This window comes from Streptomyces sp. SID13726, from assembly GCF_010548375.1.
Lineage (GTDB): Bacteria > Actinomycetota > Actinomycetes > Streptomycetales > Streptomycetaceae > Streptomyces.
Genome location: NZ_JAAGLY010000003.1, coordinates 288,358 through 401,396 on the forward strand (window position 1 = coordinate 288,358; position 113,039 = coordinate 401,396).

A 113,039-nucleotide genomic window follows, 5' to 3' on the forward strand; every position below is an offset into this window, starting at 1 on the left:
TCCCAGAAGGTGCCGGTCCAGGAGTAATGGCCAACAGGAGTACAGGCCAGTAGGAGCAAAGGCCAACAGAAGCACAAGGCGACAGAAGTAAAGGGCGGGCGGTCCGGGGCCTTTGGAGAAAAGGGCCCCGGACCGCTCGCGTTCACTGCGCCTTCACCGCGCGAGCAGCGTGACGCCGAGGCCGATCAGGGCGATGACCTTCGCGATCTCGAGGGCGATGTAGACGAGGTGGCCGCGCGAGCGGGGCAGGTCCTCACCGGCCAGGACGCGGTCGGAGCGACGGTTCAACCGGGGGCGGACCACGGCGAGTTGACCGACGAGCAGCACCACCAGGGCCACGGTCCACACGACGACCCGTGCCGGTGCGCCGTCCACGGCGACCAGGACGGCCACCGCGGCGGCCAGGACGCTCTCCACCAGGTTCAGGGCCCGGAAGACCAGCCGCCCGATGCCCAGGCCGACTTGGATGGTCACACCCGGCGCACGGAACTTCAGGGGTGCTTCCAGGAAGGAGATCGCCAGCACCATGCCGAGCCACACGAAGGTGACCGCGCCCGCCGCTTCGTTCATCCGACCGACCGTACTCCTCCACCGGTTCGGCGGACGCCATAAGGTGCACCACGTGACTGCGTTTACCGATGAGAACGTTCCCGGCCGCTTCGGCGCCACCGCCACCACCGAGGCCGACCCGCGCGAGGTCGGCAAGGTGCGCACCGAGTACTCCCCCGCGCACGACGGCGACCCCGACCCCGGCGAGATCGTCTGGACCTGGGTTCCCTTCGAGGAGAACGACGGACGCGGCAAGGACCGTCCCGTGCTGGTGGTCGCCCGTGAGGCGGCCGGCACCTTCCTCGCCGTACAGCTGTCGAGCAAGCGGCACGACGGGGACCGCGAGTGGGTGCCGATCGGCAGCGGCCCCTGGGACCGCACCGGCCGGGACTCCTGGGTCGACGTCGACCGCATCCTGCGCCTCCACGAGGACGGCATGCGCCGCGAGGCCTGCGCTCTGGACCGGGGCCGCTTCAACCTGGTCAGGCAGCGACTGCACGAGCGCTACGGGTGGACCTGACGGTCACACCAGAACCACCGGCCCCCGCCCCGCACCAGACCTCACAGCCCGAACAGACACCGCCAGCCCCGCCTCGACCCTCACAGCCCCAACAGACACCGCCGCCCCGACCCACCATCACGCCAACGACCGACACCCCTCAAACACCCGTACGAACGCCTCTCGCACCACCGCGCCCCGAGTCCGGTCCAGCACCCCGAACGCCACGTGCTCGAAGGCCCCGGCGAACCGCCCGCCGTCGTCGAGCAGCGCCCGGAACGTCTCCGCCACCTGCGCGGGGTCGTTCTGGAACACCCCGCACCCCCAGGCGCCCAGCACCAGCCGCCGGTACCCCTCGGCCACGGCCACCGACAGCACCTGCTCGGCCCGTGTCGCGAGGGCGGCCGGCACGTCGGCGACCCGGTCGGGGGCCGTCCGGCGCACCACGCCGGTGTTCGGGGCGGCGGCCGTCAGGAAGCCCACGAGGTGGACGGCGTCCAGCAGGGTGCCGTCGTCGTCACGGAAGACGGGCACGGCGGGTGAGTGGATGACCCGGTCGGTGTAGAACGGGTCGCGATGGGCCCGGTGATGGTCGTAGAACTCGCGGGCCTCCAGCTGGCAGGTGTACAGCGCCGAGGCCCGGCAGAGGGCCTCCTCCTGGGCCTGCGCGCCGTTCAGATAGCCGCCGCCCGGATTGCGGGCCGAGGCGAAGTTCAGTACGGCCACCCGCCCGCCGAGCCGACGGGCCGCCTCCAGGCTGCTCTCGCCGGTGACCTCGATGAACGTGTCCACGGGGTCGAAGGGACCGGCCTGCACCGGCCCGGGTCCGTACATCCGCGTCCCCGCCCGTGCCGCCTCGATCGCGTCGGCCACCGACACCTCGTGCCCGTCGGGCGCGCGATACCGGCCCGCCTCGACGATCCGCTCGGTCTCCTTCGCGATCCCGCGCAGCCGCGCGCTCATGGCGCCACCCCCGTGAGCGCCATGAGCGCGTGCCGCGCGGTGTCTCTCGTTGTGCTCATGCAGGAATCGTGGGCGATGCTGGTGATGCGGTGCAACAGAGTTTCGGGCGCCCCGCCCGGACGGAAAACACCTCGAAAATCACAGGGAAACGGAGATCCACGGCCCCTAATGCGGCGATGTGCCCCCTTGTGCGGAACGGCACGAGGGTCTTGGGTGGGACGAGCGTTGCCGGTCCGACCCACCTGATCTCCGGACCGGTGGCATGGTGGAATCTCAGGAGGATCCCGACATGTCCGACTCTCTAGGCGACTGTACGAGGCCTCGTACATCGCTCCCCGAAGCCGAGCTCGAGGCCCTGGTCCGAGGCATCTGCTTCAAGACCGGCCCGCCCCGCCGTATCGGGGTGGAAGTGGAATGGCTCGTCCACGAGCTGCGCAGCGCGCGGCTCCCCGTGACACCCGAACGACTCGCGGCGGCCTACGCCGCACTGCGGACCGTGCCCCTGAAGTCGGCGCTCACCGTCGAACCGGGCGGCCAGCTGGAGCTGAGCTCCCAGCCCGCCGACTCCCTGATGGAGTGCGTCGGTACCGTCTCCGCCGACCTCGCCGCCGTCGGGGCGGCCCTCGCCGAGCACGGTCTCGGCCTCGTCGGCCTCGGCCACGACCCCTGGCACCCGCCCCGCAGATATCTCCAGGAACCTCGCTACGACGCCATGGAGGCCTGCCTCGACCGCACCGGCCCGGCCGGCCGGGCCATGATGTGCACCTCGGCCTCCGTGCAGGTGTGCGTGGACGCCGGGTACGAGGAACCCGGCCCCCTCGGCCTCGGACGCCGCTGGTGGCTGGCCCACCAGCTGGGCCCGGTCCTGGTGGCCGCCTTCGCCAACTCCCCCCTCGCCTGCTCCGAGCCCACCGGCTGGCTCTCCACCCGCCAGCTGCGCTGGACGGAGATCGGCAAGGGCCGGGCCGGCGGTCCCGACCTGCACACCGACCCCCGCACCGCCTGGGCCCGGCACGTCCTGGACGCGCCGGTGATGTGCATACGGCGGGACAGCGGGCCCTGGGACGTCCCGGAGGGGCTCACCTTCCGGGAGTGGGCCAGGACGGGGGTGCCCAGACAGCCGACCCGGGAGGACCTCGACTACCACGTGTCGACCCTGTTCCCGCCGGTCAGACCGCGTGGCCATCTCGAACTGCGCATGATCGACGCGCAGCCCGGCGAGGACGGCTGGATCGTGCCGCTCGCGGTGACGGCTGCGCTCTTCGACGACCCCGAGGCCGCCGAGACCGCCTACCGGGTCGTGAAGCCGCTGGCCGAGCGCGCCCTGTCGCTGCCCGCGCCGCACAACCCGCTGTGGATCGACGCGGCCCGGCACGGCCTGACCGACCCCGAGCTGCACGAGGCGGCGATCGCGTGCTTCGCGGCGGCCCTGGAGGCGCTGCCCCGGCTCGGTGCCGACGCGGAGGTCACGGAGGCTGTCGAAACGTATCTGCACCGCTATGTGATCCGGGGCCGCTGCCCCGCCGACGATCTGCTGGACCGGACGCACGGTTCGCTCGGGAAGGAAATCCGCACATGACCGACACCGTCGTCGACCCCCCGGCCGACCCCGAGGCGTTCCGTGAGCGGGCGGTGACCACGCTGGTCACCGCCCGGGACCGGACGACGCTCCTCACCAGCTGTGTCGAGGACCCCGACCTGACCGCCCAGCACTCCCCGCTGATGTCGCCGCTCGTGTGGGACCTCGCCCACATCGGCAACCAGGAGGAGCAGTGGCTGCTGCGGACCGTCGCCGGGCAGGAGGCGATCCGACCGGAGATCGACGGAATCTACGACGCCTTCGAGCACCCGCGCTCCGAGCGCCCCACGTTGCCCCTGCTGTCGCCCGCCGAGTCCCGGCGCTACGCGGCGGAGGTGCGCGGACGGGTCCTCGACGTCCTGGAGGGCGCCGCGCTGCACGGGACCCGGCTCACCGAGGCCGGGTTCGCCTTCGGGATGATCGCGCAGCACGAACAGCAGCACGACGAGACCATGCTGATCACCCATCAGCTCCGCAAGGGCCCCCAGGCCCTGACCGCCCCGGACCCGGAACCGGCCCCGCTGTACACGGGCCCGGCCGAAGTCCTGGTCCCCGGCGGCCCGTTCACCATGGGCACCTCCGACGAGCCCTGGGCGCTGGACAACGAACGCCCGGCGCACCGGCGCGAGGTGGCGCCCTTCTACATCGACACCGCTCCGGTCACCAACGAGGCGTACCAGGAGTTCATCGAGGACGGCGGCTACCGGGTCGAGGACTGGTGGGCGCCGGCCGGCTGGGCCCATATCCGCCAACATTCCATCGACGCCCCGCTGTTCTGGCGCCGGGACGGCGACCAGTGGCTGCGCCGGCGCTTCGGTGTCACCGAGGTCGTGCCGTCCGACGAGCCGGTGGTGCACGTCAGCTGGTACGAGGCCGACGCGTACGCCCGCTGGGCACGGCGGCGGCTGCCCACGGAGGCCGAGTGGGAGAAGGCCGCCCGCCACGACCCCACCGCGGACCGCTCGATGCGCTACCCGTGGGGCGACACCGACCCGGAGCCCCGGCACGCCAACCTGGGTCAGCGCCATCTCCGCCCCGCCCCCGCCGGAAGCTATCCGGAGGGCGAGTCACCGCTCGGCGTACGGCAGTTGATCGGCGACGTGTGGGAGTGGACGGCGAGCGACTTCGCGCCCTATCCCGGGTTCCGGGCGTTCCCGTACAAGGAGTACTCGGAGGTGTTCTTCGGCCCCGACCACAAGGTGCTGCGCGGCGGTTCGTTCGCGGTGGACGCGGTGGCCTGCCGGGGTACGTTCCGCAACTGGGACTACCCGATCCGGCGGCAGATCTTCTCCGGCTTCCGCACGGCCCGTTCGGTGACCGTCTGATGTGCCGTCACCTGGCGTACCTGGGACCCGAGGAGCCGCTCGGCCGGCTCCTCGTGGAGCCCCCGCACAGTCTGTACCGGCAGTCCTGGGCACCGCGTCGGCAGCGGCACGGCACGGTCAACGCCGATGGTTTCGGGGTCGGTTGGTACGCCGAGGGCGACCCGGCCCCGGCCCGCTACCGGCGCGCCGGGCCGATCTGGGCCGACCTGTCGTTCGCCGACCTCGCCCGGGTCGTGAGGAGTTCGGCGGTCCTGGCCGCCGTACGCGACGCGACCCTGGCGGGCGCCGACGCCGAGGCGGCGGCGGCGCCGTACGCCTCGGGGCCCTGGCTGTTCAGCCACAACGGCGCGGTCAGGGACTGGCCGCGCTCCCTGGCCCCGCTGACCTCCTCCGTGCCCCCGGCGGAGCTGCTGTCGATGGAGGCCCGCAACGACTCGGCGTTCGTCTGGGCGCTGGTCCTGGGCCGGCTGCGCGGCGGCGACGAGGTGGGGCAGGCGCTGGCCGACACGGTCCTGGAGGTCGCCGAGGCGGCCCCCGGCTCCCGGCTCAACCTCCTGCTGACCGACGGCGAGTCCATCGCCGCGACCGCCTGGGGCGACACCCTCTGGTACCTCCGATGCCCCGGCCGGAGCACGGTCGTCGCCTCCGAGCCGTACGACGACGATCCGCACTGGCAGGAGGTGCCCGACCGCACGCTGCTCGCGGCGAGCCGCACCGACGTGCTGCTGACGCCGCTCAAATCCCCGGAACCACTCGAGGAGCCCCGCACGTGAGTCCGTTCCTGCTGACCCGCACCCTGCCCGAGGACGCCACCGAGGCGGCCCTGCGCGCCGACGTCCTCAAGGGCCTGACGCACACCCCGAAGACACTCCCGCCGAAGTGGTTCTACGACGCCCACGGCAGCGAACTCTTCGAGAAGATCACCGAGTTGCCCGAGTACTACCCCACCCGCGCCGAGCGGGAGATCCTCGTCGCGCACTCCGGCGAGATCGCGGCGGCGACCGGTGCCCGCACCCTGGTCGAGCTGGGCTCCGGCTCCTCGGAGAAGACCCGGTATCTGCTCGACGCGCTGACCGGGCTGCACACCTACGTCCCGGTCGACGTCAGCGAGAGCGCCCTCACCCAGGCGGGGCACGCGCTCCTCGACGAGCGGCCGGAGCTGAGCGTGCACGCGCTGATCGCCGACTTCACGGCCGGGCTGGCGCTGCCGGGGACGCCGGGCCCCCGGCTGCTGGCCTTCCTGGGCGGCACGATCGGCAATCTGCTGCCCGCCGAGCGCGCCGCGTTCCTCTCCTCCGTCCGCGCGCTGCTCTCCCCCGGTGACGCGCTGCTGCTCGGCACCGACCTCGTCAAGGACGAGAACGTCCTGGTCAGGGCGTACGACGACGCGGCCGGAGTGACGGCCGAGTTCAACAAGAACGTGCTGAGCGTCGTCAACCGCGACCTGGGTGCCGACTTCGATCCCGGCGCCTTCGAGCACGTGGCCCTGTGGGACGCCGAGAACGAGTGGATCGAGATGCGTCTGCGGTCGCTGGCGGAACAGACCGTGAAGATCCCGGCGCTGGACCTGGCCGTGGACTTCGCGGCGGGCGAGGAGCTGCACACCGAGGTGTCGGCGAAGTTCCGCAAGGAGGGTGTCCGCGCCGAACTGTCCGCCGCCGGGCTGGAGTTGGCCCACTGGTGGACCGACGAGGAGGGCCGTTTCGCGCTGTCGCTGAGCCTGGCCCGGTAGCGACCGCCCCGCGCTCGTTCCGTCAGTTCCGAAACTCCTTCGACAATATTCGGGCATTCTCCTTTTCCCCGTGATTCCCTCCCCTTGACCGGCATAAGGTGCGGGCTGCGACAGCCGCACTTCCGGGGGGAATCATGGGGGAAACCGTCATTGCCGTTTCGGCTCTGGGCGAGGACAGCGAGTCGGACGAACTCCAGTCGCTGCGCCAATGGCTGGACGACGAAGTGGAACTCTCCGGTGCCGTCGACGCCGGAGAGGGAAGGGCGGTGCCGGGAACTCTGGGGACGGTTTCCGACGTACTGCTGATCACGCTCGGGCCGGGCGGCGTGGCGGGGGTGTTCGCCTCCGTGCTGATCACCTGGATCCGCGCCAAGACCGGCTCGGTGTCGGTGGTCCTGCGCCGGCCGGACGGCACCGAGCTGAAGCTGGACGCGCGCGGACTCGGCGCCCTGACCTCGGACCAGGTGCCGAAGGCCGTCCAGGACCTGGCCCGCTGGACGGAGACCGGACCCGGCGCCGGGACCGGTGTCGCGACCGCGACCGCCCCCGTCACGGAGGGCTCCGATGACGGTCGACAGCGCTGACCTCGACCTCCGGCCGTCCCTCGCCGGAAACGCGCACGTCCTGATAGCCGGCACCAGCCGGCACATCGAGAGCTCCCGCCTGGCGGACGTACCCGCGGTGGCGTACACCGTCAGCGCCCTGCGGGAGACCCTCACGCGCCGCTGCTCGGTGCCGGACGCCTCCATCCGCACGGTCCTGGACGCGCCCAGCCCGCTGGAGCTCGGCGACGCACTCGCCGAGGTCTGCCGCCGGGCCGGGAAGGGCGACGTACTGCTCGTCTGCTTCGCCGGGCACGGCCTCACCAACGCCTCGGGCGAACTGTTCCTCGCCACCAGCGCCAGCATCGGCGAGGGCTCCGCTGCGCCGGTGGACCACCGCGCGCTGCCGTACTCGATGCTGCGCTCCTATGTCGGCGGCAGCCGGGCGAGCAGCAAGGTCGTCATTCTCGACTGCTGCTATTCGGGCAGGGCCACCGGACGGGTCGCGGCGGCGAGGGAATTCGCCGATCTCACGGAAATCGCGAACAGTTACGTCCTGACGGCCGCCGGACGCACCACTCTCGCCGTCGCCTCCGACGATTCACCGCATACGGCATTTCTCGGCGAGCTGATCGAATGGCTGCACAAAGGCGAGCCCGGAGGCGAGCGGAAACTCTCCCTCGACGGAGCCTTTCGGCATCTCTCCGGGAAACTCCCCGCCATGGGCTGCCCCCGCCCGATGCGCAGTGTGACCGACCTTGCGGGCGACCTGGTCCTGGCGCCGAACCCGCTGTGGAGACCGGTGCCGCAGCCGCGTCCTGACGAGCCGCCCATGCCGCCGCCGGCGCCCAGCGATATGTGCCCCTATCCCGGTCTCGCGTCTTTCACCGAGCGGGAGTTCGGGACGTTCCACGGTCGCTCGACCGTGGTCGAAGGGCTGCTCCGGTCCCTCGAAAGACGCTGGACCGAGCCCGCCCCGCTCGTCGTGTACGGCGCCTCGGGCTGCGGCAAGTCCTCCCTGCTGCGCGCGGGTCTGCTCCCGGCCGTGGCCCGCGGCAGGCTGAAGCTGCCCGCTGCCGCGGACTGGCCCCGGCTGGTGCTCACCCCGACCGCGGACCCGGTCGCGTCCGTCGCCTCGGCGCTGGCCCCGCTGCTCGACGAGGACGAGACCTCAGTGGCACAGCGGCTCGCGGAGGACCCGGACCATCTCGCCGAGTTGCTGGGGCGGTTGAGCCCCGACGGGAGCGGTGTGCTCCTCGTGGTCGACCAGTTCGAGGAGGTGTTCACCCAGTGCCCGGACGAGCCGAGCCGCCAATGGCTGATCAGCGCGGTCGACCGGGCGGCAGCCGGTGCCGCGGGCTCGCCCACCGCCCTGGTCGTGCTGGGTGTGCGGGCGGACTTCAACGGGCGGCTCGTCGACTACCCGGCCCTGGCACCGGCCATGTCCTCGCCGTTCCTGCTCGGCCCGATGACGGCGGAGCAGATCAGCGAAGCCGTCGAGCGCCCGGCCCGCGACCACGGACTGCGGCTCCAGCCCGGCCTGGTGGAACTGATCCTCGACGACCTGGAGGTCGGGAAGGCCCAGGACGAGGCCGGACGGCTCCCGCTGCTCGCGCACGCCCTGCGGGAGACCTGGCGACGGCGTGACGACGGCGTCCTGACCATCGACAGCTACAAGCGCACCGGACGGATCGCGGGCGCGCTGGCGGAGACGGCGAACCGCGCGCTCGACGAGCTGGGCCCCGACGCGGTCGACGACGCCCGGCTCGTGCTGCTGCGGCTCGTGCGGATCGGTGACGGCACCAGGGACACCCGGACGGGGATGTCCGAGGAGCGGCTGCTGGCGGGCCTCCCGGACCCGGCGCACGGCAGGGCGGTCCTCGACACGTTCAGCAGGGACGACACCCGGCTGGTCACCCGGGACGTGGAGCGGGTGCAGATCACCCACGAGGCGCTGCTCGACGCCTGGCCTCGACTGCGCGAGTGGCTGGCCGAGGACCGGGCCGGCCTGCTGGTCGGACAGCGGCTCGACGACGCCGCCCGGCAGTGGCACGCGGAGGGCCGGCGCGCCTCCGACCTGCATCGCGGAGGCCGGCTCCAGCTGGAACTGGAGTGGGCGAAGAACCCGGATCACGCACTGGACGACGTACGCCGGGACTTCCTCGCCGCGGGCGTCAAGCAGGAGGCGGCGGAACGCCGTTCGGCCCGCAGGCGCGTACGTGTCCTGGGCGCGGGATCGCTCGTGCTCGCCGGGCTGCTGGTCTTCTCCCTCGTCCAGTGGCGCTCGGCCGAACACCAGCGGGACATCATCAGTCAGCAACGGCGGACCGCGGTGGCCCGCAGCCTGGCGGCACAGGCCGACGCCGTACGCGACGACACCCCGACGACGGCCCTCAGGCTGAACCTCGCCGCCGAGCGCGTCTGGTCGGCACCGGAGACCCGCGCCGCCCTGTCGGAGGCGGTGGCCGGATTCGGCGCCGAGCGCACCCTGCTCGGGCACCGGGACGCCGTCCGCAGGGTGGCGGTGAGCCCCGACAGCACCCTCCTGGCCGGCGGCGGGAACGACGGCCGCGTCCTCCTCTGGAACATCGCCGATCCTGCCCACCCGGTGCGCGAGGCCGTGCTCGACCTCGGGGACGTACGGGTCGCGGGCCTCTCCTTCAGCCCCGACGGAAGAACCCTGGCCTCCGACGGCCCCGACGGGACGATCCTGCTCTGGTCCCTCAAGGACCCGGCGCATCCCGTCCGGGCAGGGGTGCTGCGCGGCCCCTTCGGGGCAGGCGGAACCCTTGAGTTCGCGCCCCACGAGAACATCCTGGCCGTCGACGGAAAGGCGAACGAAAAGACGGACGGGCAGGCAGACGGGTCGGCGGACTTCAAGGCGAGCACCGTCGAACTCTGGGACGTATCAAGCCCGTCGGCGCCCCGCCGCCTGAAGACACTGCCCGCGAGTCCCCAAGACATCGTCTACACCGTCGCGTTCAGCAGCGACGGCCGCACGATGGCCAGCGGCAGCAGAGACGGCCTGATCCGCCTCTGGGACGTGACCGACATCGCGCGCCCGCGGAAGATCACCGAACTGAACCAGCACACGGCCGTCACCTCCCTCGCCCTGAGCGCCGACGGCCGCCTGCTGGCCCTCGCGAGCGGAAACGACGCCAAGCCCCAACTCTGGTCCCTGGCCGAGCCCGAGCGCCCCGAACGCCTGGCCTCCCTCCCGGGCCCGGCGATCACCGCCACCACCGTGACCTTCAGCCCGGACGGCCGGACCCTCGCGGCGAGCGGAGCGGACCGCACCACCGTCCTGTGGGACATCACCCGCCCTTCGTCGCCTCGCGAGCTGGCGACCCCCGTCGGCCACGACAACCCCGTCTCCGACCTCGCCTTCACCGGCGACGGGCAGTGGCTGTTCACCGGCTCCTACGACACGACGGTCCGCGTCTGGCCCCTGACCGACTGGCGGACCCCGCACCGCGAGGCCCCGCTGACCCTGGGCAAGCCGGGCTCCCTCACCGCAGAAGCGGCCGCCCAGGCACCGGACGGCCATACGCTCGCCGTCGGCGGCTACGGCGGCGGACTGAGCCTGTGGACCCGGGACAGCGCGAGCACCGCCCCACGCCTCGCCTGGAAGGGGTCGTCGGACCAACAGGGCGTCATCGCCGCCGAGTTCAGCCCGGACGGACGTACGCTCGCCACGGCGGGCTACGACGGCACCACCCGTCTGTGGCTCACCACCGACCCTCAACACCCGCGAGCGGTGGGCCGGTTGGCGGAACACACCGACTACGTCCAGAGCGTCGCCTTCAGCCCCGACGGCCGGACCCTCGCCACCGCCGGCCACGACCGCCGGCTCGTCCTCTGGGACATCACGCGCCCCGACCGGCCACGGCGGCTCACGGTCCTGTCGAGGACGGCGGCGGTCGGCTACGCCCGTTTCGCCCCCGACGGCCGCACCTTGCTGATCGGCACCGCCGACAACAAGTACCCGCTCAGCGCCTGGGACTTGACCACCAGGGAACGGCCTCGGCTCCTCTCCCGCTTCCCCGGTTTCTCCGGCAGCGTCTTCGCCGTGGCCCTCTCCCGGAACAGCGGCAGGATGGCGGTGGCCTCGGGCGACGGGAACGTCCAGGTCTGGGACCTGTCCGACCCGCGCGGTCCGCGCCGCCTCGCCACGGTCCAGGCACACAAGGGCATCGCCACCTCGGTCGCGCTGAGCGCGGACGGACGCCTGCTCTACAGCGGGGGTTACGAGGACAAGTCGGTGAAGGTCTGGAACCTCACCACCCCCAAGTCCCCCGCCCCGCTCACCACCCTGCCCGCGCCCGGCCCCGTGAACACGATGGCGCTCGCCGACACCCGGCACAGCCTCGTCGTCGGCACGGAGGGAGGCAGCGCCGTCGTCTGGGACACCACGGACTTCGCCGCCTATCTCAGCCGGCCGCAACGGCTCGCCTGCGACCGCGTGGGCCGTGGCCCCACCGCGAAGGAGTGGAGAGCGCTCACCGGCGGGCTCGCCTACGACGATCCGTGCCCGCCGGAGTGAACTCGTGCGACCGGCTCGCGTTCCGCCGGGGCCTGGGGCACCGTGGAACCATGACGAATCACACCTATCGGGTGACCGAGATCGTCGGCACCTCGCCGGACGGCGTCGACCAGGCGATACGCAACGGCGTCAGCCGTGCCTCGCAGACCCTCAGGAACCTCGACTGGTTCGAGGTGACCCAGGTGCGGGGCCAGATCTCGGACGGCCAGATCGAGCACTGGCAGGTGGGCCTCAAGGTCGGCTTCCGCCTGGACGAGTCCGACTGACGGTCCGCGGGCGTCCGCAGAGGGCGCCTCGCAGACCCCTCAGGTCCGCCCCTCCCGCTCCTGCGCCACCTTCAACTCCGCGGAAGGGGCGGTCCAGTGCGCCCGTACGACGGTGAAGCCGGCCCGTCGCGCGTCCGCGCACACCAACTCGTCGTCGTCCACCAGGACTCGGACCTCCCGGGTACGGGCGAGCCGCTTGAGGATCTCCAGCTTGGTGCGCCGGGCGGGCCTGCGGTCGTCGTTGCGCCGCATGTGCACGTGCCCCTCGGGCAGCCCCTGCGCGGCGAGCCAGGCGAGCGTGTCGCGGCGGCAGCGCTCGGGCCGCCCGGTGAGGTAGACGATCTCGCACTCCTCGGCGCTCTCCAGTACCAGCGCGATGCCCTCCGGGATCGGCGGATCGTGGGGCGCGGCGGCGAAGAACCCGTCCCAGTCACGCGGCGCGCGCTCCAGGAACCGCTGCCGGTGGGCCGTGTCGGCGAGGGTGTTGTCCAGGTCGAACACGGCGATCGGGCGCTTGTCACTGTCGGTCACACCGCCCACCCTAGACGGCCGCCGCCCTCGTCAGTTGTTAATGGGATCCATTTTCATATAGCGTCCTCGGTACTCACCCCACCGAGGCCACCGAAGAGGTTCCCGCCATGGCTGTCCCCAAGCGGAAGATGTCCCGCAGCAACACCCGCCACCGCCGTTCGCAGTGGAAGGCCACCACCGCACAGCTGGTGCCGGTCACCATCGACGGCGTCGCGCACCTCGTCCCGCAGAACCTGGTCAAGGCGTACGAGCGCGGCCTGCTGCGCCCGGAGGGCTGAGGACCGCATGCCGTACGACCGTCTCCTGCCCGTCACCGTCCTCTCCGGCTTCCTCGGGGCGGGCAAGACGACGCTCCTCAACCACGTCCTCGCCAATCGCGAGGGACTCAGGGTCGCCGTCATCGTCAACGACATGAGCGAGGTCAACATCGACGCGGCGCTGGTGCGCGGCGGCGAGGCCGCGCTGTCGCGGACCGAGGAACGCCTGGTCGAGATGACCAACGGCTGCATCTGCTGCACCCTCCGCGACGACCTCCTCGAAGAGGTGGACCGGCTGGCCCGCGAGAACCGCTTCGACCACCTGCTCATCGAGAGCTCGGGGATCTCCGAACCCCTACCGGTGGCGGCCACGTTCTCCTTCGCCCGCGACGACGGCGCCTCCCTCGGGGACGTGGCCCGCCTCGACACCATGGTCACCGTCGTGGACGCGGCCAACTTCCTTCCCGAGCTGGCGAACGGCGACGAACTCGCCGAGCGCGGCCTCGCCCCCTTCGAGGACGACGAACGCACGGTCAGCGATCTCCTCGTCGACCAGGTCGAGTTCGCGGACGTCATCGTCCTCAACAAGCTCGACCTGGTGACCCCGGAGGCGGCGACCCGGCTGCGGGCGACTCTGGTACGGCTGAATCCGGCCGCCAGGATCGTCGAGGCCGAGCACTCCCGGGTGGACCTCCAACAGGTCCTGGGCACCGGCCTGTTCGACCTGGACCGCGCCCAGCAGGCACCCGGCTGGGTCCAGGAGCTGAACGGCGAGCACGTGCCCGAGACCGAGGAGTACGGCGTCTCGTCCACCGTCTTCCGCTCCGGACTCCCCTTCCATCCGGGCCGGTTGTGGGACTTCGTCACCGAGGGTCTGGACAGCGGGGCGTACGGGCGGATCCTGCGTTCGAAGGGCTTCTTCACCCTGGCCAGCCGTCCGCACGTGACGGGGCTGTGGTCACAGGCCGGTTCGGTGGCCCGCTTCGAGCCGTCGGCCGCCCGGGACACCGAGGCGCCGTACGCGCAGGAACTGGTCTTCATCGGGACGCGGTTGGAGCCGGACCGGCTCCGTGAGGCGCTCGCCGCCTGTCTCCTCGCCGCGGGTGAGGACGGTTCGGTGGCCGACCCCTTCCCCGCCTGGGAGACCTTCAGGGTCGACGACACCTGCGATCACGAGCCGGTTCACGCCGCCGTGTCGTAGAACTCTGCGCGGACCCGACGCAGCCATGCCTCGGCCGCCCCTTCGTCGGGCAGGTCCGGCAGTGCGCTGCGGGCCTCGGCGAAGGCGGACTCGTAGTGCGCGAGGAGCGGCCGGGCCGAGGCGGGGTCGGCGGCGACGGAGTCCCCGAAGCGGTGGTACTCCTCGGGGTCCTCGACCCGGATCGTGAGCCGTCCGGTGGTGTACAGCTCCAGGCCCTGCCGGCAGAGCCGCTTGAGGTGCCGGGCGTGCTTGGCGGTGCGGTGGTCGCCGTCGCGGCTCTCCAGTTTCCTGAACTGCTGGGTGGCGTAACCGAGATAGGCGTCCCGCACCCGCCGCGCGCTGAGGAACGACCCGCGGATGCCGATGAGTTCGTCGCCCAGCGGGGTGCGCACCTCGTACAGCTCGTCGGGCAGCCACACCAGCTCCATGACGGTGGGGTTGCCGCCGAGGGCGAGCCGGCACCACTTCGCCGCCTCGTGCAGGGTGCGGTCGGGCGCGGTCGTGACGTGGGACTCCTTCGGCGTGTGCAGGCCGAGGAGGGTCTCGGTGGGCGCGGCGAACATGCCGAGCCGGTCCACGTCGGAGCCCGCGCGGGCGAGTCCGTACGCGGTCGAGCCGACGACGCCGGAGAGCAGGATGTTCTGAACGGTCACCCGGCCCATTGTGCTGACCTGCGTGGATGTGGGTCACCTTGTTTTCCTGCGGCGCCCCCAAGGGAATGTCTCGCCCTCTCACGCGTTGAACCCGGTGTGAGCTCCCTGATCGCCACCACCCGCTTCTCCGTCCTGGACCGCTCCCGCACCCGCGAGGGCGGTACGAACGCGGAGGCGCTGCGGGACACCGTCCGGCTGGCCCAGGAGCTGGAGGGACTCGGCTATCACCGGATCTGGGTGTCGGAGCACCACGGCGTGCCCGGCGTCGCCGGTTCCGCGCCGACCGTGCTGGCGGCGGCCGTGGCCTCGGCGACGGAGTCGATCCGGGTCGGCACCGGCGGTGTGATGCTGCCCAACCACCAACCCCTGGTCGTGGCCGAGCAGTTCGGGGTGCTGGAATCCCTCTTCCCGGGCCGGATCGACATGGGCCTGGGGCGCTCGGTCGGCTTCACCGACGGCGTGCGCAGGGCGTTGGGGCGCGACAAGGACGACGCCGGCGACTTCGCCGTACAACTGGAGGAGTTGCTGGGCTGGTTCCGCGGGACGTCCCCGACGGGGGTGCACGCGCGTCCGGCCGAGGGCCTGGCCGTGCCGCCCTTCGTGCTGGCCATGGGCGAGGGCGCCGCGATCGCGGCCCGCGCGGGCCTGCCGATGGTCATCGGCGATCTGAGGAACCGGGAGAAGATGCGGCGCGGGATCGACCACTACCGCGACCGCTTCCGCCCCTCCCCCTGGGCCGCGGAGCCGTACGTCGTGATCTCGGGCACGATCGCCGTCGCCGCCACCCCCGAGGAGGCCCGTCGGCTGCTGATCCCGGAGGCCTGGTCGATGGCCCACTCGCGGACCCGCGGCACCTTCCCGCCGCTCCCGCCCGCCGAGCGCGTCGAGGGGCTCGCGATGACGGACAAGGAGCGCGGCTTCTACGAGTCCGGGCTCGCCGGTCACATCGCGGGCACCGAGGAGCAGGTCGCCGACGAGCTGGAGACGGTGCTGAAGGAGACGGGGGCGCAGGAGGTCCTGGTCACCACGAGCACGTACGACCGCGAGGCGCTGTCGGACTCGTACCGGCGGCTCGCCGGGATCGTCAGCTCCTGAGTCCGTCCACGATCAATTCCAGGATCCGCGCCGCCCGCTCCTCACCGCCGCGGGCCGGGTCGATCCGCCACAACACGCTGAGCTGGAGCAGGACGTCCTCCGGGTCGATGCCGGGCTTCAGGGAGCCGTCGGCGGCCCCGGCCTCCAGGAGGAGCCCGATCGCGTCGACGAAGGGCGCGTAGAACTCGTCGTCGGCTGCCCCGCCGGTCGCCGCGTGGATGACCTCGGCGACGCCGAACTTGAGGCGGCCGTAGTGGGCGACCTCGTCGAACCAGAGCCGGAGCGCGTCGAGCGGGGGGTGCGCGGTGAGCAGGGCGGGGGCGCGGTCGATCAGGTGCTGGATGTCGTGGCGGTACAGCTCCATCACGAGCGCCTCCCGGGTCGGGAAGTGCCGGTAGAGCGTGCCGATGCCGACGCCTGCCTGCTTGGCGATGGCCGTGAGCGACGCGGAGGTGGAGGCGGCGAGGGCTTCGCGGGCGACGGTCAGTATGCGTTCCCGGTTGTCGAGCGCGTCTTTGCGGGTCGGCTTCGAGGGCGGCGGGGTCACGGGTTCGGTCGTCCAATCAGTGCTGCGGTTGCCATACGGAGGGGCCTCCGGTACGTTCGGAAGCGTAACGGAGGGGCCTCCGTTTCATTCTGGCACACCAGTGGAGGACCGTCATGCCCGAACTCGTTCTGGTCACCGGGGGCACCGGGTACATCGGCGGCTGGTGCGTCGCCGAGCTGCTGCGACGCGGCTACGACGTGCGCACGACCGTACGGTCCCCGGAGCGCGAGCGGTCCGTCGTCGAGGCCGTGTCGGGCGAGGTGGACCCCGCGGGGCGGCTGGGCTTCGCGGTCGCCGACCTCACGTCCGACGCCGGTTGGGAGGCCGCGCTCAAGGGCGTCGACCTCGTCCTGCACGTGGCCTCCCCGCTCGGCGTCACCGCCCCGGGCGACCTGGTCACCCCCGCCCGCGACGGCACCCTGCGCGTCCTGCGCGCGGCGACCGCGGCAGGCGTACGGCGGGTCGTGATGACGTCGGCCGCCAATGCCGCGAGCCCCTCCTCGTACGCCACCGAGGGCGTCACCGACGAGACGCTGTGGACCGACCCGGACGATCCGACCCTCATCCCCTACCGCCGCTCCAAGACCCTCGCCGAGCGCGCGGCCTGGGACTTCATGGCCGGTCACGACGGTCCGACCGAGCTGACCACCGTGTTGCCGGGCGCGGTGTTCGGGCCGGTCCTGACCGCGGACACGCTCGGTTCCGTCCGCATCGTCGCCCGCATGCTCTCGGGCGAGATGCGCGGTGTCCCGCGGATCGGCCTGGAGGTCGTGGACGTACGGGACCTGGTCGACGTGCACCTGCGGGCGATGACGTCACCGGCCGCCGCGGGCCAGCGCTTCCTCGCCACCGGCGAGTTCCTGTGGATGCGGGAGATGGCCGAGGCCCTGCGCGACGGGCTCGGCGCGCACGGCCGCCGGGTGTCCACCCGCCAGATCCCCGACCTGGCCGTCCGGCTCGTGGCCCGCTTCCGGGACCCCTCCCTGCGCGAGATCACGCCCGCGCTCGGCCGCCGCAACCGGCACAGCACCGACAAGGCCCGTGAGCTCCTCGGCTGGGAGCCGCGCCCCGCCCGGGAGGCCGTGCTCGACTGCGCAGAGAGCCTGATCGCCCACGGTGCGGTGTAGAGCGCGCCCGTGCTCCTGTTCGCATAGGCTCGTGAGGTTTGTGCCGCCCCTGTACGGAGTTCCCCATGTCCGACCCCCACGACCCGTACGTCCGCGTCCGCGGCGCCCGTGAGCACAACCTGAAGGGGGTGGACGTCGACATCCCGAGGGACGTGCTCGCCGTCTTCACGGGGGTGTCCGGGTCGGGGAAGTCGTCGCTGGCGTTCGGGACGATCTACGCGGAGGCGCAGCGCCGCTACTTCGAGTCGGTGGCTCCGTACGCGCGCCGCCTGATCCACCAGGTCGGCGCCCCGAAGGTCGGGGAGATCACCGGCCTGCCGCCCGCGGTCTCGCTCCAGCAGCGCCGCTCGGCCCCGACGTCCCGCTCGTCCGTCGGCACGGTCACCAACCTCTCCAACTCCCTGCGCATGCTGTTCTCCCGGGCCGGGACCTACCCGCCGGGCGCCGCGCGGCTCGACTCCGACGCCTTCTCCCCCAACACGGCCGTCGGAGCCTGCCCGGAGTGCCACGGCCTGGGCCGTGTCCACCGTACGACCGAACAGTCGCTGGTGCCCGACCCGTCGCTGTCGATCCGGGAGGGCGCCATCGCCGCGTGGCCCGGTGCCTGGCAGGGCAAGAACCTGCGGGACATCCTCGACACGCTCGGCCACGACGTGGACCGGCCCTGGCGTGAACTGCCCGCCCAGGAGCGGGAGTGGATCCTGTTCACCGACGAGCAGCCGGTGGTGACCGTGCACCCGGTGCGGGACGCGGACCGTATCCAACGCCCTTACCAGGGCACGTACATGAGCGCCCGGCGCTATGTCATGAAGACGTTCGCGGACTCCAAGAGCCAGACCCTCAGGGCGAAGGCCGAGCGGTTCCTGGTCTCCGCGCCCTGTCCGGCCTGCGGCGGCCACCGGCTGCGCCCGGAGTCGCTGGCGGTCACCTTCGGCGGCCGTACGATCGCCGAACTGGCCGCCGTACCGCTGGTGGAGCTGGCCTCGATGCTCGACGCCCGGTCCGAGACCGCGCGCGTCCTCACCGCCGATCTCAGGTCCCGGATCGAGCCGGTCGTCGAACTCGGCCTCGGCTACCTCAGCCTGGACCGCGCCACTCCCACCCTGTCGTCCGGGGAACTCCAACGGCTGCGGCTGGCCACCCAGTTGCGGTCCGGCCTCTTCGGTGTGGTGTACGTCCTCGACGAGCCCTCCGCGGGGTTGCACCCGGCGGACACCGAGGCGCTGCTGACCGTGCTGGAGCGGCTGAAGGCGGCCGGCAACTCGGTGTTCGTGGTGGAGCACCAGCTGGACGTCATGCGGGGCGCCGACTGGCTGGTGGACGTGGGTCCGCTGGCGGGTGAGCACGGCGGGCGGGTGCTGCACAGCGGCCCGGTGGCGGACCTCGCGGGGGTCGAGGAGTCGGCCACGGCCCGCTTCCTCTTCGACCGCTCCCCCGCTCCGGTGCGCCAAGTCCGTTCACCCCGGGGCCAGTTGAAGGTCGGTCCGGTCACCCGGCACAACCTGCGCGGGGTGACGGCCGAGTTCCCGCTCGGGGTGTTCACCGCGGTGACCGGGGTGTCGGGTTCCGGCAAGTCCACGCTGGTCGGCGAGATCACGGAGGAGTCGGCCGGGGTCGGCCGTCTGATCTCGGTGGACCAGAAGCCGATCGGCCGGACCCCGCGCTCCAACCTGGCCACCTACACGGGCCTGTTCGACGTCGTCCGCAAGGTCTTCGCCGCCACCGAGGGGGCCCGCGAACGCGGTTACGGAGTGGGCCGGTTCTCCTTCAACGTGGCGGGAGGCCGCTGCGAGACCTGCCAGGGCGAGGGCTTCGTCAGCGTCGAGCTGCTCTTCCTGCCGAGCACCTACGCGCCCTGCCCGGACTGCGGCGGGGCCCGCTACAACCCGGCGACGCTCGAAGTGACGTACCGGGGACGGAACATCGCCCAGGTGCTCGACCTCACGGTGGAGGCGGCGGCGGACTTCTTCGCGGACACCCCGTCCGTGTCCCGCAGCCTCACCACCCTCCTCGACGTCGGCCTGGGCTACCTCCGCCTCGGGCAGCCCGCCACGGAACTGTCCGGCGGCGAGGCCCAACGCATCAAGCTCGCCAGTGAGTTGCAACGCGTCCACCGCGCCCACACCCTCTACCTCCTCGACGAACCCACCACCGGCCTCCACCCCGCCGACGTCGAGGTCCTCATGCGCCGGCTCCACGACCTGGTCGACGCAGGCCACACGGTGATCGTCGTCGAGCACGACATGGCGGTGGTGGCGGGGGCGGACTGGGTGATCGACCTGGGGCCGGGCGGCGGGGACGCGGGCGGACGGATCGTGGCGGCGGGCCCGCCGGGCGCGGTGGCCGGGGCGGAGAGGAGCGTGACGGCGCCCTATCTGGCCACGGTCACCGGTCGGTAGGTGATACGCCGGTTCCGTACGGTCAGACAGTGGCCGGGGGTGGGCGGGACGATCTCCACCTGGTTCGGCCCGGCCCGGTCGCCCTGGCGGGAGGTCACCGGCCTCCGCGCCCGCCGCCCGGCCTCACCGCCCGATCGCGGCGGACCGGATGCGCCCGCGGCGGCCGACGGCGATCTTCACGGGGGCGAGCGCGCGTACGGAATGCGGTCCGTACGCCCCGCTCACCTCGGCGGCGCAGGCGAGTTCCTTGCGGTCGGTGTGGCGGCCCGGCTCTATCACCGGCAGGACCTCCACCTCGGCCACCAGCCCGCGCCCCGACACCACCCGCCACACCGACGCCAGCAGCGAGTCGTCGCCGATGAAGGCGGGGGCGGTGGTGGCCGCGCCGTCGCTCTCCCGGTAGCGCAGCCGCACCGGCTGCACCGGGACGCCCGCGTCGAGGGCCGCCTGGAACACCGCCCGGCGGAAGTGGCCCTGGGCGCGTCCGCACCATGTGCTGCCCTCGGGGAAGACGGCGACCGCCGCGGCCTCGCGCAGGGCGTCGGCGATGCGGGCGACCGTGTCGGGGAGGGCGCGCAGGCGGTCGCGTTCGATGAAGAGGGCGCCGCTGCGGGCCGTGAGCCAGCCCGCGAGGGGCCACTGGCGGATCTCGGACTTGGCGAGCATCCGGGCGGGGCGTACGGCGGCGAGGAGGGGGATGTCGAGCCAGGAGATGTGGTTGGCGACCAGGAGCACACCGCCGGTGGGCGCGGTGGTGCCGGACAGGCGGACCCGGACCCCGGAGGCCCGTACCACCGTCCGGCACCACCACCTGACCACGCCGGCCGGGATCCACCGGCCGACCGGCAGCAGCACGATCCCGGCGAGCAGTACCGCCGTGACCACGAGGAGCCGCAGCACGGCACGGGGTACGGCCGTGACGGACCCCTCGGGCTCCACGCACGCCCCGGGGGTGCAGGGCGCGCTGGGCAGCCAGACGCTCATCAGGCCGGGACGAGCGAGAGGAAGTGCCGCAGATAGCGGGCGTTGACCCGGCGCATCGACAGCAGCACGTACATGTCGGCGACCCCGAAGTCCGGGTCGTGGGCGGGCTGGCCGCAGACCCAGGCGCCGAGGCGGAGGTAGCCGCGCAGCAGCGGGGGCAGCTCGGTGTGGACGGCGGGCGTGCCCTCGGCGGGCTCCCAGGGCAGCAGGGGCCGTACCCGGAACTCCTCGGGAGCCAGGTACTTGGCGCGCACCCGGTCCCAGGTACCGGCCGCGAGCGCCCCGCCGTCGGCGAGCGGGATCGAGCAGCAGCCCGCCAGCCAGTCGTGGCCGCGGTCGACCATGTAGCGGGCGATCCCGGCCCAGATGAGGCCGATCACGGCGCCGTCGCGGTGGTCGGGGTGCACGCAGGAGCGGCCGACCTCGACGAGTCCGGGGCGGATCGCGTCGAGCGGGGCGAGGTCGAACTCGCCCTCCGAGTACAGGCGTCCGGCGACCGCGGCCCGCTCCGGGGGCAGCAGCCGGTAGGTGCCGACGACCTCGCCGGTCAGGGTGTCGCGGACGAGCAGGTGGTCGCAGTAGGCGTCGAAGCCGTCGACGTCGAGACCGGGCTCCGAGGTGGTGAGGAGGGCGCCCATCTCGCCGGCGAACACGTCGTGCCGCAGCCGCTGCGCGGCCCGTACGTCGTCCTCGTCACGGGCCAGGCTGACGGTGTAGCGGGTGGGGGCGACGCTCTGCGGGGGACGGTCCAGGGTGGAAACGCCGGTCATGGCACTCTCCAGGTCACAGGCGGAGGCGGCGAGCGGTGCCGCTGTCCCTGTTCTTCCGACGCCGGTTGGCGTGTACGTGACGGGTTCAGAGCGCGCGGATGTGCGGCGGTTGAACGCCTCGCACAAGGTGTCCGGGGCCTCCGCGTCCGTCGACCGGACGGTGTCACGCCGGTGTCCGGAGGACGGCCAGGCGTGGTGGGGCCGGACCTGAGCACCACGTCCGGCCCCACCCGTCCGCGCTGATCGGCGAACGTCTGTGGGCGCGCCCCGAAGCGGCGCCGTGCTACCGCTTGCCCGCTTTTCGCGTGGCTCGCAGCCACTCCTTGTTCATGCTGGTGATGGACACCAGCGGGATCCCCTTGGGGCACGCGGTCGCGCACTCGCCAGCCAGTGTGCAGCCGCCGAAGCCTTCCGCGTCCATCTGCTCCACCATGTCAAGCACCCGCGTCTCCCGTTCGGGTGCGCCCTGGGGCAGGACGTTGAGGTGGTTCACCTTCGCGGAGGTGAACAGCATCGCCGCCCCGTTGGGACAGGCCGCCACGCAGGCCCCGCAGCCGATGCACTCGGCGTGCTCGAAGGCGAAGTCGGCGTCCGGTTTCGGGACCGGTGTGGCGTGGGCCTCGGGTGCGGCTCCGGTGGGGGCCGTGATGTAGCCGCCGGCCTGGATGATGCGGTCGAAGGCCGACCGGTCCACGACCAGGTCCTTGATCACCGGGAAGGCCGATGCCCGCCACGGTTCGATGTCGATCGTGTCGCCGTCCGAGAAGGACCGCATGTGCAGCTGGCAGGTGGTGGTGCGCTCGGGGCCGTGGGCGTCGCCGTTGATGACCAGGGAGCACGCGCCGCAGATCCCCTCGCGGCAGTCGTGGTCGAAGGCCACCGGGTCCTCACCACGCAGGATGAGCTCCTCGTTGAGGGTGTCCAGCATCTCCAGGAAGGACATGTCGGACGAGATGCCGTCCACCTCGTACGTGGACATCGCTCCGTCGGCGTCGGCGTTCTTCTGCCGCCAGACGCGCAGGGTGAGCTTCATGCGTAGCTCCGCTGGGTGGGGTGGACGTACTCGAAGACCAGGTCTTCCTTGTGCAGGACGGGAGCCGCGCCCGTCTCGGTGAACTCCCAGGCCGCCGCGTAGGCGAACTCGTCGTCCCTGCGGGCGGCTTCGCCGTCCGGTGTCTGGGACTCCTCGCGGAAGTGACCGCCGCAGGACTCCGCGCGGTGCAGCGCGTCGAGGCACATCAGCTCGGCGAGCTCCAGGTAGTCGACGACGCGATTCGCCTTCTCCAGCGACTGGTTGAACTCCTCGCCGGTGCCCGGCACCTTGATGCGCCGCCAGAACTCCTCACGGATCTGCGGGATGCGCTCAAGTGCCTTGCGCAGACCGGAGTCGGTGCGGGCCATCCCGCAGAACTCCCACATGAGTTCGCCGACTTCGCGGTGGAAGGAGTCGGGCGTACGGTCGCCGTCGACGGCGAGGAGCAGGTTGATCCGGTCCTCGGTCTCCGCCAACACCTCCTGGACGACGGGGTGTTCGTCGGTGACCTTGCTCTGGTGCGGGTTGCGGGCGAGGTAGTCGTTGATGGTGGCGGGCAGCACGAAGTAGCCGTCGGCCAGACCCTGCATCAGTGCGGAGGCGCCGAGCCGGTTGGCCCCGTGGTCGGAGAAGTTGGCCTCGCCGATCGCGAACAGGCCGGGGATCGTGGTCTGGAGGTCGTAGTCGACCCACAGTCCGCCCATCGTGTAGTGCACGGCGGGGTAGATCCGCATGGGCACCCGGTACGGATCCTCGTCGGTGATCCGCTGGTACATGTCGAAGAGGTTGCCGTACTTGGCCTCGACGGCCTTGCGTCCCATTCGCGCGATGGCGTCGGCGAAGTCGAGGTAGACGCCCTGTCCGCCGGGGCCGACTCCCCTGCCCTCGTCGCAGACGTTCTTCGCGGCCCGGGAGGCGATGTCGCGCGGGACCAGGTTGCCGAAGGACGGGTAGATGCGCTCCAGGTAGTAGTCGCGCTCGTCCTCGGGGATCTGGTCCGCCGGCCGGGTGTCGCCCGCCGCCCTGGGCACCCAGATCCGGCCGTCGTTGCGCAGCGACTCGCTCATCAGCGTCAGCTTGGACTGGTGATCGCCGGTGCGCGGGATGCAGGTCGGATGGATCTGAGTGAAGCACGGGTTGGCGAAGTGGGCACCACGCCGGTGGGCTCGCCAGATCGCGGTGGCGTTGGAGTTCATGGCGTTCGTCGAGAGGTAGAAGACGTTGCCGTAACCGCCGCTCGCCAGGACGACGGCGTCCGCGAAGTAGGTGTCGATGCGCCCGGTGATCAGGTCCCGGGCCACGATCCCGCGCGCCTTGCCGTCCACCACGATCAGGTCGAGCATCTCGGTGCGCGGGTGCATCTCGATGTTCCCGGCCGCGATCTGCCTCGACAGCGCCTGATACGCCCCCAGCAGCAGTTGCTGGCCCGTCTGCCCGCGGGCGTAGAAGGTCCGCGAGACCTGCACCCCGCCGAAGGAGCGGGTGTCGAGCAGACCGCCGTACTCCCGCGCGAAGGGCACGCCCTGCGCCACGCACTGGTCGATGATCTCGACGGAGATCTGCGCCAGGCGGTGCACGTTGGACTCGCGGGCCCTGAAGTCGCCGCCCTTGACGGTGTCGTAGAAGAGCCGGTGGATGGAGTCACCGTCGTTGCGGTAGTTCTTGGCCGCGTTGATGCCGCCCTGCGCGGCGATGGAGTGGGCGCGGCGCGGGGAGTCCTGGTAGCAGAACTGGACGACGTGGTAGCCCTGTTCGGCGAGCGTGGCACCCGCGGAGCCGCCCGCTAGTCCGGTGCCGACGACGATCACCGTGTGTTTGCGGCGGTTGGCTGGGTTGACGAGTTTCGCCTCGAACCGGCGGGTGTCCCACCGCTCGTTGACGGGCCCGGACGGCGCCTTGTCGTCGGTCAGCGGAGTACCGGTCGTGTAGTCCGCGTAGTGGGGGTACGTCATGTTCAGCTCACCACTCCGGTCATGACACCCACGGGTACGGCGATGAAGCCGGCCGTGAGCAGCAGTGCGAGGACGTTCGCCGTGGCCTTGAGGGCGCGGTCGCGGGTGCGGCTGCCGACGCCGAGGGTCTGGGCGGCGCTCCAGAAGCCGTGCCGGACGTGCAGGCCGAGGGCGAGCATCGCAACGATGTAGATGACGTTGCCGTACCAGGTGGAGAAGGTGTCCACGACGTTCTGGTACGGGTGGCCCTCCTGGAAGCCGCCGGAGTGCACGGTGCCGGTGGTCAGGTCGAGGATGTGCCAGACGATGAACAGGCCGAGGATGATCCCGCCCCAGCGCATGGTGCGGGTGGCGTAGCTCGCCCGGGCCTTCCTGTGCACGTACTTGCCGGGCCGCGCCCTGATGTCGCGGCGGCTGAGCTGGTACGCGGAGGTGGCGTGCGCGACCACCGCGACGACCAGCGCGATCCGGATCAGCCAGAGCGTCCACTCGTAGTGCATGAAGGGTTCGCCGACGGTGCGCAGCCAGTGGGCGTAGTGGTTGAACTCGCCCGCCCCGAAGAAGATCTTCAGATTGCCGATCATGTGCACGACCAGGTACAGCAGCATGATCAGACCGCTGACCGCCATCACGGTCTTCTTGCCGACGGAGGAGTCCCACACGGTGCGTGCGAGGGACGGCCGTCGGTCCGTCCGCGTTGCCAGAGCCATGGGTCAAGACGCTAGAGCCGAAGGTGCCCATCGGTCCAAGACATGGTCCCGGTCGTTTCAATAGGCGGAGCCTATGATGGTGGGGTGCAGTTCCAGCAGCTTCAGTACTTCGTGGCGGTCGCCGAGACCCGGCACTTCACCCGCGCCGCCGACCTCGTCCATGTGGCGCAGCCGTCCCTGTCCCAGCAGATCAAGGCACTGGAGCGGGAGTTGGGGGCCGATCTGTTCCTGAGGGCGCGCGGCAACATCACGCTCACCGACGCCGGCGAGGCACTGCTCCCGCTGGCCCGCCGCATCCTGGCCGACGCGGACACCGCCCGGCACGAGGTGCAGGAGCTGGTGCAGCTGCGCGGCGGCCGAATCAGGCTGGGCGCGACCCCGAGTCTGTGCACGGGCCTGCTGCCGGACGTGCTGCGCGCCTTCCACGACCGCTACCCCGGCATCCGGCTGCTGATCGAGGAGGGCGGCTCCCACGATCTCGTACGGGAACTCGCGCGCGGCGCCCTCGACCTGGCCCTGGTGGTCCTGCCCCTGCCCACCCCGTCACCGGCGCTGACCACGGTCGAGCTGCTGCGCGAGGACCTGGTCGTCGTCTCGTCGCCGGAGGCCGATCCGCCGGGCGGCCCGGGCCGTCGTACCGTGCGCATCGCCGATCTGGAGAGCGAGCGCCTGGTGATGTTCCGGCACGGCTACGACCTGCGCGAACTCACCGTCGCCGCGTGTCGCTCCGCCGGGTTCGAGCCGGACTTCGCGGTGGAGGGGGGTGAGATGGACGCGGTGCTGGGGTTCGCCCGGGCGGGGTTGGGGGTGGCCGTGGTGCCGCGGATGGTCGCCACCCGGTCGGGGCGGGGGCTGCGGGTGACTCCGTTGGCTCGGCCGGGGTTGCATCGGACGATCGCGCTGGCTCATCGCAGTGACGTGGCTCCGCCTCGGGCCGCGCGGGAGCTTCAGCGGATGTTGTTGGAGCGGTGAGCTGTGTCTGTGCCCGGATGCGTCGTGGGGGCTCGGACCGGTTCGGGGCGCGGGGGTCGCATGTGGGCTGGTCGCGCAGACGCGGCGGGGCCGCATGTCGATACGGCCCCGCGCCCCTGGGTGGGTACGGCTAGCCCGTCGCGTCCACCAGGGCCAGCTCGTGCAGGCGCTCCGGTGGGCCCGGGCGGGCGTAGTACCACCCCTGGGCCGTGTCGCAGCCCAGTATCCGCAGCTGTTCGGCCTGGGCGCCGGTCTCGACACCCTCGACCGTCACCGCGAGGTTCAGGCTGTGGGCGAGCGAGACGATGCCCTCGACGATCTTGAGGTCGACCGGGTCCGCGGGGAACTGCTGCATGCTCTGGGTGAAGGAGCGGTCCAGCTTGAGGACGCTGACCGGGAGGCGGCGGAGGTTCGCCAGGTTCGAGTAGCCGGTGCCGAAGTCGTCCAGGGCGATGTCGACGCCCATCTCGGCGAGCCGGCGCAGCGGCTTGAGCAGGTCGTCGTCGGCGCCGATGAGGGCCGACTCGGTGACTTCCAGGCAGAGCGCGTCGGGGGCCACGCCCGTGCGCTCCAGGATGTCCACGGTGTCCTGGACCAGGCCGGGGTGGGTGAGCTGGCAGGGCGAGAGGTTGACGTTGATGCGGAGCGGGCCGCTCTCCCCGTACCGTTCTCGCCACTCGCGGGCCTGGCGCACCGACTGTTCCAGGACCCAGCGGCCGAGCGGCACGATCAGCCCGGTGTGCTCGGCGAGCGGGATGAACCGGTCCGGGCCGAGGACGCCGTGCTGCGGATGCAGCCAGCGCACCAGCGCCTCCGCGCCACGCACGCTGCCGTCGCCGAGGTGGACCAGCGGCTGGTACTCGATGAAGAACTCGCCCCGCTCCAGGGCCGCGGGCAGCTGTGTGGTCAGTCCGTGCCGGGTGATGGCGCGGGCGTCGGCCTCCGGGTCGGCCAGCTCGAAGCGGTTGCCGCCCGCCGACTTGGCCCGGTACATCGTGATGTCGGCGCTGCGCAGCACCTCCGCGGGGCCGCGCTCCCCCGCCGGGCCCTCGACGATGCCGATGCTGCCGCGCACGGTCAGCTCCCGGCCGTCGATGCGGACCGGGGCGATCAGTACGTTCATGATGCGCGCCGCGAGTTCGTCGACCTCGCTCTCGGTGTCCGGGCCGGTGGTCAGCGCCACGAACTCGTCGCCGCCGAGCCGGGCCACCATCTCGCCGGGCGCGGTCGCGCAGGACTGGAGCCGGTCGGCGACCTCGACGAGCAGCCGGTCGCCGGCCGCGTGGCCGAGGCTGTCGTTGATGGTCTTGAAGCCGTCGAGGTCGAGGTAGCACAGGCCGAACCGCTGGCCCTCGCCCGCGCTGACCGCCTTCTCCAGGCGCTCGAAGAACAGGGTGCGGTTGGGCAGCCCGGTGAGCGCGTCGTGGGTGGCTTCGTAGCGCAGCCGGAGGTTGAGCAGCCGGCGCTCGGTGGTGTCCTCCATCAGGGCCAGCTGGTACTGCGGGACGCCGTCGGCGTCGCGCAGCAGGGAGACCGTCAGGTTGGTCCACAGGACCGTGCCGTCGGGGCGGTAGAAGGCTTTTTCGAGGTGGTAGTGCTCGCGCTCGCCGCGGACAAGTTCGTCGTAGAGCGTCCAGGTCTGGGGCGCGTCCTCGGGGTGGGTCCACTCCTGGACCCGGCGGCCGCGCATGCTCTGGTCGGTGAGGCCGAACATGCGCAGCAGCGCGCCGTTGACCTGGAGGACGTTGCCGTCCAGGTCGGCGATGCCGATTCCTATGGCCGCGCCCTCGAACACCGCCCGGAACCGGGCCTCGGTCGCGTGCAGCGCCTGTGCCACCACGCCCTGCGCCTCCAGGGCGGCCTGGGCGATGGACTCCTGCTCGGCCAGCGTGCGTTCGCGCAGCGCCTGCGCGAACCCGGCGGCCATGGCGTGCTGGAGCCGCGCGGAGCGGCTGCGCAGGTCCTCCTGGTCGCCCTCGCCGCCGCAGTAGAGCACCAGATAGGCGTCGACGCAGTCCAGGGAGCGGGTCAGCGCGTCCGGGTCCGTGCAGTGCGCGGCGACGAGCGCGGCGCCCACCGCCCGGCCCTCGTCCATGTCGACGACCCTGGCGGCGAGTGCCTCGCTCAACCGGCGGGCCAGCGGGAGCAGTTGCTCCTCGAACTCCGACCGGGTCGAGGACGTCGACGTCACCGGGTACACGGCCCGGCTCCAGATCGTCGCGAACCGGCGCAGTCTGTCCTCCGGGCCGTCCGGCTCCGCGCTCACGCCGTCCGCCCCACGCCGCCGAACTGGGAGAAGGCCCACGGATCCTCGTCGTCGGGGTCCCAGTTCTCCGACTCCGGCCGCCACCGCGGCATCGGCACCAGCCCGGGTTCCACCATGTCGTACCCCTCGAAGAACCGTGCGATCTCGTCGTGCGAGCGCATGATCAGCGGGTTGCGGATGTCCTCGTACACGTCCATCGCGCCCTGCACCTGCTCCTGCGACAGCGGGATTCCCTCGTACGCGGCGTGCGTCAGCACCAGCAGGCTGCCGGGCGCGAGCGCGTCGCGCAGCCGTGCCACCGCTCGGTAGGGGTCGTCCGCGTCTTCCACGAAGTGCAGTATGGCAACGAGGAGCAGCGCGACCGGACGGTTCAGGTCGATCAGCCCCTGGACTTCGGGGCTCTGCAGGATCTCCTCGGGCTTGCGGAGGTCGGCCGCCACCACGCCCGCGTCCGGGTTGTCCGCGATGACCGCCCTGCTGTGCGCGACGGCCACCGGGTCGTGGTCGACGTAGACGACGCGGGCGCCGGGGCTGGCGCCTTGGGCGACCTCGTGGACGTTGCCGAAGGTGGGGATGCCGGAGCCGATGTCCAGGAACTGGGTGATGCCCTCGTCGGTCGCGAAGCGCACGGCCCGCCGCATGAACGCCCGGTTCGCCTGCATGATCTTCGGCAGCCCCGGAGCGAACTCCATCGCCTTGCGGGCCGCCGCCCGGTCGGCCTCGAAGTTGTGCGAACCGCCCAGGTAGAAGTCGTAGATCCGCGCGACGCTCGGCACCGAGATGTCGATGCTCCGGGGAGCCCAGGCGGGTCGCTCCATCTGTCTCTCCTCGGCGTAGACGATCCGGTGTTCGAGCTGAGGCTACTGATCGCCCGCCAATGGAGCGAGTGGAAACGGAAATTGACCGTCCGTTCCAGGTCACTGCCTGCGGCACGTGCCGCTCGCGAGCCCTGTGCGTTCCCTACGAAACGTAGGCGCCGCACTCCGGAGAGTTCCGAAGTGGGCGCCGACTCGCGGGGAGTTGGGGGGAATGACGGCAAACCGGCCCGACCCCTCCGTGCGGCGCGGAGAGGTCGGACCGGTGGACCGGTGGAGCGATGACGCCTTCGTCACTTCTCGGGGGCGCCGACCAGCTTTCCGTCGGGGGCGACCGCGTACCACGTGCCGCCGACACCCTGGCCGTTGGTGTCTCCGGGCTCCTTGTCGTCCGCGAAGGTGTAGATGGGCGAGCAGTTGACCGTCTGCTGCTTGACGCCGTCGGAGCGGGTGAAGCTCATCAGGCCCTTCTTCTGGACGCCCTTGGTGTCGTTGGACGACACCGGCGCGACGACCGGCCACTTCTCCAGGCAGGCGCCGTTGCAGTTGGAGACCGGCTCGGGCCAGGCCTTGTCCTTGAGGAAGCGGTAGACCGTCATGCCGTTCTTGTCGACGACGATCTCGCCCAGGTTCGGGTCGTTGCGCGTGGACAGTCCGGGCAGGCTGGCGACCGAGGCCTTCTTGCCGGTGGGTGCCAGGGCGTACCACTTGCCGCCCACGCCCTGGCCGGTGAGGTCGCCCGCCTTGGTGTCCTTCGCATAGCGGTAGGCCGGCCAGCCGCCGATGGTCAGCTGCTTGCTGCCGTCGGTGCGGGTCACCTCGCCGAGCAGTGCCTTGTCGATACCGGCACCGGCAGAGGCGTCGTCCGCGGGAACCGGCGGCCAGGCCTTGGCGCAGTCGCCGTCACAGTTCGACTTCGGCGGCTCGGCGGTGTCCTCGTCGAAGCGGTAGAGGGACATGCCGTTGCTGTCGGTCAGCACGTCACCGAGCTCGGCGTTCGCGGAAACCTGCAGCTTTCCGGCCGAGGCCGACTGGGCACCCAGGTTGCTGCCCTGGCCGGCCGCGGTCGAACTCGCGCTCGGGCTGACACCGGTCCCGATGCCGGAGCCCACACCGCCGTAACCGCCCGCCGCCGCCGTGGCGCCGACGTTCTGGCTGCCCACCGACGAGGTGCCGCCTTCCTGACCGCACGCCGTCGTCAGCGCCAGCACTGCCGCCGCGCTCGCCACGAGCGAGGCGCTCCGCCAGGAGGTCTTCATCGTCAACTCCCCATAATTTCTTAGGGTGTTGCAGCGCCCTGCTGCGCCGCCGCACGACCATGGGTACGCGCCGGGACAGGGGTTGTGTTCAACCGCACCGAAAATTTCTTTTCGGAAGCTGTGACACCACCCGCCCCAGCTCGCACACACGCCCGCCTCATCGGACGCGCGAGCGCCCGCGATTCAAACCTCCGGCTACCTTTTATCCCTCCTTCGGAGCAATCTCTTCGCGCCCGCGCGTGAGAGGCGGCGGGCTGCCTCATGATCTCCGTCGTGCATCGACCCGAATCGTCTCAATCCGCCTCCGCCATACGGGTGTTGGCGCTCTTGACATTGACGTGGGCACTGATCGGCCCGACGGCCGGGGTGGCCGAGGCGGACGCCTGCGCCTACGCCTCGATCGGCCCGGAGGGCGCCGAGGTCGTGGCGGTGGCCGGAAGCCTCAGCTGGCCCACCCTTCCGCCGTGCCCGAAACCCAAGCCGCCTCCCCCGCCCGAACCGACCCCGACCGAGCCCCCGTGCACTCCGACACCGACGCCGACGCCCGACCCCACGCCGAAGCCGCCTCCGACCCGGAAGCCGCCGAAGCCCACCCCGACCCCCACGCCCGAGCCACCGCCACCGTCTCCCCCGCCGCCCGAGCCGGCACCGCAGCCGGCCGCGCCGCGCCCGCGGCCGATCCCCACACCCACTCCTACACCCACCCCGACGCCCACGCCCGCTCCGACCCCGACCCGGACGCCGTCGCCCAAGCCGACCCCGCGCCCTTCCGTGACCCCGGTGACCTACCCGGCCTACCACCACGCGAAGGCGCCCGACCGGCCCACGCACAGCACGACGTCCCCCGTCGTCTACGTCCTGCTCATCACCGCGCCCGCGGTGGTCGCCGTGGCCGCACTGCGGCCCCGCTAGTGCCGATCCTGGAGGCATCCCTTGCCGGAATGGCTTGTTCTCGTCCTCGCCGCGCTGGCCACCTGTGCCGTGGTGGTCGGCATCACCCTGCTCCGCCACAAGGCGGCGGCCGTGGACGAGGATCCCAACGAGACCCCGGACGTCATCGAGTACATGACGATGTGGATCGGGGTGGTGTACGCCATCGTCCTCGGGCTGGCCATCGCGGGCGTCTGGGAGGCCCGCAGCGCCGCCCAGGACCACGTCCAGGCCGAGGCCCAGGCGCTGCACGAGATCTCGGAGCGGGTGCAGGCCTACCCGGCCGACGCCCGTGACCGTATTCGGGCCGATGTCAACGCCTATGTCGGACACGTCGTCACCGTGGAGTGGAAGGAGATGGCCGACCACGACCGGACGACCACGCGGGGCACCGAACTCCTCGACCGGATCCGGAAGGACGTCACCTCCTACCAGCCGACGACCGACTTCCAGGCCCAGGCCTACCAGCCGCTCGTCGACCAGGTGGCCGCGGTCGACCAGGCCCGCAACGCCCGTGCCGACTCGGTCGCGCCCACCATGCCCGGCGTGGTCTGGATCGGACTGCTCGGCGGAGGCGTCGTCACCATCGGCATGATCTTCGCCCTCCAGATCCGGCGAACTCCGCGCGAGCTGATCCTCGCCGGCCTGTTCTCCACGCTGATCGTCTTCCTGCTCTTCCTGATCTGGGACTTCGACGCCCCCTACAGCAGGGGCATCACGGCGTCGGCCGAGCCGTTCCTCGCGCTCTTCCCGGGCGTCAAGGGCTGACGGCGTCTCACCACGGGTGGCCCCGGGGGACGTCCGGCGTCGACACGCCGTCGACGTCCCCTGAGCGGCCCACATCTGTGCCCCATTCGCGCGACTGTGATAGCGCGGACGTACACCTGTTCCTAGCGTTTCGGTCATCGAGGTGCATTTCAGGCGCAAGCGGAAAAGGTCCGCAGCTGCTCCTCGGGGACCGGAGGATCCACCATGCGCGCGATACGCGTCGCTTCGGCCGCACTGCTGGGCGTGACCGCCCTGACCTTCTCCGCACCGGCCGCCGTCGCGAAGGGCGACAACAACATCACGCCCTTCGGCTTCAGCGTCCTGCCCTCGACCATCGCCGCGGGCGGACAGGTGACGCTCCAAGTCGACCGGAACAGCGGTGGCTGCAAGGGCAAGGTCACGGTCACGTCGGCGGTCTTCGACACCACCAGAATCCCGTCCGGGAGCAGTCAGGCGACGGCGGTCGTCGACTGGGACGTCAAGCCGGGGGCGGTCTACCAGGTGACGTTCACCTGCGACGGCGTGAGCGGGTCCACGGGCCTGACGATCGCCGGTGGCCGTCCGGTCGGCCCCACTCCGGTACCGGTCTACCCGGGCCGGGGTGTGCACGCAGGTGAGGGCGGCAGCCTCGCCGGGTTCGACCTCAAGGAACTCGGCATGGGCGCCGCGCTGATCATGGGCTCGATCGGGGCGGCGTACCACTTCTCCCGCCGCCGCACCGGGGACGACGGCGCCTGACGGCTCCGCCCGACCCGCACAGACCTCCGCCCCGGCTCCTCTCGGAGTCCGGGGCGGAGGTCTGTGTCACGTGCGGTCAGAAGTCTCCGAAGGGGGCGGAGATCAGATGCGCCGCTCGGACCTGCGGCGCATCCAGAAGACCCCGCCGCCGATGACGGCCAGCCCCACCAGACCGCCGCCGATGGCCATGTCGGTCGGCGTGGCCCCGGTGGAGCTGCTGCCGCCGAGACCGCCGCGGACGCCGCCGATGACGGTGAAGGCGGCCGGGTTCGTCAGGGTCTTGCTGCTGCAGTTGACCGTGACGGAGTGCGCCCCGGTGGCGGCGCGCGTGCTCACCACCGCGGTACCCCTGGCCGTGTTGGTACCGGTGACCTGGGTCAGCGGCGTCGACGAGAACGCGTCGGAGGTGGCGGTGCCTCCCGACGGGCAGCCGTCCACGGTGATGGTCAGCTGACCGCCGCGGGCGATCACGCTGGGCAGGACGACGATGTTGCTCGGGCTGATGTTCATGCCGTCCTTGGCGACGGCGACCGGAGCGGCAAGGCCGGCGAGGGCGACCGCGGCGCCGGCGGCCGCCAGGGCACGAGTAGTACGCATGTGATCCTCCGCGGAAGACGCCCCGGGAACGGTCCCCGGTGGATCGGCGAGAAAGCGCCTCCCAGAAAGACCCTCAGATGCCTTGCCCGGACCCGCATTTCGACAATGGTCCGTCCTGGTGAGAGGACACGCCGAAGGAAAAGCGCACAATCGGATATCTCCGCAGGTCACGGACCGTCAGAAAATTCCTGTTCACGGCAACTCGGATGGCGCACCACCCGCATTCGGGGGCCACCCGTTCGCCTCCGCCCCGTCGCAGGTTGCACGTGTGCGACTTAGCGTTCTCGTATGCGCGAATGACGTGGCGACGGCCGCGTCGAGAGGGGAAGTCAATGTCTGCGTCCGAGCTGGCCGGTCTGGCCGAAGAGGAGGAGCAGCGGAAGAAGCGCGCTCCTTGGGGCGTGATAGCGCTTGTTCTGCTGACCGGCCTCGCGCTCATCCGGAACGGTTCGGGGGAGTTCGACGTCGGGCCGCCGCAGCCCGCGTCGGCGGCCGCGGCGGACAGCCGGGTACACGGCACCACTTTCGGCAACTCCGTCGCTCCGCTGCCCTACGGCGTGCCCGACCGGGTCTCCATCCCGGCGATCCAGGTCGACGCGCCGGTGATGCCGGTGGGCCTGGACGCGGACGGCTGGGTCGGCGCGCCGCCGCCGGAGGACCCGAACCTGGCGGGCTGGTTCACCGGCGGGGTCTCCCCCGGCGAGAAGGGCACCGCCGTCGTCGTGGGCCATGTCGACAACAAGCAGGGCCCCGCCGTGTTCTACGGACTCGGGGCCCTGAAGAAGGGAAATCGCGTCGAGGTGAGACGCAAGGACGGAAAGACGGCGATCTTCGAGATCTACGGCATCGAGGTCTTCGAGAAGAGCAATTTCCCCGGCGACCGTGTCTACGGTTCCAAGGGCACCCCCGAATTGCGGGTCATCACCTGCGGGGGCGGTTTCTCGAAGCAGACCGGATATGCCGGGAACGTCGTCGCCTTCGCCCGCCTGGTCGAGGTCCGCTGAGCGTTCCCCGACCGGGCGGGCGAATTGCGGCTAGGCGTACTGCCGTCGCGGAACGGTGATGTGGTAGCCGGAGTCGAGGAGTTGCGGGAGATAGTCGCGCAGCGCCCGGACACTCTGGGAGCGGTCGCCCCCGGCGTCGTGCGAGAGCACCACGACGCCGGGGGCGGCGCCGTTCTCGACCCGGCCGACGATGCTGCGGGTGCCGGGGGTGGTCCAGTCGAGGGTGTCGACGGTCCAGGCCAGGGGTTCCATGCCGAGTTCGGCGCCGAGTTGAAAAGCGGTCCGGTTCCAGGCTCCGTAGGGCGCGCGGAACCACTCGGGGCGTTCCCCGTAGGCGTCCTCGATGACATCGCAGGTGCGTTCCATCTCGGAGCGGATGCGGGAACGGCTGAGCCGGGTGAGCAGCGGGTGGGACCAGGTGTGGTTGCCGACGACGTGTCCCTCGTCGGCCATCCGGGCCAGCAGGTCCTGGTTGTCGACGGCCATCTCGCCGCACACGAAGAACATCGCGCGTACGTCGTACTCGGCGAGGGTGTCCAGGATGTGCGGGGTGTAGCGGCGGTCGGGTCCGTCGTCGAAGGTCAGCACCATGGTCCTGCCGCGTCCTGAGACCTTCAGCATCGGCTCGTGGCGGACGAGCGTCTTGCGGTGGGCCGCTTGGGGCGGGCCGTATCCGGTCAGGGGCTGGAGGCGGTAGGCCGAGGGCTTGAGCGGTCGGGCCGCGGCCGGGGGTCCCGCGGCGGGGAGGGCCGGACGGACGGGCTCCTCGCCGGTGACCGCGGCGAGCACTCCTGCGGTGCCGGCCGCGCCGACCGCGGCGGCGCCGGCCAGCAGGGCCCGACGCCGGGTGAGCACCGCCGCCGCCTTCGACGACAGCCGGGTGAGCAACTGATCCTTCGTCATGACTCATCAGTCGCCCGGCGGACCGCCGACGCACCTCAGCAACACCGGTGCGGCGGCACGAATACACCCACCCGGCCCAGCGATACCGCCCCGCGCATGACGGGACGTCAGGACAAAGCCGGCGGCAGGCCCGCCCTTGTGGTCCCCCCGTCCCGAAAAACTTGCGCGGTCCTGCCGACAGGTCCCGTATGCCGTCCGGACCTGCGGCTTCCGATAGCCTCACAGCCGTGACGGAACAGCATGCGCACCGGTTCGAGCGGGGTACGGACGGTCCCAAGGTCATCGTGGTCGGGGTGGACGGCTCGGACTCCTCGCTCCGTGCCGCCGCGTACGCGGGAGGTCTGGCCCGGCGGCAGCACGCGCTGCTCGCCGTCGTGTACGTCCAGCCGGTGCTCGCCGCCGGCGCCGCGCTCGGCGCCCCGGTCGCCGAGACCACCGACGCGATCGCCGAGGACCTGGTCGCGCAGATCCGGGAGGCGACCGAGCGCACGAAGGGGATATTCGATGTGCGCTGGGAGTTCCACACCTTCCGCGGCGACCCCTACAGCGGTCTGGTGAAGGCGGCGGACGAGCTCACGGCCGACGCGGTGGTGGTCGGCGCCTCGGAGCAGGCGGGCCATCGGATCGTGGGTTCCGTGGCGGTGCGGCTGGTCAAGGCGGGGCGCTGGCCGGTGACCGTGGTGCCGTAGCCGCGGTTGTCGCTGACGGGGGTGGCGCTGCGTCTTCCGTACCGGCGGTACCGGGTCCGTCATGATCGGCCGTCAGCCGTTCGCCGAACGCGAAGAGGTGAGGCGCATGGCCGGGCTCCGGATGGGCGAGGGGATTCTCCGCCGCAGACCGGTACACGGCGATCGTGGCGGTGGTCGCGATCGGCATCTCCGGCTACTTCGGCTTCCTGGTCGTTCTTCCCGTACGGCGTCGGCGGGGCGTTCACCGGTGCGGCGACGGCGTTCAAGTCGGTGGGCCTCGGCGGGCTCGCGGACGTGATCGCGGTGGGTGTGATCGACGCGGCACGTGCCCACGCGCGTGACGTGCATCGTCGGCTTCGCGTCGGCCGCCATCGCCGGGTTCCCGCCGGCGTTCGTGGTGGTGTGCGCGGCGGTGATCGTGCTGCGCTACTGGCATCTGTTTCGGGTACTCGTACAAGCGTTCGGCACTGGCGAGGCGTCAGAGGGACCCCAGGAAGTCCAGCACGAGCGCGTCGAACTCCTCGGGCCGCTCCAGGTTGGGGAAGTGCGAGGTGCCCTCCACCAGGACCGAGCGGCCGTGGCGGGCCGTACGGGCGAAGCGTTCCGCGTCGTCGAGCAGGTCGGGTGAGTCGAGCGTGCCGTTGACGGTGAGCACCGGGACGCCGATCCTCGGGACCCGGGCCCAGGTGTCGGTCAGCGGCACGTGCCAGTCCTTCTCGCCCGGCGTGTGCTTGGCGATGGTGTGCAGGGCCATCTCGCGCAGCCGCTCCGGGACGGCCGGGTCGATCTCGTCGAGGCGGCGGAAAGGGCCGGCGACGGACCCGAGGAACACCTTGAGCCAGCCTTCGACGTCGCCCGTGTGCAGGGCCTCGGTCGATTCGGCGACGACCCGTCGCGTCCACTCGTGGGTGTACCGGAAGTCGCTGACCGAGGCCCCGCTCAGCACGATCCCCCGGACCAGTTCCGGGTACTCCATCGCGGTGTCGCCCGCGACGGCCCCGCCCATCGAGACGCCGACGAGCGCGGCGGGGCCCGCGTCGAGGTGACGCAGCAGGCCGGCGAGGTCGTCGGCCCAGCGGAAGGGCTCGGTGGCGTTGTCGGTCCAGCCGTGGCCGCGGATGTCGACGGCGACGACACGGTGACGGGCGGCCAGGGCGGGGATCTGGGCCTCGAAGAGGCGGTGGTCGACGTAGCCGGAGTGCAGGAGGACCACCAGGTCCCCCGCTCCGGTGTCGAGGTAGGCGATGTCCCCGTCGGCAGATGCGAAGAAGCTCAGTTCCGAAGCAGCTGTCATGACAACCAAGGTGTCATGTTCGAGGAATTTTGACAACCAGGTTGTCATGATGAACCGGGGCATGATGAGCGGGTGAACGACATCGACGAGCCACTGCCACCCGACGATCTCGGCGACCGGGTCAGCGAGGTGTTCGACCTGGTCGGCGCGCTCTACCGGCGTGGCCTGCGCAAGCTGGAGCAGGACGAGGCGGTCGGGGGCGTGTCCGTCGGCGTACGGTCCGTCCTCGTCCTGCTGCACCGGTACGGGCCCATGACGGTTCCCCAGATGGCCCGGATCATGGCGCTGACCCGGCAGTTCGTGCAGCGCATGACCAATGACGCGATGGACCGGGGCTGGGTGGAGGCCACACCGAACCCCGCCCACCAGCGGTCCTCGCTGATCCGGATCACGGACCAGGGCGTGGCCGTCATCACCGCGATCCTCGCGCGCGAGCACGCCCTGAACCGGCAGGTCGGCGGCGGCGAGCTGACCGACGCCGAACTCCGGGCGTGCGTCCGCGTGTTGAAGGAGATGCTGCGCACCTTCGACCACGTGGACGTGGACTGACAGCGCAGGGGCGAGAGCAGGCCTACTGCCCCATCGTGAGCCCCGCGTCGCCCGCGCCCCGGCTCAGCACGACCTCCCGGATGCGGTCGCGCACGCCCTCCAGATCGGCGCCCTGCGCGATCGCCCGGTTCAGGTTCACCACCCGCCCCGCGTCCACGTCGAACATCTGCGGCACGAACTCCGCCTTGGCGACCCGCCAGCGCTCACCGGCCCGTGCGGGCGGCGCGAAGGTGAAGCGGCCGAGCGTGGACTGGTTGCCGCGCGGGTCCTGGGCGCCCTCGTGGTTGAACATCTCACCGGCGATCTGGTCCCCCATGCCGTAGATCACCCAGGTGCCGTTGACCTTCTCGTACGCCTGCGGGACATGGGCGTGGGTGCCGAGGATCAGGTCGATGTCGGGGCGGTTCCCGGTGCGGGCCGCCGTGAGGTCGCGGGCCAGGGCCAACTGCCGCTCGTCGGGCGCGTCCTGCCATTCCGTGCCCCAGTGCAGCGATACGACGACCACGTCGGCGCCCGCCTTACGGGCGGCCCGCGCGTCCGCCATGATCCGGTTCTCGTCCATCAGGTTGACCGCCCAGGGCTGCCCCTGGGGCAGCGGGAAGCCGTTGGTGTCGTAGGTGTAGGCGAGGTGCGCGACCTTGGCCGGGCCCGCGCGCAGGACGGTGACCGTCCGCGCCTCGGCGTCGGTCCGGGCCGATCCGGCGTGCCGTACGCCCGCGCGGTCCAGGGCGTCGAGGGTGCGGCGGATGCCGTCGGCGCCGTCGTCGAGGCTGTGGTTGGAGGCGGTGGAGCAGCCGTCGTAACCGGTGGCCGCGAGGGCCTGGGCCACCTCGGGCGGGGACTTGAAGGTCGGGTATCCGGTGTAGTCGCCGTTCGCGCCGTAGACGGTCTCCATGTGACACAGCGCCAGATCCGCGCGGGAGACGACGGACCGGACCCCGGCGAGCATCGGGCGGAAGTCGTAGCCGTGGCCGCCGGCGTCGAAGCGGGCCCGGTCGATGATCGAGCTGTGCGGCAGGACGTCACCGGAGGCGACGAGTGTGAAGCCGCGTGGTGCGGCGGCGGACGGGGCCGGGTGCCCTGGCGTGTCGTGGTCGTGCGCCTGGCAGGCCGCTCCTCCGGCGAGAAGTGCCGTGAGGGCCAGGGCAATCTGCCGTCTGCGTGCAATCATCAGCTCACCCCACTCTGGTCATATTTACTGACGAATAGGTATGAGCTTGCCCGTGTCCGCAAACGGCCTGGCCGCCTTCTTGACCCGTCCGGGGCGGAAGGGACCGTTCATCGGACCGTTCGTCGACGCGATCGACCGTCCGCCGCAGATCCCTGTGCGCCCTCTGTCCCCCGCTGCCGCCCTGAGGTGCCATACGGCCATGACGGCCGGAACCACCCTCACGAACGGGACGACCGCCGAGCACGAGCTCGCCGCACTGCAGCGGGAGCACGGCCGGCCCCTCTTCGCGCTCCTGCTCCGGCTCAGCGACGGCGACCGGCAACGCGCCGAGGACCTCGTGCAGGAGACCCTCGTGCGCGCCTGGCAGCATCCCGAGGCATTGCGCGCCGACGACTTCGACTCCGTACGGCCATGGCTGCTGACCGTGGGACGGCGGCTCGCGATCGACGCACGCCGGGCCCGGCAGGCGCGTCCGGCCGAGGTCGGGGACGCGGTCCTCGAGAACGCGCGGGTGTGCGCCGATCACGCCGAACGGGCGGCCGCCACCCTCGACGTACGCGAGGCTGTGAAGACACTCACTCCGGAGCACCGCGAAGTCCTGGTGCTGGTGTATTTCCAGGGGGCGAGTGTGGCGGAGGCCGCCGAGGTGCTCGGGATTCCGCCCGGTACCGTGAAGTCCCGCGCGTACTACGCGCTGCGCGCCCTGCGCCGGGTACTTCCTGGATACGCGGCCGACCTGCGGTGAAACCAATGGAAAAGTCAAACCTCCGTAAAGTGCCTTGCTGAGGACCCCGGTTGAGTAATCGGCTGTCCTCATCCGTGTTCCGGATGAGGTCCCTTCACCGGGACCCGGCGACGGGCGACGCGCACGCACCGGAGGAAGGCAGGAAGGGATGCTGCACAGAGGTCAAGAGAGCACGGACGGCACCGGCGGCGGCGAACTGGTCGTTCCCATGGCCTGGTTGTACGCCGAGTACATCGCCGACGAGCTGCTGCGGTCCGGCGATCTGATGCCGCCGACGTCCTTCGAGTTCCGCGCCGGGCGCGACGCCCTGGCGCTGACCGTCTTCCTGTCCGACACCGAGGGCGAGCTCTCCGGTATCCAGGTCGTCTCGCAGCTGGAGAACTGGCTGTCGCTGACGGCGTACGACCAGCCGTGGCAGGACTGGGTCTGCGAGCGGCTGGCCGGTCTCACCGCCGAGGCGGTCGCCGCCGGCGAGCCCACCCCCGACCTCGAACTGGCGTCCGCGGCCTGGCGCTGGCTGGAGGAGACGGAGCTGCTCGCACCCGATCTGAACGCGGTGCCGGGCGGCGGTTCGGGCATCGGTGAGGACGAGGGACCGAAGGTGTGGACGCCCGCCTGGCAGCTCGGACTGCCGCTGGGGCACCTCGCCATCCATCTTTTTTAAGTTCTTTTCTCCACGGACCAATCCTCGGCCCCGTCCGCTCCGAATCCCTTGGTTACGATTCTGTGCGTGCCTTGAGTGATTCGGCGGGCTGGTGCGTACCGGTGGGAGCAAGGAGTAACCCCACCCACACCCAACGGCACGAGGTTTCCGCATGAGGTCCTTGGAGAGGCATCGCGACGTCGGCGCGTACGCGCTCGGCGTGCTGGACGAGGCGGAGGCCTTCCGCTTCGAGGACCACCTCATGGAGTGCCCCAAGTGCGCGGCACACGTGACCGAGTTCGGGCCCACCACCCGTCAGATGATGCTGTACCGGCGGGCGACACCCCGGGTCGTGCACCCGATGGCCCAGCCGGGCCCGCAGCTCCTCAACCGGCTGCTCGGCGAGGTGGCGGCCCGTCACCGGGCGCGCCGCAGGCGGCTGTTGTACGCCGTGGCCGCCTCGGTGGTCCTGGCCGTGGGCGGGCCCACGCTGGCGATGCTGGCGGGCGGCGACTCGGGCGGCACGGCCAGCGTCGAGGCCACCGACGCCCGCTCCGGGGTCTGGGCGCAGGTCACCACCGAGGACGAGGAGTGGGGCACCCAGGTGGAGCTGAAGGTCAAGGACGAGGCCGGCCCCCGCGCCTGTCACCTCGTGGCGATCAGCACCGACGGCACCGAGGAGACGGTGACCGGCTGGAACGCCCCCCGTCACCACACCGGCGAGAACACCATGATGGGCAGCTCCACCTTCCACGCCGACCAGATCGACCACTACGAGGTGCGTACGGCGGGCGGCGAGCATCTGGTGACGCTGGACCCGGGCTGAGGCGCCGGATCACTTGAGCAGGCGCGACATCCTCCGGTCCGCGAGCGGCTTGCCGCCCGTCTGGCAGGTCGGGCAGTACTGGAGCGAGGAGTCGCTGAAGGAGACCTCGCGAATGGTGTCGCCGCACACCGGGCAGGGGTCGCCGGTGTGGCCGTGGACGCGGAGGCCCGTCTTCTTCTCCGCCTTCAGGCGGCCGGCCGCGAGACCGCGGGAACGCTCTACGGCCTGAGTGAGGGTCCCGCGCAGCGCCTCGTAGAGCCTGGTGGTCTCCTCCGGCGTGAGGGTCGAGGTCGGCTTGAACGGGGACATCCTCGCGGCGTGCAGGATCTCGTCGCTGTACGCGTTGCCGACACCGGCGATCAGGCCCTGGTCGCGCAGGGCACCCTTGAGCTGCCGCCGTTCTCCCTTGAGCAGGGCGGTCAGGCGGGCCTCGTCGAAGTCGTCGGCCAGGGGGTCGGGGCCCAGCCGCGCCACCCCGGGGACCTCCCCCGGTTCCCGCACCACGTACACCGCGAGACGCTTCTGCGTGCCCGCCTCGGTGAGGTCGAAGCCCGCGCCGGTCTCCAGGGCCACGCGCAGGGCGAGGGGGCCCTTGCCGGGCCGGGGCGGTCCGTCGGGGAGGCGGTCCTTCCAGTGCAGCCAGCCCGCACGGGCCAGATGGGTGACGAGACGGGGGCCACCGGCCGTCTCCAGGTCCAGGAACTTGCCGTGCCGGTGCACGGCGACCACCTCGTGGCCCTCGATAGCGGTGAGGGGAGGGTCGTACGTCTTCAGGACGCTGATGGCCACCGGCAGCACGCGCACGATCTCGTGGCCGACCAGGTTCTCGGTGAGGAAGTCCTTGAGCGCTTCCACCTCGGGGAGTTCCGGCATACGTCCAGAGTGCCACCGGGGACGGCTGTGGTCAGCTCCGCTCCGGCACCGCGAACTCGCACCACACGCACTTCCCGCCGCCCCGCGCCTCCACGCCCCACACGTCGGACAGCAGGTCGACCAGGAGCAGGCCGCGGCCGGAGACGCCCGACTCCCCGGCCTCCCGGCGGCGCGGCAGGGCGCTGGAGGAGTCCTCGACCTCGACGCGCATCCGCCGCCCTGAGCCGGTCAGGACCCGCAGGGTGACGATCGCGGAGCCCTCGGTGTGCATCAGGGCGTTGGTGATCAGCTCGTCGGCGACCAGTTCGATCTCGTCGGAGCGCTCCCGCGCGCCCCAGGCGCCGACCGCGGCCCGGATCATGTGCCGGGCCTGGGTGAGGGCCTCGGGGTCGCCCGGGGCCACGTGCTGCTGGAGCCGCCCGCCGGTCTGCGGGGCGTCCAGGCCGCGCCGGCGCAGCAGGAGCAGCGCCACGTCGTCGTCGCCGCCGCGCTCCTCGGCCACCTCGATGAGCCGGTCGGCGAGCTCCCAGACGTCGGCGGGGCCCGCGGCGACGACGGTGGTGAGGGTCTGCATGCCGTCGTCGAGGTCGGCGCCGGGCTGTTCGACCAGTCCGTCGGTGCACAGCAGCAGGGTGTCGCCGGGGTCCAGCTCGACGGTGCCCACGGGATAGTCGAGCTGCCCGAACTCGGCGGACAGCCCCAGCGGCAGCCCCCCGTCCACGGTCACCCGGCGACAGCTGCCCTCGGCCTGCCGGACCAGCGGGTCGATATGGCCCGCGCGGACCACCTGGACGACCCCGGTGGCCAGGTCGGCCTCGGCGTACAGGCAGGTCGCGAAGCGGTCGGTGTCGAGTTCGTGGAGGAAGACGGAGGCACGGGCCATCACGGTGGCCGGGGTGTGCCCCTCGGCGGCGTAGGCCCGCAGGACGATCCGCAGCTGGCCCATGACGGCGGCGGCGTGTGTGTCGTGGCCCTGGACGTCCCCGATGACGGCGCCGACCCGGCCGCCGGGCAGCGGGATCAGGTCGTACCAGTCGCCGCCGATGTCCCGCCCGAGGGAGCCCTCGCCGGTGGCGGCCCGGTAGCGGACGGCGACGTCGGAGCCGGGCACGCTGGGGATGGTGCGGGGCAGCATGGCCTGCTGAAGGCCGGTGGCGAGGTCCTTCTCCTGCTCGTAGAGCATGGCCCGCTGGAGGCTCTGGGCGATGCTGCTGCCGAGGGCGATGAGGACGTTGCGGTCCTCCGGGGTGAAGCCGTACCGGTCGCTGTAGAGCAGGCCCATGGCGCCGATCGGGCGGGCCTCCGCGATGAGCGGGAGGTAGGCCGCGGAGGTGATGTTCAGGCCGGTGATGTGCGGCCACAGGACCGGGTAGCGCTCGGCGAACTCCTCCGGCGACTCGATGAAGCGCGGGGTGAGGGTGCGGACGGCCTCGCTCATCGGGTACGGCTCGTCGATCCGGGTGATGTCGGTGCCGGGCACGAAGCTGCCCGCCGGGCCCTCGGCGATCAGCCGGATCCGGCCCGCCTCGACCAGGCCCATGACCAGGCTGGTGGCGCCGAGGTGGGTGAGGCCGTGGGTGTCCTTGAGGACGTCGATGACGTCCTGGACGGTCCGGGCGTGGGCCAGGGCGGCGGTGGTGAGCTGCACGACGTTGGTCTGCCGGCGCCGTGCCTCGTCCTGGGCGGCCTGCTCCCTGCGGGCCTCCAGCTCGCCCATCTCCTGGGTGGCGTCGCGGACGATGCCGATGATCCGGCGCGGGCGGCCCGTCTCGTCGCGGCGGATGTAGCCCTGGGTGTGGGTCCAGCGCAGACTGCCGTCGCGGCAGCGGAGCCGGAAGTAGGTGCCGTAGTTCTCGCTGCCGTCCTTGATCGCCTGGGCGACCAGGGCGTCCAGGCGGTGGGCCTCGGCCGTCGGCACCCGGACGGCGAGGCTCACGGGGTTGTCGTCGTATTCGTCGGGGCGCAGGTCGAAGACCTCGTGGGCCTGGGCGTCCATGTGGAACAGGCCGCTGTCCAGGTCCCAGTCGAAGCTGCCCATGCGGTTGAGCGCCAGGATCGGATCCGGGTGGGCGGGCCAGTCGTCCGGGAGTGACAGGGCGCTCGCTCCCCGATCAACCATGGGGCCACCTTGCCAGGATTTGTCCGATTCTTCGACCGGGGGCCTCCTTTTCGTCACTATCGTCCGCTTCACCCACTTGGGTTACGGAAGCGGAAGGGAGGTACACGGAGAGTCACGCGGGGACACGGCGCGACACTGGAGGCAGGAGCGCACGGCTGTGGACTGGTTCACCGCACCCGACTACTGGCTGAGCCGGCTGATCCTCCAGCGGGCTCTGGCCGGTCTGTACTTCGTGGCGTTCCTGGCGGCGGCCCTGCAGTTCCGGGCGCTGCTCGGGGAGCGCGGGATGCTGCCGGTGCCGAGGTTCGTCGCACGGGTGCCGTTCCGGCGGGCGCCCAGCCTGTTCCAGCTCCACTGCTCGGACCGGTTCTTCGCGTGCTGCGCGTGGACGGGGTGCGCGGTCGCCGTGGCGCTGGCGGCGGGACTGGACTCCCGGCTCCCGCTGTGGGGTGGGATGCTGCTCTGGCTGGTGCCGTGGCTGCTGTATCTGTCGATCGTGAACGTCGGCCAGACCTGGTACGGCTTCGGCTGGGAGTCCCTGCTGCTGGAGGTCGGCTTCCTCGCGGTGTTCCTCGGCAACGACGAAGTGGCGCCGCCGGTCGTGGTGTTGTTCCTGCTGCGCTGGATCCTGTTCCGGGTGGAGTTCGGCGCGGGGCTGATCAAGATGCGGGGCGACGCCTGCTGGCGCAAGCTCACCTGTCTCGACCACCACCATGAGACCCAGCCGATGCCGGGCCCGCTGAGCTGGTGGTTCCACCATCTCCCCCGCCCGCTGCACCGGGTGGAGGTGGCCGCGAACCACGTCACCCAACTCGTCGTGCCCTTCCTCCTGTTCACCCCGCAGCCGATCGCCACGACGGCCGCCGCGCTGATGATCGTGACCCAGCTGTGGCTGGTGCTGTCCGGCAACTTCGCCTGGCTGAACTGGATCACGATGGTGCTGGCGCTGTCGGCGGTACGGCTGCGCGGCGATCCACCGGCCCTGCCCGACGCCCCGCTCTGGTACGAGGTGCTGGTCCTCACCGTCGCCGCGCTCCTGCTCGGCCTGAGCCACCGCCCGGTCCGCAACCTGCTCTCCCGGCGCCAGATCATGAACCGCTCCTTCGACCCGCTCCATCTGGTCAACACCTACGGCGCGTTCGGCAGCGTCAGCCGGATCCGCTACGAGGTGGTCGTCGAGGGCACGGCGGACGACGTGCCGCGCGGGGACTCCGAGTGGCGGGAGTACGAGTTCAGGGGCAAGCCGGGCGATCCCCGGCACTGGCCGCGCCAGTTCGCGCCCTACCATCTGCGCCTGGACTGGATGATGTGGTTCGCCGCGCTGTCCCCCGCGTACGCCGAGTCGTGGTTCGGCACGCTGGTCGAGCGGCTCCTGGAGAACGACGAGGCGACGCTCGGGCTGCTGCGCCGCTCACCGTTCCCGGCCGACGCCCCGCCCCGCTACGTCCGGGCCCGCCTGTTCCGGTACCGGTACACGACGTGGCGGGAGCTGCGGGCGACGGGGGCGTGCTGGGAGCGGACCTTCGTGCGCGAGTACCTGCCGCCGACGCGGCTGATCGGGGTGGCCCGACCTCGCTGACTCCCGGCGGGGCGCGGGGTGTTCAGTCGCCGAAGTAGGCCTTGGCGACCGCGTAGGTGTCCTCGTAGAGGTGGTAGCGGGTGATCCGCCCGTCCCTGACCGTGGTGTGCAGGGCGAACGCGGTGTCGATGTCCCGGCCCGTCTTCTTGACCTCGGAGACCATGCGCCCGAGGAGGACCACGTCGTCGCCGTCGGTGATGATCTGGCGCAGGTCGAGCTCCTTCGCCCGCACATGGGCCGCGAGCAGTTCGAAGAACATCCGCACGCCGTCCGCCGAGTCGACCTCCGGCACCCAGGGGATGCCGGGCGGGTGCGGGATCGAGAAGGACACCGAGTCGGCGAACAGCGCCGCCGCCTCCGCGCTTCTTCCCTCGGCGAGCAGCGGGAACAGGCGTTGCACGGTCTGCGCCGGTGACTCTGCTGTCATGTGTTCCGACCCTACCGCCCGGCCCCGCGGCTACGGCGTCGGCGCGGCGAGTCCGTAGACCCGCTCGGCCGTGCCGCCGAAGACCTGGGGGTGGGCGGACGCGGGCGTCAACCGGCGTGCGATGTCGAGCACTTCGCCGTAGCTCGCTCCCAGCGTGCACACCGGCCAGTCCGAGCCGAACATCGAGCGCTCCGGGCCGAAGGCGTCCAGGACCGTGTCGGCGTAGGGGCGCAGGTCGTCGATCGTCCAGGAGGTGAGGTCCGCCTCGGTGACCATGCCGGAGACCTTGCAGACGGTGTTGGGGAGGGCGGCGAGGGTACGGACGGCGGTCGCCCAGGGTTCCAGGGCGCCGGAGGCGATGGGCGGTTTGCCCAGGTGGTCGAGGACGAAGGTGAGTTCGGGCAGGGACTCGGCCGCCTTGACGCACGCGGGCAGTTGGTGCGGGAGGACGACCAGGTCGTAGACCAGGCCCGCCCCGGCCACCGCCGCCAGGCCCCGGCGTACGTCCGGGCGCAGTAGCCACTCGGGGTCCGGCTCGCCCTGCACCTGGTGGCGGATGCCCTTCAGACAGGCGCCGCCGGGGAGTTCACGCAGCCGGGCCAGTTCGTCGGCGACGTCGGGGCGGGTGAGGTCGGTCCAGCCGACGACGCCCGCGATCAGGTCGTGCTCGGCGGCCAGCAGCAGGAACTCCGGGGTCTCCTCGGGCACGGTGACCGTCTGGACGAGGACCGTCCGGTCGACCCCGGCCGCGCGGGCCCGCGGCACGAGGTCGGCCACGGTGAAGTTCCGGCGCAGCGGGCTGCCCGAGGCGATCCAGTCCTGGTCCCGTACCGACAGGTCCCACACGTGGTGGTGCGCGTCGACGACGGTCACGGCAGCTCCCATACGACGGGCAGGCCCGCGCCGGCCCCCTCGTCGGAGTAGTCGTGCGCCACGTCGAGGAGTTCAGCCATCCGGGCCTGCCAGGCGACGTTGACCGGCAGCTTCTCCAGTTCGGCGAGGAGACGGCCGTAGTCCTCGCACTCCAGGACGTGGAAGAGGTCGATGCCGCTGCGCCAGATGGTCCAGGAGGAGGCGCCGGCGGCGCGGATCGCGTCGGTGAGTTCGGCGGGGACCTCGCGGTGGGCGGCCTCGTACGCGTCGACGCGGTCCGCGCGGACCTTGGTGTGCAGGGCGACCCTCATGACGGCTCCTCGGTGGCCAGGAGGCCGGTGGACCTCAGTTCCTGCCAGAAGGCGTTGGGCACCTGGGTCGCGAACTGGTCGGCGCAGTCCCGGACCTCGTCCGCCGAACGGGCGCCGACCAGGACGCTCGCGACGGCTGGATGTGCCGCGCAGAAGGCCAGGGCGGCGGCCCTCAGGGTGATGCCGTGCCGCTCGGCGATCTCCTTCATGCGCAGCGCCTTGTCCAGCAACTCCCCCGGTGCCTGTGCGTAGTTGTACGTCGCGTCGGGCTTCGGGTCGGCCAGGAGACCGGAGTTGAAGGCGCCGCCGATCACCACGGACACGCCTCGTTCTGCCGCGGCGGGCAGCAGTTCGGTGAGCGCGCTCTGGTCGAGCAGGGTGTAGCGGCCGGCGCACAGCACCACGTCGACGTCGGTGTCGCGGACGAAGCGGGTGAGCATCCCGGCCTGGTTCATGCCGGCGCCGATCGCCCCGACCATTCCCTCCGAGCGGAGCTTCTCCAGGGCCGGATAGCCCTCGTGGAAGGCCTGTTCGGCGTGGTCGTCGGGGTCGTGGAGGTAGACGACGTCCACGCGGTCGAGGCCGAGCCGTTCGAGGCTGGCCTCCAGGGTGCGTCGTACGCCGTCGGCCGAGAAGTCCCAGACCCGGCGCCGGGTGGCGGGGACGGCGAAGCCGTTGGCCAGGTCGTCGCCGGACGCCTCCGCGGGTTCCAGTCGGCGGCCGACCTTCGTGGAGACCGTGAACTTCGAGCGCGGGAAGGCCCGCAGGGCTTCGCCCAACCGCCGTTCCGACAGGCCGAGTCCGTAGTGCGGGGCGGTGTCGAAGTAGCGGATGCCGCGCTGCCAGGCGGCGGTCACGGCCTCGTGGGCCTGTTCGTCGCTCACCTCCGTGTAGAGGTTGCCGATCACCGCGCCGCCGAAGGCCAGTCCGCTGACCCGGACACCGCTGCCGCCGAGCGGGTTCACTGGCCCACCGGCCTCAGGCGCAGGCCCTGCATACCGCCGTCGACCGCGAGGGAGGTGCCGGTGGTGGCGCCGGAGAGCGGGCTCGCCAAGTAGGCGATGGCGCCCGCGACTTCGTCGGCCGAGACGAGCCGGCCGGTGGGCTGGCGGGCCTCCAGCGCGGCGCGTTCGGCGGCCGGGTCGGGGGCCCTGTCCAGCAGGCGGCCGATCCACGGGGTGTCCGCCGTACCGGGGTTGACGCAGTTGACGCGGATGCCCTCGCGGACGTGGTCGGCGGCCATGGCGAGGGTCAGGGAGTACACCGCGCCCTTGGTGGCGCTGTACAGCGCCCGCTGCGGGAGGCCCGCGGTGGCCGCGATGGAGGAGGTGTTCACGATCGCCGCGTGGGCGGACTTACGCAGGTGGGGCAGGGCGGCGCGGGCCACCCGGACCATGCCGACGACGTTGACGTCGAGGACGCGGTGCCATTCCTCGTCGTCGTTGTCGGCGACGGTGCCCTGAGCGCCGATGCCCGCGTTGTTGACCACGACGTCGAGTCCGCCGAGGTCGGCGGCAGCGGCGGCGACGGCCGCGCGCACGGAGGCGTCGTCGGTGACGTCGGCGCGGTAGGCGAACAGCGGCTTCTCGACCGAGGAGGGGTCCAGGTCGAGCACGGCGACCTGGGCGCCGCGTGCGGCGAGGAGTTCCGCGGTGGCCCGGCCGATGCCGGAGGCTCCACCGGTGACCAGGGCCCTCAGTCCCTCGAAGTCGCTCATGCGGCCTCTCCCTTCTTCTGCGATGCGCCCTGCGGCACGCCCTGTGATGCGCCCTGCGATGCGGCGGCGAGGTCTTCTTCCCAGAACGCGCCGCCCGGGAACGTGTACCGCGCTATGGACTCCGGGCGCATGGCGGCCGAGAAGCCCGGCGCGGTGGGTGCCGTGTAGTGGCCCTCGCGGATCACCACCGGGTCGAGGAAGTGGTCGTGCAGATGGTCGACGTACTCGATGACCCGGTCCTCGGTGGTGCCGGTGACGGCGACGTAGTCGAACATCGAGAGGTGCTGCACGAGTTCGCACAGGCCGACCCCGCCCGCGTGCGGGCAGACCGGTACGCCGAACTTGGCGGCGAGGAGCAGGATGGCGAGGTTCTCGTTGACTCCGCCGACGCGGGCCGCGTCGATCTGGACGACGTCCACCGCGTTCGCCTGGAGCAACTGCTTGAAGACGACCCGGTTCTGGACGTGCTCGCCGGTGGCGACCTTCACCGGGGCGACGGCCTCGCGGACGGCGGCGTGGCCGAGGATGTCGTCGGGGCTGGTGGGCTCCTCGATCCAGTACGGGTCGAACTCGGCGAGGGCCTTGGTCCAGCGGATCGCCTCGTCGACGTCCCAGCGCTGGTTGGCGTCGATCGCCATGCGGATGCCGGGGCCGACGACCTGGCGGGCGACCCGGCAGCGCCGTACGTCGTCCTCCAGGTCCGCGCCGACCTTCAGCTTGATCTGCGTGAAGCCGTCGGCGACGGCCTCGGCGGCGAGCCGGGTGAGCTTCTCGTCGTCGTAGCCGAGCCAGCCGGCGGAGGTGGTGTAGGCCGGGTAGCCCTGGGCGAGCAGCTTCGCGGAGCGTTCCCGTGCGCCCTCCCGGCCCCGGCGCAGGATGTCCAGGGCTTCCTCGGGGGTGAGCGCGTCCGTGAGGTAGCGGAAGTCGATCTGGCCGACCAGCCATTCGGGGTCGCCCTCGGCGAGCAGTCGCCACAGGGGCTTGTCGGCGCGCTTGGCGGCCAGGTCCCAGACGGCGTTGACGACCGCGCCGATCGCCATGTGCATCACGCCCTTCTCGGGGCCGAGCCAACGGAGTTGGCTGTCGCCGATCAGGTCGCGGTTCAACGTCCCCGGGTCCGCGCAGAGTTCGTCGACGGAGCGTCCGACCACATGTCCGCGCAGCGCCTCGATCGCGGCGACCTGGACCTCGTTGCCCCGCCCGATGGTGAAGGTGAAGCCGTGCCCCTCGTGCCCGTCGGCCGCGTCGGTGCGCAGGACGACGTAGGCCGCCGAGTAGTCGGGGTCCGGGTTCATCGCGTCGGAGCCGTCGAGCTCGCGCGAGGTGGGGAAGCGGATGTCGTAGGTGTCTACCGCGGTGATGCGGGCGGTGGTCGAGGACACGGAAGGCCTTTCGATAGGGGACGGGACGCGCGGGCTCAGTCCTGGGCGCGCCCCGTCGTCACACGGGCGATCATGAGGGCGACCAGGATGATTCCGCCGTAGATGGCCTGGATCCAGAAGGACGGCACCTGGGCCAGCGTGAGCAGGTTCTGGACGACCCCCAGCAGGAGTACGCCGGTCAGGGCGCCGAACATGGTGCCCTTGCCGCCGTCGAGGCTGATGCCGCCGATCACCGCGGCGGCGAACACGGTGAAGATCATGTTCTGGCCCTGGTTGGCACTGATCGCGCCGACGTAACCGGTCTGCATGATGCCGCCGACGGCCGCCAGGACCCCGGCCACCACGAACACTCCGAGCATCACGCGCTCGACGCGGATGCCGGCGGGGCCGGCCGCGTCGGCGTTGCCGCCGATGGCGTACAGGGAGCGGCCGATGCGGTGGTACTTGAGGACGAAGCCCGTGACCGCGAAGGCGACCGCGGCGAGCCACACGGACATCGGGATGTTCAGGAAGGTGGTGGTGGCGAGGGTGTAGAAGCTGTCGGGCATGCCGAAGAGGGTCTTGCCCTTGGTCGCGCCGACGAGCAGTCCGCGCAGCACGATCAGCATCGCGAGCGTCACGATGAACGCGTTGAGCTTGAACTTGACGACCAGGACGCCGTTGAAGGCGCCGACGACCGCGCCGGCCACGAGGATCGCCAACAGGGCGAGGGCGACCGGGAATTCGGTGCCCCAGCCGGACTGGGCGACCGGCAGGACGAGCAGCGCTCCTACGGCGGGCGCGATGCCGACGACCGACTCCAGGGAGAGGTCGAACTTGCCGGTGATCAGCACGAGGGACTCGGCCAGCACCACCATCGCGAGGGCGGCCGAGGCGCCGAGGATGGAGATCAGGTTGCGCTCGGTGAGGAACGAGTCGTTGACGAACGCGCCGAGCACCATGAGGAGCAACAGCGCTGGTACGAGGGCGAGTTCGCGGGCGCGCCGGAGCAGGACCGTACGGGCCACCCGTGCCTCGGGCACCCGCACCTGCTTGACCGGCGGAGCCTGGGTGTCAGCCATGGTGGTCCACTCCTTCGATGGAGGCGATCAGCTCGTGGTCGCGCCAGCCCGCCGGGTGCTCGGCGACCACGCGGCCGTGGAAGAGGACGAGGACGCGGTCGCAGCGGCGCAGGTCGTCGAGTTCGTCGGAGACGACCAGGACCGCGGTGCCGTCGTCGCGGGCGGTGTCCACGCGGGAGAGCAGGGACTCCTTGGACTTCACGTCCACGCCCGCGGTGGGGTTGATGAGGACGAGCAGCCGGGGTTCGGAGGCGAGCGCGCGGGCCATGACGACCTTCTGCGCGTTGCCGCCGGAGAGGTCGGAGACGGGCTGGTCGGGGCCCTCGGTGTGGATGTCGAGGCGGTCGATCAGCTCGGTGGCGAAGCCGCGCTTGCGGTCGGTGCCGACGAACCCGTAACGGCCGAGCCGGTCCAGGACGCTGAGGGTGGCGTTGTCGCCGATGGTCATGCCGAAGACCAGCCCCTGGGCGTGCCGGTCGCGCGGCACGAAGCCGACGCCGGCCTTCAAGGAGGCCTGCACATCGCCGAACGGCAGGGGTTTTCCGTCGAGTTGAGCGGTGCCGCCGGTCGGGGTGTGCAGTCCCGTGAACGACTCGGCCAGCTCGATCTTGCCGCTGCCGCTGATGCCGGCGAGTCCGACGACCTCACCGCGGCGGACGGTGAGGTCGACGTCCTGGTAGGCGTCGGAGGTGAGGCCCCGGGCGTCGAGGAGGACGGGGGTGTCGACCTCTCTTGTGCGCGCGGCCTGTTCCCGTTCGGGGACGGTCTCCCCGGCCATGGCCTCGATCAGCGCCGCCCGGGGCATGTCGGCGACAGGAGCGGTGGTGATCCAGCGGGCGTCCCTGAGGACGGTGACCGTCTGGCACACCTCGTACACCTCCTGGAGGTGGTGCGAGATGAACAGGAAGGTGACCCCGGAGTCCTGGAGCGCCCGCATCCGGCTGAACAGCCGCTCGATCTCCCGGTTGTCGAGCTGCGCGGTCGGCTCGTCGAGGACGATGAACCGGGCGCCGAAGCTCAACGCCCGGGCGATCTCCACCATTTGGCGGTCCTCGACCTTGAGGTCGGCGGTGCGCGCCTCCGGGTCGACGCGCACGTCCCAGGTGTCGAGGAGTTCGGTCGCCTCGGACCTCAGCGCGCGCCAGCTGATGAAGCCCCTCTTCAGCGGCTGCCGGTTGATGAAGAGGTTCTCGGCGACCGTCAACTCGGGTACGACGGTGGGCTTCTGGTAGACGCAGGCGACCTTGCTCCGCCAGGCGTCCCGGTCGGCGAGCGGAGGTGCGGGCTCGCCGTCGAAGCGGACCGTGCCCTCGTCGGGGGCCTGGAGGCCGGTGAGCAGGGTGACGAGGGTGGACTTGCCCGCGCCGTTGCGCCCGACGAGGGCGTGGGACTCGCCGGGCAGCACGGTGAGCCGGCCGTCGGCCAGGGCGGTCGTGGGGCCGTACCGCTTGACGACCCCGTGGGCTTCAACCAGTGGGGTGCTCATTTGACCGTGTTGCCCCACAGCTCGGGGTCGTCGACGTTCTCCTTGGTGACCAGGGGCGCGGGCAGCTGGTCCTCCAGGATGCCGCTGGACAGCTTGACGATCGTGGAGTCGTGGTCGGTCGGCCCGGGCTTGAAGGTCTTCCCCTCCATCGCCGCCTTGATGTAGTACATGCCGTATTTGGCGTACAGGTCGGCGGGCTGGGAGACGGTGGCGTCGATCTCGCCCTTGCGGATGGCGTCGAATTCCTGCGGGATGCCGTCGTTGGAGACGATCGTGATGTGGCCCGCGGTGCCCGCCTTCTTCAGCATCCCCTTGGACTTCAGGGTCTGGAGGGTCGGCGCGAGGTAGACGCCGCCGGCCTGCATGTAGATGCCCTTGAGGTCGGGGTTGGCGTTCAGCAGGGTGCTGAGCTGCGAGGCGGCGGTGTCGGACTCCCACTTGGCGGGGATCTCAAGGACCTTCAGCTTCGGGAAGTTCTTCTTCACACAGGCGCGGAAGGCCTCGGAGCGGTCGCGGCCGTTGACCGAGGCGAGGTCGCCCATGATCTGCACGACCTTGCCGGACGTGATCTGCTTCCCGAGGTACTGGCAGGCCTTCTCGCCGTACGAGACGTTGTTGGCCCGTACGACCATGGCGACCTTGCCCTTGTCGGGGGCCACGTCGACGGCGACGACCGGGACGCCCTTGCGTTCGGCCTGGTCGAGGCCGGCCTCGATGGCGGCGCTGTCCAGCGGGGCGACGACCAGGCCCTTGACGCCCTGGTTGAGCTCGTTGTTGATGTCGGTGATCTGCTGGGAGGGATCGCTGTTGGAGTTGATGGTCTTCAGCGTGTCCACCCCCTCGGACTTGGCCATCTTGGGCACGTAGTCGTTGTACGACTGCCAGAACGGCGAGGTCAGCAGCGGCAGGATCACTCCCACCTTGCCGGTCCCGTCGCCCCCGGCACTGCCGGTGCTGCCGGTGTCCTTGGTGCTGCCGCACGCGGCGAGCACGAGCGAGGCGCTCGCTGCCACGGCGACCGCGCCGACGATCCGCATTCTGTTCCGCTTCCCCACTGTCCTGCCGGGCATCTGGCGGCTCCTCGTTGAGCGTGTTCTCGCGTGATCGAGCACGAGCGTGTTCGAGCAGATGACGGCATACTTATCAGACCACTCACCCTTGGCAATACCCTCTGGCGGCAGATTTTCCCGTCTTCCGGCCATAGTGGTCCGACCACCTCGCCGGTTAGACTGCGGCGCACCCGGTGAGTGCCCGGTGCTTTCCCGGCGCGTGCCCGGTGGTGGCATCCGGTGAGTGGAGGAGTGGCGTGGACGAGACAGCCCCGCAGAAGGGCACCGTGACGCAGCGCGCCATCGAGCAGATCAAGGCGATGATCGGCGAGGGCCGCCTGGAGCCGGGCCAGCGGCTGCCGACCGAGCGTGATCTGGCCGCTCAGCTGGGCATCTCGCGCAGTTCGATGCGGGAGGCGATCCGCGCGCTGACGGTCCTCGGGGTGCTGGAGGCGCGGCACGGCTCCGGGATCTACGTCACCCAGCTGGAGGCCGGCGATCTGCTGGAGACCTTCGGGGTGGTCGCCGACCTGTCCCGGGGCCCGCGTCTGGTGGAGCTGCTGGAGGTGCGCCGCATCCTGGAGTCGACGGCGACCGCGCTGGCCGCCGCCCGGATCACCCCCGACCAGCTGGCCGAGGTCGAGAAGCACCTCACGGCGATGAACGCCACCGACGACCCCGAGGAGATCCTCGCCCACGACCTGGCCTTCCATCGCGAGATCGCGGCGGCCGCGGGCAACGACACCATGGCGGCGATCCTGGAGGGCCTGTCCTCACGCACCTTCCGCGCGCGCGTGTGGCGCGGGTACCAGGAGGAAGGCGCCTTCGAACGGACCCGGCGTGAGCACGCGGCGATCCACCGCGCGCTGGTGGCCCACGATCCGGAGGCGGCCCGCGCTGCGGCCGCCGCGCATGTGGGCGAAGTGGAGGAGTGGCTGCGGGCACAGCTCGGGGCATGAACGCGGGGGAGGTCGTAGTGGAGCTGGCCTTCCTCGGCCCCGACCGCAGCGGGCTCGGCGGAGACGGTGACCAGACCGCCGTCCTCCCGGGGACCTTGCGAGGAGGAGTTCACGGTCCGGTGGGGTCAGCTCATCCCGTGAGGACCCGGGTCTCCGCGTCGGGCAGCTTCGCCCACCAGTGCCCGTAGCGGCCGTAGACCCGGGGCTCCCGGTCCGCGAGCAGGGCCGTCAGCGACCTGGCCTCCTCGGCGAGGCCGTCCCAGGTCTGCGGGGTGAGGTCGTGGAAGGCCGTCGCCTCGACACCGCCGCCCTCGGCCGGGCGCCAGACTCCGGCCACCCGGCCGTCCACCAGCAGGGTCGGCAGCACGTCACCGTTGACCCGGATCACCAGCGGCCGGTAGTCCGGCGGGATCATGCGGCCGCGGTCGGCGTACGCCAGCAGCGTGCTGTCCCACATGGCCATCAGCCGGGGTGGCGCGGGGGTGTCCGCGGGCGGGCGCGGGGCGCCGGGAAGGTCGTACAGGATCGTGCCGTCGGGGCCGTCGAGTTGCTCGACGGTGTCCGTGAGCGCGTGCAGCGCCTTGCGGACGCGGGCCCGCTGCGCGGTGGCGAACTGGGCGACGTCCGCGACGGAGGCGGGCCCGAACGCCTCCAGACAGCGCAGCACGAGAGCCTCAAGTGCCTTGTCCTCCCGCTCCCTTGAGAACGTCCCCTCGGGTGCCGCGACATACGACGGGGACGTGCCGAACGACCAGGGCCCGCCGCTCGGCACATGCACCAGCGGGGCGTACGCGCGCATCCCCCACCAGGCACCGTCCCGCCGCTCCTCGCCGACCCGCTCGGCGAGCCATGCCGACAGGTCGCCGTTGGACCGTGGCTCCACGGCGAACTCCAGGAAGCCCGGCTCCAGTTCGAGGGCGTCCGCGGGAGTCAGCCCCGCGGCGGCGAAGCGGTGACCGAGCCGGGAAGCGTGCAGCGTGGGCCGCATCGCCTCCCGGACCATCGGGTAGTCCTCGGCGTGCACCGCGTGCAGGGTGATCCGCAGCAGGGTCGCCTTGACGAGGGTTCGGCCGGCGAAGGCCGCGTCGAGGTCGGCCGGGGCGAAGCCTTCGAGCCGGTTCCACAGCGCGAGATACGGCGACGCGGGCTGCTGCGCCTGGAGCGCGAGAACCCGCCGGACCGCCTCGCCCACCGGCAGCCGCTCCCGGTTCAGGAGCAGCTGGCGGGCGAGCGTGGCCCGGTTGAGTTCCCGCGCGGTGATCTTCACACCAGGGATTGTGCCCTCTTGAACCGCAGGGTCACCAGCTCGAACGGCCGCAGCCGCAGGGACACCGCGTTCCGCTCGCGCCGGGGCCCGGGGCCTTCGGACAGCGGGCGCTCCAGCAGATCCGTCGCCGTGACCCCGGCGACCTCGAACCCCGCGGTGAGCGTGGCCCGGGCCCGCCCGCCGTGCGCCTCGTGGAACCGCACGACCACGTCCCCGCTGCCGTCGTCGGCCAGCTTGACGGCGGTGACGACGACCGCGTCCCGGTCGACCGACACCAGGGGTGCGACCTCCCCGGCACCCGTGACCCGCCGTTCCGGCAGATTGATCCGCCAGCCCTCCCGCACCGCGTCCCCGATCCCCGCACCCGGCACCAGCGCGTGCCGGAAGCGGTGGACGCCCTGGTCGGTCTCGGGGTCGGGGAAGCGCGGGGCGCGCAGCAGCGACACCCGGACCGTGGTCGTCGTGCCCTGGTCGCCGTCCGTGCGGACGGTCCGGGTCACGTCGTGGCCGTACGTCGAGTCGTTGACGACCGCCACGCCCCAGCCGGGTTCCTCCAGGTGGACGAAGCGGTGGTTGCAGGCCTCGAACTTGGCCGCCTCCCAGGAGGTGTTGGTGTGCGTGGGCCGATGGAAGTGCCCGAACTGCGTCTCCGACGCGTACCGTTCGGCGTGCACGTCGAGCGGGAAGGCGAGCTTGAGGAACTTCTCGGTCTCGCGCCAGTCCACTTCGGTGTCGATGAGCAGCCGGGTCTCCCCCGGTGCCAGGGACAGGACTTGGGTGACGCGGGAGGCGCCGAAGGAGCGGGTGACGCGCAGGCTCCCCTCCCCCGCCACCACCTCCTCCACGTCGGTGAGGTCCGTGACGGTGTTCCGGTAGAACTCGTCGACGTCCCAGGCGTCCCACATGTTCGGGAAGTCCGGGTGGAGTTGGAGGAGGTTGGCCGCCCGGCCGGGTGCGATGCTCTCGCGGTCGGCCCCGATGTCGTACACGGAGACGACCAGGCCGCGGTCGTCCGTCTCCACGCGCAGCAGGCCGTTGTCCAGGACGTGTCCGCCGGCCGGACGCTCGGACAGGGTGGTCCGTCCCTCGACCACCTCGGTTCCGGCGCCGCCCGCGGCGACTCCGTTACGGCCGTGGGGTGCGGGGTTGAAGAGCAGTTCCCCGGTCCCCTCCCCCGCCAGGGCGCGCTGGGCCGCGTCGATGATCCCGTTCAGCTCCTCGGCGAGCCGCTCGTAGGTCCGCCGTGCCTCGCGGTGCACCCACGCGATGGACGACCCGGGCAGGATGTCGTGGAACTGATGCAGCAGCACCGTCTTCCAGATGCGGTCCAACTCCTCGTACGGGTACGGGAATCCGGCCCGCACGGCCGCCGCCGCCGCCCACAGCTCGGCCTCGCGCAGGAGGTGTTCGCTGCGGCGGTTGCCCTGCTTGGTCCTGGCCTGGCTGGTGAGGGTGGCCCGGTGGAGTTCGAGGTACAACTCGCCGACCCAGACCGGTGGTTCGGGATACTCCGCCTCGGCCTTGGTGAAGAACTCCGCCGGGGTCTCCCAGACGACGGCCGCCGAGCCCTCCAGGTCATGGAGGCGGGCCGCCTTGGCGACCATCTCCCGGGTCGTGCCGCCGCCTCCGTCGCCCCAGCCGGTCGGTGCGAGGGAGTGCCGGGCGACCCCCTTGTCCTTGAAGTTCCGTGCCGCGTGGGCGATCTCGCTGCCCTTCATGGAGCAGTTGTAGGTGTCTACGGGCGGGAAGTGGGTGAAGATCCGGGTGCCGTCGATGCCCTCCCAGCGGAAGGTGTGGTGCGGGAACTTGTTGGTCTGGGACCACGAGATCTTCTGCGTCAGCAGCCACTTGGAGCCCGCCGCCTTGATGATCTGCGGGAGTCCGGCCGCGAACCCGAACGTGTCGGGCAGCCACGCCTCCTCGTTCTCGACGCCGAACTCGTCGAGGAAGAACCGCTTGCCGTGCACGAACTGACGGGCCATCGCCTCCGAGCCCGGCATGTTGGTGTCCGACTCCACCCACATGCCGCCGGCCGGCACGAACCGCCCGTCCGCGACCGCCTTCTTGACCCGCGCCCACACCTCGGGCCGGTGGTCGCGCACCCAGGCCCACTGCTGGGCCTGGGACATGGCGAACACGAACTCCGGCTCGTCGTCGAGCAGGGCGGTCATGTTGGAGGTCGTGCGGGCGACCTTGCGCACGGTCTCGCGCAGCGGCCACAGCCACGCCGAGTCGATGTGCGCGTGTCCGACGGCGCTGATGCGGTGGGCGGAGGGCACGGCGGGCTCCGACAGGACCGTCTCCAGCCGTACCCGCGCCTGCGCGGCCGTGCCGTTGACGTCCTGGAGGTCCAGCGCGTCCAGGGCCTTCTCCACCGCCCGCAGGATGTCCCAGCGGCGCGCCGACTCCACCGGCAGCTCGGCCATCAGCTCGCCGAGCACCTCCAGGTCGAGGACCAGCTGCCAGACGGTCTCGTCGAAGACGGCGAGGTCCATGCGTGCCAGCCGGTACTGGGGTTCGCTGCCGGCGGTCTCCTTGTCGCCCAACTGCGTGGGCAGGAAGGGGTGGTAGTCGAGGATCACCGGGTTGGAGGCGGCCTCGACATGCAGGCGCACCGCCTCGCCGCCCTCGACGGGAGCGCCGATCCGCACCCACTGGTTGCGCGGGTTGAGGCCCTTCACCGGGGTGCCGTCGGGCCGGTAGACCAGGCCCTCGCACTGGAAGCCGGGCATGTTCTCGTCGAAGCCGAGGTCGAGCAGGGCCTCCACGGTCCGCCCGGCCCACGCCTCGGGGACGGTCCCGGTGACCCGGAACCAGCTGGTGCCCCAGGGAGCACCCCAGCGGGCGCCCACGGCGACCGGCTCGGGCTCGGCCGCGAGTCCCTCGGCGACGGGCACCGGCTCGTCGGGGGCGTGCCACACCGCCACGTCCAGCGGCACGGACTCGGGGTACACGGCGGGGCGGAGGCGCTCGTCGAGGACCCGCTTGAGGCGGGCTTCGACCAGGCTGCGGTCGTCATGCATGCGGGGTGCTCTCCAGTGGTCCGGGGTTACCAGGGGTGGGTCGTGGTCACCAGGGGTGGGTCACGGTCACGGGGTCCGACGAGGTGTACAGCTCCCCCACGGCACGCAGCTCCAACCGCGCCTGCCGCTCGCCCTGTTCGGGCTGGAGACCCGCCAGGAAGTACGCCCGCTGGCAGGTGCCGCCGAGGAAGCGCCGGGTGCCGTCGGGCAGGAGGCGGTGGAGGGTGTAGTGGCGCACGTCGCCGGGAGCGGGGTCCCAGGCGAGCCGCAGGTCGCCGCCCGACGCGGCGGTGACACGCAGACCGGAGGGGGCGTCGGGGGTGCGGGAGGTGTCGTGCACGGCGAGACCGCCGAGCCGCCACCGCACCGAGCCACTGCCGCCCGCGCCGGGCGTGAGCCGCACGCCGAGCGCGTGGACGGTCCCCGAGAGCCCGGTGAGCCGTACGGCCGAGGTCCGCCAGCCGCTGCCGGAGGGCACGGGCAGATACGTGTACGGCGGTGTCGTCCCCGGCGCGCCCGGCTCGGCGGTGGCCACCGCAAGCTCGACGCCCACCGCGCCCGCGTCGGTCCGGTGGGTCAGCTCGACCACCGTGTCGCCGCCGACCGGCAGGCGTGCCGCGTACAGATCCACGGTGACTGGCTCATCCACTGAGCCACTCACCAGCACACTGCTCCCGCCCCGCCAGGCGTCCGCGAAGTCGAAGCCCACGGTCGGCCGTGCGCCCTGCGTCCGCACCACCCACTGGCGCGACGGCAACCGGTCCTGGAGTCCCAGGTGGTTCCACGGCACGTCCGAGGTGACCGCGCCCTCCTCGTACCACCGCAGCCCGTGTCCGGTGTTGAAGACGCTCGCGAACGGCACCGCCGTGACCGTCGACCGGTCGGCGACCGAGACCGCCGGAGCACGCCAGGTGTCCGTGGCGTCCGGCCGGGACGGGTCGAGCGACACGCCCGTCCAGAAGCGGTCGTCGGCCGCGTGGAAGTCCTTCGGTGTGCGCTGGTCCGAGGGAAGGTGGTTACGGGTCCACTCGGGCCGGTACAGGCCGATCGACGTGACGTGCGCCGTGGTCGTCGGCACGATCGCGTCCCAGTTCTCGGTGGTGTTCCAGCCGTTGGCCTCGACGTCCACTCCGGCCCACAACTCGTATCGGCTGCGCCCCAGTTGCTGGGCCAGCGTCCCCGAGGAGGCCAGACCGCCCGCCGTCCAGCGGAAGTCGACGAACATGTCGTCGGCGGCCTGGAAGAAGGCCTGGTTGCGGCTGTTCAGCGCGCCCTGCCAGCTGACCGACCCGCTCACGGTCATCGAGTCGTACCAGGTCACCCGCTGCCCCCGGGCGGCGGCGAGCGCCTTCAGCTCCTTGACGAAGCCCAGCATGTCCGCCCCGAGGGCCGCGTCCCCGCCCCCGGTCTCGGCGTTGACGAACCACCCGTCGAAGCCGTACGCCTCGGCGACCGCCACGAGTCGGGCCGCCAGCGGGTAGTGCCCGGCGGTGTCCTTCTGCACGAGGTCCCGGGTCCACCGCAACTGTCCGCCGTAGGCGACCGGCGGCAGGAAGATGTTGCCGAGCACGGGCACGCCGTGCCGGTGGGCCGCGTCCACGATCGGGGCGTTCGGTGCGAGGATCAGCCCCTCGCCCGAGGAGCCGCCCCAGAAGACGAGTTCGTCGACGTAGGCCCAGTTCCCGAAGGCGTAGTAGTCCGAAGTCGCCGAGCCCTGGGAGGGGTTGCCCGCCGTGGGCCCGAAGGAGACCAGGGACTGGATGCGGGCCTGGCCGTCCCGTGCGGTCCGGTTCACCGGTGTCGGCGTGAAGCGGGCGGCGCGCGGTACGGAGGCCGCGTTGAAGGCGAGGTCGGTGTCGTCGGCCGCCCGCCAGGCCTTGAGGCTGCGCCAGGTGATGCCGGTGCCCGGGGTGCCGGAGGGCAGGGAGTCCGGGTACCAGTAGGTGGCGTACGGCTGGAGTGCGGTCGCCGTCGCCGCCCTCGCCGGGAGCCCGGGGAACAGTGCGGCGGCGGTCGCGGCGAGCAGGACCGTACGTCTGGTGGGTTTCACGAGCGGGTGCCTCCTTGTGGGGTGGGGAGTACCTGGTCGGACGTGACGACCTCGGCGATCCCGCGCGCCGACAGATGGGCCGGGTCGGCGGCGCGGGTGTCGAGGACGGTGGTGGGGCGGACGCCGTCGGCGACCAGCTGGAAGTAGGCGTCGAAGACCGGGCCGCCGGGTGCGCAGAGCGAGCGGGCGGCGGGGTCGGCGGGGACGACCAGTGCCGTCGTACGGCGTGCGGGTGCGTCCGCGCCCGCACGTGCCGCCCGTTCCAGCACCCGGGCGGTGTCCTTGGGCTCGCGGGCGTTGGTCAACAGGCCGAGGCCGTACTCCAGTTCAGGGAAGTCGGCCAGGTCCCGGGACACGTCGTGGGAGCACCACCAGGTGATGCCCCACAGGTCGGGGCAGTCCAGCGCGTTCCTGACGGTGGCCTCGGTGAAGGCGGCGGCGTGCTCGGGCGGCACCAGGGGCGCGGGCGCGCCGACCTCCTGGAGCCAGACCGGGCGGTGCGGGTCGTCGGCCCAGGCCTTGCTCAGCTCGACGAGGTAGGCGGCGTGGTGCTCGGCGGGGACCGACTGCCGGCCGTGGCGCTGGGCCGTGCCGTTGAAGACCCAGGAGTGCACGGCGGTGACGCTCCCGTGGCGGGCGGCCTGGGCGGGGGTGAAGGGCTGGTCGTCCTGGTACCAGGTGGCGTCGTACTCGGCGTGCAGGTGCAACCGGCCGGGGGCTCCCTCCTCGCAGGCGGCGAGCATCCGGGTGAGCCAGGCGTCGATCTGCTCGGAGGTGGCCCGGTCGGGGTCCGGGTGGGGGCCCGCGGAGAACTGGTTGACCTCGTTGCCGAGGGTCATGCCGAGGAAGTTGGTGCGGTCCGCCAGCGCGCCGGCCAGGGTGCGCAGGTAGGCGGCCTGGCCCTCGACGACCTGCGGGTCGGTGAAGAGGTTGCGCCGGTGCCAGGTGCGGGTCCAGGCGGGCAGGAAGTCGAAGCTGCTCAAGTGCCCTTGCAGACCGTCCACGTTGACGTCCAGACCGCGTTCGGCGGCGGCGTCGGCCAGCCGTACGAGATCAGCGACCGCCCGCTCGCGGATCAGGGTACGGTTCGGCTGGAAGTACGGCCACAGCGGGAAGACCCGGATGTGGTCCAGGCCCAGCGCGGCGATCGAGTCGAGGTCGGCGCGGACGGAGTCGAGGTCGAAGTCGAGCCAGTGGTGGAACCACCCCTGGCTCGGGGTGTAGTTGACGCCGAAGCGCACGGCAGAAGTCATACGGGATCCTTGACTCTGGGGGTTCGTTCAGCCCTTGACCGCGCCCTCGCCGACCCCGCGGAAGAAGTACCGCTGGAGACAGGCGAAGAGGGCGATCAACGGTGCCACGGCGATGACCGTGCCCGCGGCGACGAGCCGTTCGTCGCCCGCGAAGGTGCCGTGCAGATAGTTGAGGCCGATGGTCAACGTGAACTTGGACGGGTCGCTCAGCACGATCAGCGGCCACAGGAAGTCGTCCCAGGCGCCCATGAACGCGAAGATCGCGACGACGGCGACCGTGCCCTTCACGGACGGCAGCGCGATCCGCAGGAACCGCTGCCAGACGTTGGCGCCGTCGACGTAGGCCGCCTCCTCGATCTCGTACGGGAGGTTGAGGAAGGCGTTGCGCATGAGCAGGACGTTCATCGCGCCGATGCAGCCGGGCAGGACCACGCCGACCAGGGTGTTGTTGAGGCCGAGCTCCCGCATGGTCGTGAACTGGGCGATGATGATGCCCTCCACCGGCACGAGCATCGCCAGGATGAAGGCGAGGGTGGCGGCGCGGCGGCCCCGGTAGCGCAGTCGGGCCAGGGCGTATCCGGCGAGGGCCGAACCGACGCAGTTCGTCAGGACGTTGGCGGTGGCGACCTTCAGGGAGTTGAGGGCGTAGTCCCACACCGGGATGGTGTCGGAGACCCGCTCGTAGTTGTGCAGGGTGGGGTGCGCGGGCAGGAAGCTCGGCGGGGAGCTGTAGATGTCCTCGGTGGGGCCCTTGAGCGAGGTCGACAGCTGCCAGAGGAAGGGGCCGACGGTCAGGGCGAGGACGGCGAGCAACAGAACGTAGCGCAGGACCAGTTCGCCCTTGCGTACCCGGGTCACGACTCCGCCCTCCGGTCGGCCCGCAGCACTAGCAGCATCAGCGCGACGGTGACGACGAAGACCACGACGGAGATCGCGGAGGCGTAGCCGACCCGGCCGGTCAGTCCCGTGCCGGTGCGCTGGACGAGCATCACGAGCGTGGTGTCCTCGCCGGCCGGTCCCCCGCTGGGGCCGGCCATGAGGTAGACCTCGGAGAACACCTTGAAGGCGGCGACCGAGGACAGCGCGCCGACGAGTGCCATGGTCGAGCGGACGGCGGGGACCGTCACCGTGACGAACCGCCGTACCGCTCCGGCTCCGTCCACGGCGGCGGCCTCGTGCAGCTCGCGCGGTACGTTCGCCAGCGCGGCCAGGTAAATGATCATGTAGTAGCCGAGGCCCTTCCACACCGTCACGGCCATGGCGCTCAGCAGGAGCAGCCACTGGTCGCTGAGGAAGCCGATCCGGCCGACGCCGATGGTCTCCAACAGCGAGTTGATCAGGCCGCGTTCGTCCAGGAGCCACACCCAGATCAGTCCGACGACGACGATCGACGCGACGACCGGGGTGTAGAAGGCGGACCGGAAGAAGGTGATGCCGGGGATGTTCTTCTGGACCAGGAGCGCGAGCAGCAGGGGAAGGATCACCAGCGCGGGGACGACCACGAGGACGTACAGGGTGCTGTTGCGCAGGCCGATCCAGAACATGTCGTCGTGCAGCAGTTCACGGAAGTTCGCGAGCCCGACGAACTCCCCCGGGATCAGGGTGCGCTTGTCGGTGAAGGCGTTCACCAGCGTGGAGACGAACGGGTACAGGATGAACACGCCGATGACGATCAGACCGGGCGCGGCGAACAGCCAGGGGCTGGTCGGCAGTTGGCGCCGCACCCGGGACACGGTGGACAACGACATGGCTATCCCTGCTGCTGGAGCAGCGTGTCACACGCCTTGACAGCGTTGTCGAGCGCTTCCTTGGGGCTCTCCTTGCCCTGGAGCGCCTTGGCGACCTCGTTGCGCAGCGCCGTCTTCATCTGCTCGCTGAACAGCACGGGCGTGTAATTGACCGCGTTCTTCAGGGACTTGGCGGCGGCGACCCGCACCCGGGTCTCGTCCGTCCCGTCCTCCTTGGTGAAGTACGGGTCGTCGAGCGAGCCCGCGGTGCTCGGGAAGATGGCGACCTTCTTGGCGAACGACATCTGGTGCTCGGCGTCGGTGACGTAGTGCGCGAAGGCGACGGAGGCGGCCTTCTTCTTGCTCTGCGCGTTCACCATCACGCCCATCACATACATGTTGACGTGCCCGGTGCTGGTGATCTGGTCGGTGATGCCGATGTTCTTGTACAGGTTCGGCGCCTGCTTCTTGAAGTTGCCGAGGTCCAGGGCGCTGCCCGGGTTCATGGCGACGGCCCCGGTGAGGAACTTCTTGCCGGACGACTCGGGGGTGGCGGTGAGGGCCTGCGGGTCGAGCGCCTTGGCGTCGTACAACTCCTTGTACTTGGTGAGGAGTTCGACGCCCTTGCTGTCGTTGAAGGCGAAGGCGGTGCCCTCGGAGTTCATGAGGGGGACGCCGTAGCGGCCGAAGTCCTCGACGGTGGGCACGTTGGCGAGGGTGGCGACCTTGCCGTCGGTCTTCTTCGCCAGCTCCAGGGCGTCGGTGAAGAGTTCGTCGTACGTCTTCGGCGGCTGGTCGGCGTCGAGCCCGGCCTCCTCGAAGAGGGACTTGTTGTAGAAGAGCGGGCCGGTGTTGAGGTACCAGGGGAAGGCGAAGGTGCCCGTCATGCCGGGGATCTGGTGGCTGGCCCAGGCGCCGTCCAGGTACTCCTTCTTGTACTGCCCGGCCGCCTTGTCGAGGTCGAGCGCGAGGCCGGCCTTGGCGAGGGGCGCGACCAGGTCCGGGGAGACGTTGACGACGTCGGGCAGGGTGCCGCCGGCCGCGTCCGCGCTGATCTTGTCGGCGTAGCCCTCGGCGGGCTGGTCGATCCACTTGACCTTGGTGCCGGGGTATTCCTTCTCGAAGTCGGCGATCAGGCCGTCGAAGTAGTCCTTGAAGTTCGCCCTGAGGTTCCAGGTCTGGAAGGTGATGTCGCCCTCGACCTTTCCTGAGGCGTCGGACGAGCCGCCGTCGTCGTTCCCTGAGCCGCAGGCACTCAGCGGCAGGAGGGCACAGACGGCGGCAGCGGCGAAGGTTCTGCGGGAAATGGGCACGGCGAACCGGTCTCCTTCGGGGCGGAGTTGGCCAACGACGGAGACCCTGCACGCCGTTCCGAGGGCCCGTCAATGCATTGCGCACAGCTAATTTGTTTAGTGACTAATGCGTATTAGGTTGACGCAGCTGAACCGCATTAGTGCATACTGTCCCGACCAGCTGCCGGGGAAATGGGGAAAGAGCGTGTCAGGCAAGCGGTCACCGGTCCGCAGGCCCACGATGAAGGACATCGCGCGGCAGGCCGGGGTCTCCCAGAGCGCCGTCTCCTTCGCGTTGAACGGCCGGCCCGGGGTCTCCGAGGACACCCGCGACCGGGTGCGGAAGGTCGCCGAGGAGCTCGGCTGGCGCCCCAGCACCGCGGCCCGCGCGCTGTCCGGCGAGGGCGCGGCCACGGTCGGCTTCGTGCTGGCCCGCCCGGCCGAGACGCTCGGCGTGGACTCCTTCTTCCTCCAACTCGTCTCGGGGATACAGGAGGTGCTGGCGGAGCGCCATCTGGGGCTGCTGTTCCAGGTCGCCGAGGACGTCCAGGAGGAGTGCGAGGTGTACCGGCGCTGGTGGGCCGAGCACCGGGTGGACGGCGTCCTGGTGGTGGACCCGCGAACGGACGACCCCCGCACCGGAGTTCTTGACGAACTGGGCCTGCCAGGGGTGGTGATCGGCGGCGCCCCCGACGAACGCCACCCGGGCCTCTCGACCGTCTGGGCCGACGACGCGGGCGCGATGGCCGCCGTGGTGGACGAGTTGTACGCGCTCGGCCACCGGCGGATCGTGCACATCGCCGGCCTGCCGGGCCTCGCGCACACCGAGCGCCGTGTCCGCAGCCTGCGTGAGGAGGCCGAGCGGCGCGGGCTGACCGGCGTGAAGTCGGTGACCACCGACTACTCCGACGCGGAGGGCGCGGCCGTGACCCGCCGGGTCCTGGAGGCGTCCGCCGCGCCGACCGCGCTGATCTACGACAACGACGTGATGGCCCTCGCCGGAGTCGCCGCCGCGACCGAGCTGGGCCACTCGGTGCCCGGGGACGTGTCGGTGGTCGCCTGGGAGGACTCGGCCCTGTGCCGCATGGTCAAGCCGTGGCTCTCCGCCCTGTCCCGGGACAGCGTGGAGTTCGGCCGTACGGCGGCCAGGGAGCTGACCGCGCTGCTGGACGGCGGCCCGGCCCGGACGGTCCGGGTGCCGGTGCCGCGGCTGATCGTGCGGGGAAGCACAGGGGTGGTGGGCAGCTGAGGGCTACGCACGCCCGCGGCCGGGTGAAGGGTGGTCACCGGATTCCCGAGAACCCGGTGACCACCCTTCACCTCACACCTCGGACCGGTACAGCCCGAACTCCGCGATGTGTACGGCGTTCCGGGACCGGGTCACCCGCAGTCGCCACCGGCGGGCCCGCACCGGCGCCGGCAGGAGGAGGATGCGGCTGGCGCCGATCGTTCCGGCGGACGCGACCTGAGTCCAGGCGCCCTCGCGGAACGCCTCGACGACGAGGTTCTCCACCTGCTGGCCGTGCCGGATGTCCTCCGCGAGGCGAATCCGGTCCACCTCGTGGTCGTGACCCAGATCGAGGTCGACGCCTCGCGGTGTCGTGGTCCTGCGGGCGCCCTGTGCCAGATCGCGGGGCAGCTCGCGTTCGATGCGCTCGCGGAACTCCCGCAGGCGGACCACGTCCGTGGCGTGCAGCAGGCCCTCTGTGTCCGGTGGGACGTTGAGCAGCAGGACCGCGTTGCGGCCCACCGAGCCGAAGTAGATCTCCGTCAAGTAGTCGACGGACTTGGGCTGTTGGTCGGCGTGGTAGAACCAGCCGTCGCGGATGGAGACATCGCACTCGGCGGGCCACCACTGGAGGTAGTCCGTGGCCGGCCGCGCCTTCACCAGTGCGGCCCGGCTGCCCTCGTCGGGGGTGTCGTAGGACAGGGCCCAGTCGGTGCGGCCGTACTGGTTCTCCTTGACCGGGACGACGCTCCACTCGTCCTCGCGCGCGATACCGCTCTCGTTGCCGACCCAGCGCAGGTCGGGGCCGGTGACGGCGATCGCCGCGTCCGGGGCGAGGGCGCGGACCAGGGCGTACCAGCTGTCCCAGTCGTAGCTCTCCACCTTGTCGGGCGGGATGTGGCCCTGGGCGCCGTCGAACCAGACCTCGTCGACGGGACCGTACTCGGTGAGCACCTCGTACAGGGTGTTGAGCATGTGGGCGCCGTAGTCGGTGGCGGAGAGGGTGAAGAAGCGGTCCGGGGAGCGGTCGTCGTCCTCGACCAGGGTGGGGACGGTGCGCTCCGACCGGGCGCTGCCGTTGGCGTACACGCCGTGCAGGTACTGGTTCTCGTCGGCGGGCGAGAGGTAGACGCCGACCTTGAGGCCGTGGCGGCGCATCGAGTCGGCGAAGGAACGCAGCACGTCTCCGTGGCCGTCGCGCCAACTGCTCGACGCCACCGTGTGGTCGGTGTACCGGGAGGGGTAGAGGACGAAGCCGTCGTGGTGCTTGACCGTGAGGATGGCGAGTCGGAAGCCGCCGTCCTTCAGGGCCGCCGCCCACTGGTCGGTGTCGAGGCCGGTCGGCTGGAAGACGTTCGGGTCCTCGTCGCCGGTGCCCCACTCCAGGCCGGTGAAGGTGTTCACGCCGAAGTGCAGGAAGGCGGTCTGTTCCAGGCTCTGCCAGGCGATCTGCCGTGCGGTGGGCCGGACTTGGGAGGCCTTGCGGACGAGGTCGGCTTCGGTGTCGGCCTGGGACACGGGGATGCGGTAGAAGCGGTCGTCGGGGGCGGCCACGGCGAGCCGGGGGACGCCGGTCACGGCGAGGGCGGTGGCGGCGGTGACGAAGAGGCGTCTGGAGACGGTCATGGGATGGGGGCTCCTCAGCTCAAGTGCCAGACGGTGGGGGTGCGTTGGTCGGCCGGGTACTGCCTGATCCGGCCGTCGTCCGTGGCGGTGAGCGCCATCTGTGTGATCGCGTTGACCAGCCGGTAGCCGCCCGCCGCGGGCTCCAGCTGCCAGCGCTGCAAGGTGTTCGTGGCGTCACAGGTGTCCCAGGTCGCCTCGACACCGGGCTGGAGCGGCACGTTGAGCGTGAGCCTGCCGCCGCTGATCGCTAGGCAGCCGGAGTCGGACCGCAGGGTCACATAGCCGTCCGCCGTGCGCCGCACCGCGGCCGTGAAGGACGTGCCGAAGCCGTACGTCCCGTCCGCCACCGGCACCTCGGTCAGGTCCCGCCGGCCGGGCGCGTGGCCGACCGCCGTGCCGCGTGCGGTGAACTCGGCGTAGGTCGCGTCGGGGTGAGGGTCGCCCCAGGTGGCCTGGGCGACATGGCGCAGGGCGGGCCAGAGCTCTGTGGCGACCTCGTTCTCGGTCTCGCCGCGTCCGTTGTCCGGCCACAGGCTGATCTTCGCGCCGGTGACGCCCTTCGAGGACGTCAGCTTCTCGCCCTCGAAGCTGCGGGGGTCCCAGCTCTGGTCGTACAGCGACCCGGTGTCGCTGTGGAAGCCACCGCGGATCAGGTAGAGCGAGTAGGCGGCGTTCATCACCGAGTAGCCCTGCGCGATGAGTTGACCGGGCTTCACCGCGACGTTCAGCCAGTGCTCGACCGTGGTGTCCTTGTCGACGGGCACGGTGTTGGCGCCGGTGAGCCCGTCGTTCCAGATGCGCAGCTCGACGCCCTTGCCCGCCGCGTAGTCGTGGACGCGGTTGACGAAGTCGACGAAGGCGTCCTGCGGGGTCGCGCCCGAACCGTACTTCTCCTGGGCGTACTTGAGGATCTGCGGGTACTTCGCGAAGTCGGAGCCGAGCATGTACTCGTCGGCGCCCATGTGCCAGGACTTCGAGGTGAAGACCTGGGCGTACTCGTCCATCAGGCTCTTGTAGTAGTCGAAGGCCGCCTGCTGGGTGATGTCGAGCCGCGAGGGCTGCTTGTTGCCGTCGGAGTCGGTGAGCTGGAGGTCGGGGCGGTTCTCGATCCAGGGGTCGATGTGTCCCGGGGAGTTGATCTCGGGGATGATCTCGACGTGGTACTTGTCGCCGAGCGCGACGAGCCGCCGTATCTCGGACTTGGTGTAGTAGCCCCAGGTGTTGGCCTCGGGGTGGGCGTCGCTCTTGACCTTCAGCTCGACCAGCAGCTGGTTGAGCTTGTTGTAGGACATCTCGCGGACGAGGTTCTCCAGCCAGGGCAGCGTGATGTGGATGTAGCAGGCGCACACGCCGACCCCGCGCTCCTTGTAGCGGGGGATGTCGACGGTGCGTCCGCCGGGGACGCGGTCGCCCTGGGCGAGGAGCTGGAGGAGGGTCCGGGTGCCGTAGAAGGCGCCGGTCTCGGTCGCGCCGGTGATCGACAGGCTGCGGCCGGAGCGGAGTTCGTAGCCCTCGGCGCCGAGGGAGCCGCGGGACGGCTTGACGTCGATGACGATGTCACCGGTCCGGGCCGCGCCCCGTACGACGGGGACCGAGCCGTGCCCTGCCGCCCGCAGATCACCGGCGAGCGTGTCGGCGACCCGGCGCTCGGCCGTGCCGTCGGCCACCAGCCGGGCACCGGGCCCGAACCGGAAGGCACCGGACTCCGGTGTCCAGTCGGTCAGGGCGGGCACGGTGACCGGCGCGCTCCGCGCCTCGCGCGCGACCGCCGGAACGGGTGCCAGGAGCAGCGTCAGCAGCGCCACCACAGCGGCGAATCTCAGCCGTTTCCTCATGAGCGACTCCCTATTCATCGGATGGCTGATAATTGAGGCCACCAAGTGGGCTGTCAACGGGGCTGAATCAGCCGAGAGTTACTCCAGAGATCGGATGACCTGCTGGTCAGCGGCCCTCCCTCGGCAGCACCCGGCGCCAAAAGTCCAAGAGGACCGTTCCGAATGTCCAAGCGCGAGCACTCTCGACTCGGAGCCCGCCCCCGGGCAGAGTTGGCCCTACGTACTCGCCAGTAGCCCCGAGGAGCGCACGTGACCAGCTGGGTCGGCCGGACCGCCGCCGAGATCGCCGCCGCCGTCCGCGAGAAGCGGGCCACCCCTCGGGAGGTGGTGGCCGAGCACCTCGCCCGGATCGAGCGGCTGGACGAGCGGGTCGGCGCGTTCCGGGTGGTGCGGGCCGAGGCGGCGCTGGCCGAGGCCGAGGAGGTCGGCGCCCGCGGTGATCTGGGTGAACTGCCTCTAGCCGGGGTGCCGGTGGCGGTCAAGGACAACCTCGCCGTGCGCGGCGAGGCCAACCGCGTCGGCACCGAGGCGACCCCGGACACCCCGGCCGAGGCCGACCATGTGGTCGTGGCCCGGCTGCGGGCCGCGGGCGCGGTGGTCGTGGGTCTGACGAACGTGCCCGAGCTGTGCGTCTTCGGCACCACGGAGGGCGTCCACGGCACCTCCCGCAACCCGTGGGACACCTCGCGCACCGCGGGCGGCTCCTCCGGCGGCAGCGCGGCCGCGGTCGCGGCGGGCCTGGTGCCGCTCGCCCTCGGCAACGACGGCATGGGTTCGCTGCGCATCCCGGCGGCCAACTGCGGCCTGGTGACCCTGAAACCGGGGTCGGGGGTGGTCCCGGCCGGCATCAGCGACAGCGACTGGTTCGGCATGTCCGAAAACGGACCGCTCGCGACGACCGTCGAGGACACCCGCCTGCTGCTTTCGGTCATCGCGGACACCGAGTTCGCCCGCGACACGCCCGCCACCCTCGACGTCGCCGTGTCCCTGCGCAGCCCGCTGGCCGGGGTCACGGTCAGCGCGCCGTACGCGAACGCGGTCCGGGAGGCGGCCGGGCTGCTCATCAAGGCGGGGCACCAGGTGCGGCGCGCCGACCCGCCCTACCCGCTGTCGCTGGGCTTCACCTCGCTCAGCACCTGGACGGCGGGGACCTCGGTGGACGCGGCCGGGCTGGACCCGCGGCTGCTCGCGCGGCGCACCCGGGTGCACGCGGCGGTCGGGCGGCGCTTCGTGAAGACGGTACGGACGGGCAGGGCCCGGCAGGAGCTGCGTGAGCGTCTGGAGCCGTTCTTCGCCGAGCACGACGTCCTGGTGATGCCGGCGCTGGCCCGCCGTTCCCCGAAGTCCGAGCCCTGGCACGAGCGCGGCTGGCTGCGGAACGTCCTGATCAACACCAACTACTCGCCGCTCACCCCGCCGTGGAACCTCACCGGCTGGCCGGCCATGTCGGTTCCGCTCGGCACCCTGCCCTCGGGCGCCCCCACCGCCGTACAACTGGTGGCGCGGCCGGGGTCGGAGACGGTGCTGCTGGAGGTGGCGGAGGAGCTGGAGCGGCGGCAGCCGTGGCAGCGGACGGCGCCGCTCGACTGAGGCCGGGCTAGAGGGTTCTGTGCATGACGTGCAGTCCGACCCGTCCGTGCCGGGGGTGCTCGAAGGCGTCCGGCACGGTGCCGAGGATGGTGAAGCCGAGTGAGAGCCACAGCTTCACGGCCGGGTTGGTCTCCACGACGGCGTTGAACACCATGCCCCGGTAGCCGTCGGCGACGGCGGCGGCCAGGATGTGCTCGGCGAGGGCGCGGCCGTAGCCGCGGCCGCCCCGGTCCGGGTCGACCATGAAGCCGGCGTTGGCGATCCGGGCGGCGGGGCCGCCGTAGTTGGGGGTGACATAGGCCGAGGCGACGAGCGTTCCGCTGTCGTCCTCGACGACGTACACGCGCTTGGCCGGGTTCATCCAGAGCGTGCGCGCCGCTTCTTCGGAGGTGTCCGGGTCCCAGGTGTAGGTCTCCCCGGCGGCCACGATCCGGTGCCAGAAAGGCCAGATCCGCGGCCAGTCGTCGGCCGCGGCTTCTCTGATCAGCATGGGCGTGAGTCTCGCACGCCCATGCCGTCGGCGATCGCGAAGCTCCTGCGGTCAGTCCACGCTGGGCAGGATGTGGGGCTCGGCGAGGTCGTCCTCGTACCCCGCGAGCCGGATCGGGGCGGAGCGCGCCCAGACGTCGAGGCTGCCGAGTTGTCCCGGCCGTCGGCCGGCGCGCTCCGTGCGTTCCTTGGGGCGCTGTTCGCGATTCGTCTTCTCCGGTGTCACCGCGCACTCCTTATGTGTCGGGCTCACCCTCGGGACATCACCGGTCCGATGATCGGCCTGGCGTCTGGACGTCCGCTCGGGTCTGGGTCGAGATCGGGTTCGGACGCGGTGGCGCCGGCAACTCGGTTGAGAGCAGGCCGTGGTGACCGGCTTGTCCCGGGACGGACTGTGGGTGTGGGTAGGACCCCGTACTGCCGTCCGTCCGCTACAGATTAACCAAATGAGCGGGGGTGCGCTCGATAGGGGCCGGAAACATGGCACAAGCATTGCAAGCGGCCCGCGCATTTCAGCCACGCTCTGCCCGCGTTTGCTCCCTCGTGCGCGGTTTGCGGTTCACCCGACCGGCCTACCGGACCGCTCAGGCCTTCGACGGGCGAGGGGCACGCAGTTCAGGTCCCGTTGGCTCAATCGCAAGCCGCCCATGATCTGCTCAGGTACGGCAACGGCTTGTCCCGCGGAACACTCGGGAGGACTGACGCATGGAGCTGCGCAGTGTCGAGGAGCTGATGGATCTGCTCTACGCCTGCCGACATCAGCACGCGCTGCGGACCGCCGCCCTGCTGCGCCGCAGCCGCCCCGCCGACAAGGAGCTCCAGATCGCGGGTCTGGTGCGCGGTATCGGCGAACTGCTGGGCCCCGGCGACGAGGCGGGCCGGGCCGAGCGCGCGGCCGAGGCCGTACGCCCGCTGCTGGGCCGGCGAGTCCACGCGCTCGTACGGCAGCACGGCCCCACCACCGACGACGACCTGCTGCGTCTGCGCGAGGCCGCCGAGGAGGGCCGGTCCGCCGGGTTCGACGCCGGGGTGCTGGAGGACTGGCGCGCGGTCCTTGAGCTGGTGGCCGCACGCAACTCCCGTCTGGAGACTGTCGACTGACGGTCCGTCATGAGACGGTACGGCGATGACGTCGTCGTACGGACTGCATGGCAGGGCCGCCCTGGTGACCGGGGCCACGCGCGGCATCGGACGCGCCGTGGCCGGTCTGCTGGCCGAGGCCGGGGCGCTGGTGTGCGTGACGGCCCGGGACCCAAAGGACGTCCGGCGCACCGCCGCCGAGCTGGGCGGCATCGGCCTCGCGGGCAGCGTCGGCGACCCCGGCCAGCCGCGCGCGCTCGTGGACCTCGTCCTCCGCGAGTTCGGGCGCCTGGACGTGGTGGTCAACAACGCGGCGACGAACCAGCCGTACGGCCCCCTGATGGACGTGGACCCAAGGGCGTGGAGGGAGGCGTTCGCCGTCAATGTGGAGGCGCCGCTGCGGCTGGTCCAGGAGGCGTGGCGGGGATGGATGCGGGAGCACGGCGGGTCGGTGGTCAACGTCTGCACCGAGGGCGCCGGGCATGTCGGGCCGAACGTCGGCGCGTACGGCACCAGCAAGACGGCCCTGCTGCGGCTGACCCAGCAGCTGGCGGGCGAACTGGCGCCCCGGGTGCGGGTCAACTCCGTGTCGCCCGGGCTCGTACGGACGGAGATGGCGCGGTTCGTGTGGGAGAGGGGTCCCGTCGATCTGCCGCTCGGCCGGGTCGGGGAGCCCGAGGACGTCGCGCGGGCCGTGGTGTGGCTGGCGTCCGACGCGGCCGAGTGGATCACCGGGGCGGATCTGCTGGTGGACGGGGGCACCCGGGTGCGGGCGGCGGGGCCGGGGCCGGGCGGGTACGCCGTCCACGACCGGCTGCGGTCGGCCGTGCCGCCTCAGGCGTGAGGGGTCACGGGAACAGGGCGATGCCCATGAGGACGATCAGGCCCGCGAAGACGACGAGCGCGACCATGCCCCAGCTCCAGGGATGCCGGACCGGGTCGGCGGCGCCGCCGCGGGGCCGGTCCTCGGGGAGTTCGTGGCGGACCGGACGGTCGCTCGCGTAGAACTCCTCGTCGGTCGAGTAGTGGTTGCGCGCGTCGTCGAAGGCGCGCGGATCGATGCTGTGCGGGTGTGCCATGACGACTCCTGGGAGAACGGACCGGGCTCCGGGTTCCCCGCCGGCGGCGGCCCACACGCCGGGGCCGCCGTGGTGCCGTCCGTTCACCACTTCCCGGGCGCGTAGTCCTTCAGGAAGACCCCGTAGACGTCCTCGCCGTCCTCGCCGCGCACGATCGGGTCGTAGACCCGGGCCGCGCCGTCGACCAGGTCGAGGGGGGCGTGGAAGCCCTCCTCGGCGAGCCGGAGCTTGTCGTAGTGGGGGCGCTCGTCGGTGATCCAGCCGGTGTCGACCGAGGTCATGAGGATGCCGTCGCTCTGGAACATCTCCTGGGCGCTGGTCCGGGTGACCATGTTCATCGCGGCCTTGGCGGCGTTGGTGTTGGGGTGTCCCGCGCCCTTGTAGCCGCGGCCGAAGACGCCCTCCATCGCCGAGACGTTCACGACGTAGGCGCGCCCGCTCCTGGCCTTCTTCGCCGCGTCGGCCATGGCCGGGCGCAGGGCGCTGATCAGGATGAACGGCGAGGTGTAGTTGCAGAGCTGGGTCTCCAGGAGCTCCACCGGGGAGATCTGGTCGATGGTCTGGACCCAGGTGTTGGAGTCGACGACGTCGGGGACCAGGCCGCCCGCGTCGATGGCGGTGCCGTCGAGGTGCCGGGCCACGCTGGCGTTGCCCGCGACCAGGGCGAGGTCGGCGACCTGCTGGGCGTCGATGCCGGAGATCCCGGCGGGCAGGGAGGCGAGTCCGTCGACCGCGCCGGAGCCGAAGGCGCCGATGACGTGGTGGGCGGGGAGTTCACCGGCGGGCAGCGGGGCGCTCTCGCCCTCGACCAGGGCGGCGTACGCGGAGGGCAGCCGCCGTACCGTCTGGGTCGCGTTGTTGACGAGGATGTCGAGGGGGCCCGCCGCGGCGAGCTGCTCGGCGAGAGCCACGGACTGGGCCGGGTCGCGCAGGTCGATGCCGACGACCTCCAGGCGGTGCAGCCAGTCGCCGGAGTCGTCCATCGCCTTGAAGCGGCGGATGGCGTCCTTGGGGAAGCGCGTGGTGATGGTGGTGTGGGCGCCGTCGCGCAGCAGCCTGAGCGCGATGTACATGCCGATCTTGGCGCGGCCGCCGGTGAGCAGGGCCCGCTTGCCGGTGAGGTCGGCGCGGGCGTCGCGCTTGCCGCGGTTCAGGCGGGCGCAGTCCGGACAGAGCTGGTGGTAGAAGTAGTCGACCTCGACGAACCGGGTCTTGCAGGTGTAGCAGGAGCGCGGGCGCTGGAGTATCCCCGCGATCCGGCCCTCCTCGGTGACCGACGACGGGAGGATGCCCTCCGTCTCGTCGTCGATGCGCTGGGCGGAGCCGGTCGCCGTGGCCTCCGTGACCGCCTTGTCGTGGGCGGTCTTGGAGGCCCGGCGCTCCTGCCGGCGGCGCTGCTTCACGGTGCGGTAGATGCCGGCGGTGGCCCGGCGCACGGTGATCGCGTCGGGGTGGTCGACGTCGAGCTTGTCGAGCTCGTCGAGCACGCTCAGGCAGACGGCCAGCCGCTCCGGGTCGATGCCGGGGCCGTACTCGACCTCGTCACCGGGCTCGTGCGTGGTCGCCGAGCCGTCGTCTGTCACCGTCATCGCGCTGCCGTTTCCTGATCACCCGTGCGGCACCCTGGCCGCGTCCGCTGGTCGAACGCGGAATTTTACTTCAGCGCCGGGCCTGGGCGGAAAACGGGAACGATCAAGGACCGCAGGCGGCCAGCAGTTCCTTCACCTCCTCGGTCAGGGCCAGGGCGAGGAGGTCCAGGTCAGGCACCGCCTCGGCGTCCGCGACCAGGCCGTAGTGGACCTGTCCCCGGAACGTCGAGATCGCGACGGCGAGGGACTGGCCGCGGGCCAGCGGAGCGAAGGGGTAGACCTCGGTGACCGGGTTGCCGCCGAGCTTCAGGCCGATGCTCGGCAGCGGCACGCTGGTGACCAGGATGTCGAACCAGAGCCGGGCGCCCTGGCTGACCAGGGGTCCGCCGAGGCGGTGGCCGAGGGCCGGGACGTGGTCGGCGAGCAGGGCGACGGCGCCCGCGCCGCGGTTGGGGCCCGCGTCCTTGTTGCGGTCCATGGCGGTGCGGACCGTGTCCAGGCGGCCCAGCGGATCGGGGTCGTCGACCGGGAGCCGTATCAGGTAGCCGGAGAGCCGGTTGCCCTGCGGGTGCGCGGTGCGCGGACGGCGCTTGGAGACCGGGATCAGGGCGCGGGGTGCCACGCCCTCGCTGCCGTCGCCGCGCTCGTCCAGCCACCGGCGCAGGGCTCCCGCGACGACGGCGATCAGTACGTCGTTGACGGTGCCGCCCCGGGTCTTCCGGACGCGGTGCACGTCGTCGAGGTCCACGACGACTCCGGCGGTACGACGGGTGCCGCTGGGCTCGGCGGCGATCGCGGCCGAGGAGCGCACCCCCACGGAGGACAGGGCGACGGAGGCGCCGATGTCGAGGGCACGGCCCAGGTCGGAGACGGCGCCCCGGACCAGTCCTGGCAGCTTGCGCACGTCCGGCAGCAGCGGCTTCGCGGGCTCCTCGGGGCGCGGCCTGCGCGCGGGCAGGTCCATGGGGTCCAGGACGGCGGCGGCGAGCGTCAGCGCCCGCAGTCCGTCGGCGAGGGCGTGGTGAAACTTGAAGAGCACGGCGAAGGAGACTCCGTCCTCCCCCGGCAGCACATGCGCCTCCCACGGCGGCCGTTCACGGTCGAGCGGCCGCTGCATGAGCCGGCCGGCCTCGGTGTGGAAGTCCGCGGTCGGGGCGTGCAGCAGGACGTGCCGCAGCGGGTCGAAGGCGGGGTCGGGGACCCGGGCGGCGCCTCCGAAGGCGTACGGGAAGCCGAGCGGCCACACGTCCCGGATCCGCATCCTGAGCCCGGGCACGGCGGCTGCCCGGCCCGCGAGCAGGTCGGCCGCGTGGGCTCCGGCGGTGGGCGAGTGGGCCGCGAAGACGCCGAGCGCTCCCAGGTGCATGGGGTGTTCGGCGGATTCCATGTTCCAGAACGCCAGGTCGAGAGGTGCGAGCAGGTCAGAAGTCAATGGCTTGCCTCGCGTCGACAACAGGTGGGCAAGCAGTCAATCGCCCTCCGGCGATTACGGTCAAGTACGATCAAGCTACGCTCAGTTAACAACGGATTAAGTCCCGCCCCTTCCGAAAGGGGCGGGACTTGTGTGACAGATGTGATCAGTCCGGGGTGGCCGGGCATCCCGCCAGGGTCCCCCGGGACGCGTCCCGGATCAGGTCCCGGTGCGCGGCCCGGACCCGCTCGGCGTCCGGTTTGAGGACCCTGCGGTCATAGGTGAGCAGTCCGTTCAGCTCTCCCTCCACGTCCGTGATCTGGGTGTAGACGGCTCCGTTGCTCCCCTGGCAGACCAGCGCCCGCACCTCGTCGAGCTTGCCCAGATAGTCGTCGGTGTAGGTCGCCGGATCGACGTCGACGTACGACTGCTGCACGGACCAGGCGTGTCCGGGCACCGCGAGGCCGAGGCCGCCGTACTCCCCGCTGACCAGGGCACGTCTCCCGTCCGGCCGGGGCGGCAGGGCGGGGCTGGGATACCCGTGCTCGTCCATGATGTCGCCGGCGTCACCGTCGGCGCCGAGATTGAGTCCTGACTGGTTGTTGACCAGACGGGTGGGGTCCCAGGCCTTCGCCTGCTCGGCGATCCGGCCGATGTCGTACTGTCCCCAGCCCTCGTTGAAGGTCACCCACATCACGACCGACGGACTGCTGATGTGCTGGTCGATCATCCGTTTCATCTCGCGCTCGTACTCGGCACGGGCGGCCGGACCCGGGTTCACGCCGGCCGTCATGGCGGGCATGTCCTGCCACACCAGCAGGCCCAGCCGGTCGGCCCAGTAGAACCAGCGGTCGGGCTCGACCTTGATGTGCTTGCGCACGGCGTTGAAGCCGAGCCGCTTGTGCGCCTTCAGGTCGTGGGCCAGGGCCTCGTCGGTGGGTGCGGTGTGCAGGCCGTCGGGCCAGAAGCCCTGGTCGAGGGTGGCCATCATGAAGACCGGCTCGCCGTTGAGGACCGTGCGCGGGGTGCCGTCGACGTTCTCCACGGCGATGGAGCGCATTCCGAAGTAGCTGCCGACGCGGTCGGCGCCGACGCTCACCCTCAGGTCGTAGAGGAACGGGTCGTCGGGCGACCACAGGCGCGGGTCGCGGACGGTCAGGGTGAGCGGCTCGCCCGTCCGGCCGCGCGCCGCGGCGACCTTCCGCCGTCCGTCGTACGCCGTCGCCGTGATCGGTACGCCGTCCCGGACACCCTGTGCCTCGACCGTCAGCCGGCCGGTGGAGACGTCGGGGGTCAGTTTGAGGGAGTCGACGTGGTCGGGGGCGACCGGTTCCATCCAGACGGTCTGCCAGATACCGGAGGACGGGGTGTACCAGATGCCGCTCGGGTCGAGGCGCTGCTTGCCGAGGGGCGGGTTCTCGCCGTCGGCCGCGTCGGTGGGGTCGTACACCCCGACGATCAGTTCCTGGGTGCGGCCGGGCTTCAGCGCGTCGGTGACGTCGGCGCCGAACTTGTCGTAGCCGCCGGTGTGTTCGGCGACCTTGGTGCCGTTGACGTACACCTCGGACCGCCAGTCGACGGCGCCGAAGTTGAGCTTCAGCCGCTTGCCGGAGCCGATGTGCCAGTCGGCCGGGACGGTGAAGGTACGGCGGTACCACATGCGGTCCTCGTGCCGTTCGAGGCCGGAGAGCTGGGACTCCACCGGGTACGGGACGAGGATGCGCTCGGCCAGGTCCTTGCCGACGGGCGGCTGTTCGCCCGCCTCGGCCGCGGCGAACTGCCAGCGGCCGTTGAGGTTGCGCCACTCCTGGCGGGTCAACTGCGGGCGCGGGTACTCGGGATGGGCGTTGTCCGGGCCCACCTCGTCGGCCCACTTGGTGCGCAGTTCGTGGGTCGAGCGGTTGGAGCCGCTGCTCCAGAAGGAGTTGACAACGTTGCCGTCCGTGCCGGTGAGACCGCCCTCGCCGTCGTAACGGAGGTCGGCGGTGCCGCGTGCGGTGCCGGTCCTGTTGCCCACGACGGGTTCGGCGAGGGCGACGAGCAGGGCACGGGGGTTGCCGGGGGCCGGCTCGACGTCGCCGAGGGGCCACTTGGCGCCGCCGATCACCGCCTGGAGGTGGTCGGTGAGGCCGGGCGGGGGTGCGGCGAGCGGCTGGGCGAAGTCGAGCTTCAGGGTGCGGCCGGTGCCGAGGACCGTGGTGGCGACCGGGCCGTCGTAGTCGTAGCCGTCGGGAAGGCGGAAGGCCGACTGCGGGACGGCCTCCTTGGTGCCGCCGGGCCGGACCCAGCGCAGGTGGAGGTTGGAGCCGCCGTAGTGCTCGAAGTACTCGACCTTGATGTCGTAGGGCTGTCCGGCGGTCAACTCGACGGGCTGGGCGGTCTGTTCGCGGTCCCAGTCGTCGACCCAGTGGTCGATCAGGAGCTGTCCGCCGATCCAGAGGCGGAAGCCGTTGTCGCCGATGACCGAGAAGGTGTGGGGGCCGGTCCTGTCGGGGACGACCTTTCCGGTCCAGCGGACGCTGACGTCGTCCGAGCGGCCGGTGGCGGCGGCCAGGCGGGGTTCGAGGGTGTCGAAGTCGAGGTTCGGGTCGAAGGTGGTGGCCTTGAGCTCGTGGAAGTCGAAAGCGCCGGGGGCGGACTGGGTCCAGTACTCCCCCTTGAGGCCGCGGGCCTCGACGGGGTCCTCGGCGGCCGGAGCGGGGGCGACGGCCAGGCCGGTGAGGCCCAGCAGTGCGGCCAGCAGTAACGCGAGCCGTCCTCTGAGACGTCTGGTGTGCACGGAAGCCTCCATAACAACGTTGTCATGGGCATGAGATGGCATGACAACATGGATTACGGCTTCCGTCCAGGGACCCGGCGGGTCCCTGGTCCGGACCTGCTACGAGACCAACTGGCCCTTCCCCAGGGCGATCACACCGCCCTTGGACACGGTGTACAGCTCGGCGTCCCGCTCCGGGTTCACGCCGATCGTCGCTCCCGGCGGGACCTCGACGTTCTTGTCGAGGACGGCTCCGCGGACCACCGCGCCCCGGCCTATCTTGACGTTGTCGTGCAGCACCGAGCCCTGCACCACGGCCCCCGGGTCGATCAGGACACCGGGCGACAGGACGGACCGCGTGACCTGGCCGCGGATCAGGCAGCCCGCGCTGATGATGGACTCGCTGGCGATGCCCCCGGCGTTGAAGCGGGCCGGGGAGAGCTGGCCGGAGTGGGTGTAGATGGGCCACTGGCGGTTGTAGAGGTTGAAGGCGGGGCGCTCGGCGATCAGGTCCATGTGGGCGTCGTAGTAGGCGTCCAGGGTGCCCACGTCCCGCCAGTAGCCGCGGTCGCGGCTGGTCTCGCCGGGGACGTGGTTGGCGCTGAAGTCGTAGAGCTGGGCCTCGCCGCGGTCGGTGAGCTGCGGGAGGATCGAACCGCCCATGTCGTGCACGGAGTTCTCGTCCTCGGAGTCCCGTTGCAGGGCCTCGATCAGCGCCTTGGTGGTGAAGATGTAGTTGCCCATCGAGGCGAACACGCACTCCGGGTCGTCCGCGAGCCCCGGCGGGTCGGCCGGCTTCTCCAGGAACCGCTCCACCGTGAGCCCGTCCGAGCCCGGGGAGATCACCCCGAACGACGAGGACTCCGAGCGCGGGACCCGGATGCCGGCCACCGTGACGCCCGCGCCGGACTCGATGTGCTGCGCGAGCATCTGGCGCGGGTCCATGCGGTACACGTGGTCGGCGCCGAACACCGCGACGTACTCGGGGCGTTCGTCGTAGATCAGGTTCAGCGACTGGAGGATCGCGTCCGCGCTGCCCAGGTACCAGCGCGGTCCGAGGCGCTGCTGGGCCGGGACCGGGGTGACGTAGTTGCCGAGCAGGCTGGACATCCGCCAGGTGGTGGTGATGTGGCGGTCCAGCGAGTGCGACTTGTACTGCGTGAGGACGCAGATGCGCAGGATGTCGCCGTTGACGAGGTTGGAGAGGACGAAGTCGACGAGGCGATACGTTCCTCCGAAGGTGACCGCCGGTTTGGCGCGGTCCGTGGTCAGGGGCATCAGGCGTTTGCCTTCCCCGCCCGCCAGTACGATGCCGAGCACCGAAGGTCCGCCACGACGCATGGCCGCTCCCCTCACCCTGGTTGACCCATGCCTGCCCTTGTGCGGGGCCTAGTACGCCTGTTTGACGATCTCCTCGTAGAGCCGGGCCGTGCGGCGCGCGACCGCGTCCCAGCCGAACTCGCCCACCGCGCGCTCCCGGCCCGCCTCGCCCATCCGGCGGGCCGTCCCCGGATCCCCGATCACCGCGTCGAGTGCCCGCGCGAGCCCGGTCTCGAACTCGTCGTCCACGGAGACCAGCAGACCGGTCCTGCCGTCGTCCACGACCTCGGGGATGCCGCCGACCCGCGAGGCCACCACGGGGGTTCCGCAGGCCATCGCCTCCAGGTTGACGATGCCCAGGGGCTCGTACACCGAAGGACAGGCGAACACGGTGGCGTGGGTGAGGAGTTGGATCACCTCGGGGCGCGGCAGCATCTGCGGGATCCAGTGCACGCCCTCGCGGACCCGGCTCAGCTCCTCGAACAGCTCGCGGAACTCCCGGTCGATCTCAGGGGTGTCGGGGGCACCGGCACACAGCACGACCTGGGCGGCCGGGTCGATGTCCCGTACCGCGCGCAGCAGATGGGGCACCCCCTTCTGGCGGGTGATGCGGCCGACGAACAGCACGAAGGGGCGGTCACGGTCCAGGCCGATGCGGTCCAGCACGTCGGTGCCGTGGTCGGGCCGGTACAGGGCGGTGTCGATGCCGTTGTGCACGATGTGGACCTTGGCCGGGTCCAGCGCCGGGTAGCAGCCGAGGATGTCCTCGCGCATCGCGCCGGAGACCGCGATCACCGCGTCGGCGGACTCGATCGCGGTGCGCTCGGCCCAGCTCGACAGGGCGTAGCCGCCGCCCAGTTGCTCGGCCTTCCAGGGGCGCAGGGGCTCCAGGGAGTGGGCGGTCATCACATGCGGAATGCCGTGCAGGAGCTTGCCGAGGTGGCCGGCGAGGTTGGCGTACCAGGTGTGGGAGTGGACCAGTTCACGGTCCTCCAGGCCGGCCGCCATGGACAGGTCCACGGAGAAGGTGCGCAGCGCGTCGTTGGCGGTGTCCAGGGCGGACCAGGGCCGGTGCCGGACCACGCCCTCGGTGCGCCCCTCGCCCCAGCAGTGCACGTCCAGGTCGACGAGGGACCTCAACTCCCGGGCGAGGAACTCGACATGGACACCCGCGCCGCCGTACACGTCCGGCGGGTACTCCCGCGTCAGCAGGCCCACTCGCACCCGGAACCCCCTGTCTCAGCGGCTGGTCGGCTTTCATGGTCACCCAGATGCGCCGCGCGCGGAAGGGCCCGGGGCTCGTGTGAAGCAACAGTCACCGCACACGCCACCGTCCGGCAACCGGTAGTACAGACAGCAGCTGCGACGGCGGAGCGTGCCGGCGTCCAGCGCGCCCGCGAGCAGGGGATGCGCGAGGAGTTCGGCCGTGAGGTCCCGGGTGCGGGCGGCGACGTCCGGACGCCGGAGCAGCTGCCGGGCGGCGCCCGTGAGCGCCGAGGCGGCGTTGCCCCACAGCAGTCCGGTGGCGAGTCGGTACTCGGTGCGCAGGGTGGCCGCCAGGGGTTCGAGGTGACCGTGGAGCACGACGTCGGCGAGGGTGGGCGCGTCCCCCGGCCGGGACTCCCCCGGTTCTACGGCGGACAACCACAGGTCGTCGGGGGCGCTGCCGTCGGGGTCCCAGTGCAGGCGCCCGGGCGCGAGGTCGGGAATCCGGCCGTACACGACCGCGCAGCCCAGCGCCACCGACCAGAGCCGGGCCGCGAGTCCCTGGTGGGCGATGGAGGCCGCGATCCGCGGCTCGGGGGCGCGCAGGGCCGAGGCCACCTTCCGGACACGAAAAGTCATGGGATTTCCGTAAACATCCGACGACGAGTTCTCGTAGACTTGTGCGAGGGTCGGCAGCGCCCGGCGCGATGCCTCCGGAGAACTGCCGATCGTCCGTAGTACGAAGTAGCCGCCGAGCGGCCGCAGCGCGACGAGATCAGGGTCGAGGTCCACGACCAGCAGTAGTACCAAGACCCGTAGGGGTACCCACCAGGGGGCCTCCACCCCGTGTCACCCGCCTTGGGGAGGACACGGACCCTTTTGTACTCCATCGGCAGTAGGACCCATTGCCTGCTCAGGTACGACGACGGGAAGAACTTTTCCGGGCATCGTGTTGGTCATGGAAGACGACCGTTCGTCGCGCCGGGCAGACCGCCCCCGCCTCACGCAGAGGAGCAGCTCATGAGTGCCCTCGCGTTCTCCGTGCTCCTGTCCCTCGTCTCCGCCGTCGCCTACGCGGGCGGAGCGATCGTGCAGGAGCAGGTCGCGGTCTCCCACCCCGACGAACAGTACGCACCGCTGCGCCGGCCGGGCTGGTGGGCGGCGGTCGCGCTCAACGGCCTCGGCGGGCTGCTGCACGTGGTGGCGCTGGCCTTCGGTCCGCTGAGCCTGGTCCAGCCGCTGGGCGCGCTGACGATCGTGTTCGCCCTGCCGATGGCGGCCCTGTTCGTGCGCCGCAAGGCCGGGGCCACCGCCTGGCGGGGCGCGATCATGGCGACGGTCGGCCTCGCCGGTCTGCTCTCCCTGGTGGGCGCCTCCGACGCGCAGTCGCTGAGCAACGCCCAGCGGATCTTCGCCGCGCTGGTGACCGGCGTCGCGGTGGTCGCGCTGATGATCGCGGGCCGGGCCGCGCACCGGCACCCGGTGGTGCGCAGCGTGCTGCTCGCGACCGCGTCCGGCATAGCGTTCGGCATGTCCTCGGTCTTCACCAAGACGGTCGCCGTGGACTGGACCGGCGGCGTGACCGCGGGCGACCTGCCCTCGCTGGCCGCGATCGGCGTCCTGGCCACGGCCGGACTGCTGCTCTCCCAGGCCTCCTACCGGGGCGCGGGCCTCGCCGCCCCGCTGGCCACGCTGACGGTCGTGAACCCGGTGGTGGCGGCCGCGGTCGGCATCACGATGTTCGGCGAGACCTTCCGTTACGGCACGACCGGGACGGCGCTCGCGCTGAGCTGCGGTGTGGTGGCGGCGGGCGGTTTGATCCTGCTGACCACGGAGCGGCTCCAGCGGACGTCTGCCGAGGAGCAGGCCGGGGCCGAGCCGGTCGAGGGGGCGCCGGTGGTGGACGCGCCGGTGGCCGCGCGCGAGAAGGCGTTCGACGAGGAGGCCGGTCGTCGCGGGGTGTTCGCCGAGGAGCCGGTGCGGGAGGAACTGCTGCACAAGGAGCCGCTCGTCGAGAAGGCCCTGCGTGAGGGTGTGCTCATCGAGGGGCCGGTCGGGGTCGGGATGCGCGGGGAGGCGTTCGTGCCGGGTCCCGCGTCGTCCGCCTCCGCCGTGCCGTCGGTACCGGCGGCGTCGGGCGTCCCGTCGGTGGCGGGCGTCCCGTCAGTGCCGTCGTCAAGCGTCCCGTCGATGGCGGGCGTCCCGTCGGCCCCCGAGGCGGTGCTGATGGACGGTGTGTCCGACGAGCTTCTGGACGCCGGCCTTCTGGACGCCGACGCGGGGGCCGCGGGCAGCGGCGGCGAGCCGCCCGCGTACTACGGCCCCTTCTACGGCGCCGCGTACATCCCGATGCCGGTGCTCGACCGGCATCGGGCCCGCGTCAAATCCTGACGCCGCCGCCCCGGAGATAGGCGACCGGGTCGATGTCGGAACCGAATCCGGGCCCCGTCCGCACCTCGAAGTGCAGATGCGGGCCCGTGCTGTTGCCCGTGGAGCCGGAGCGGCCGATGCGCTGGCCCGCGCCCACCGTCTGCCCGGACTTCACGGAGATCGCGGACAGGTGAGCGTACTGCGTGTAGCGGCCGTCGGCGTGCCGGATCACCACCTGGTAGCCGAAGGAGCCGCCCCACCCCGAGGTCACGACCTGCCCGGCGGCGACCGCCTTCACGGACGTCCCGGTGGGCACCGCGAAGTCGACGCCGGTGTGGTAGCCCTTCGACCAGGACGAGCCTGCCTTGTGGTACGGGGTGCCGAGGGAGGCGTTCACGGGGGCGACCAGGCCGGTCTCCGTGGCCTTCTCGGTCTTCTCGGTCCTCTCGGTCTTCTCCTGGGTGCCGGAGCCGGAGGAGGTCTTCTTCACCGAGGTGTCGTCGGCCGTGGTGGTCCCGCCGGCGGCGGCACGCAGCTTCAGCCGCTGTCCCGGCAGGATCAGGTCGGGGTCGGCCCCGACGGTCCTCCGGTTGGCCGTGTACAGCCCCTGCCAGCCGCCGCGGACGCGCTGTGCGTCGGCGATCGCGGAGAGCGTGTCGCCGCGGACGACGGTGTACATCTCGGCGGTACCGGCTCGCGACTGGGGTGTGGTCTGCGGCTGGACGTCCTGCACGGAGGTCGTCCTCGGCTTCTGGGTAGTGGTCCCGGCGGGGTGGATGTCCGGTCCGGAGCCGCCCCGGGTGAGCCCGGCCCGCACCGAGCAGGTCGGCCAGGCGCCGGGGCCCTGTCCGTCGAGCACCTTCTCGGCCACGGCGATCTGCTGGTCCTTGGTGGCCAGATCGGCCCGGGCCGCGTAGCGGGTGCCGCCGTACGCCTCCCAGGTGGACTGGGTGAACTGGAGCCCGCCGTAGTAGCCGTTGCCGGTGTTGATGTTCCAGTCGTTGCTGGACTCGCACGCGGCGACCTTGTTCCAGGTGTCGACGTCGGCCGCCTGTGCGGTGCCGGTGCCGATGAGCGGGACCGCGATTCCGACTCCGCCCGCGGTGACGGTGAGCGAGGCCCGGTTGATCCTGTTCGGCTGATACCGGCGGTGCCGGCCGCGTACGGCCATGGAGAGCCTCCCCGTGCAACCAACATGCGACATGCGTCAGGAGGGGCAAAAGTAAGCGCTGCGAACCGGCCATGACAAGACGGCAACCGGCCTCCTGCGGTTCGTGCGGGGCGCGGTGGGGCGATGTTCAACGTGGTTGCGCGAAAGCCCAGTTGAGGAGGGTGCGGGCGGATACACTCCCGATCACCCGAACTTGGGGTGTGCCGGTGTTTGAGCAGGTGAACGGGGCGGCGGTGGATTACGAGTTCGACGTGTTCGTGAGTTACAGGCGCAGCGCGGGAAACGTCGGCGACTGGGTGCATCACCACTTCTACCCCGTCCTCAAACGCTGCCTGGAGGACGAGGCCGGCACCGGCGAGATATTCGTCGACCGGCAGATGGAGGGGAACATCGGCGACTCCTGGCCCGACCAGCTCGCGGATTCCCTCGGCAAGAGCCGCCTCCTCGTCCCCGTGCTCTCCGCCCCCTATTTCCGTTCGCCGTGGTGCATAGCGGAGTGGGCGACGATGGCGGCGCGCGAGGAACGCGAGAGACGCGGCCGGTCCAACGCGTTGATCCTTCCCGTGGTCTTCGCGGACGGGGTCAATTTCCCGGAGTACGTCCAAGAGCGGGAGTTGCACGAGGGGTTCAAGAACTACAACGTCCCCTACCCCGAGTACCGGAAATCCGAGGCGTACCCGTACTTCCACCGAGAGGTGCAGGGTTTCGCACGGCAGATCGCCGGCCGCCTGACGAAGGTCCCCGACTGGCGCGAGGACTGGCCGGCGCTCCGGCCTCCGGCCGACGCCCCGGTTCCCAGTCCCAAGCCGGACCTTGGAGCGACGTGATGGAACCAGGGAAGATCATTACGTTCTATTCCTACAAGGGTGGAGTGGGCCGCAGCTTCGCTCTCGCCAACACGGCTGTACTGCTGGCACGTTGGGGCTATCGAGTGCTGTGCATCGACTGGGACCTGGAGGCGCCCGGGCTCTCGTACTTCTTCGAGCCCCACCTGGACGAGCTGCCTCGCACCGGACTCCTGGAGATGATCGAGGAGGCGCGTGAGCAGCCGAGTGCGGACACCGCTCTGCGCCACCGGACGACCGTGACACTCCCCCAGGACGCCCGGCTGGATCTGATCGCTGCCGGAAAACCCGACGAGTCGTATGTCTCCCGCTTGCAGAAGGTCGACTGGGACGCGCTGTACACCCGGCACGACTTCGGAGCCACCCTGGAGTCGTGGCGCGAGGAATGGATGCGCCACTACGACCTCGTCCTCGTCGACAGCCGCACCGGCATCACGGACTCCGGCGGCATCTGCACGGCACAGGTTCCCGATGTCCTCGTCTTCGCCTTCACCGCGAACGAACAGAACGTGCGAGGCGTTCTCGACTTCGTCAAGCGCGCCATGAAGGCCCGGGACGCCCTGCCCTACGACCGGCCCCGCCTGCTGACCGTGCCGTTGCTCAGCCGGTTCGACGCGCAGCCCGAGTACCGGCACGGCGAGAACTGGCGCCGGGATCTGGCGGAGCGCATGAAGCCGCGGCTGCGTGACTGGGCTCCCCGCGGCAGCGACTCGGGAGAACTCCTGCAACGCGTGACGATCCCCTACTTCCCCATCTGGTCCTTCGGTGAGTCGCTGCCCGCCCTGTCCGAGAGCCACCGCAACTCCGAACAGGTCACTTTCAGCATCGCGAGCCTCGCGGCGCTGCTCGCACGCCGGCTGGAGGACGTCGATCTGCTGATCGAAAGCCGCGATTCCTATGTGGAGGCGGCCCGGCAGGCCGCCCGACGGGACTACACGGCCGACGTGTTCGTGAGTCACAGCGGATCGACCACCGGGCTGGCTCGGGAATTCGGGATGCTGCTGGAGGAGAACGGCGTGACCGTGCGCATCGCGGCCGACGACTTCAGCAACTTCGACAGCTTCGGCGACTACACCGAGGTCCCGGGGGCACGTTCGAGGCGTATCGACGAATGCCGCCATTTCGTCCTGATCGTGGACGAGAGCGGCGAGGACCCGGCACAGAGCCTGGACAGCAGCTATTTCCTGCGCCATTCCGTCAACGCCGTGAGCGAGCGCCTGGCGCTGCCCGTCGTGACCTCGGCCGAGGCCGTCCGTCACCTGCCGAGCCTCGCTCAGTCGTTTCAGGTGTTCAGTCTGGAGGACGGCACCCTGCCCCAGGCCGCCCGTGTCATCGCCGCTCGCATCCGGCAGGACTCCAAGGGGACGGAGCCCCTTTCCCGTCGCAGCGGCCACTACGACGTCTACGTCTCCTACGCGCACGCTGACCGGGACTGGACGATGGTGCTCGCGGAGAACCTGAAACGACTCGGTCTCTCCGTGTTCATCGACGAGTGGGAGTTGCAGCTGGGCGATCACTGGCCGTCCCGACTCGATGACGGCCTGAGGAACGCCGACTCGGTCGTGGCCGTCGTGAGCCAGGCCTGGAGCCGATCGGAGTACACCCGGCAGGAGTTCACCGCCGCTCTCGAGTCGAACGGGAACCAGCGAGTGATCCCGGTCCTCGTGGACGACGTGCTCCCGCCCCCGTTCATTGCCGAGCGCCAGTGGGTCGACTTCCGCTCCGCCTCCTCGCCCCGCGAGTACGTCGACCGGGTCCGTCACCTGGCCCGCGGAATCCTCGGGCTGCGTGACGACGAACCCCTCCCCCGCAGCGGTTCCGTGGTGCTTCCGGACTCCATGTTCTAGCTGAACACAACGAGGCGCGTGAGCCGTATCCCTGGTGTGCGGACAGTCCCCCGACAGGCAAGGATGGCCGGTGGACGATACTGACAGGCACGACCGGCAGCAGTGATACATGACCTACGCGATCCACAGGATCTTTTGGGAGCAGGCGGTATGAGCACAACAGCGCAGATCGGCGTCACGGGCCTCGCGGTCATGGGCCGCAACCTCGCCCGGAACTTCGCCCGCAACGGCTATACGGTCGCCCTGCACAACCGGACCGCGTCGCGCACGCACGCCCTGGTCGAGGAGTTCGGCGGCGAGGGCGACTTCATCGCCGCCGAGACCGCGAAGGAGTTCGTGGCGGCCCTGGAGCGGCCCCGCCGGCTGGTCATCATGGTGAAGGCCGGTGAGCCCACCGACGCGGTGATCCAGGAGTTCGCGCCGCTCCTGGAGCCCGGTGACATGATCATCGACGGTGGCAACGCGCACTTCGCGGACACCCGGCGCCGGGAGCGCGAACTGCGCGAGCAGGGCATCCACTTCGTCGGCATGGGCGTCTCCGGCGGCGAGGAGGGCGCGCTGCTCGGACCGAGCATCATGCCGGGCGGCCCGAAGGAGTCGTACGACTCGCTCGGTCCGATGCTGGAAAAGATCTCCGCGAAGGCGGCCGACGGCGCGCCCTGCGTGACCCATGTCGGTCCCGACGGCGCCGGGCACTTCGTGAAGATGGTCCACAACGGCATCGAGTACGCCGACATGCAGCTGATCGGCGAGGCGTACCAGCTGCTGCGCGATGTCGCCGGGTACTCGCCCGCGCAGATCGCCGGCATCTTCCGTACCTGGAACACCGGCCGCCTGGACTCGTACCTGATCGAGATCACGGCCGAGGTCCTGTCGCACGTGGACGCGGAGACGGGCAAGCCGTTCGTGGACGTCGTCGTCGACCAGGCCGAGCAGAAGGGCACGGGGCGGTGGACCGTCCAGATCGCCCTCGACCTCGGTGTCCCGGTCTCCGGCATCGCGGAGGCGGTCTTCGCCCGCTCGCTGTCCGGCCACGCGGAGCTGCGGGAGGCGTCCCGCGGGCTCGCCGGGCCCAAGGCCACGCCGCTGAGCGAGGCCGAGGCGGGTGCCTTCGCCGACCGTGTCGAGCAGGCGCTGTACGCGTCGAAGATCGTGTCGTACACGCAGGGCTTCCACGAGATCTCGGCGGCGCGCGAGGAGTACGACTGGGACATCGACCTCGGTGCGGTGTCCGCGATCTGGCGTGGCGGCTGCATCATCCGGGCGGCGTTCCTGGACCGCATCCGGTCCGCGTACGACACCCGGGCGGACCTGCCGAGCCTGCTGTCCGACGAGACCTTCGCGCAGGAGATCGCCTCGGCGCAGGACGACTGGCGTGACGTGATCATCGCGGCGACGCGGCAGGGGGTGCCGGTGCCCGGGTTCTCGGCGGCGCTGGCGTACTACGACGCGCTGCGTGCGGAGCGGTTGCCCGCGGCGCTCACGCAGGGGCAGCGGGACTTCTTCGGGGCGCACACGTACCGGAGGGTGGACCGGTCCGGTGCCTTCCACACGCTGTGGGGTGGGGATCGGTCCGAGGTGACCTCGTAGCAGGTCCTGTGCGGGTGCGTGGGGGCTGGTCGCGCCCACGCACCCGGTACACCGTGGTGGGCTTCGGTGGGGCGGCGATTCCATGCCGCCCCACTGTTGTCGTTCAGGTCAGCGGTGGGCCCGGTTGCGGGGTCGGTACCGGCTCCGGCTCCGGCGCCGGGTCCGGGGGGATCGGGGACGGGTCCGGGGGCTGTGGGGGTGGGACCGGGCTCGGGACCGGGCCCGGGGTGGGGCCCGGCGGGACCGGGTCGGGGTACGGGTTGGTCATCGTGTCCTCCAGCCTGTCGTCGACGTCGGCTCTGGACTCATCCCCCGCGTACCCGGTGGCCGGCTCCGCAGTCACCCGGGTGGGTCAGAAGCCCTCGGGGTGGGCGGTCAGCCAGTGCTTCGCCGCACGGAGGAGTTCCGGGTCGGCGGCGGGCGCCTCGTCGGGGTGGCGGGCGGCCCACTTGACGACGTACGGGCAGAGCGGGGCGACCGGGACGCCCTCGCGGGCGGCGATCGTGTAGAGCTCGCGGGCCAGGGAGCCCGCGATGCCCTGTCCCTCGTGGGCCGGTTCGACGATGGTGTGGACCGGGACCAGGGCGCGCCCGGGGCTCTCGAGGACGAAGTACTGGATGTGGCCGACGACTTCACCGCCGTCGGCGAGTGCCTCCAGCCGGCCCGCGGGCCGGTCGTCACGGATCTCGATGTCGCTCATGGCACGCTCCTGGTCCGAAGGCCGTCGTGAAGTCGAGGTCAGGCGGACACCGCCTGCGGGCTGCGCCGCTGGTCCGAACCGGGCACCGGCTCAGACGGGTCGGCGCCCAGGGCCACGACACGGTTGTCGTGGTCCACGTGCACGACCCGGGGTTCGAGCGCCCGCGCCTCGGCGTCGGTCACCTGAGCGTAACTGATGATGATCACCAGGTCGCCGGGGTGGACGAGATGGGCGGCGGCACCGTTGATCCCGACCACCCCGGACCCGCGCTCCCCCTCGATGACGTACGTCTCCAGCCGGGCGCCGTTGGTGATGTCGACGATGTGGACGAGCTCGCCGGGCAGCAGATCGGCGGCGTCGAGGAGGTCCGCGTCGATGGTCACCGATCCCACGTAGTGCAGGTCGGCCTGGGTGACGGTGGCCCGGTGGATCTTGGACTTGAACATGGTGCGCAGCATCGGAGTACTCCTGAAGATAGGCTCCCTGCCTGCGTAGATGCAGGTCAAGGGCTGTTTGAAGTCTTGCAGTGAGTCGCTTTCGACGCCAGGGTACGCAGCCGGGACCGGATCACGTGCGTGAGCCTCGCCACACGGAATATGCGCTCATGTGCGTATGGATACGGCATCGTGGTCACCCGGCATACTGCTCTTCCGCGGCGCGGTTTCGCGGGTTCTGTCGCTCTCGGGGGAGGCGTCGTGGCTCTGCGTCCGCTGTCCGACATGTCGCGGTCGTGGCCGCGGGTGCGGATGCTCCGGTCCGGTCCTCGGGTGCGGGTGCCACGGTCCGGTCCTCGGGTGCGGATGCCCCGGTCCGGTGCGCGGGAGCCGGCCGGGTTCGACGCCTTCGTCTCCTACAGTCACCGGCCCGACCAGGCGCTCGCCGAGGCGCTGCGCCGGGGACTGCATCAGCTCGCCCGGCCCTGGTACCGGCTGCGGGCGCTGCGGGTGTTCCAGGACGTGGCCAGCATGTCGGCCAACCCCGCGCTGTGGCCGGCGATCGAGCAGGCCCTCGCCCGGTCCCGGCATCTCGTGCTGCTCGCCTCGCCCGAGGCGGCCGCCTCGAAGTGGGTGCGGAAGGAGATCGAGTACTGGCGGGCCGACAAGCCGGTCGACACACTGCTGTTGGCGGTGACGCGGGGTGACTGCTTCTGGGACGAGGAGGCCGGTGACTTCGACTGGGCGCGCTCGGACGCGGTGCCCCGGGCCCTGGAGGGGGCCTTCACCCACGAGCCGTTCGTCGTCGATCTGCGTGGGCTGGAGGGGCCCGAGCAACTGTCGTTGCGAGACGCCGGGTTCGCCGTCGCCGTGGCGCAACTGGCCGCCCGTTTCCGGGACGTCGACGTCGACACCGTCTTCGGTGAGGACCGCGCCCAGCAGCGCAAGCGGGTGCGGGTCATCTGGGCGACCGTCGTCGTGCTGGCGCTGCTCGCCGTGACCGCGAGTGTCGCCGCCGTCGTCGCCAACCGCAACGCGAACACCGCCGAGGAGCGGCTCAAGGACGTCTCCTCACGGCAACTCGCCGCCCAGGCGCTGGAGTTGAAGTCGGGCTCGATGGACACCGCGCTGCTGCTCGCGGCGCAGGCGTGGCGCACGTCGCCGACGCCCGCCGCGCGCAACGGCCTGCTGTCGGTCGTACAGGAGGCGGAGCAGGGGCTCGACTGGTACCCGCGGCTGCCCACCGGGGTGGCGGCGCCCTTCTCCCTCGACACGCTGGCCCTGAGTCACGACGGGCGGTGGATGTTCGCCGCGCGGTGTCCGTGCGGCGACCTCTCCGCCGGGAGCGTCGCCGAGACGCGCGAGGGGCGGCTCTTCGTGTGGAGCACCGAGCACAAGGAGCGGCCCGCGCGGGTTCTCGATCCGCATGACGACACGGGCTATCTGGAGACCTTGCTGCCCGGCGCCGACGGACGGTTCGTCCTGTCCCTGTCCGGCTCCGGGCAGATCCGGCTGTGGGACACGCGAACCCGTGCCATCCGCGATCTCGCCCCCGCCCATGAGTCAGCCTGGGTCACCTCCGTGGCCGACGGCCGTTACTTCGCGGCCGTTCCCGAGCCGGGCCGGATCGTCTTCCTCGACGCGCTCACCGGCCGGCGGACCGCCGAGGTCCGCGGTGATCTGCTCCGGGTGTCGGGGTACGCCCTGCGGGGTCAGGTGCTCGCGGGCACGGACGCGCGGGGCCGGCTGGTCATGTGGGACGTGCGCACGGGACGGGCCGTCGGCGCGGGGCCCTCGCTGGGCGCGGGGCCCTCGCTGGGCGCGGGGCCCTCGCTGGGCGCAGGGCCCGAGGAGATCCCGGCCGTGGCCGTCAGCGGCGACGGTCGGCGTCTCGCCGTGGTCGTGGGTGCGGACCGGGCGCGGGCCGTGGTGCTCGACGCCCGCGACGCCTCGGTGGTGGCCACCGTACGGCCGAAGGGCGGCGGGGCCCTGGCCCAGGTGGCGCTGCGCCCCGACGGCGAGGAGGTCGCGCTCGTCGACGAGCAGGGCCGTCTCACGACGACGGCGGTTCCGGGCGGCGCCGGTCACCTCGGTCTCCGTGTCGCTCTCGCCGCCGGTGCCGAGGTGATCCGGCTCGTCTACAGCCCGTCCGGGCGGCTGCTGTCGGTGACCACGAGCGACGGCTCCGATCAGGGCACGCTGAAGTACGTGGTCGCCTCCTCGGACGGAACCGCGCGGGCGGTGCTCCGGACGAGGTGGGGGCAGTTCGCGGCGGGCGAGAAGGTGATCCTCGGCTGGCGCGACAACCGGGTGGAGGTCGGGGATCTCACCACGGGGCTGCCGTTGCGCGTCGAGCCGAACGCCGTCAGCGCTGTCGTCCCCTCGCCCGACTCCCGCCTGGTGGCGATCGCGGAGTTCGACCGGGTGCGCCTGTGGGATCTCACCGACACGGCGAAACCCCCGATCGACCTGCCGGGCGTGCCCGAGAGCGTCCACGGCCTGGCGTTCACCGGCGACGGCGCCCGTCTGGTCGGCGTGGGCGCGACCGGACGCGCGGTGGTGTGGGACGTCGGGCGGGCGCTCCGGCACCATCTGCGGGCCGAGCTGCCGATCGACCCGAACCGCATGACGGCGTACGACGTCTCGGGGGACGGCCGCAACGTCGTCACCGTCACGCTCGCGGACGGCGTCCAGGTGCGCGACCTCACGACCGGCCGGGTACGGCGTACGGTCCGGGTGCCTTTCGTGACCCGGCAGCCGTACGGCGTCACGGTGTCGGCGGACGGCGGCCACGCCCTGCTCCGAGGCGCGGACGGCGACGGTGAGTCGACCGCCCTGATCCGTATGAGCGACGGCCGCAGGCTCCGCGACCTTCCCGGTTCCGTCGGCTTCAGCGGTGACGGGACCCGTGTGATCTCCCTGGTCGCCCGCCCTGACGGCACTCGCACGGCCACTGCCTACGACACCGCCCGCGCCGCCGGACCCGCCAGGTCCGCGTTCGCCGTGCGGGGGTTCTCCCACGGCGACACCGTCAGCTTCACGCTGGACAGGACCGGGGAGCGGCTCGCCGTCACCGACGCCGTGGGCCGTACCGTCGTCCACGAGGTCGACACGGGCCGCCGCGTGATGCTGTGCGAGAAGCAGATGGGCCCGTCCGCCGGGGGCAGCCGCGGTATCGCCTTCGCGCCCCGGGGTACGACCGTCGCCGTGTCCTCGCAGGACGCGGCCACCCGGCTGCTCGCCCCCGGGGACGACGGCGGCTGCCGGGTTCTCGCGACCGTCCCCGGCAGCGGGCACACCGTGCTGTTCAGTCCCGACGGGTCGCTGCTGTTCACCGAGGGCGACATGCGGCTGCGGGACGCCCGGACCCTGGAGGTCGTGGGCGAGCCGCTCTTCGACGACGCGAGCCCCCTGACGGCCGACGTGTTCTTCAGCGGCACCGGGCAGCTCATGAAGGTCTCCTACGACGGCACGCTGCGGGGTCTGGAGCTGCGGCCGGCCGAACTCACCCGCCGGGCCTGCGCGTTGGCCGGACGGGACCTGACGCGCGAGGAGTGGACCCGGTTCGGGGTGCTCGGCGCCTACCGGGCGGGGTGCGGCACGGGCGGCTGACGCCCGCGGGTCTTCTACGCCGCCGCCTCCACCGGGGTCGCCCCGCCGCCCCGGGAGGCGAACTGGGTCCGGTGCAGTTCGGCGTACCGGCCGTCCAGCGCGAGGAGTTCCTCGTGCGTGCCCCGCTCCACGATCCCGCCCTCCTCGACCACCAGGATCAGGTCGGCCGCCCGCACCGTGGACAGGCGGTGGGCGATCACGATCGCCGTCCTGCCCTCCAGTGCCTCGGTGAGGGCCTCCTGGACGGCGGCCTCCGAGGTGTTGTCGAGGTGGGCGGTGGCCTCGTCGAGGATCACGACACGCTGGCGGGCCAGGAGCAGCCGGGCGATGGTCATGCGCTGGCGCTCACCGCCGGAGAGCCGGTAGCCGCGCTCCCCGACCACGGTGTCGAGGCCGTCGGGCAGGGACCGTACGAGATCGACCAGACGGGCCCGGCGCAGGGCGTCCCACAGCTCGGTCTCGGTCGCCTCGGGGCGGGCCAGCAGCAGGTTCGCGCGGACCGTGTCGTGGAAGAGGTGGCCGTCCTGGGTGACCATGCCGAGGGTGGCCCGCAGGGAACCGGCGGTCAGGTCGCGGACGTCGACCCCGGCGATGCGTACGGCGCCCTCGTCGACGTCGTAGAGCCGCGGCAGCAGTTGCGCGATCGTGGACTTGCCCGCGCCGGAGGAGCCGACCAGCGCGATCGTCCGGCCGGGTTCGGCGCGGAAGGAGACGCCGTGCAGGACCTCGGCGCCGCCGCGGGTGTCGAGGGAGGCGACCTCCTCCAGGGAGGCCAGGGAGACCTTGTCGGCGGAGGGGTAGCCGAAGCGGACGTCCGAGAACTCGACGGAGACCGGTCCTTCGGGGACCTCGCGGGCGTCCGGCTTCTCCTCGATCAGGGGCTTGAGGTCGAGCACCTCGAAGACGCGCTCGAAGCTGACCAGTGCGCTCATCACCTCGACACGGGCGCCGGCGAGCGAGGTGAGCGGGGCGTACATGCGGGTCAGGAGGAGGGCCAGGGAAACCACGGCACCGGGTTCCAGGGTGCCGCGCAGGGCGAACCAGCCGCCGAGGCCGTAGACGAGGGCGAGGGCCAGGGCGGAGACCAGGGTCAGGGCGGTGATGAAGACCGACTGGGCGGTGGCGGTCCGTACGCCGATGTCGGCGACGCGGCGCGCCCGGGCCGCGAACTCCTCGGACTCCTGCTCGGGGCGGCCGAAGAGCTTGACGAGGGTGGCGCCGGGCGCGGAGAAGCGTTCGGTCATCCGGGTGCCCATGGCCGCGTTCAGGGTGGCCGCCTCCCGCTGCATCCGGGCCATCCGGCTGCCCATGCGGCGGGCCGGGACCACGAACACCGGGAGCAGGGCGAGCGCGAGCAGGGTGATCTGCCAGGACAGGGTGAGCATCACGACCAGGGTCAGCAGCAGCGTGACCAGGTTGCTGACCACGCCGGACAGGGTGTTGCTGAAGGCGCGCTGGGCGCCGATGACGTCGTTGTTGAGACGGGAGACGAGCGCTCCCGTACGAGTGCGTGTGAAGAACGCGACCGGCATGCGCTGCACATGATCGAACACAGCCGTGCGCAGATCGAGGATGAGGCCCTCCCCGAGCGTGGCCGACAGCCGGCGGGCGAGGATGCCGAGCGCCGCCTCCGCGACCGCGATGAGGGCGATGAGCAGGGCCAGGCGTACGACCTTGCCCTCGTCGTCACCCGACACGATCGCGTCCACGACGCTGCCGGCCAGGACGGGGGTGGCGACGGCGAGCAGGGCGGTCGCCACCCCGAGCACGACGAAGCGCGCGATGCGGGTGCGGTGCGGGCGGGCGAACGCGCCGATGCGGCGCAGCGTGGCGCGGGCGAAGGGACGGCGCTCCTGCTCGGCGTGCATGACGCTCTGCAGCTGGCTCCAGGCTGTGGTCTCCATGCTCATGGAAGAGAACGTAGAACCTCAAGCAACCTTGAGGTCAACAGAGGGGTCGACTCGATGACGGTATGTAAGACCGTGGCCCCGCTTCCGCAACCCGCCGTTGGCGCGGCGGGGAGAACCTCTCCCGATGTGACAGCGGTAGAACTCCCCCAGGGACGCCCTTCCCAGCGCCTCCCCGTCCGCCGTATCCGCCAGATCCTGTGTCTGGTCCCGCTCCTGCTGGTCACCGTGGTCGCAGTGCGGCACCGGTCCGTGCTGGTCGAAGGCTTCGGTCATCTGCGGCACGCCGAGTGGCCGTGGCTGCTGGCCGCGGCCGGCGCGACCTGTCTGACGTGGGTGGCGGCCTCCTTCACCCGGCAGGGCGCGGTGGTCGAACGGCTGCCCCGACGACGGCTGCTGGCCACGCAGTTCGCGGCGGGCGCGGCCAACCACCTGCTGCCGACCGGTCTCGGCGCGGGCGCGGTGAACCTGCGGTTCATGACCGTGTGCGGGGTCTCGCTCGCCCGCTCCTCGGCCGCGCTCGCTCTGTATCTGCTGGCGGAGTCGATCGGCCGGCTCGCCCTGCTGGCCGCGCTGTTCGTGGCCTTCCCCGACGCGCTGCGGCTGGGCGCGCTGCTGCCCGACGCGGCGGTCGGCCCGCTGCTGCTCGGCCTCGGGGCGGTGCTGGCGGTGGCCGTGGGGGTGCTCGTGTTGGTCCGCCGGGTGCGTACGGCCCTGTGCTCCTTCCTGCGGACCGCGCTGGGCGAGGCCCGCTCGGTGCACACGCGTCCCTCCCGGGCGCTCGCCCTGTGGGGCGGCTCGCTCGCCTTCCCGGCGCTCCAGGCGGCCGGCCTCGCCGCGGTGGGACAGGCGCTGGGCCTCCCGGTGCCGCCCGTGCACATGGCCCTCGCCTATCTCGCGGCGACCTGCGCGGTGGCCCTGGTGCCGACGCCCGGCGGGGTCGGCTCGGTGGAGGCGGCCCTGGTCGTCGCCCTGGTGGCGGCCGGCGGCCCGGTGGCGGTGGCCACGGCGGTGGTCCTCGCCTACCGGATCATCACGGTCTGGGTGCCGCTGGTACCGGGGGCGCTGACGCTGGGCGCGCTGGTGCGGCTGAAGGTGATCTGACCCCGCCGGACCGAACCGCCGATTCCAAGGGCCGCCGCCCCCAGCCGCCCACTCCGAGAGCCCGCCGCCTCGAACCGCCCACTCCGAGACCCCGCCACCCCGAGCCGCCCACTCCAAGGCCCCGCCACCCCGAGCCGCCCACTCCGAGACCCCGCCACCCCGAGCCGCCCATTCCAACGGCCCGCCACCCCGAGCCGCCCACTCCAAGGCCCCGCCACCCCGAGCCGCCCACTCCAAGACCCGCGCCCGCGGACTCCGCTCACCAGGCCACCGGCTCCCGGTCCCGGAAGAATCCCCCGCTCGGTCCGTCGTCCGGCAGGGTCGCGGCCCATACGACGCCGGCGGCGCCCTCCGCCACCGGGCGGCCGCCCGCTCCGCCCATGTCGGTGGCGACCCAGCCCGGGCAGACGGCGTTGACCAGGACGCGGTGGGGGCGCAGTTCACCGGCGAGGAGCCGGGTGAGGGCGTTGAGCGCGGCCTTGGAGACGCTGTAGGCGGGGGTGCCGCCGTCCATCGACTCCAGGGAACCGGCCCCGCTGCTCACGTTGACCACCCGGGGACTCGGGCTGCGCACCAGGAGCGGCAGCAGTGCCTGGGTGACCCGCCAGGCCCCGAACAGGTTGGTGTCCAGGGCCTGTCGGACCTCGTCGAGGTCGGCGGTGCGGGCCTGCGCCCAGGTGTCGTAGAGGATCGCGGCGTTGTTGACGACGACGTCCGTGCGGCCGAACTCCCGGGTGACCAGGGCGGCCAGGGCGTCGACGCTCGCCGCGTCGGACACGTCGAGCCGTACGGCCGTCACTCGCGTCCCGCCGGGGTCCACCTGTGCGGCGGCGGCGCGCCCCTTGTCGAGGTCGCGGGAGCCGAGGAGCACGCGGTGGCCGCGGTCCGCGAGCTGCCGTACGACTTCGAGGCCGATGCCGCGGTTGGCGCCGGTCACCACCGCGAGGGGCGCAGCGCCGGTGTGGTCTGCTGTCATCGGCAAGTAACCTACGCCGTCCGACCCACGGAAGGGGGCTGTCCACCATGCCGGTCCGGATCGAGCGCCAGGGGTACGTCACCACGGTCGTCCTCTCCCGTCCGGAGGCCCGCAACGCGGTCGACGGCCCGACCGCGGCCGAACTCGTCGCGGCCTTCCGGGAGTTCGAGGCCGACGAGGAAGCGCGGGTGGCGGTGCTGTGGGGCGAGGGCGGCACGTTCTGCGCGGGCGCCGACCTCAAGGCGCTGGGCACCGAGCGCGCCAACCGGGTCGAGGAGGAGGGCGACGGGCCGATGGGCCCGACCCGGCTGCGGCTGTCCAAGCCGGTGGTCGCGGCGGTCGCGGGGCACGCGGTGGCGGGCGGTCTGGAGCTGGCGCTCTGGTGCGATCTGCGGGTGGCGGAGGAGGACGCGGTCTTCGGGGTGTTCTGCCGCCGCTGGGGCGTGCCGCTGATCGACGGCGGCACGGTACGGCTGCCCCGGCTGATCGGCACGAGCCGCGCCCTGGACCTGATCCTGACCGGACGGCCGGTACCGGCCCGGGAGGCTCAGGAGATGGGCCTCGCCAACCGCGTCGTCCCCACCGGCACCGCGCGCACGGAAGCCGAGCGCCTGGCCGCGGAGATCGCGCGGTTCCCGCAGGCGTGTCTGCGCGGCGACCGGGCGTCCGTCCTGGACCAGGAGGGGCTGGCCGAGTCGGCGGCGATGCGGGGCGAACTCCGCTACGGCATGGGCGTGTTGGCGGAGAGCCTGGAGGGTGCCGCCCGGTTCGCCTCCGGGGCGGGTCGGCACGGGTCGTTCACCGATCTGTGAGCCGTACCCGCACGGGGCCGGCCTCGGGGTCGACCCGGTGGGTCCAGCGGGCGGTCAGGGTGAGGGTCCGGTTCGGGGTCGCCTCCGTCAGGAGACGTGCGCGGTGCAGGGTGCGGTCGCCCTGGGTGACATGGAGGATCGGGCGGGTCAGCGGGACCGTGGTACGCAGGACGTACGGCAGCCGGTCGGCCGGTGCGACACGGTTCGGGGCGATCCAGCGCAGCGGCGGGTCGACCGACAGGCCTACGCTGTAAAGCCGTTGGGGCCGTTGGGTGCCCGCGAGCGCATCCAGGACCGCACCGGCCGCGTGCGCGCCCTCCCGTGCCGCGGTCGCCGCGCTCTCCACGGGGTGCAGCACGCTGCCGACGGCGAACACACCGGGCCGCGAGGTGCGCAGCGAGCCGTCGACCACCGGACCACGGGTCCCGGTGTCGAGGGTGAGACCACCGCGCCGGGCCAGTTCGTGGTCGGGGACGAAGTCGCCGGTGAACACGACGGTGTCACAGGGCAGTACGGCCGTTCTGCCGTCCCGGTGACGGACGCGCACGCCCGACAGCCGTCCGTGGCCCAGGAGTTCGGTGACCGTGGTGTCGGTGAGGAGCGGAATGCCGTACCGGAGACGGGCGTCGGCCGCGCGGGCGGGTGCGGTCTGCGGGCCGGGCAGGTCGGTGAGCATGGCGACGACCTCGGCTCCGGCGGCCCGTACGGTGGCGGCGGCCCGGTACGAGATGTCCTCGGCGCCGACCACCACCGCGCGTTCACCGATGCGCTGCCCGAACAGGTGCACGGCCTGCTGGAGTTCGCCCGTGGTGTAGACGCCGCTCGGGCGGGTGCCGGGCACCAGCCGTGCGGGGCGCGGCCGTTCACGGGCGCCGGTGGCCAGGACGACCGCCCGGGCCTCCGTCGTCTCCGGACCGCTCGGGCCGACGGTGTGCAGCGCCAGCGGGCCCGCCCAGTCCAGCGCGGTCACTCCGGTGCGTACGGCGGCCCCGGCGCGCTCGGCCGCGGTGACGAGGAGCCGGGCGTAGGCGGGTCCGGTCAGCGGGTGCGACCAGGTGCCGTAGCCGCCGTGGGCGCAGTGCCGGGGCACTCCCCCGGCCTGCCGCTCCCGGTCCAGGACCTCCACCCGGGCCACTCCGGCGGCGGCGAGGCGGGCCGCGGTGGCGAGTCCCGCGGGGCCCGCGCCGACGACCAGGACGTCGACCTGCCGTACGGCGCTCATACCCGGCCCTCCCGGGACGGCTCCCGTGCCTGGGACTCCTCGAACAGCTCGCGTACCGCCGCCCCGCAGTAGAACCCCTGGCACCGGCCCGCCAGGGCCCGGGTCCGGCGGCGCAGTCCGTCGAGGCCGGCCGGAGGGATCGTGGCGGTGAGGGCGTCGCGGATCTCGCCCCGGGTCACCCGCTCGCAGTGGCAGACGAGGGTGCCGTACTCGGGGTCGGCGGCGATGAGTTCGGGCCGCTGGTAGGGGCGCGGGAAGGCCTCGCCGAGGTTGGGCATGCGGAGCGGTTCCAGTTCCTCGACGGGCCCGAGGTCGAGACCGGCGTCGGCGAGCAGCCCGATCACGTGCGCGGCGATGGCGAGCGAGGCGGTCAGTCCGGTCGAGCGGATGCCGCCGACGGTGACGTACGACTGCCCGGGGTGCGCGGCGATGCGGTAGTCCTCGTGCTCGGTGGCGGCGCGCAGGCCCGCGTAGACAGCGGTGACCTCCTCGTCGAGCAGGCCGGGGAGGATACGGCGGCCCTTCTCCCGGAGCGCGTCCAGGCCGTCGGCGGTGGAGCGGGTGGCCCGCTTGTCGTCCAGGTCCTCGGCGGTGGGGCCGAGCAGGACGTTGCCGTACACCGTGGGGGCGACCAGGACGCCCTTGCCGAGTGCGGTGGGGACGGGCAGGAGGATGTGCCGTACGAGGTCGCGGGCGAACTTGTCGAAGACGAGGAGCTGTCCCCGGCGCGGGGTGACGGTGAAGTCGTCATGGCCGAGGGCGCGGTCGAGGGTGTCGGCGTGCAGCCCGGCGGCGTTGACGAGCCAGCGGGTGCGGAGGGTGCCACGGTCGGTCTCCAGGCGGTGCGTTCCGTCCTGGTGACTTGCCTGTCGTACACGGGAGTTGAGGTGGAGGTCGACTCCGTTGCGGACGGCCTGGGTGCCGTACGCCAGGGTCGTCGTCCAAGGGCAGATGATGCTCTCACCGGGGACGTGCAGGGCGCCGAGTGCGCCGGGGCCGAGGTGGGGTTCTCGGTCGTAGAGCTCGGTCGGGCCCAGAAGGCGGGTGTCGAGGCAGTCGTTGCGCTCGGCCTTCTCCACGAGGCGGGGCAGGGTGGCGAGTTGCTCCTCGTCCCAGGCGACGAGGAGGGCGCCGACTGGTTCCACGGGGATGCCGGTCGCCGCCGCGTACTCGGCGAGCAGGTGTGCGCCTTCCCTTACGAGGCGGGCCTCCAGAAAGCCGGGGGTGGCGTCGAAACCGGTGTGCAGGATGGCTGTGTTGGCCTTCGAGCTGCCCTGGCCCACGTCGTCCTGTGCTTCGACGAGGGCGATGCGGAGGTTTGGGTGGTGGGCGAGGGCCCGGGCTATGGCGGTGCCGACCACTCCGGCGCCGACGATCGCAATGTCGTACAGGGATGCAGGGAGCGGTCCCCGGCGGGTGACGGTTTGCGGCTGCGGCTGCGTCGTGGCTGGTCGCGCAGTTCCCCGCGCCCCTTCGGGTCGCTTCATCCGGCCGTTCCGTCCAGCAGTGCCGTGACCGCTCGCCGAAACTCCCCCAACCGCTGTCCCGCCTCCTGTGCCGAAATCCTCGGCTCGTACACCGCCGCCGGTTTCCAGTCCGGCAGGGCGTCGGCCGGCTCCAGGCCGGGATCCGCGCCGAGGCGGGCCAGCGCGCCCACGCCCAGTGCCGTCGCGTCCGGCAGGGCCGATACCTCGACCGGGCGTTGCAGCAGGTCGGCCTGGGTCTGCATGAGGAGCGTGGAGCGGGTGAGGCCGCCGTCGACGCGCAGGGCGTCCAAAGGGGTGCCGAGATCCTGCGCCGCCGCTTCGGCGAGTTCCACGACCTGGGCCGCCAGCCCCTCGCACAGCGCGCGCACCAGATGTCCGGGGCCCGTGTCGAGGCCGAGGCCCGTGAGCGAGCCGCGCAGTTCGCCCCGCCACCAGGGGGCGGCGAGCCCGGCCAGGGCCGGGACGAAGGTCACCCCACCGCTGTCGGACACCGAACCGCCCACCGTGTCCAGGTCGGCCGCGCCCCCGATGACACCCAGGTCCGTCAGCCAGCGGACCGCCGACGCGGCCGTGTACACCTGGCCGTCGAGGCAGTAGCTCGTCCTGCCGCCGAGCCGCCAGGCCACACAGCTCACCAGGCCCGAATCACCGCGCCGGGGTGCGGAACCGGTGTGGGCGAGCAGGAACGCCCCCGTGCCGTAGGTGCACTTGGCGCCGCCCGGTGCGGTGATGCGCTGGGCGAGCAGGGCAGCCTGCTGGTCGACGGCCAAGCCGGTGAGGGGGATCTCCTGGCCGAACACCCTTGTCACGCCGACCTGTTGGGCGTTGTCGACGACCTCCGGGAGGTGTTCGTCCGTGAGGCCGTACAGCTCCGGAGCACGTCCCGACCACTCCGCGCGGTCGAGGTCGAGGAGCTGGGTCCGTCCGGCCGTGGCCGCGTCCGTGACGAACGCCCCGGTGAGCCGGTGGACGAGCCAGGCGTCGCTGGTGGTGACAACTCCCTCGCGGGTGAGGTGCCGTCGGATCCAGGCCATTTTCGGCGCGGCGAAGTACGGGTCGAGCGGAAGGCCGGTCAGGGCGCGCAACTCGTCGGCGTGCTCGGCGAGTTCGGTGCACACACTCTCGGCTCTGCGGTCCTGCCAGACGAGCGCGTCGGTGAGCGGACGGCCCGTTTCCGGGTCCCAGGCGAGCACGGTCTCGCCCTGGTTGGCCAGTCCCAGCGCGACCACGGGCTCCCCCGCCTCGGCCAGGGCGCGCGCACCGGCCTCGACCACCGAGTCGTACAGCCGCGCGGGGTCGGCCTCGACCCTTCCGCCGGGCAGCGCGCGGGGGCGCACCTCGGCGAAGCCGGTGCCGAGGACACCGCGTTCGGGACAGATCACCAGGGCCTTGGTGCCGGACGTGCCCTGGTCGACGGCGAGCACCGGACCGGTCATCACTCCCCTCCCCGAACACCCGTCCCCGAGTGATCACAACCCGACACCCTGCCGTCGCCGTCCGCACCGCGTCAAGCGGGCCCCACCAGCGACGACTTGGCTTCGTTGACTGGCTGATCACCAGTCAACTCCCTTTGCGACAAAAGAAGTTCTTAATGATCGGGAAGGTGATGTGGAGTCGATTCCCCGCCCCTATAGTGACCGCCGACCAACGCGATCTCCTCAACCGCCGCCCAGAGGAGGGCTGTTGTTACTCCACCCTGCCGTCCTGCCCGGAACCGAGTCCGGGGCGGGCAGGTGATGGCCAGAGAAGGAGCACGCCCCGTCTACGACCCCGCGGGTCACGACCCGGAGCTGCGCGCGGCCCTCCAGGAGGTGCGGGCCGGGCGCTGGATGTCGATGCGCACCCTGCTGGAGCGCACCACCGCGTGGTCGCAGTGGACCCAGCGCACCCAGGTGCTGGCCGCGGCGGCCGCGGGCACCGACGTGGTGCGGACCTGGCTCACCGAGGAGCCCGGCAGCGTGCCGGGCGCGGTGATGCGGGCCAGGGTCGCCGTGGAACGCGCGCTGCGGGCCCGGCGCGAGCGGCACCGCCGTACGCACGAACTGTGGATCGAGGCCTGGGACGTGAGCCGGACCGCCTCCCGGGTCGCCGCCCACGACCCGGTGCCCTGGGTGTGTCTGCTGGCCCTGGCCCAGCTGGACCACCGGCTGCTGTGGGAGGAGCACCGGGCCGAGCCGCCCGGGCCGATGCTGCCGCCGGGCCCGTGGGGGCTGCTGGCGGAGGCCGACAAGCGGGACCCGTACAACCGCGAGGCCCACCACCGCATGCTCCAGTTCCTGTACGCGCGGTCGGCCTCGGGGCGGCTCGCGGAGGCGGTCGGCTACGCGCACTGGGCCGCCGAGTCGGCCCCGCCGGGTTCCGCGCTGCACGTCCTGCCGCTGTACGTGCGGGTCGAGCGGTACCGGCGAGACGGCGGGCACAGCGCCGCGCTCGACCTGCACTGGGTGGCCGAGGACGCCGTACGGGAGGCGGGCCGGGCGTACGACGCCTGGTTCGCGTACGCGCACGCCCAGGAGCGCACCCCACTCGACCTGAACCATCTCGCGCACGCCCTGTGGGGTGCGCTGCGGTTCGAGGAGGCGACCCGGGTCTTCGACGCGCTCGGCCCGTACTACACGCCACTGCCCTGGGCGTACCGCGCCGACGCGGGCGGCGAACAGGGCCAGGGCGCGCAGATCTTCCTCCAGGCGCGGACGCGCAGCAGGTCCGCGGCGCACGGCCCCGAAGTCTGACCCCCGCACGTCTCCCGCCACTTCACCGGAGGTCCACTCATGTCATCGGAACCGTCACTGTCTCCGGGCGTACCGCAGCCCGACGAGGAACAGCGTCTGCGGGAGCTGGGCTACCGGCCCGTGCTGGCCCGGCGCATGGGCGGCTTCGGCAACTTCGCGATCAGCTTCTCGGTGATCTCGATCCTGTCGGGCTGCATGACCCTGTACGGCTTCGGCATGGGCGCGGGCGGACCCGCCGTGATGCTGTGGGGCTGGGCGGGCGTCGGGCTGTTCGTGCTGTGCGTGGGACTCGCGCTGGCGGAGGTCACCAGCGCGTATCCGACGTCCGGCGCCCTGTACTACATGGCGGACCGGCTCGGCGGGCGCCGCTGGGGCTGGTACACGGGCTGGCTGAACCTGCTCGGGCTGCTCGGCGCCATCGCCGGCATCGACTACGGCGCCGCCCTGTTCGCGGGCGCGTTCGCCAACCTCCAGTGGGGCTTCGAGCCGACACCGGAGAAGACCATGCTGATCTTCATGGCGATCCTGCTGCTGCACGCCGTGCTGAACCTGTTCGGCGTGCGGCTGGTCTCCGTGCTCAACTCGGTCAGCGTGTGGTGGCACCTGGCCGGTGTCGCGGTCATCGTGGGCGCCCTGTGGATCGTCCCGGACAGCCACCAGTCGCCGTCGTTCGTGTTCACGGAGTTCGTCAACGACACCGGCTGGCACAACCCGGTCTACGTGGCCGCGATAGGTCTGCTGCTCGCGCAGTACACGTTCTGCGGCTACGACGCCTCGGCCCATCTCTCCGAGGAGACCTCCAACGCCTCGGTGTCGGCGGCGAAGGGCATCGTGCGCTCCATCTGGGTGTCGTGGATCGCCGGTTTCGTGCTGCTCACGGGGCTGACCTTCGCGATCCAGGACTACGACGCCACCCGGGCCAGCGCGACCGGGGTGCCGCCGGCCCAGATCCTCATCGACGGGCTCGGCACGGACGGTGCGAGCGCCCTGCTGATCGTGGTGATCGTGGCCCAGCTGTTCTGCGGCAACGCCGAGGTGGCCGCGGCCAGCCGGATGGTGTTCGCGTTCAGCCGGGACAAGGCGCTGCCGGGTTCGGCGCTCTGGCGGAAGGTCAGCGCCCGCACCCAGACGCCGGTCGCCGCCGTGTGGCTGTCGGTCGTGGTCGCCTGTTTGCTGGCGCTGCCCTCGCTGTACTCGGCGACCGCCTACGGCGCGGTGACCGCGATCAACGTCATCGGGATCACGCCCGCGTACGCCATTCCCGTGCTGCTGCGGCTGCGCGCGGGGAGCCGTTTTCAGCCGGGTCCGTGGCATCTGGGCCGGTGGAGCAAGCCCGTCGGATGGGTCGCCGTGGTGTGGGTGGCGGGTGTGACGGTGCTGTTCTGTCTGCCGCAGTCGTCGCCGGTGACGGTGGACACGATGAACTACGCCTCCGTCGCCCTGGCGGCCGTTCTGCTCCTCGCCACGGTGTGGTGGTTCGTGGCCCGGCGTTCGTACGGAACGCCCACGACCGCCGCCTACTCCGACCGGGAACAGGCCGAACTCGCCGAGGGCATCGTCTGAAACCAGGCGATCCGGCACCTCGCCGGGTACGAACTCCCGTGCCGGATACGGCAGGATGAGCGGTCGCGTCGGCCACGGAACCTTCACACGGCCGGCGCGATCGCACATCCCGCACTTCTCGAACAGGTGGCAACGTGACGGCATTCAAACGGGATCTCACCATGGACGACCTGGTCGTCGCCGGCATCGCCGTGGTGGCGGGGCTCGTGGCGGCTTTCCTGCTGCGCATGCTGCTGAAGTGGCTGGGCAAGCACGCGGACCGCACCAAGTGGGGCGGTGACGACGTGATCGTGGCCGCGCTGCGGACCGTGGTGCCCTCGGCGACGATCGCGGGCGGCCTCGCCATCGCGGCGGCGGCCCTCCCCCTGACCAAGGGGGTCCAGCGGACCGTTAACCAGGTCCTCACCGTGCTGCTGATCTTCGTCGTCACGGTGGCGGCGGCCCGGCTGGTCGCGGGGCTGGTGCGGACGGTCACCACGTCCCGCTCCGGCGTCGCGGGGTCGGCCACGATCTTCGTGAACATCACCAGGGTGCTGGTCCTGGCGATCGGCTTCCTGGTCGTCCTCCAGACCCTCGGCATCTCCATAGCGCCCCTGCTCACCGCTCTCGGCGTCGGCGGTCTCGCGGTCGCGCTCGCCCTTCAGGACACGCTCGCCAACCTCTTCGCGGGCATCCACATCCTCGCCTCCAAGACGGTCCAGCCCGGCGACTACATCAAGCTGGCCAGCGGTGAGGAGGGTTACGTCGAGGACATCAACTGGCGCCAGACCACGGTCCGCGCGCTCTCCAACAACCTGATCGTCGTCCCCAACGGCGAGCTCGCCAAGACGAACATGACCAACTTCATGCGTCCCGAGCAGCAGTTGACGATCCTGGTGCAGGTCGGGGTGGCCTACGACAGCGACCTGGACCACGTCGAGCGGGTCACCTGCGAGGTCGTCACCGAGGTCATGACGGAGATCGAGGGCGCGCTCCCCGAGCACGAACCCCTGGTCCGCTTCCACACCTTCGGCGACTCCCGCATCGGCTTCACCGTCATCCTGGGCGTCGGGGAGTTCAGCGACCAGTTCCGCATCAAGCACGAGTTCATCAAGCAACTGCACAGGCGCTACCGGGCGGAGGGCATCCGTATTCCGGCGCCTACGCGGACGGTGGCGATCCAGCAGGGGTCGGTGTCCATTCCGCAGCAGCGCGGCGCGGAGACGGTGGTGGTCGAGCCGGGCGAGGTGTCGTCCGCCCGGCTCGACTGAAGCCTTTCGGCTACGGCTCTTTCGATTGCGGCCCGTTTTGGTTACGGCCCGTTCGGCTGAGTCCTTACAGGGTCGCCGAGTTGTCGTGCGGCGCGCTCGGCCGGGCCTGCGGTGTGCGCAGGGTCGAGGTCACCGGGGTGACCGTCCAGTCGGGGTGGCCGGGCATCCTCGGGGTCTTCGTACCGTAGAGCCAGTCGCGCAGGAAGCCGGACTGGTCGGTGCCGGAGATCTCCGAGGCGACGGCGATGTAGTCGTCGGTCGTCGCCGAGGAGTCGCGGTGGCGCTCCAGGAAGGTCCGCTCGATGGCGGTGAAGACCGTCTCGCCGACCTGCTGACGCAGCGCGTACAGCACGAGGACGCCGCCCAGATAGCGCTGGCTGTCGAAGAGGTTGGCCGCGTTCGGGGCGGCGACCGGGCCCGAGGTCCTGCGCCACTGGTCGCCGCGCACGTACGTGTCCTTCATGCGGGCTTCCATGGTGGTGAGGCCGAGGGAGTCGGCCCAGCCGCGCTCGTAGCGGTAGAGCAGCCCGTAGAAGTCGGCGTGGCCCTCGTTGAGCCAGAGGTCGGCCCAGTTGCCGGGGCTGACGCTGTTGCCGAACCAGGAGTGGACCAGCTCGTGCATCATGTGCGAGCCGATGTTCTTCTCCGCCTGCAGCAGGAAGTTCGGCTTGTACAGGGTGAGGGTCTGGGTCTCCAGGCCGGTGAAGTCGAAGGCGTTCGAGGCGTCGTTGTTGCAGGGCAGCAGGCCGTACGTCTCGAAGGGGAACGCGCCGAGCCGCTGCTCGATCCAGCTCACCAGGTTCGGGGTGAGGGCGAGCGCGGGCTCCAGCGCGGTGGCGCGGGCGGTCGGGACGACGTCCCTCAGCGGGAGGCCATGTGGCCCCTGCCGGTCCTTGATCACGTAGTCGCCGACCGTGATCTGGACGATCTCCGTGGCGATGGGCTCCCGGGACCGGTAGCAGTACGCGGTCCGGCTGTCGCCGAGGTCCTCGGTGCTCACCAGGTGGCCGCTGGCGACGCCCTTGAGACCGGCCGGGACGGTGATACGGAAGCTGAAGTCCGCCTTGTCCGAGGGGTGGTCGTTGCACGGGAAGACGGTGTGCGCGGAGTTCGGCTGGGGGCAGATCGCGAAGCCGTCCGGGGTGGGCACCCAGGCGGTGTGCGAGAGGGCGCCGCGCGGGTCGGCCGAGTAGGCCACGACGACCTCGGCCCTCTCCTGCGCGGGCAGCGAGCCGGCGGGCGTGATCCGCAGCTTCTCGTCGGCCTGCTCGAAGGCCGCCGTGTCTCCCGCCACGGTGACGCTGCGTATGGTCAGGCCCAGCGCGTCCAGGGAGAAGCGGCTCAGCTCCTGGGTGGTGGTGATCCTCAGGGTCGCCGTGGCGTCGACCAGCCGGGTCGTGGGGTCGTAGGCGAGGTCGAGGTGGTACGCGGAGACGCGGTAGCCGTCATTGCCGAGGCTCGGGTAGACGGAGTCCCCCAGGGTCTCCGATCCAGGGGTGCCGGCCTGAGGGCCAGGGGTGCCGGTCGCCGCGTCCGCGTGTGCCGGGGAGGCCAGGGACAGGGCCGCCACCGTGCCGAGCAGAGCTGCCGGGGCCGTCACTCTGGTGCGATATCTCATGGTCCGCTTTCTCTGGGGCGGCCGGCTGGTCGGGTCCGGCCGTCGGATGAGTCCGGTCAACGTGCATGACCGTCGGGTCAACCTGCATGACCACAAGATCGGACGCCTGAGTTGTCCCGGAGGATGCACGAGTTCTCGGACAGCGTGCCCGGACCCCTGTCGAGCCCGGGTCGATCACGAGATATCTTGATGTCGAGCAATGTTGCAGACGCGGAAGACGTGGAGCGGAGCACCCGGTGACTGACTCGACCATCATCTATACGCACACTGACGAGGCCCCGGCCCTGGCGACGTATTCCTTCCTGCCGGTGGTCCAGGCGTACGCCTCGCAGGCGGGTGTCGCCGTGACCACGCGGGACATCTCGCTGGCCGGACGCATCATCGCCGTGTTCCCGGAGTACCTCACCGAGGACCAGCGGATCCCGGACGCCCTGCACGAGCTGGGCGAGCTGGCGAAGACGCCCGAGGCCAACATCATCAAGCTGCCGAACATCTCGGCGTCGATCCCGCAGCTCAAGGCCGCCGTTGCCGAGCTGCAGGCCCAGGGCTACGCGCTGCCGGACTACCCGGACGACCCGAAGACCGACGAGGAGCGGGACGTCCAGGCACGCTACGACAAGGTCAAGGGCTCCGCCGTGAACCCGGTCCTGCGTGAGGGCAACTCCGACCGCCGCGCCCCCGCCTCGGTCAAGAACTACGCCAAGACCCACCCGCACCGCATGGGCGCCTGGACCCCCGAGTCCAAGACCAACGTGGCGACCATGGGCGTGGACGACTTCCGCTCCACCGAGAAGTCCGTCGTGATCTCCGAGGCCGGTGCGCTGCGGATCGAGCTGGTCGGCGACGACGGCTCCACCACCGTGCTGCGCGAGTCGGTACCGGTCCTCGCCGGCGAGGTCGTCGACGCCTCGGTGCTGCACGTGGCCCCGCTGCGGGAGTTCCTCACCGCGCAGATCGCCCGCGCCAAGGCCGAGGGCGTGCTGTTCTCCGTGCACCTCAAGGCCACGATGATGAAGGTCTCGGACCCGATCATCTTCGGTCACGTGGTGCGCGCGTTCTTCCCGAAGACCTTCGCGCAGTACGGCCAGACGCTCGCCGCGGCCGGCCTGACCCCGAACGACGGTCTGGGCGGCATCTACAAGGGCCTGGAGTCGCTGCCCGAGGGCGCCGAGATCAAGGCGTCCTTCGACGCCGAGCTCGCCGAGGGCCCGGCCCTCGCGATGGTCGACTCCGACAAGGGCATCACCAACCTGCACGTGCCGTCCGACGTGATCGTCGACGCCTCGATGCCTGCCATGATCCGCACCTCCGGCCACATGTGGGGCCCGGACGGCGCCGAGGCCGACACCCTCGCGGTGCTCCCGGACTCCTCGTACGCCGGTGTCTACCAGGTCGCGATCGACGACTGCCGGGCCAACGGCGCCTACGACCCCTCCACCATGGGCTCGGTCCCGAACGTCGGCCTCATGGCGCAGAAGGCCGAGGAGTACGGCTCCCACGACAAGACCTTCGAGATCGCCACCACGGGCACGGTCCGCCTGGTCGACCAGAACGGCGTCGCGGTCATCGAGCAGACCGTCTCGGCCGGTGACATCTTCCGTGCCTGCCAGACCAAGGACGCGCCGATCAAGGACTGGGTGAAGCTGGCCGTCACCCGCGCCCGCGCCACCGGCGACCCGGCGGTGTTCTGGCTGGACGAGACCCGCGCGCACGACGCCAACCTGATCGCCAAGGTCAACGCGTACCTGCCGGAGCACGACACCGAGGGCCTGGACATCCGCATCCTCGCCCCGGTCGAGGCCACCAAGCTCTCGGTGGAGCGCATCCGCCGCGGTGAGAACACGATCTCGGTGACCGGCAACGTCCTGCGTGACTACCTGACCGACCTCTTCCCGATCCTGGAGCTGGGCACCAGCGCCAAGATGCTGTCGGTGGTCCCGCTGATGGCGGGCGGCGGTCTGTTCGAGACGGGCGCCGGCGGCAGCGCGCCGAAGCACGTCCAGCAGCTGGTCAAGGAGGACTACCTGCGCTGGGACTCCCTCGGTGAGTTCTTCGCCCTGGTGCCGTCCCTGGAGCAGTACGCGACGGCCACGAACAACCCCAAGGCCAAGGTCCTCGCCGACACCCTGGACCGCGCCACGGCGACCTTCCTCAACGAGGACAAGTCCCCGACCCGTCGCGTCGGCGGCATCGACAACCGCGGCAGCCACTTCTTCCTGTCCCTGTACTGGGCCCAGGAGCTGGCCGCGCAGACCGACGACGCGGACCTGGCGAAGGCCTTCGCGCCGCTCGCCGAGACCCTCGCCGCGAACGAGCAGAAGATCGTCGACGAGCTGAACGCCGTCCAGGGCAAGCCGGCCGACATCGGCGGCTACTACCAGCCCGACCCGGCCAAGGCCGCGAAGGTCATGCGCCCGTCGACCACGTGGAACGAGGCGCTCGCGTCCCTCTGAGCCGACGCAGGCCAGCTGTGTGATCCCGCCCCGGTCGGCATGTGCCCGGCCGGGGCGGGCCGCGTCTCACCGGTCCCGGGGCTCACCAGTCCCGCGTCTCGACGGTCCCGCGTCTCACCAGTCCCGGGTGGCGATCAGTTCCTCGATGTCGGCGTCCGCGAAGCCGTAGGCGTCGGCCACGAACCAGAAGTCCTCGGCTATCTCCTCACGGGCCACCGTCTCGATCTCGAAGCCGTCGTCCTGGAGGCCGTTGAACTCCTC

At 71.4% G+C, this 113,039-nt stretch carries 98 protein-coding genes and 1 pseudogene (2 of these 99 only partly in view); 42 read left to right on the plus strand and 57 right to left on the minus strand.

The window, feature by feature from the left end; translation table 11 throughout:
• A protein-coding gene (locus tag G3I78_RS08635) for a flotillin family protein (RefSeq protein ID WP_164422235.1) crosses the window boundary here: on the plus strand, positions 1 to 27 show its 3' end. It extends 1,449 nt beyond the left edge of the window; the window shows 27 of its 1,476 coding nt (coding positions 1,450-1,476); its start codon lies off the left edge, out of view; the stop codon is at positions 25 to 27.
• Between the two features lie 126 nt (positions 28 to 153).
• Here G3I78_RS08635 and G3I78_RS08640 read toward each other — a convergent pair whose 3' ends face one another.
• Positions 154 to 570, minus strand: coding sequence for a hypothetical protein (locus G3I78_RS08640; RefSeq protein WP_164422236.1), 417 nt, complete (start codon positions 568 to 570; stop codon positions 154 to 156).
• Between the two features lie 52 nt (positions 571 to 622).
• On the opposite strand from G3I78_RS08640, the gene G3I78_RS08645 reads away from it, so the two are divergent.
• Positions 623 to 1,069 carry a type II toxin-antitoxin system PemK/MazF family toxin gene (locus tag G3I78_RS08645; RefSeq protein ID WP_164422237.1) on the plus strand — a complete coding sequence of 149 codons (447 nt, stop codon included), beginning with the start codon at positions 623 to 625 and terminating at the stop codon, positions 1,067 to 1,069.
• Between the two features lie 117 nt (positions 1,070 to 1,186).
• Here G3I78_RS08645 and G3I78_RS08650 read toward each other — a convergent pair whose 3' ends face one another.
• A complete protein-coding gene (locus G3I78_RS08650) occupies positions 1,187 to 2,011 on the minus strand; it encodes a TIGR02452 family protein (protein WP_164422238.1) in 825 nt (274 codons plus the stop codon).
• A gap of 289 nt (positions 2,012 to 2,300) precedes the next feature.
• Here G3I78_RS08650 and egtA point away from each other — a divergent pair, with 289 nt between their 5' ends.
• The 7 genes from egtA to G3I78_RS08685 all read left to right on the plus strand — a co-directional run bounded on the left by egtA (position 2,301) and on the right by G3I78_RS08685 (position 11,998).
• Positions 2,301 to 3,590, plus strand: coding sequence for an ergothioneine biosynthesis glutamate--cysteine ligase EgtA (gene egtA / locus G3I78_RS08655; RefSeq protein WP_164422239.1), 1,290 nt, complete (start codon positions 2,301 to 2,303; stop codon positions 3,588 to 3,590).
• On the plus strand, positions 3,587 to 4,915 hold the full coding sequence (gene egtB, locus G3I78_RS08660; RefSeq protein WP_164422240.1) for an ergothioneine biosynthesis protein EgtB: 1,329 nt from the start codon (positions 3,587 to 3,589) through the stop codon (positions 4,913 to 4,915). Before egtA ends, egtB begins: the two co-directional genes overlap by 4 nt.
• On the plus strand, positions 4,915 to 5,688 hold the full coding sequence (egtC, locus tag G3I78_RS08665; RefSeq protein WP_164422241.1) for an ergothioneine biosynthesis protein EgtC: 774 nt from the start codon (positions 4,915 to 4,917) through the stop codon (positions 5,686 to 5,688). The genes egtB and egtC overlap by 1 nt, the downstream gene beginning before the upstream one ends.
• Positions 5,685 to 6,647: an L-histidine N(alpha)-methyltransferase gene (egtD, locus tag G3I78_RS08670; protein ID WP_164422242.1), complete on the plus strand. Its 963-nt coding sequence runs from the start codon at positions 5,685 to 5,687 to the stop codon at positions 6,645 to 6,647. The genes egtC and egtD overlap by 4 nt, the downstream gene beginning before the upstream one ends.
• Before the next feature lie 134 nt (positions 6,648 to 6,781).
• The gene (locus G3I78_RS08675; protein ID WP_164422243.1) at positions 6,782 to 7,231 is read left to right on the plus strand and encodes a hypothetical protein; all 450 of its coding nucleotides are present in this window, start codon (positions 6,782 to 6,784) and stop codon (positions 7,229 to 7,231) included.
• A complete protein-coding gene (locus G3I78_RS08680) occupies positions 7,212 to 11,732 on the plus strand; it encodes a WD40 repeat domain-containing protein (RefSeq protein WP_164422244.1) in 4,521 nt (1,506 codons plus the stop codon). Before G3I78_RS08675 ends, G3I78_RS08680 begins: the two co-directional genes overlap by 20 nt.
• Positions 11,733 to 11,782: 50 nt before the next feature.
• Entirely contained in the window at positions 11,783 to 11,998 is a 216-nt protein-coding gene (locus G3I78_RS08685) for a dodecin (protein ID WP_164422245.1), read from the plus strand.
• Between the two features lie 39 nt (positions 11,999 to 12,037).
• Here G3I78_RS08685 and G3I78_RS08690 read toward each other — a convergent pair whose 3' ends face one another.
• Positions 12,038 to 12,529 carry an HAD family acid phosphatase gene (locus tag G3I78_RS08690; protein WP_164422246.1) on the minus strand — a complete coding sequence of 164 codons (492 nt, stop codon included), beginning with the start codon at positions 12,527 to 12,529 and terminating at the stop codon, positions 12,038 to 12,040.
• Between the two features lie 107 nt (positions 12,530 to 12,636).
• On the opposite strand from G3I78_RS08690, the gene rpmF reads away from it, so the two are divergent.
• Both rpmF and G3I78_RS08700 read left to right on the plus strand, forming a co-directional pair.
• Positions 12,637 to 12,807: a 50S ribosomal protein L32 gene (gene rpmF, locus G3I78_RS08695; RefSeq protein WP_164422247.1), complete on the plus strand. Its 171-nt coding sequence runs from the start codon at positions 12,637 to 12,639 to the stop codon at positions 12,805 to 12,807.
• A 7-nt stretch (positions 12,808 to 12,814) separates the two neighbouring features.
• Positions 12,815 to 13,987, plus strand: coding sequence for a GTP-binding protein (locus G3I78_RS08700; protein ID WP_164422248.1), 1,173 nt, complete (start codon positions 12,815 to 12,817; stop codon positions 13,985 to 13,987).
• On the opposite strand, the gene G3I78_RS08705 is transcribed toward G3I78_RS08700, so the two are convergent.
• Positions 13,969 to 14,640, minus strand: coding sequence for a nucleotidyltransferase domain-containing protein (locus G3I78_RS08705; RefSeq protein ID WP_164422249.1), 672 nt, complete (start codon positions 14,638 to 14,640; stop codon positions 13,969 to 13,971). The genes G3I78_RS08700 and G3I78_RS08705 overlap by 19 nt on opposite strands.
• 96 nt (positions 14,641 to 14,736) lie before the next feature.
• On the opposite strand from G3I78_RS08705, the gene G3I78_RS08710 reads away from it, so the two are divergent.
• Positions 14,737 to 15,735 (plus strand): LLM class flavin-dependent oxidoreductase, encoded by a 999-nt coding sequence (locus G3I78_RS08710; protein ID WP_164422250.1) that lies wholly within the window; start codon positions 14,737 to 14,739, stop codon positions 15,733 to 15,735.
• Here G3I78_RS08710 and G3I78_RS08715 read toward each other — a convergent pair.
• Positions 15,725 to 16,282, minus strand: a complete 558-nt coding sequence (locus tag G3I78_RS08715; RefSeq protein WP_164422251.1) for a TetR/AcrR family transcriptional regulator — start codon at positions 16,280 to 16,282, stop codon at positions 15,725 to 15,727. The genes G3I78_RS08710 and G3I78_RS08715 overlap by 11 nt on opposite strands.
• Before the next feature lie 113 nt (positions 16,283 to 16,395).
• Here G3I78_RS08715 and G3I78_RS08720 point away from each other — a divergent pair, with 113 nt between their 5' ends.
• Together G3I78_RS08720 and G3I78_RS08725 are read left to right on the plus strand one after the other, a co-directional pair.
• On the plus strand, positions 16,396 to 17,409 hold the full coding sequence (locus tag G3I78_RS08720; protein WP_164422252.1) for an NAD-dependent epimerase/dehydratase family protein: 1,014 nt from the start codon (positions 16,396 to 16,398) through the stop codon (positions 17,407 to 17,409).
• Between the two features lie 65 nt (positions 17,410 to 17,474).
• Entirely contained in the window at positions 17,475 to 19,808 is a 2,334-nt protein-coding gene (locus G3I78_RS08725; protein ID WP_164422253.1) for an excinuclease ABC subunit UvrA, read from the plus strand.
• A 123-nt stretch (positions 19,809 to 19,931) separates the two neighbouring features.
• Here G3I78_RS08725 and G3I78_RS08730 read toward each other — a convergent pair whose 3' ends face one another.
• The 5 genes from G3I78_RS08730 to G3I78_RS08750 form a co-directional block, all read right to left on the minus strand.
• Positions 19,932 to 20,792, minus strand: a complete 861-nt coding sequence (locus tag G3I78_RS08730; protein WP_164422254.1) for a lysophospholipid acyltransferase family protein — start codon at positions 20,790 to 20,792, stop codon at positions 19,932 to 19,934.
• On the minus strand, positions 20,792 to 21,562 hold the full coding sequence (locus G3I78_RS08735) for a GNAT family N-acyltransferase (protein ID WP_164422255.1): 771 nt from the start codon (positions 21,560 to 21,562) through the stop codon (positions 20,792 to 20,794). Before G3I78_RS08735 ends, G3I78_RS08730 begins: the two co-directional genes overlap by 1 nt.
• Positions 21,563 to 21,845: 283 nt before the next feature.
• Complete coding sequence (locus G3I78_RS08740) at positions 21,846 to 22,595, minus strand: succinate dehydrogenase/fumarate reductase iron-sulfur subunit (RefSeq protein WP_164422256.1); 750 nt, start codon at positions 22,593 to 22,595, stop codon at positions 21,846 to 21,848.
• On the minus strand, positions 22,592 to 24,547 hold the full coding sequence (locus G3I78_RS08745; protein ID WP_164422257.1) for a fumarate reductase/succinate dehydrogenase flavoprotein subunit: 1,956 nt from the start codon (positions 24,545 to 24,547) through the stop codon (positions 22,592 to 22,594). Before G3I78_RS08745 ends, G3I78_RS08740 begins: the two co-directional genes overlap by 4 nt.
• A gap of 2 nt (positions 24,548 to 24,549) precedes the next feature.
• Positions 24,550 to 25,257: a succinate dehydrogenase gene (locus G3I78_RS08750; protein ID WP_164422258.1), complete on the minus strand. Its 708-nt coding sequence runs from the start codon at positions 25,255 to 25,257 to the stop codon at positions 24,550 to 24,552.
• Positions 25,258 to 25,341: 84 nt separating this feature from the next.
• On the opposite strand from G3I78_RS08750, the gene G3I78_RS08755 reads away from it, so the two are divergent.
• Positions 25,342 to 26,229, plus strand: coding sequence for a LysR family transcriptional regulator (locus G3I78_RS08755; protein ID WP_164422259.1), 888 nt, complete (start codon positions 25,342 to 25,344; stop codon positions 26,227 to 26,229).
• Between the two features lie 130 nt (positions 26,230 to 26,359).
• Here the strand turns inward: G3I78_RS08755 and G3I78_RS08760 are convergent, their stop codons facing one another.
• The 4 genes from G3I78_RS08760 to G3I78_RS51840 all read right to left on the minus strand — a co-directional run bounded on the left by G3I78_RS08760 (position 26,360) and on the right by G3I78_RS51840 (position 31,255).
• Positions 26,360 to 28,495 carry an EAL domain-containing protein gene (locus G3I78_RS08760; protein WP_164422260.1) on the minus strand — a complete coding sequence of 712 codons (2,136 nt, stop codon included), beginning with the start codon at positions 28,493 to 28,495 and terminating at the stop codon, positions 26,360 to 26,362.
• Positions 28,492 to 29,313 (minus strand): SAM-dependent methyltransferase, encoded by an 822-nt coding sequence (locus G3I78_RS08765; protein WP_164422261.1) that lies wholly within the window; start codon positions 29,311 to 29,313, stop codon positions 28,492 to 28,494. The genes G3I78_RS08760 and G3I78_RS08765 overlap by 4 nt, the downstream gene beginning before the upstream one ends.
• A gap of 290 nt (positions 29,314 to 29,603) precedes the next feature.
• Positions 29,604 to 30,569, minus strand: coding sequence for an SCO0930 family lipoprotein (locus G3I78_RS08770; protein ID WP_164422262.1), 966 nt, complete (start codon positions 30,567 to 30,569; stop codon positions 29,604 to 29,606).
• Positions 30,570 to 30,958: 389 nt separating this feature from the next.
• Positions 30,959 to 31,255, minus strand: a complete 297-nt coding sequence (locus tag G3I78_RS51840; protein ID WP_239157706.1) for a hypothetical protein — start codon at positions 31,253 to 31,255, stop codon at positions 30,959 to 30,961.
• Positions 31,256 to 31,349: 94 nt separating this feature from the next.
• On the opposite strand from G3I78_RS51840, the gene G3I78_RS52805 reads away from it, so the two are divergent.
• The 3 genes from G3I78_RS52805 (at position 31,350) to G3I78_RS08785 (ending at position 33,005) form a co-directional block, all read left to right on the plus strand.
• Positions 31,350 to 31,481 carry a hypothetical protein gene (locus G3I78_RS52805; RefSeq protein WP_275424806.1) on the plus strand — a complete coding sequence of 44 codons (132 nt, stop codon included), beginning with the start codon at positions 31,350 to 31,352 and terminating at the stop codon, positions 31,479 to 31,481.
• A 21-nt stretch (positions 31,482 to 31,502) separates the two neighbouring features.
• Positions 31,503 to 32,267, plus strand: a complete 765-nt coding sequence (locus G3I78_RS08780; protein WP_164422263.1) for a DUF4239 domain-containing protein — start codon at positions 31,503 to 31,505, stop codon at positions 32,265 to 32,267.
• A gap of 204 nt (positions 32,268 to 32,471) precedes the next feature.
• Positions 32,472 to 33,005, plus strand: a complete 534-nt coding sequence (locus G3I78_RS08785) for a hypothetical protein (protein WP_164422264.1) — start codon at positions 32,472 to 32,474, stop codon at positions 33,003 to 33,005.
• Positions 33,006 to 33,107: 102 nt separating this feature from the next.
• Here G3I78_RS08785 and G3I78_RS08790 read toward each other — a convergent pair whose 3' ends face one another.
• Positions 33,108 to 33,602, minus strand: coding sequence for a hypothetical protein (locus G3I78_RS08790; protein WP_164422265.1), 495 nt, complete (start codon positions 33,600 to 33,602; stop codon positions 33,108 to 33,110).
• A gap of 332 nt (positions 33,603 to 33,934) precedes the next feature.
• On the opposite strand from G3I78_RS08790, the gene G3I78_RS08795 reads away from it, so the two are divergent.
• On the plus strand, positions 33,935 to 34,606 hold the full coding sequence (locus tag G3I78_RS08795) for a class F sortase (RefSeq protein ID WP_164422266.1): 672 nt from the start codon (positions 33,935 to 33,937) through the stop codon (positions 34,604 to 34,606).
• Positions 34,607 to 34,636: 30 nt separating this feature from the next.
• Here G3I78_RS08795 and G3I78_RS08800 read toward each other — a convergent pair whose 3' ends face one another.
• Complete coding sequence (locus G3I78_RS08800) at positions 34,637 to 35,509, minus strand: polysaccharide deacetylase family protein (RefSeq protein WP_164422267.1); 873 nt, start codon at positions 35,507 to 35,509, stop codon at positions 34,637 to 34,639.
• Positions 35,510 to 35,736: 227 nt separating this feature from the next.
• Between G3I78_RS08800 and G3I78_RS08805 the strand changes: the two genes are divergently transcribed.
• On the plus strand, positions 35,737 to 36,198 hold the full coding sequence (locus G3I78_RS08805) for a universal stress protein (protein WP_164422268.1): 462 nt from the start codon (positions 35,737 to 35,739) through the stop codon (positions 36,196 to 36,198).
• A 152-nt stretch (positions 36,199 to 36,350) separates the two neighbouring features.
• Positions 36,351 to 36,674, plus strand: a pseudogene (locus G3I78_RS51845) (hypothetical protein); the annotation flags it as partial.
• A 2-nt stretch (positions 36,675 to 36,676) separates the two neighbouring features.
• On the opposite strand, the gene G3I78_RS08815 reads toward G3I78_RS51845, so the two are convergent.
• Entirely contained in the window at positions 36,677 to 37,492 is an 816-nt protein-coding gene (locus tag G3I78_RS08815; protein WP_164422269.1) for an alpha/beta hydrolase, read from the minus strand.
• A gap of 72 nt (positions 37,493 to 37,564) precedes the next feature.
• On the opposite strand from G3I78_RS08815, the gene G3I78_RS08820 reads away from it, so the two are divergent.
• Complete coding sequence (locus G3I78_RS08820) at positions 37,565 to 38,041, plus strand: MarR family winged helix-turn-helix transcriptional regulator (RefSeq protein ID WP_164422270.1); 477 nt, start codon at positions 37,565 to 37,567, stop codon at positions 38,039 to 38,041.
• 22 nt (positions 38,042 to 38,063) lie between these two features.
• On the opposite strand, the gene G3I78_RS08825 is transcribed toward G3I78_RS08820, so the two are convergent.
• Entirely contained in the window at positions 38,064 to 39,212 is a 1,149-nt protein-coding gene (locus G3I78_RS08825) for a CapA family protein (protein ID WP_164422271.1), read from the minus strand.
• Positions 39,213 to 39,411: 199 nt separating this feature from the next.
• On the opposite strand from G3I78_RS08825, the gene G3I78_RS08830 reads away from it, so the two are divergent.
• The 3 genes from G3I78_RS08830 to G3I78_RS08840 all read left to right on the plus strand — a co-directional run bounded on the left by G3I78_RS08830 (position 39,412) and on the right by G3I78_RS08840 (position 41,426).
• A complete protein-coding gene (locus G3I78_RS08830; RefSeq protein ID WP_164422272.1) occupies positions 39,412 to 39,957 on the plus strand; it encodes a sigma-70 family RNA polymerase sigma factor in 546 nt (181 codons plus the stop codon).
• A gap of 148 nt (positions 39,958 to 40,105) precedes the next feature.
• The gene (locus tag G3I78_RS08835; RefSeq protein ID WP_164422273.1) at positions 40,106 to 40,621 is read left to right on the plus strand and encodes a hypothetical protein; all 516 of its coding nucleotides are present in this window, start codon (positions 40,106 to 40,108) and stop codon (positions 40,619 to 40,621) included.
• Between the two features lie 151 nt (positions 40,622 to 40,772).
• Positions 40,773 to 41,426, plus strand: a complete 654-nt coding sequence (locus tag G3I78_RS08840; RefSeq protein WP_164422274.1) for a zf-HC2 domain-containing protein — start codon at positions 40,773 to 40,775, stop codon at positions 41,424 to 41,426.
• 9 nt (positions 41,427 to 41,435) lie between these two features.
• Here the strand turns inward: G3I78_RS08840 and G3I78_RS08845 are convergent, their stop codons facing one another.
• Both G3I78_RS08845 and G3I78_RS08850 read right to left on the minus strand, forming a co-directional pair.
• Entirely contained in the window at positions 41,436 to 42,299 is an 864-nt protein-coding gene (locus G3I78_RS08845) for an Fpg/Nei family DNA glycosylase (RefSeq protein WP_164422275.1), read from the minus strand.
• A gap of 31 nt (positions 42,300 to 42,330) precedes the next feature.
• Positions 42,331 to 44,418, minus strand: a complete 2,088-nt coding sequence (locus tag G3I78_RS08850; protein WP_164422276.1) for a SpoIIE family protein phosphatase — start codon at positions 44,416 to 44,418, stop codon at positions 42,331 to 42,333.
• Positions 44,419 to 44,575: 157 nt separating this feature from the next.
• Between G3I78_RS08850 and G3I78_RS08855 the strand changes: the two genes are divergently transcribed.
• Entirely contained in the window at positions 44,576 to 45,997 is a 1,422-nt protein-coding gene (locus G3I78_RS08855; protein WP_164422277.1) for a lipase maturation factor family protein, read from the plus strand.
• Between the two features lie 22 nt (positions 45,998 to 46,019).
• Here G3I78_RS08855 and G3I78_RS08860 read toward each other — a convergent pair whose 3' ends face one another.
• Genes G3I78_RS08860 through G3I78_RS08900 form a run of 9 tightly spaced genes read right to left on the minus strand, consistent with a single transcriptional unit; the run spans position 46,020 to position 54,324 of the window.
• On the minus strand, positions 46,020 to 46,424 hold the full coding sequence (locus G3I78_RS08860; RefSeq protein ID WP_164422278.1) for a nuclear transport factor 2 family protein: 405 nt from the start codon (positions 46,422 to 46,424) through the stop codon (positions 46,020 to 46,022).
• A 30-nt stretch (positions 46,425 to 46,454) separates the two neighbouring features.
• Complete coding sequence (locus tag G3I78_RS08865; RefSeq protein ID WP_164422279.1) at positions 46,455 to 47,309, minus strand: amidohydrolase family protein; 855 nt, start codon at positions 47,307 to 47,309, stop codon at positions 46,455 to 46,457.
• Positions 47,294 to 47,608, minus strand: coding sequence for an L-rhamnose mutarotase (locus G3I78_RS08870; RefSeq protein WP_164422280.1), 315 nt, complete (start codon positions 47,606 to 47,608; stop codon positions 47,294 to 47,296). The genes G3I78_RS08865 and G3I78_RS08870 overlap by 16 nt, the downstream gene beginning before the upstream one ends.
• Positions 47,605 to 48,573: an aldo/keto reductase gene (locus G3I78_RS08875; protein WP_164422281.1), complete on the minus strand. Its 969-nt coding sequence runs from the start codon at positions 48,571 to 48,573 to the stop codon at positions 47,605 to 47,607. Before G3I78_RS08875 ends, G3I78_RS08870 begins: the two co-directional genes overlap by 4 nt.
• Positions 48,570 to 49,325, minus strand: a complete 756-nt coding sequence (locus tag G3I78_RS08880) for an SDR family oxidoreductase (protein ID WP_164422282.1) — start codon at positions 49,323 to 49,325, stop codon at positions 48,570 to 48,572. Before G3I78_RS08880 ends, G3I78_RS08875 begins: the two co-directional genes overlap by 4 nt.
• Complete coding sequence (locus G3I78_RS08885) at positions 49,322 to 50,707, minus strand: L-fuconate dehydratase (RefSeq protein WP_343243689.1); 1,386 nt, start codon at positions 50,705 to 50,707, stop codon at positions 49,322 to 49,324. Before G3I78_RS08885 ends, G3I78_RS08880 begins: the two co-directional genes overlap by 4 nt.
• Positions 50,708 to 50,742: 35 nt before the next feature.
• The gene (locus G3I78_RS08890) at positions 50,743 to 51,768 is read right to left on the minus strand and encodes an ABC transporter permease (RefSeq protein ID WP_164422283.1); all 1,026 of its coding nucleotides are present in this window, start codon (positions 51,766 to 51,768) and stop codon (positions 50,743 to 50,745) included.
• Complete coding sequence (locus G3I78_RS08895) at positions 51,761 to 53,254, minus strand: sugar ABC transporter ATP-binding protein (RefSeq protein ID WP_164422284.1); 1,494 nt, start codon at positions 53,252 to 53,254, stop codon at positions 51,761 to 51,763. The genes G3I78_RS08890 and G3I78_RS08895 overlap by 8 nt, the downstream gene beginning before the upstream one ends.
• Positions 53,251 to 54,324, minus strand: coding sequence for a sugar ABC transporter substrate-binding protein (locus G3I78_RS08900; protein WP_164422285.1), 1,074 nt, complete (start codon positions 54,322 to 54,324; stop codon positions 53,251 to 53,253). The genes G3I78_RS08895 and G3I78_RS08900 overlap by 4 nt, the downstream gene beginning before the upstream one ends.
• A 236-nt stretch (positions 54,325 to 54,560) precedes the next feature.
• On the opposite strand from G3I78_RS08900, the gene G3I78_RS08905 reads away from it, so the two are divergent.
• Positions 54,561 to 55,262, plus strand: a complete 702-nt coding sequence (locus G3I78_RS08905; protein WP_164422286.1) for a FadR/GntR family transcriptional regulator — start codon at positions 54,561 to 54,563, stop codon at positions 55,260 to 55,262.
• A 130-nt stretch (positions 55,263 to 55,392) separates the two neighbouring features.
• On the opposite strand, the gene G3I78_RS08910 is transcribed toward G3I78_RS08905, so the two are convergent.
• From G3I78_RS08910 to G3I78_RS08940, 7 genes are read right to left on the minus strand one after another with little or no spacing between them, the layout of a single operon-like run.
• Positions 55,393 to 56,529: a winged helix DNA-binding domain-containing protein gene (locus tag G3I78_RS08910; RefSeq protein WP_164422287.1), complete on the minus strand. Its 1,137-nt coding sequence runs from the start codon at positions 56,527 to 56,529 to the stop codon at positions 55,393 to 55,395.
• Positions 56,526 to 59,552 carry a glycoside hydrolase family 38 C-terminal domain-containing protein gene (locus tag G3I78_RS08915; RefSeq protein ID WP_164422288.1) on the minus strand — a complete coding sequence of 1,009 codons (3,027 nt, stop codon included), beginning with the start codon at positions 59,550 to 59,552 and terminating at the stop codon, positions 56,526 to 56,528. The genes G3I78_RS08910 and G3I78_RS08915 overlap by 4 nt, the downstream gene beginning before the upstream one ends.
• A 46-nt stretch (positions 59,553 to 59,598) precedes the next feature.
• The gene (locus G3I78_RS08920) at positions 59,599 to 61,602 is read right to left on the minus strand and encodes an endo-beta-N-acetylglucosaminidase (protein WP_164422289.1); all 2,004 of its coding nucleotides are present in this window, start codon (positions 61,600 to 61,602) and stop codon (positions 59,599 to 59,601) included.
• Positions 61,599 to 62,855, minus strand: a complete 1,257-nt coding sequence (locus G3I78_RS08925) for a glycosyl hydrolase (protein WP_203614709.1) — start codon at positions 62,853 to 62,855, stop codon at positions 61,599 to 61,601. The genes G3I78_RS08920 and G3I78_RS08925 overlap by 4 nt, the downstream gene beginning before the upstream one ends.
• Before the next feature lie 27 nt (positions 62,856 to 62,882).
• The gene (locus G3I78_RS08930; protein WP_164422290.1) at positions 62,883 to 63,713 is read right to left on the minus strand and encodes a carbohydrate ABC transporter permease; all 831 of its coding nucleotides are present in this window, start codon (positions 63,711 to 63,713) and stop codon (positions 62,883 to 62,885) included.
• Positions 63,710 to 64,603, minus strand: coding sequence for a sugar ABC transporter permease (locus G3I78_RS08935; RefSeq protein ID WP_164422291.1), 894 nt, complete (start codon positions 64,601 to 64,603; stop codon positions 63,710 to 63,712). Before G3I78_RS08935 ends, G3I78_RS08930 begins: the two co-directional genes overlap by 4 nt.
• A 2-nt stretch (positions 64,604 to 64,605) precedes the next feature.
• On the minus strand, positions 64,606 to 65,895 hold the full coding sequence (locus G3I78_RS08940) for a sugar ABC transporter substrate-binding protein (RefSeq protein WP_164422292.1): 1,290 nt from the start codon (positions 65,893 to 65,895) through the stop codon (positions 64,606 to 64,608).
• A gap of 220 nt (positions 65,896 to 66,115) precedes the next feature.
• Here G3I78_RS08940 and G3I78_RS08945 point away from each other — a divergent pair, with 220 nt between their 5' ends.
• Positions 66,116 to 67,123, plus strand: a complete 1,008-nt coding sequence (locus G3I78_RS08945) for a LacI family DNA-binding transcriptional regulator (RefSeq protein ID WP_203614771.1) — start codon at positions 66,116 to 66,118, stop codon at positions 67,121 to 67,123.
• A gap of 72 nt (positions 67,124 to 67,195) precedes the next feature.
• On the opposite strand, the gene G3I78_RS08950 is transcribed toward G3I78_RS08945, so the two are convergent.
• Positions 67,196 to 68,728, minus strand: coding sequence for an alpha-L-fucosidase (locus tag G3I78_RS08950; protein ID WP_164422294.1), 1,533 nt, complete (start codon positions 68,726 to 68,728; stop codon positions 67,196 to 67,198).
• A 14-nt stretch (positions 68,729 to 68,742) separates the two neighbouring features.
• Positions 68,743 to 70,563 (minus strand): family 20 glycosylhydrolase, encoded by a 1,821-nt coding sequence (locus G3I78_RS08955; RefSeq protein WP_239157707.1) that lies wholly within the window; start codon positions 70,561 to 70,563, stop codon positions 68,743 to 68,745.
• Between the two features lie 249 nt (positions 70,564 to 70,812).
• Here G3I78_RS08955 and G3I78_RS08960 point away from each other — a divergent pair, with 249 nt between their 5' ends.
• Complete coding sequence (locus G3I78_RS08960; RefSeq protein WP_164422296.1) at positions 70,813 to 72,153, plus strand: amidase family protein; 1,341 nt, start codon at positions 70,813 to 70,815, stop codon at positions 72,151 to 72,153.
• A gap of 7 nt (positions 72,154 to 72,160) precedes the next feature.
• Here G3I78_RS08960 and G3I78_RS08965 read toward each other — a convergent pair whose 3' ends face one another.
• Together G3I78_RS08965 and G3I78_RS51150 are read right to left on the minus strand one after the other, a co-directional pair.
• The gene (locus G3I78_RS08965) at positions 72,161 to 72,643 is read right to left on the minus strand and encodes a GNAT family N-acetyltransferase (RefSeq protein WP_164422297.1); all 483 of its coding nucleotides are present in this window, start codon (positions 72,641 to 72,643) and stop codon (positions 72,161 to 72,163) included.
• Between the two features lie 51 nt (positions 72,644 to 72,694).
• On the minus strand, positions 72,695 to 72,868 hold the full coding sequence (locus G3I78_RS51150) for a hypothetical protein (RefSeq protein ID WP_343243690.1): 174 nt from the start codon (positions 72,866 to 72,868) through the stop codon (positions 72,695 to 72,697).
• A gap of 479 nt (positions 72,869 to 73,347) precedes the next feature.
• Here G3I78_RS51150 and G3I78_RS08970 point away from each other — a divergent pair, with 479 nt between their 5' ends.
• Positions 73,348 to 73,743 (plus strand): hypothetical protein, encoded by a 396-nt coding sequence (locus G3I78_RS08970; RefSeq protein ID WP_164422298.1) that lies wholly within the window; start codon positions 73,348 to 73,350, stop codon positions 73,741 to 73,743.
• A 25-nt stretch (positions 73,744 to 73,768) separates the two neighbouring features.
• Complete coding sequence (locus G3I78_RS08975; RefSeq protein ID WP_164422299.1) at positions 73,769 to 74,566, plus strand: SDR family oxidoreductase; 798 nt, start codon at positions 73,769 to 73,771, stop codon at positions 74,564 to 74,566.
• A gap of 4 nt (positions 74,567 to 74,570) precedes the next feature.
• Here G3I78_RS08975 and G3I78_RS08980 read toward each other — a convergent pair whose 3' ends face one another.
• The 7 genes from G3I78_RS08980 to G3I78_RS09010 form a co-directional block, all read right to left on the minus strand.
• The gene (locus G3I78_RS08980) at positions 74,571 to 74,801 is read right to left on the minus strand and encodes a hypothetical protein (RefSeq protein WP_164422300.1); all 231 of its coding nucleotides are present in this window, start codon (positions 74,799 to 74,801) and stop codon (positions 74,571 to 74,573) included.
• An 83-nt stretch (positions 74,802 to 74,884) separates the two neighbouring features.
• The gene (locus tag G3I78_RS08985; RefSeq protein WP_164422301.1) at positions 74,885 to 76,390 is read right to left on the minus strand and encodes an SDR family NAD(P)-dependent oxidoreductase; all 1,506 of its coding nucleotides are present in this window, start codon (positions 76,388 to 76,390) and stop codon (positions 74,885 to 74,887) included.
• Between the two features lie 103 nt (positions 76,391 to 76,493).
• Positions 76,494 to 77,822 (minus strand): wax ester/triacylglycerol synthase family O-acyltransferase, encoded by a 1,329-nt coding sequence (locus G3I78_RS08990; protein WP_164422302.1) that lies wholly within the window; start codon positions 77,820 to 77,822, stop codon positions 76,494 to 76,496.
• 145 nt (positions 77,823 to 77,967) lie between these two features.
• A complete protein-coding gene (locus tag G3I78_RS08995) occupies positions 77,968 to 80,580 on the minus strand; it encodes a PA14 domain-containing protein (protein WP_164422303.1) in 2,613 nt (870 codons plus the stop codon).
• A gap of 99 nt (positions 80,581 to 80,679) precedes the next feature.
• Entirely contained in the window at positions 80,680 to 81,900 is a 1,221-nt protein-coding gene (gene glgC, locus G3I78_RS09000; protein WP_164422304.1) for a glucose-1-phosphate adenylyltransferase, read from the minus strand.
• 48 nt (positions 81,901 to 81,948) lie between these two features.
• Positions 81,949 to 83,103 (minus strand): glycogen synthase, encoded by a 1,155-nt coding sequence (gene glgA, locus G3I78_RS09005; protein ID WP_164422305.1) that lies wholly within the window; start codon positions 83,101 to 83,103, stop codon positions 81,949 to 81,951.
• A gap of 39 nt (positions 83,104 to 83,142) precedes the next feature.
• Entirely contained in the window at positions 83,143 to 83,895 is a 753-nt protein-coding gene (locus G3I78_RS09010; RefSeq protein WP_164422306.1) for a (2Fe-2S)-binding protein, read from the minus strand.
• Between the two features lie 210 nt (positions 83,896 to 84,105).
• Between G3I78_RS09010 and G3I78_RS09015 the strand changes: the two genes are divergently transcribed.
• Positions 84,106 to 85,476 (plus strand): DMT family transporter, encoded by a 1,371-nt coding sequence (locus G3I78_RS09015; protein ID WP_164422307.1) that lies wholly within the window; start codon positions 84,106 to 84,108, stop codon positions 85,474 to 85,476.
• On the opposite strand, the gene G3I78_RS09020 is transcribed toward G3I78_RS09015, so the two are convergent.
• Positions 85,466 to 86,626: a transglycosylase family protein gene (locus G3I78_RS09020; protein ID WP_164422308.1), complete on the minus strand. Its 1,161-nt coding sequence runs from the start codon at positions 86,624 to 86,626 to the stop codon at positions 85,466 to 85,468. The genes G3I78_RS09015 and G3I78_RS09020 overlap by 11 nt on opposite strands.
• A 200-nt stretch (positions 86,627 to 86,826) precedes the next feature.
• Here G3I78_RS09020 and G3I78_RS09025 point away from each other — a divergent pair, with 200 nt between their 5' ends.
• From G3I78_RS09025 to gndA, 3 genes are all read left to right on the plus strand, one after another.
• Positions 86,827 to 87,453 (plus strand): toll/interleukin-1 receptor domain-containing protein, encoded by a 627-nt coding sequence (locus tag G3I78_RS09025; protein WP_164422309.1) that lies wholly within the window; start codon positions 86,827 to 86,829, stop codon positions 87,451 to 87,453.
• 44 nt (positions 87,454 to 87,497) lie between these two features.
• Positions 87,498 to 89,318 (plus strand): TIR domain-containing protein, encoded by a 1,821-nt coding sequence (locus G3I78_RS09030; RefSeq protein ID WP_164422310.1) that lies wholly within the window; start codon positions 87,498 to 87,500, stop codon positions 89,316 to 89,318.
• A gap of 150 nt (positions 89,319 to 89,468) precedes the next feature.
• Positions 89,469 to 90,908 carry an NADP-dependent phosphogluconate dehydrogenase gene (gndA, locus tag G3I78_RS09035; RefSeq protein WP_164422311.1) on the plus strand — a complete coding sequence of 480 codons (1,440 nt, stop codon included), beginning with the start codon at positions 89,469 to 89,471 and terminating at the stop codon, positions 90,906 to 90,908.
• 352 nt (positions 90,909 to 91,260) lie between these two features.
• Here the strand turns inward: gndA and G3I78_RS09045 are convergent, their stop codons facing one another.
• On the minus strand, positions 91,261 to 91,608 hold the full coding sequence (locus tag G3I78_RS09045) for a GNAT family N-acetyltransferase (RefSeq protein WP_164422312.1): 348 nt from the start codon (positions 91,606 to 91,608) through the stop codon (positions 91,261 to 91,263).
• A gap of 38 nt (positions 91,609 to 91,646) precedes the next feature.
• Entirely contained in the window at positions 91,647 to 92,066 is a 420-nt protein-coding gene (gene panD / locus G3I78_RS09050; protein ID WP_164422313.1) for an aspartate 1-decarboxylase, read from the minus strand.
• Positions 92,067 to 92,408: 342 nt separating this feature from the next.
• Between panD and G3I78_RS09055 the strand changes: the two genes are divergently transcribed.
• Complete coding sequence (locus G3I78_RS09055) at positions 92,409 to 95,654, plus strand: TIR domain-containing protein (RefSeq protein ID WP_239157741.1); 3,246 nt, start codon at positions 92,409 to 92,411, stop codon at positions 95,652 to 95,654.
• A gap of 14 nt (positions 95,655 to 95,668) precedes the next feature.
• Here G3I78_RS09055 and G3I78_RS09060 read toward each other — a convergent pair whose 3' ends face one another.
• The gene (locus G3I78_RS09060; protein WP_164423052.1) at positions 95,669 to 97,558 is read right to left on the minus strand and encodes an ABC transporter ATP-binding protein; all 1,890 of its coding nucleotides are present in this window, start codon (positions 97,556 to 97,558) and stop codon (positions 95,669 to 95,671) included.
• A 132-nt stretch (positions 97,559 to 97,690) separates the two neighbouring features.
• Here G3I78_RS09060 and G3I78_RS09065 point away from each other — a divergent pair, with 132 nt between their 5' ends.
• The gene (locus G3I78_RS09065) at positions 97,691 to 98,665 is read left to right on the plus strand and encodes a lysylphosphatidylglycerol synthase transmembrane domain-containing protein (protein WP_343243691.1); all 975 of its coding nucleotides are present in this window, start codon (positions 97,691 to 97,693) and stop codon (positions 98,663 to 98,665) included.
• A gap of 259 nt (positions 98,666 to 98,924) precedes the next feature.
• Here G3I78_RS09065 and G3I78_RS09070 read toward each other — a convergent pair whose 3' ends face one another.
• Positions 98,925 to 99,641 carry an SDR family oxidoreductase gene (locus G3I78_RS09070; RefSeq protein ID WP_164422315.1) on the minus strand — a complete coding sequence of 239 codons (717 nt, stop codon included), beginning with the start codon at positions 99,639 to 99,641 and terminating at the stop codon, positions 98,925 to 98,927.
• Positions 99,642 to 99,688: 47 nt separating this feature from the next.
• Here G3I78_RS09070 and G3I78_RS09075 point away from each other — a divergent pair, with 47 nt between their 5' ends.
• Positions 99,689 to 100,453, plus strand: a complete 765-nt coding sequence (locus G3I78_RS09075) for a crotonase/enoyl-CoA hydratase family protein (protein ID WP_164422316.1) — start codon at positions 99,689 to 99,691, stop codon at positions 100,451 to 100,453.
• Here G3I78_RS09075 and G3I78_RS09080 read toward each other — a convergent pair.
• Genes G3I78_RS09080 through G3I78_RS09090 form a run of 3 tightly spaced genes read right to left on the minus strand, consistent with a single transcriptional unit; the run spans position 100,440 to position 104,598 of the window.
• Positions 100,440 to 101,675: an NAD(P)/FAD-dependent oxidoreductase gene (locus G3I78_RS09080; protein ID WP_164422317.1), complete on the minus strand. Its 1,236-nt coding sequence runs from the start codon at positions 101,673 to 101,675 to the stop codon at positions 100,440 to 100,442. The genes G3I78_RS09075 and G3I78_RS09080 overlap by 14 nt on opposite strands.
• Entirely contained in the window at positions 101,672 to 103,162 is a 1,491-nt protein-coding gene (locus G3I78_RS09085; protein WP_164422318.1) for an NAD(P)/FAD-dependent oxidoreductase, read from the minus strand. The genes G3I78_RS09080 and G3I78_RS09085 overlap by 4 nt, the downstream gene beginning before the upstream one ends.
• On the minus strand, positions 103,159 to 104,598 hold the full coding sequence (locus G3I78_RS09090; RefSeq protein WP_164422319.1) for an FGGY family carbohydrate kinase: 1,440 nt from the start codon (positions 104,596 to 104,598) through the stop codon (positions 103,159 to 103,161). The genes G3I78_RS09085 and G3I78_RS09090 overlap by 4 nt, the downstream gene beginning before the upstream one ends.
• 300 nt (positions 104,599 to 104,898) lie before the next feature.
• Between G3I78_RS09090 and G3I78_RS09095 the strand changes: the two genes are divergently transcribed.
• The 3 genes from G3I78_RS09095 to G3I78_RS09105 all read left to right on the plus strand — a co-directional run bounded on the left by G3I78_RS09095 (position 104,899) and on the right by G3I78_RS09105 (position 108,707).
• Complete coding sequence (locus G3I78_RS09095) at positions 104,899 to 105,894, plus strand: hypothetical protein (RefSeq protein ID WP_164422320.1); 996 nt, start codon at positions 104,899 to 104,901, stop codon at positions 105,892 to 105,894.
• Between the two features lie 39 nt (positions 105,895 to 105,933).
• Positions 105,934 to 107,457 carry an amino acid permease gene (locus G3I78_RS09100; protein WP_164422321.1) on the plus strand — a complete coding sequence of 508 codons (1,524 nt, stop codon included), beginning with the start codon at positions 105,934 to 105,936 and terminating at the stop codon, positions 107,455 to 107,457.
• A gap of 161 nt (positions 107,458 to 107,618) precedes the next feature.
• Entirely contained in the window at positions 107,619 to 108,707 is a 1,089-nt protein-coding gene (locus G3I78_RS09105) for a mechanosensitive ion channel domain-containing protein (protein WP_164423057.1), read from the plus strand.
• A 64-nt stretch (positions 108,708 to 108,771) separates the two neighbouring features.
• Here the strand turns inward: G3I78_RS09105 and G3I78_RS09110 are convergent, their stop codons facing one another.
• Positions 108,772 to 110,325 carry a M1 family metallopeptidase gene (locus tag G3I78_RS09110; RefSeq protein ID WP_164422322.1) on the minus strand — a complete coding sequence of 518 codons (1,554 nt, stop codon included), beginning with the start codon at positions 110,323 to 110,325 and terminating at the stop codon, positions 108,772 to 108,774.
• A gap of 236 nt (positions 110,326 to 110,561) precedes the next feature.
• Here G3I78_RS09110 and G3I78_RS09115 point away from each other — a divergent pair, with 236 nt between their 5' ends.
• A complete protein-coding gene (locus tag G3I78_RS09115) occupies positions 110,562 to 112,778 on the plus strand; it encodes an NADP-dependent isocitrate dehydrogenase (RefSeq protein WP_164422323.1) in 2,217 nt (738 codons plus the stop codon).
• Between the two features lie 114 nt (positions 112,779 to 112,892).
• Here the strand turns inward: G3I78_RS09115 and G3I78_RS09120 are convergent, their stop codons facing one another.
• A protein-coding gene (locus G3I78_RS09120) for a DUF5713 family protein (protein WP_164422324.1) crosses the window boundary here: on the minus strand, positions 112,893 to 113,039 show its end. Its footprint extends 183 nt past the window's final position; 147 of the gene's 330 nt are visible here — the last part of the coding sequence; its start codon lies beyond the right edge, outside the window; it ends in the stop codon at positions 112,893 to 112,895.

Bases quoted from the DNA above. Each gene is read 5' to 3' on its own strand.
- G3I78_RS08640 (WP_164422236.1), bottom strand. From the start codon at position 570: ATGAACGAAGCGGCGGGCGCGGTCACCTTCGTGTGGCTCGGCATGGTG.
- G3I78_RS08650 (WP_164422238.1), bottom strand. From the start codon at position 2,011: ATGAGCGCGCGGCTGCGCGGGATCGCGAAGGAGACCGAGCGGATCGTC.
- egtA (WP_164422239.1), top strand. From the start codon at position 2,301: ATGTCCGACTCTCTAGGCGACTGTACGAGGCCTCGTACATCGCTCCCC.
- egtB (WP_164422240.1), top strand. From the start codon at position 3,587: ATGACCGACACCGTCGTCGACCCCCCGGCCGACCCCGAGGCGTTCCGT.
- egtC (WP_164422241.1), top strand. From the start codon at position 4,915: ATGTGCCGTCACCTGGCGTACCTGGGACCCGAGGAGCCGCTCGGCCGG.
- G3I78_RS08675 (WP_164422243.1), top strand. From the start codon at position 6,782: ATGGGGGAAACCGTCATTGCCGTTTCGGCTCTGGGCGAGGACAGCGAG.
- G3I78_RS08680 (WP_164422244.1), top strand. From the start codon at position 7,212: ATGACGGTCGACAGCGCTGACCTCGACCTCCGGCCGTCCCTCGCCGGA.
- G3I78_RS08685 (WP_164422245.1), top strand. From the start codon at position 11,783: ATGACGAATCACACCTATCGGGTGACCGAGATCGTCGGCACCTCGCCG.
- rpmF (WP_164422247.1), top strand. From the start codon at position 12,637: ATGGCTGTCCCCAAGCGGAAGATGTCCCGCAGCAACACCCGCCACCGC.
- G3I78_RS08700 (WP_164422248.1), top strand. From the start codon at position 12,815: ATGCCGTACGACCGTCTCCTGCCCGTCACCGTCCTCTCCGGCTTCCTC.
- G3I78_RS08720 (WP_164422252.1), top strand. From the start codon at position 16,396: ATGCCCGAACTCGTTCTGGTCACCGGGGGCACCGGGTACATCGGCGGC.
- G3I78_RS08725 (WP_164422253.1), top strand. From the start codon at position 17,475: ATGTCCGACCCCCACGACCCGTACGTCCGCGTCCGCGGCGCCCGTGAG.
- G3I78_RS08730 (WP_164422254.1), bottom strand. From the start codon at position 20,792: ATGAGCGTCTGGCTGCCCAGCGCGCCCTGCACCCCCGGGGCGTGCGTG.
- G3I78_RS08735 (WP_164422255.1), bottom strand. From the start codon at position 21,562: ATGACCGGCGTTTCCACCCTGGACCGTCCCCCGCAGAGCGTCGCCCCC.
- G3I78_RS08740 (WP_164422256.1), bottom strand. From the start codon at position 22,595: ATGAAGCTCACCCTGCGCGTCTGGCGGCAGAAGAACGCCGACGCCGAC.
- G3I78_RS08745 (WP_164422257.1), bottom strand. From the start codon at position 24,547: ATGACGTACCCCCACTACGCGGACTACACGACCGGTACTCCGCTGACC.
- G3I78_RS08750 (WP_164422258.1), bottom strand. From the start codon at position 25,257: ATGGCTCTGGCAACGCGGACGGACCGACGGCCGTCCCTCGCACGCACC.
- G3I78_RS08765 (WP_164422261.1), bottom strand. From the start codon at position 29,313: ATGGAGCGACCCGCCTGGGCTCCCCGGAGCATCGACATCTCGGTGCCG.
- G3I78_RS08770 (WP_164422262.1), bottom strand. From the start codon at position 30,569: ATGAAGACCTCCTGGCGGAGCGCCTCGCTCGTGGCGAGCGCGGCGGCA.
- G3I78_RS08785 (WP_164422264.1), top strand. From the start codon at position 32,472: ATGCGCGCGATACGCGTCGCTTCGGCCGCACTGCTGGGCGTGACCGCC.
- G3I78_RS08790 (WP_164422265.1), bottom strand. From the start codon at position 33,602: ATGCGTACTACTCGTGCCCTGGCGGCCGCCGGCGCCGCGGTCGCCCTC.
- G3I78_RS08795 (WP_164422266.1), top strand. From the start codon at position 33,935: ATGTCTGCGTCCGAGCTGGCCGGTCTGGCCGAAGAGGAGGAGCAGCGG.
- G3I78_RS08800 (WP_164422267.1), bottom strand. From the start codon at position 35,509: ATGACGAAGGATCAGTTGCTCACCCGGCTGTCGTCGAAGGCGGCGGCG.
- G3I78_RS08815 (WP_164422269.1), bottom strand. From the start codon at position 37,492: ATGACAGCTGCTTCGGAACTGAGCTTCTTCGCATCTGCCGACGGGGAC.
- G3I78_RS08825 (WP_164422271.1), bottom strand. From the start codon at position 39,212: ATGATTGCACGCAGACGGCAGATTGCCCTGGCCCTCACGGCACTTCTC.
- G3I78_RS08830 (WP_164422272.1), top strand. From the start codon at position 39,412: ATGACGGCCGGAACCACCCTCACGAACGGGACGACCGCCGAGCACGAG.
- G3I78_RS08835 (WP_164422273.1), top strand. From the start codon at position 40,106: ATGCTGCACAGAGGTCAAGAGAGCACGGACGGCACCGGCGGCGGCGAA.
- G3I78_RS08840 (WP_164422274.1), top strand. From the start codon at position 40,773: ATGAGGTCCTTGGAGAGGCATCGCGACGTCGGCGCGTACGCGCTCGGC.
- G3I78_RS08845 (WP_164422275.1), bottom strand. From the start codon at position 42,299: ATGCCGGAACTCCCCGAGGTGGAAGCGCTCAAGGACTTCCTCACCGAG.
- G3I78_RS08850 (WP_164422276.1), bottom strand. From the start codon at position 44,418: ATGGTTGATCGGGGAGCGAGCGCCCTGTCACTCCCGGACGACTGGCCC.
- G3I78_RS08860 (WP_164422278.1), bottom strand. From the start codon at position 46,424: ATGACAGCAGAGTCACCGGCGCAGACCGTGCAACGCCTGTTCCCGCTG.
- G3I78_RS08865 (WP_164422279.1), bottom strand. From the start codon at position 47,309: ATGGGAGCTGCCGTGACCGTCGTCGACGCGCACCACCACGTGTGGGAC.
- G3I78_RS08870 (WP_164422280.1), bottom strand. From the start codon at position 47,608: ATGAGGGTCGCCCTGCACACCAAGGTCCGCGCGGACCGCGTCGACGCG.
- G3I78_RS08880 (WP_164422282.1), bottom strand. From the start codon at position 49,325: ATGAGCGACTTCGAGGGACTGAGGGCCCTGGTCACCGGTGGAGCCTCC.
- G3I78_RS08890 (WP_164422283.1), bottom strand. From the start codon at position 51,768: ATGGCTGACACCCAGGCTCCGCCGGTCAAGCAGGTGCGGGTGCCCGAG.
- G3I78_RS08895 (WP_164422284.1), bottom strand. From the start codon at position 53,254: ATGAGCACCCCACTGGTTGAAGCCCACGGGGTCGTCAAGCGGTACGGC.
- G3I78_RS08900 (WP_164422285.1), bottom strand. From the start codon at position 54,324: ATGCCCGGCAGGACAGTGGGGAAGCGGAACAGAATGCGGATCGTCGGC.
- G3I78_RS08915 (WP_164422288.1), bottom strand. From the start codon at position 59,552: ATGCATGACGACCGCAGCCTGGTCGAAGCCCGCCTCAAGCGGGTCCTC.
- G3I78_RS08925 (WP_203614709.1), bottom strand. From the start codon at position 62,855: ATGACTTCTGCCGTGCGCTTCGGCGTCAACTACACCCCGAGCCAGGGG.
- G3I78_RS08935 (WP_164422291.1), bottom strand. From the start codon at position 64,603: ATGTCGTTGTCCACCGTGTCCCGGGTGCGGCGCCAACTGCCGACCAGC.
- G3I78_RS08945 (WP_203614771.1), top strand. From the start codon at position 66,116: ATGAAGGACATCGCGCGGCAGGCCGGGGTCTCCCAGAGCGCCGTCTCC.
- G3I78_RS08950 (WP_164422294.1), bottom strand. From the start codon at position 68,728: ATGACCGTCTCCAGACGCCTCTTCGTCACCGCCGCCACCGCCCTCGCC.
- G3I78_RS08955 (WP_239157707.1), bottom strand. From the start codon at position 70,563: ATGAGGAAACGGCTGAGATTCGCCGCTGTGGTGGCGCTGCTGACGCTG.
- G3I78_RS08965 (WP_164422297.1), bottom strand. From the start codon at position 72,643: ATGCTGATCAGAGAAGCCGCGGCCGACGACTGGCCGCGGATCTGGCCT.
- G3I78_RS08970 (WP_164422298.1), top strand. From the start codon at position 73,348: ATGGAGCTGCGCAGTGTCGAGGAGCTGATGGATCTGCTCTACGCCTGC.
- G3I78_RS08975 (WP_164422299.1), top strand. From the start codon at position 73,769: ATGACGTCGTCGTACGGACTGCATGGCAGGGCCGCCCTGGTGACCGGG.
- G3I78_RS08980 (WP_164422300.1), bottom strand. From the start codon at position 74,801: ATGGCACACCCGCACAGCATCGATCCGCGCGCCTTCGACGACGCGCGC.
- G3I78_RS08985 (WP_164422301.1), bottom strand. From the start codon at position 76,390: ATGACGGTGACAGACGACGGCTCGGCGACCACGCACGAGCCCGGTGAC.
- glgC (WP_164422304.1), bottom strand. From the start codon at position 81,900: ATGCGTCGTGGCGGACCTTCGGTGCTCGGCATCGTACTGGCGGGCGGG.
- G3I78_RS09015 (WP_164422307.1), top strand. From the start codon at position 84,106: ATGAGTGCCCTCGCGTTCTCCGTGCTCCTGTCCCTCGTCTCCGCCGTC.
- G3I78_RS09020 (WP_164422308.1), bottom strand. From the start codon at position 86,626: ATGGCCGTACGCGGCCGGCACCGCCGGTATCAGCCGAACAGGATCAAC.
- gndA (WP_164422311.1), top strand. From the start codon at position 89,469: ATGAGCACAACAGCGCAGATCGGCGTCACGGGCCTCGCGGTCATGGGC.
- G3I78_RS09045 (WP_164422312.1), bottom strand. From the start codon at position 91,608: ATGAGCGACATCGAGATCCGTGACGACCGGCCCGCGGGCCGGCTGGAG.
- panD (WP_164422313.1), bottom strand. From the start codon at position 92,066: ATGCTGCGCACCATGTTCAAGTCCAAGATCCACCGGGCCACCGTCACC.
- G3I78_RS09055 (WP_239157741.1), top strand. From the start codon at position 92,409: ATGCCCCGGTCCGGTGCGCGGGAGCCGGCCGGGTTCGACGCCTTCGTC.
- G3I78_RS09060 (WP_164423052.1), bottom strand. From the start codon at position 97,558: ATGGAGACCACAGCCTGGAGCCAGCTGCAGAGCGTCATGCACGCCGAG.
- G3I78_RS09070 (WP_164422315.1), bottom strand. From the start codon at position 99,641: ATGACAGCAGACCACACCGGCGCTGCGCCCCTCGCGGTGGTGACCGGC.
- G3I78_RS09075 (WP_164422316.1), top strand. From the start codon at position 99,689: ATGCCGGTCCGGATCGAGCGCCAGGGGTACGTCACCACGGTCGTCCTC.
- G3I78_RS09080 (WP_164422317.1), bottom strand. From the start codon at position 101,675: ATGAGCGCCGTACGGCAGGTCGACGTCCTGGTCGTCGGCGCGGGCCCC.
- G3I78_RS09085 (WP_164422318.1), bottom strand. From the start codon at position 103,162: ATGAAGCGACCCGAAGGGGCGCGGGGAACTGCGCGACCAGCCACGACG.
- G3I78_RS09090 (WP_164422319.1), bottom strand. From the start codon at position 104,598: ATGACCGGTCCGGTGCTCGCCGTCGACCAGGGCACGTCCGGCACCAAG.
- G3I78_RS09095 (WP_164422320.1), top strand. From the start codon at position 104,899: ATGGCCAGAGAAGGAGCACGCCCCGTCTACGACCCCGCGGGTCACGAC.
- G3I78_RS09100 (WP_164422321.1), top strand. From the start codon at position 105,934: ATGTCATCGGAACCGTCACTGTCTCCGGGCGTACCGCAGCCCGACGAG.
- G3I78_RS09105 (WP_164423057.1), top strand. From the start codon at position 107,619: ATGGACGACCTGGTCGTCGCCGGCATCGCCGTGGTGGCGGGGCTCGTG.
- G3I78_RS09110 (WP_164422322.1), bottom strand. From the start codon at position 110,325: ATGAGATATCGCACCAGAGTGACGGCCCCGGCAGCTCTGCTCGGCACG.